The sequence below is a fragment of the Streptomyces sp. NPDC048521 genome (genome assembly GCF_043199855.1).
Taxonomy (GTDB): domain Bacteria; phylum Actinomycetota; class Actinomycetes; order Streptomycetales; family Streptomycetaceae; genus Streptomyces.
This window is the reverse complement of record NZ_JBICWR010000001.1, coordinates 300,347-411,078: the sequence shown is the minus strand read 5'-3', so window position 1 is coordinate 411,078 and position 110,732 is coordinate 300,347. Positions and strand designations below refer to the sequence as shown.

Annotated in this window: 109 protein-coding genes, 5 pseudogenes and 1 riboswitch (1 of these 115 cut by a window edge); of the genes and pseudogenes, 74 read left to right on the top strand and 40 right to left on the bottom strand. The window is 73.0% G+C overall.

The window, feature by feature from the left end; all coding sequences use genetic code 11:
* Positions 1-54: 54 nt before the first annotated feature.
* Together ACGFRF_RS01935 and ACGFRF_RS01930 are read right to left on the bottom strand one after the other, a co-directional pair.
* A complete protein-coding gene (locus tag ACGFRF_RS01935) occupies positions 55-366 on the bottom strand; it encodes a hypothetical protein (protein WP_393736199.1) in 312 nt (103 codons plus the stop codon).
* 9 nt (positions 367-375) lie between these two features.
* A complete protein-coding gene (locus tag ACGFRF_RS01930; RefSeq protein ID WP_393736197.1) occupies positions 376-963 on the bottom strand; it encodes a DUF5994 family protein in 588 nt (195 codons plus the stop codon).
* 355 nt (positions 964-1,318) lie between these two features.
* Between ACGFRF_RS01930 and ACGFRF_RS01925 the strand changes: the two genes are divergently transcribed.
* The 3 genes from ACGFRF_RS01925 to nhaA all read left to right on the top strand — a co-directional run bounded on the left by ACGFRF_RS01925 (position 1,319) and on the right by nhaA (position 4,002).
* Positions 1,319-1,675, top strand: a complete 357-nt coding sequence (locus tag ACGFRF_RS01925; RefSeq protein ID WP_393736195.1) for a PRC-barrel domain-containing protein — start codon at positions 1,319-1,321, stop codon at positions 1,673-1,675.
* A 35-nt stretch (positions 1,676-1,710) separates the two neighbouring features.
* Positions 1,711-1,881, top strand: coding sequence for a hypothetical protein (locus ACGFRF_RS01920; protein ID WP_393736193.1), 171 nt, complete (start codon positions 1,711-1,713; stop codon positions 1,879-1,881).
* A gap of 240 nt (positions 1,882-2,121) precedes the next feature.
* On the top strand, positions 2,122-4,002 hold the full coding sequence (gene nhaA / locus ACGFRF_RS01915) for a Na+/H+ antiporter NhaA (protein ID WP_393736191.1): 1,881 nt from the start codon (positions 2,122-2,124) through the stop codon (positions 4,000-4,002).
* A gap of 193 nt (positions 4,003-4,195) precedes the next feature.
* On the opposite strand, the gene ACGFRF_RS01910 is transcribed toward nhaA, so the two are convergent.
* Positions 4,196-5,041 (bottom strand): carbohydrate ABC transporter permease, encoded by an 846-nt coding sequence (locus tag ACGFRF_RS01910; protein ID WP_393736189.1) that lies wholly within the window; start codon positions 5,039-5,041, stop codon positions 4,196-4,198.
* Positions 5,038-5,244: pseudogene (locus ACGFRF_RS01905) on the bottom strand (sugar ABC transporter permease); the annotation flags it as partial. The pseudogene ACGFRF_RS01905 and the gene ACGFRF_RS01910, both read right to left, overlap by 4 nt.
* Positions 5,245-5,393: 149 nt before the next feature.
* On the opposite strand from ACGFRF_RS01905, the gene ACGFRF_RS01900 reads away from it, so the two are divergent.
* A complete protein-coding gene (locus tag ACGFRF_RS01900; protein ID WP_393736187.1) occupies positions 5,394-6,299 on the top strand; it encodes an NAD(P)H-binding protein in 906 nt (301 codons plus the stop codon).
* Positions 6,300-6,522: 223 nt separating this feature from the next.
* Here ACGFRF_RS01900 and ACGFRF_RS01895 read toward each other — a convergent pair whose 3' ends face one another.
* On the bottom strand, positions 6,523-6,825 hold the full coding sequence (locus tag ACGFRF_RS01895) for a muconolactone Delta-isomerase family protein (protein WP_393736185.1): 303 nt from the start codon (positions 6,823-6,825) through the stop codon (positions 6,523-6,525).
* A 289-nt stretch (positions 6,826-7,114) separates the two neighbouring features.
* On the opposite strand from ACGFRF_RS01895, the gene ACGFRF_RS01890 reads away from it, so the two are divergent.
* The 5 genes from ACGFRF_RS01890 (at position 7,115) to ACGFRF_RS01870 (ending at position 12,368) form a co-directional block, all read left to right on the top strand.
* Positions 7,115-8,038 carry a LysR family transcriptional regulator gene (locus ACGFRF_RS01890; protein ID WP_393736184.1) on the top strand — a complete coding sequence of 308 codons (924 nt, stop codon included), beginning with the start codon at positions 7,115-7,117 and terminating at the stop codon, positions 8,036-8,038.
* A 400-nt stretch (positions 8,039-8,438) separates the two neighbouring features.
* Entirely contained in the window at positions 8,439-8,720 is a 282-nt protein-coding gene (locus ACGFRF_RS01885) for a hypothetical protein (RefSeq protein WP_393736182.1), read from the top strand.
* Between the two features lie 270 nt (positions 8,721-8,990).
* Positions 8,991-11,081 carry a SpoIIE family protein phosphatase gene (locus ACGFRF_RS01880; RefSeq protein ID WP_393736180.1) on the top strand — a complete coding sequence of 697 codons (2,091 nt, stop codon included), beginning with the start codon at positions 8,991-8,993 and terminating at the stop codon, positions 11,079-11,081.
* Positions 11,082-11,191: 110 nt separating this feature from the next.
* A riboswitch (cobalamin riboswitch) is annotated at positions 11,192-11,336 on the top strand.
* 36 nt (positions 11,337-11,372) lie between these two features.
* A complete protein-coding gene (locus ACGFRF_RS01875) occupies positions 11,373-11,594 on the top strand; it encodes a CbtB-domain containing protein (protein ID WP_393736178.1) in 222 nt (73 codons plus the stop codon).
* Positions 11,595-11,615: 21 nt separating this feature from the next.
* Positions 11,616-12,368: a CbtA family protein gene (locus tag ACGFRF_RS01870; protein WP_393736176.1), complete on the top strand. Its 753-nt coding sequence runs from the start codon at positions 11,616-11,618 to the stop codon at positions 12,366-12,368.
* Positions 12,369-12,619: 251 nt separating this feature from the next.
* Here the strand turns inward: ACGFRF_RS01870 and ACGFRF_RS01865 are convergent, their stop codons facing one another.
* On the bottom strand, positions 12,620-13,210 hold the full coding sequence (locus ACGFRF_RS01865) for a histidine phosphatase family protein (protein ID WP_393736174.1): 591 nt from the start codon (positions 13,208-13,210) through the stop codon (positions 12,620-12,622).
* 222 nt (positions 13,211-13,432) lie between these two features.
* On the opposite strand from ACGFRF_RS01865, the gene ACGFRF_RS01860 reads away from it, so the two are divergent.
* The gene (locus ACGFRF_RS01860) at positions 13,433-16,063 is read left to right on the top strand and encodes a SpoIIE family protein phosphatase (RefSeq protein ID WP_393736172.1); all 2,631 of its coding nucleotides are present in this window, start codon (positions 13,433-13,435) and stop codon (positions 16,061-16,063) included.
* A gap of 121 nt (positions 16,064-16,184) precedes the next feature.
* Positions 16,185-16,820 carry an AAA family ATPase gene (locus ACGFRF_RS01855; protein WP_393737090.1) on the top strand — a complete coding sequence of 212 codons (636 nt, stop codon included), beginning with the start codon at positions 16,185-16,187 and terminating at the stop codon, positions 16,818-16,820.
* 281 nt (positions 16,821-17,101) lie between these two features.
* Here the strand turns inward: ACGFRF_RS01855 and ACGFRF_RS01850 are convergent, their stop codons facing one another.
* Positions 17,102-18,175 carry an NAD(+)/NADH kinase gene (locus ACGFRF_RS01850; RefSeq protein WP_393736170.1) on the bottom strand — a complete coding sequence of 358 codons (1,074 nt, stop codon included), beginning with the start codon at positions 18,173-18,175 and terminating at the stop codon, positions 17,102-17,104.
* A 226-nt stretch (positions 18,176-18,401) separates the two neighbouring features.
* On the opposite strand from ACGFRF_RS01850, the gene ACGFRF_RS01845 reads away from it, so the two are divergent.
* Entirely contained in the window at positions 18,402-18,740 is a 339-nt protein-coding gene (locus ACGFRF_RS01845) for an SCO4225 family membrane protein (RefSeq protein WP_393736168.1), read from the top strand.
* A 56-nt stretch (positions 18,741-18,796) separates the two neighbouring features.
* Here ACGFRF_RS01845 and ACGFRF_RS01840 read toward each other — a convergent pair whose 3' ends face one another.
* Both ACGFRF_RS01840 and ACGFRF_RS01835 read right to left on the bottom strand, forming a co-directional pair.
* Entirely contained in the window at positions 18,797-19,558 is a 762-nt protein-coding gene (locus ACGFRF_RS01840) for a CAP domain-containing protein (RefSeq protein WP_393736166.1), read from the bottom strand.
* A gap of 453 nt (positions 19,559-20,011) precedes the next feature.
* Positions 20,012-20,206: a DUF2795 domain-containing protein gene (locus ACGFRF_RS01835; RefSeq protein WP_393736164.1), complete on the bottom strand. Its 195-nt coding sequence runs from the start codon at positions 20,204-20,206 to the stop codon at positions 20,012-20,014.
* A gap of 172 nt (positions 20,207-20,378) precedes the next feature.
* Between ACGFRF_RS01835 and ACGFRF_RS01830 the strand changes: the two genes are divergently transcribed.
* From ACGFRF_RS01830 to ACGFRF_RS01810, 5 genes are all read left to right on the top strand, one after another.
* Complete coding sequence (locus ACGFRF_RS01830) at positions 20,379-20,528, top strand: hypothetical protein (RefSeq protein WP_393736162.1); 150 nt, start codon at positions 20,379-20,381, stop codon at positions 20,526-20,528.
* A 28-nt stretch (positions 20,529-20,556) separates the two neighbouring features.
* The gene (locus tag ACGFRF_RS01825) at positions 20,557-20,874 is read left to right on the top strand and encodes a DUF2795 domain-containing protein (protein WP_393736160.1); all 318 of its coding nucleotides are present in this window, start codon (positions 20,557-20,559) and stop codon (positions 20,872-20,874) included.
* A gap of 103 nt (positions 20,875-20,977) precedes the next feature.
* A complete protein-coding gene (locus tag ACGFRF_RS01820; RefSeq protein ID WP_393736158.1) occupies positions 20,978-22,483 on the top strand; it encodes a purine-cytosine permease family protein in 1,506 nt (501 codons plus the stop codon).
* Positions 22,480-23,037, top strand: a complete 558-nt coding sequence (locus tag ACGFRF_RS01815; protein WP_393736156.1) for a cysteine hydrolase family protein — start codon at positions 22,480-22,482, stop codon at positions 23,035-23,037. Before ACGFRF_RS01820 ends, ACGFRF_RS01815 begins: the two co-directional genes overlap by 4 nt.
* Positions 23,034-23,579, top strand: coding sequence for a GntR family transcriptional regulator (locus tag ACGFRF_RS01810; RefSeq protein WP_393736154.1), 546 nt, complete (start codon positions 23,034-23,036; stop codon positions 23,577-23,579). Before ACGFRF_RS01815 ends, ACGFRF_RS01810 begins: the two co-directional genes overlap by 4 nt.
* Positions 23,580-23,645: 66 nt before the next feature.
* On the opposite strand, the gene ACGFRF_RS01805 is transcribed toward ACGFRF_RS01810, so the two are convergent.
* On the bottom strand, positions 23,646-24,911 hold the full coding sequence (locus ACGFRF_RS01805; protein ID WP_393736152.1) for an alpha-L-fucosidase: 1,266 nt from the start codon (positions 24,909-24,911) through the stop codon (positions 23,646-23,648).
* A 234-nt stretch (positions 24,912-25,145) separates the two neighbouring features.
* On the opposite strand from ACGFRF_RS01805, the gene ACGFRF_RS01800 reads away from it, so the two are divergent.
* Entirely contained in the window at positions 25,146-25,544 is a 399-nt protein-coding gene (locus ACGFRF_RS01800) for an SseB family protein (protein ID WP_393736150.1), read from the top strand.
* A gap of 218 nt (positions 25,545-25,762) precedes the next feature.
* On the top strand, positions 25,763-26,647 hold the full coding sequence (gene pqqB, locus ACGFRF_RS01795; RefSeq protein ID WP_393736148.1) for a pyrroloquinoline quinone biosynthesis protein PqqB: 885 nt from the start codon (positions 25,763-25,765) through the stop codon (positions 26,645-26,647).
* Here the strand turns inward: pqqB and ACGFRF_RS01790 are convergent.
* The 6 genes from ACGFRF_RS01790 to ACGFRF_RS01765 form a co-directional block, all read right to left on the bottom strand.
* A complete protein-coding gene (locus tag ACGFRF_RS01790) occupies positions 26,644-27,042 on the bottom strand; it encodes a MarR family winged helix-turn-helix transcriptional regulator (protein WP_393736146.1) in 399 nt (132 codons plus the stop codon). The genes pqqB and ACGFRF_RS01790 overlap by 4 nt on opposite strands.
* A 76-nt stretch (positions 27,043-27,118) precedes the next feature.
* On the bottom strand, positions 27,119-27,472 hold the full coding sequence (locus tag ACGFRF_RS01785) for a VOC family protein (protein ID WP_393736144.1): 354 nt from the start codon (positions 27,470-27,472) through the stop codon (positions 27,119-27,121).
* 341 nt (positions 27,473-27,813) lie between these two features.
* Positions 27,814-28,845, bottom strand: coding sequence for a LacI family DNA-binding transcriptional regulator (locus ACGFRF_RS01780; RefSeq protein WP_393736142.1), 1,032 nt, complete (start codon positions 28,843-28,845; stop codon positions 27,814-27,816).
* Positions 28,842-29,747 (bottom strand): carbohydrate ABC transporter permease, encoded by a 906-nt coding sequence (locus ACGFRF_RS01775; RefSeq protein WP_393736140.1) that lies wholly within the window; start codon positions 29,745-29,747, stop codon positions 28,842-28,844. Before ACGFRF_RS01775 ends, ACGFRF_RS01780 begins: the two co-directional genes overlap by 4 nt.
* On the bottom strand, positions 29,744-30,682 hold the full coding sequence (locus ACGFRF_RS01770) for a carbohydrate ABC transporter permease (RefSeq protein WP_393736138.1): 939 nt from the start codon (positions 30,680-30,682) through the stop codon (positions 29,744-29,746). The genes ACGFRF_RS01775 and ACGFRF_RS01770 overlap by 4 nt, the downstream gene beginning before the upstream one ends.
* Complete coding sequence (locus ACGFRF_RS01765; RefSeq protein ID WP_393736136.1) at positions 30,679-31,995, bottom strand: ABC transporter substrate-binding protein; 1,317 nt, start codon at positions 31,993-31,995, stop codon at positions 30,679-30,681. Before ACGFRF_RS01765 ends, ACGFRF_RS01770 begins: the two co-directional genes overlap by 4 nt.
* Before the next feature lie 234 nt (positions 31,996-32,229).
* Here ACGFRF_RS01765 and ACGFRF_RS01760 point away from each other — a divergent pair, with 234 nt between their 5' ends.
* The 13 genes and pseudogenes from ACGFRF_RS01760 (at position 32,230) to ACGFRF_RS01700 (ending at position 43,557) form a co-directional block, all read left to right on the top strand.
* Positions 32,230-34,251, top strand: a complete 2,022-nt coding sequence (locus ACGFRF_RS01760; protein ID WP_393736134.1) for a beta-galactosidase — start codon at positions 32,230-32,232, stop codon at positions 34,249-34,251.
* A gap of 109 nt (positions 34,252-34,360) precedes the next feature.
* Positions 34,361-35,923 carry a glycosyl hydrolase 53 family protein gene (locus tag ACGFRF_RS01755; protein ID WP_393736132.1) on the top strand — a complete coding sequence of 521 codons (1,563 nt, stop codon included), beginning with the start codon at positions 34,361-34,363 and terminating at the stop codon, positions 35,921-35,923.
* 215 nt (positions 35,924-36,138) lie between these two features.
* A complete protein-coding gene (locus ACGFRF_RS01750; RefSeq protein ID WP_393736130.1) occupies positions 36,139-36,426 on the top strand; it encodes a winged helix-turn-helix domain-containing protein in 288 nt (95 codons plus the stop codon).
* Between the two features lie 81 nt (positions 36,427-36,507).
* Positions 36,508-37,467, top strand: a complete 960-nt coding sequence (locus tag ACGFRF_RS01745; protein ID WP_393736128.1) for an SMP-30/gluconolactonase/LRE family protein — start codon at positions 36,508-36,510, stop codon at positions 37,465-37,467.
* 404 nt (positions 37,468-37,871) lie between these two features.
* Complete coding sequence (gene crcB / locus ACGFRF_RS01740; RefSeq protein ID WP_393736126.1) at positions 37,872-38,333, top strand: fluoride efflux transporter CrcB; 462 nt, start codon at positions 37,872-37,874, stop codon at positions 38,331-38,333.
* The gene (locus ACGFRF_RS01735) at positions 38,330-38,710 is read left to right on the top strand and encodes a DUF190 domain-containing protein (RefSeq protein ID WP_393736124.1); all 381 of its coding nucleotides are present in this window, start codon (positions 38,330-38,332) and stop codon (positions 38,708-38,710) included. The genes crcB (ACGFRF_RS01740) and ACGFRF_RS01735 overlap by 4 nt, the downstream gene beginning before the upstream one ends.
* On the top strand, positions 38,707-39,072 hold the full coding sequence (crcB, locus tag ACGFRF_RS01730; protein ID WP_393736122.1) for a fluoride efflux transporter CrcB: 366 nt from the start codon (positions 38,707-38,709) through the stop codon (positions 39,070-39,072). Before ACGFRF_RS01735 ends, crcB (ACGFRF_RS01730) begins: the two co-directional genes overlap by 4 nt.
* Before the next feature lie 79 nt (positions 39,073-39,151).
* Positions 39,152-39,988 (top strand): undecaprenyl-diphosphate phosphatase, encoded by an 837-nt coding sequence (locus ACGFRF_RS01725; RefSeq protein ID WP_393736120.1) that lies wholly within the window; start codon positions 39,152-39,154, stop codon positions 39,986-39,988.
* Between the two features lie 172 nt (positions 39,989-40,160).
* Entirely contained in the window at positions 40,161-40,883 is a 723-nt protein-coding gene (locus ACGFRF_RS01720; protein ID WP_393737089.1) for a FadR/GntR family transcriptional regulator, read from the top strand.
* Positions 40,850-41,142 (top strand): annotated as a pseudogene (locus ACGFRF_RS01715) (L-asparagine permease); the annotation flags it as partial. The gene ACGFRF_RS01720 and the pseudogene ACGFRF_RS01715, both read left to right, overlap by 34 nt.
* Before the next feature lie 41 nt (positions 41,143-41,183).
* Positions 41,184-42,200 carry an asparaginase gene (locus tag ACGFRF_RS01710; protein ID WP_393737088.1) on the top strand — a complete coding sequence of 339 codons (1,017 nt, stop codon included), beginning with the start codon at positions 41,184-41,186 and terminating at the stop codon, positions 42,198-42,200.
* Positions 42,201-42,235: 35 nt separating this feature from the next.
* Positions 42,236-42,553 (top strand): annotated as a pseudogene (gene aspA, locus ACGFRF_RS01705) (aspartate ammonia-lyase); the annotation flags it as partial.
* Positions 42,554-42,618: 65 nt separating this feature from the next.
* Positions 42,619-43,557, top strand: a complete 939-nt coding sequence (locus ACGFRF_RS01700) for a glutaminase (RefSeq protein ID WP_393736119.1) — start codon at positions 42,619-42,621, stop codon at positions 43,555-43,557.
* Between the two features lie 334 nt (positions 43,558-43,891).
* Here the strand turns inward: ACGFRF_RS01700 and ACGFRF_RS01695 are convergent, their stop codons facing one another.
* Positions 43,892-45,061: a D-alanyl-D-alanine carboxypeptidase family protein gene (locus tag ACGFRF_RS01695; protein WP_393736117.1), complete on the bottom strand. Its 1,170-nt coding sequence runs from the start codon at positions 45,059-45,061 to the stop codon at positions 43,892-43,894.
* A gap of 102 nt (positions 45,062-45,163) precedes the next feature.
* Complete coding sequence (gene rho / locus ACGFRF_RS01690; protein ID WP_393736115.1) at positions 45,164-46,312, bottom strand: transcription termination factor Rho; 1,149 nt, start codon at positions 46,310-46,312, stop codon at positions 45,164-45,166.
* Between the two features lie 408 nt (positions 46,313-46,720).
* On the opposite strand from rho, the pseudogene ACGFRF_RS01685 reads away from it, so the two are divergent.
* Both ACGFRF_RS01685 and ACGFRF_RS01680 read left to right on the top strand, forming a co-directional pair.
* A pseudogene (locus ACGFRF_RS01685) lies at positions 46,721-47,457 on the top strand (hypothetical protein).
* Between the two features lie 106 nt (positions 47,458-47,563).
* Entirely contained in the window at positions 47,564-48,466 is a 903-nt protein-coding gene (locus ACGFRF_RS01680; protein ID WP_393736113.1) for a hypothetical protein, read from the top strand.
* Between the two features lie 48 nt (positions 48,467-48,514).
* Here the strand turns inward: ACGFRF_RS01680 and ACGFRF_RS01675 are convergent, their stop codons facing one another.
* Positions 48,515-48,913: a nuclear transport factor 2 family protein gene (locus ACGFRF_RS01675; protein ID WP_393736112.1), complete on the bottom strand. Its 399-nt coding sequence runs from the start codon at positions 48,911-48,913 to the stop codon at positions 48,515-48,517.
* 72 nt (positions 48,914-48,985) lie between these two features.
* Here ACGFRF_RS01675 and ACGFRF_RS01670 point away from each other — a divergent pair, with 72 nt between their 5' ends.
* Entirely contained in the window at positions 48,986-49,549 is a 564-nt protein-coding gene (locus ACGFRF_RS01670; protein WP_393736110.1) for a PadR family transcriptional regulator, read from the top strand.
* 4 nt (positions 49,550-49,553) lie between these two features.
* Positions 49,554-50,297, top strand: coding sequence for a class I SAM-dependent methyltransferase (locus ACGFRF_RS01665; RefSeq protein ID WP_393736108.1), 744 nt, complete (start codon positions 49,554-49,556; stop codon positions 50,295-50,297).
* Here ACGFRF_RS01665 and ACGFRF_RS01660 read toward each other — a convergent pair.
* The 6 genes from ACGFRF_RS01660 to ACGFRF_RS01635 all read right to left on the bottom strand — a co-directional run bounded on the left by ACGFRF_RS01660 (position 50,275) and on the right by ACGFRF_RS01635 (position 55,912).
* Positions 50,275-51,021 carry a GntR family transcriptional regulator gene (locus ACGFRF_RS01660; RefSeq protein WP_393736106.1) on the bottom strand — a complete coding sequence of 249 codons (747 nt, stop codon included), beginning with the start codon at positions 51,019-51,021 and terminating at the stop codon, positions 50,275-50,277. The genes ACGFRF_RS01665 and ACGFRF_RS01660 overlap by 23 nt on opposite strands.
* Before the next feature lie 144 nt (positions 51,022-51,165).
* On the bottom strand, positions 51,166-52,398 hold the full coding sequence (locus tag ACGFRF_RS01655; protein WP_393736104.1) for a serine hydrolase domain-containing protein: 1,233 nt from the start codon (positions 52,396-52,398) through the stop codon (positions 51,166-51,168).
* Positions 52,399-52,550: 152 nt separating this feature from the next.
* The gene (locus ACGFRF_RS01650) at positions 52,551-53,519 is read right to left on the bottom strand and encodes an acetylxylan esterase (RefSeq protein ID WP_393736102.1); all 969 of its coding nucleotides are present in this window, start codon (positions 53,517-53,519) and stop codon (positions 52,551-52,553) included.
* A gap of 186 nt (positions 53,520-53,705) precedes the next feature.
* Positions 53,706-54,290, bottom strand: coding sequence for a hypothetical protein (locus ACGFRF_RS01645; protein ID WP_393736100.1), 585 nt, complete (start codon positions 54,288-54,290; stop codon positions 53,706-53,708).
* Between the two features lie 244 nt (positions 54,291-54,534).
* A complete protein-coding gene (locus tag ACGFRF_RS01640) occupies positions 54,535-55,314 on the bottom strand; it encodes a ferredoxin reductase (protein WP_393736098.1) in 780 nt (259 codons plus the stop codon).
* Entirely contained in the window at positions 55,307-55,912 is a 606-nt protein-coding gene (locus tag ACGFRF_RS01635; protein WP_393736096.1) for a sulfite oxidase-like oxidoreductase, read from the bottom strand. The genes ACGFRF_RS01640 and ACGFRF_RS01635 overlap by 8 nt, the downstream gene beginning before the upstream one ends.
* Before the next feature lie 222 nt (positions 55,913-56,134).
* Between ACGFRF_RS01635 and ACGFRF_RS01630 the strand changes: the two genes are divergently transcribed.
* Entirely contained in the window at positions 56,135-56,896 is a 762-nt protein-coding gene (locus ACGFRF_RS01630) for a GNAT family N-acetyltransferase (RefSeq protein ID WP_393736094.1), read from the top strand.
* A 225-nt stretch (positions 56,897-57,121) separates the two neighbouring features.
* On the opposite strand, the gene ACGFRF_RS01625 is transcribed toward ACGFRF_RS01630, so the two are convergent.
* Positions 57,122-57,520 (bottom strand): MarR family winged helix-turn-helix transcriptional regulator, encoded by a 399-nt coding sequence (locus ACGFRF_RS01625; RefSeq protein WP_393737087.1) that lies wholly within the window; start codon positions 57,518-57,520, stop codon positions 57,122-57,124.
* Positions 57,521-57,646: 126 nt separating this feature from the next.
* On the opposite strand from ACGFRF_RS01625, the gene ACGFRF_RS01620 reads away from it, so the two are divergent.
* On the top strand, positions 57,647-58,753 hold the full coding sequence (locus ACGFRF_RS01620; RefSeq protein WP_393736092.1) for a hypothetical protein: 1,107 nt from the start codon (positions 57,647-57,649) through the stop codon (positions 58,751-58,753).
* Between the two features lie 322 nt (positions 58,754-59,075).
* Positions 59,076-59,888 (top strand): putative protein N(5)-glutamine methyltransferase, encoded by an 813-nt coding sequence (locus ACGFRF_RS01615; protein ID WP_393736090.1) that lies wholly within the window; start codon positions 59,076-59,078, stop codon positions 59,886-59,888.
* A gap of 103 nt (positions 59,889-59,991) precedes the next feature.
* On the opposite strand, the gene ACGFRF_RS01610 is transcribed toward ACGFRF_RS01615, so the two are convergent.
* On the bottom strand, positions 59,992-62,070 hold the full coding sequence (locus tag ACGFRF_RS01610; protein WP_393736088.1) for a SpoIIE family protein phosphatase: 2,079 nt from the start codon (positions 62,068-62,070) through the stop codon (positions 59,992-59,994).
* A 317-nt stretch (positions 62,071-62,387) separates the two neighbouring features.
* On the opposite strand from ACGFRF_RS01610, the gene ACGFRF_RS01605 reads away from it, so the two are divergent.
* Entirely contained in the window at positions 62,388-63,269 is an 882-nt protein-coding gene (locus tag ACGFRF_RS01605) for a hypothetical protein (protein WP_393736086.1), read from the top strand.
* Positions 63,270-63,388: 119 nt separating this feature from the next.
* A complete protein-coding gene (locus tag ACGFRF_RS01600) occupies positions 63,389-63,760 on the top strand; it encodes a hypothetical protein (protein ID WP_393736084.1) in 372 nt (123 codons plus the stop codon).
* A 140-nt stretch (positions 63,761-63,900) separates the two neighbouring features.
* Here ACGFRF_RS01600 and ACGFRF_RS01595 read toward each other — a convergent pair whose 3' ends face one another.
* Entirely contained in the window at positions 63,901-64,311 is a 411-nt protein-coding gene (locus ACGFRF_RS01595; protein WP_393736082.1) for a winged helix-turn-helix transcriptional regulator, read from the bottom strand.
* A 98-nt stretch (positions 64,312-64,409) separates the two neighbouring features.
* On the opposite strand from ACGFRF_RS01595, the gene ACGFRF_RS01590 reads away from it, so the two are divergent.
* The 3 genes from ACGFRF_RS01590 to ACGFRF_RS01580 all read left to right on the top strand — a co-directional run bounded on the left by ACGFRF_RS01590 (position 64,410) and on the right by ACGFRF_RS01580 (position 68,240).
* Positions 64,410-65,267 (top strand): alpha/beta fold hydrolase, encoded by an 858-nt coding sequence (locus tag ACGFRF_RS01590; RefSeq protein WP_393736080.1) that lies wholly within the window; start codon positions 64,410-64,412, stop codon positions 65,265-65,267.
* 353 nt (positions 65,268-65,620) lie between these two features.
* Entirely contained in the window at positions 65,621-67,636 is a 2,016-nt protein-coding gene (locus tag ACGFRF_RS01585) for an FAD-dependent oxidoreductase (RefSeq protein WP_393736078.1), read from the top strand.
* 31 nt (positions 67,637-67,667) lie between these two features.
* Positions 67,668-68,240 carry a PadR family transcriptional regulator gene (locus tag ACGFRF_RS01580; RefSeq protein ID WP_393736076.1) on the top strand — a complete coding sequence of 191 codons (573 nt, stop codon included), beginning with the start codon at positions 67,668-67,670 and terminating at the stop codon, positions 68,238-68,240.
* Positions 68,241-68,274: 34 nt separating this feature from the next.
* Here ACGFRF_RS01580 and ACGFRF_RS01575 read toward each other — a convergent pair whose 3' ends face one another.
* Together ACGFRF_RS01575 and ACGFRF_RS01570 are read right to left on the bottom strand one after the other, a co-directional pair.
* Positions 68,275-68,814 (bottom strand): hypothetical protein, encoded by a 540-nt coding sequence (locus ACGFRF_RS01575; protein ID WP_393736074.1) that lies wholly within the window; start codon positions 68,812-68,814, stop codon positions 68,275-68,277.
* 181 nt (positions 68,815-68,995) lie between these two features.
* On the bottom strand, positions 68,996-69,970 hold the full coding sequence (locus tag ACGFRF_RS01570) for a fibronectin type III domain-containing protein (protein ID WP_393736072.1): 975 nt from the start codon (positions 69,968-69,970) through the stop codon (positions 68,996-68,998).
* A gap of 478 nt (positions 69,971-70,448) precedes the next feature.
* Here ACGFRF_RS01570 and ACGFRF_RS01565 point away from each other — a divergent pair, with 478 nt between their 5' ends.
* Positions 70,449-71,294 (top strand): glycoside hydrolase family 75 protein, encoded by an 846-nt coding sequence (locus ACGFRF_RS01565; protein ID WP_393736070.1) that lies wholly within the window; start codon positions 70,449-70,451, stop codon positions 71,292-71,294.
* Between the two features lie 172 nt (positions 71,295-71,466).
* On the opposite strand, the gene ACGFRF_RS01560 is transcribed toward ACGFRF_RS01565, so the two are convergent.
* The 3 genes from ACGFRF_RS01560 to dhaK all read right to left on the bottom strand — a co-directional run bounded on the left by ACGFRF_RS01560 (position 71,467) and on the right by dhaK (position 73,550).
* Positions 71,467-71,877 carry a PTS-dependent dihydroxyacetone kinase phosphotransferase subunit DhaM gene (locus ACGFRF_RS01560; RefSeq protein ID WP_393736068.1) on the bottom strand — a complete coding sequence of 137 codons (411 nt, stop codon included), beginning with the start codon at positions 71,875-71,877 and terminating at the stop codon, positions 71,467-71,469.
* Between the two features lie 2 nt (positions 71,878-71,879).
* Positions 71,880-72,488 carry a dihydroxyacetone kinase subunit DhaL gene (gene dhaL, locus ACGFRF_RS01555; protein ID WP_393736066.1) on the bottom strand — a complete coding sequence of 203 codons (609 nt, stop codon included), beginning with the start codon at positions 72,486-72,488 and terminating at the stop codon, positions 71,880-71,882.
* Between the two features lie 69 nt (positions 72,489-72,557).
* Positions 72,558-73,550 (bottom strand): dihydroxyacetone kinase subunit DhaK, encoded by a 993-nt coding sequence (gene dhaK, locus ACGFRF_RS01550; protein WP_393736064.1) that lies wholly within the window; start codon positions 73,548-73,550, stop codon positions 72,558-72,560.
* A gap of 398 nt (positions 73,551-73,948) precedes the next feature.
* Here dhaK and ACGFRF_RS01545 point away from each other — a divergent pair, with 398 nt between their 5' ends.
* Positions 73,949-74,305 carry a DUF3040 domain-containing protein gene (locus ACGFRF_RS01545; RefSeq protein ID WP_393736062.1) on the top strand — a complete coding sequence of 119 codons (357 nt, stop codon included), beginning with the start codon at positions 73,949-73,951 and terminating at the stop codon, positions 74,303-74,305.
* 239 nt (positions 74,306-74,544) lie between these two features.
* On the opposite strand, the gene ACGFRF_RS01540 is transcribed toward ACGFRF_RS01545, so the two are convergent.
* The gene (locus ACGFRF_RS01540) at positions 74,545-75,108 is read right to left on the bottom strand and encodes a hemerythrin domain-containing protein (protein WP_393736060.1); all 564 of its coding nucleotides are present in this window, start codon (positions 75,106-75,108) and stop codon (positions 74,545-74,547) included.
* A gap of 99 nt (positions 75,109-75,207) precedes the next feature.
* On the bottom strand, positions 75,208-76,101 hold the full coding sequence (locus tag ACGFRF_RS01535; RefSeq protein WP_393736058.1) for a polysaccharide pyruvyl transferase family protein: 894 nt from the start codon (positions 76,099-76,101) through the stop codon (positions 75,208-75,210).
* Positions 76,102-76,384: 283 nt separating this feature from the next.
* Between ACGFRF_RS01535 and ACGFRF_RS01530 the strand changes: the two genes are divergently transcribed.
* The 16 genes from ACGFRF_RS01530 to ACGFRF_RS01455 all read left to right on the top strand — a co-directional run bounded on the left by ACGFRF_RS01530 (position 76,385) and on the right by ACGFRF_RS01455 (position 92,610).
* Complete coding sequence (locus ACGFRF_RS01530) at positions 76,385-77,380, top strand: NAD-dependent epimerase/dehydratase family protein (protein ID WP_393736056.1); 996 nt, start codon at positions 76,385-76,387, stop codon at positions 77,378-77,380.
* A gap of 37 nt (positions 77,381-77,417) precedes the next feature.
* Positions 77,418-79,052 (top strand): carbamoyltransferase, encoded by a 1,635-nt coding sequence (locus ACGFRF_RS01525; protein WP_393736054.1) that lies wholly within the window; start codon positions 77,418-77,420, stop codon positions 79,050-79,052.
* Entirely contained in the window at positions 79,049-80,044 is a 996-nt protein-coding gene (locus tag ACGFRF_RS01520; protein ID WP_393736053.1) for a glycosyltransferase family 2 protein, read from the top strand. Before ACGFRF_RS01525 ends, ACGFRF_RS01520 begins: the two co-directional genes overlap by 4 nt.
* Complete coding sequence (locus tag ACGFRF_RS01515) at positions 80,041-80,592, top strand: D-glycero-alpha-D-manno-heptose-1,7-bisphosphate 7-phosphatase (protein WP_393736051.1); 552 nt, start codon at positions 80,041-80,043, stop codon at positions 80,590-80,592. Before ACGFRF_RS01520 ends, ACGFRF_RS01515 begins: the two co-directional genes overlap by 4 nt.
* A complete protein-coding gene (locus ACGFRF_RS01510) occupies positions 80,589-81,599 on the top strand; it encodes a glycosyltransferase family 9 protein (RefSeq protein ID WP_393736049.1) in 1,011 nt (336 codons plus the stop codon). The genes ACGFRF_RS01515 and ACGFRF_RS01510 overlap by 4 nt, the downstream gene beginning before the upstream one ends.
* Entirely contained in the window at positions 81,596-82,558 is a 963-nt protein-coding gene (locus ACGFRF_RS01505) for a glycosyltransferase (protein ID WP_393736047.1), read from the top strand. The genes ACGFRF_RS01510 and ACGFRF_RS01505 overlap by 4 nt, the downstream gene beginning before the upstream one ends.
* Complete coding sequence (locus ACGFRF_RS01500; protein WP_393736045.1) at positions 82,555-83,787, top strand: glycosyltransferase; 1,233 nt, start codon at positions 82,555-82,557, stop codon at positions 83,785-83,787. Before ACGFRF_RS01505 ends, ACGFRF_RS01500 begins: the two co-directional genes overlap by 4 nt.
* Positions 83,784-84,503 (top strand): SIS domain-containing protein, encoded by a 720-nt coding sequence (locus tag ACGFRF_RS01495; protein ID WP_393736043.1) that lies wholly within the window; start codon positions 83,784-83,786, stop codon positions 84,501-84,503. The genes ACGFRF_RS01500 and ACGFRF_RS01495 overlap by 4 nt, the downstream gene beginning before the upstream one ends.
* Entirely contained in the window at positions 84,500-85,921 is a 1,422-nt protein-coding gene (locus tag ACGFRF_RS01490; protein ID WP_393736041.1) for a PfkB family carbohydrate kinase, read from the top strand. The genes ACGFRF_RS01495 and ACGFRF_RS01490 overlap by 4 nt, the downstream gene beginning before the upstream one ends.
* Before the next feature lie 883 nt (positions 85,922-86,804).
* Entirely contained in the window at positions 86,805-87,797 is a 993-nt protein-coding gene (locus ACGFRF_RS01485) for a glycosyltransferase family 9 protein (RefSeq protein ID WP_393736039.1), read from the top strand.
* Positions 87,787-88,728: a glycosyltransferase family 2 protein gene (locus ACGFRF_RS01480; RefSeq protein WP_393736037.1), complete on the top strand. Its 942-nt coding sequence runs from the start codon at positions 87,787-87,789 to the stop codon at positions 88,726-88,728. Before ACGFRF_RS01485 ends, ACGFRF_RS01480 begins: the two co-directional genes overlap by 11 nt.
* Complete coding sequence (locus ACGFRF_RS01475; RefSeq protein WP_393736035.1) at positions 88,725-89,633, top strand: glycosyltransferase family 2 protein; 909 nt, start codon at positions 88,725-88,727, stop codon at positions 89,631-89,633. The genes ACGFRF_RS01480 and ACGFRF_RS01475 overlap by 4 nt, the downstream gene beginning before the upstream one ends.
* A 255-nt stretch (positions 89,634-89,888) precedes the next feature.
* Positions 89,889-90,338 carry an anti-sigma factor antagonist gene (locus ACGFRF_RS01470; protein WP_393736033.1) on the top strand — a complete coding sequence of 150 codons (450 nt, stop codon included), beginning with the start codon at positions 89,889-89,891 and terminating at the stop codon, positions 90,336-90,338.
* A 129-nt stretch (positions 90,339-90,467) separates the two neighbouring features.
* Complete coding sequence (locus ACGFRF_RS01465) at positions 90,468-91,718, top strand: ANTAR domain-containing protein (RefSeq protein WP_393736031.1); 1,251 nt, start codon at positions 90,468-90,470, stop codon at positions 91,716-91,718.
* 87 nt (positions 91,719-91,805) lie between these two features.
* Positions 91,806-92,009, top strand: a complete 204-nt coding sequence (locus tag ACGFRF_RS01460) for a hypothetical protein (RefSeq protein ID WP_393736029.1) — start codon at positions 91,806-91,808, stop codon at positions 92,007-92,009.
* Between the two features lie 145 nt (positions 92,010-92,154).
* A complete protein-coding gene (locus ACGFRF_RS01455; protein WP_393736027.1) occupies positions 92,155-92,610 on the top strand; it encodes an RpiB/LacA/LacB family sugar-phosphate isomerase in 456 nt (151 codons plus the stop codon).
* A 70-nt stretch (positions 92,611-92,680) separates the two neighbouring features.
* On the opposite strand, the gene ACGFRF_RS01450 is transcribed toward ACGFRF_RS01455, so the two are convergent.
* Positions 92,681-93,046 carry a DUF6479 family protein gene (locus ACGFRF_RS01450; RefSeq protein WP_393736025.1) on the bottom strand — a complete coding sequence of 122 codons (366 nt, stop codon included), beginning with the start codon at positions 93,044-93,046 and terminating at the stop codon, positions 92,681-92,683.
* A gap of 172 nt (positions 93,047-93,218) precedes the next feature.
* On the opposite strand from ACGFRF_RS01450, the gene ACGFRF_RS01445 reads away from it, so the two are divergent.
* The 5 genes and pseudogenes from ACGFRF_RS01445 (at position 93,219) to ACGFRF_RS01425 (ending at position 99,042) form a co-directional block, all read left to right on the top strand.
* The gene (locus tag ACGFRF_RS01445; RefSeq protein ID WP_393736023.1) at positions 93,219-93,593 is read left to right on the top strand and encodes a ferredoxin; all 375 of its coding nucleotides are present in this window, start codon (positions 93,219-93,221) and stop codon (positions 93,591-93,593) included.
* A gap of 189 nt (positions 93,594-93,782) precedes the next feature.
* The gene (locus ACGFRF_RS01440) at positions 93,783-94,625 is read left to right on the top strand and encodes an oxygenase MpaB family protein (protein WP_393736021.1); all 843 of its coding nucleotides are present in this window, start codon (positions 93,783-93,785) and stop codon (positions 94,623-94,625) included.
* Between the two features lie 122 nt (positions 94,626-94,747).
* Positions 94,748-95,539: pseudogene (locus ACGFRF_RS01435) on the top strand (serine/threonine-protein kinase); the annotation flags it as partial.
* Positions 95,540-95,734: 195 nt separating this feature from the next.
* Positions 95,735-97,297, top strand: a complete 1,563-nt coding sequence (locus tag ACGFRF_RS01430; protein ID WP_393737086.1) for a phytoene desaturase family protein — start codon at positions 95,735-95,737, stop codon at positions 97,295-97,297.
* Positions 97,298-97,545: 248 nt separating this feature from the next.
* Entirely contained in the window at positions 97,546-99,042 is a 1,497-nt protein-coding gene (locus ACGFRF_RS01425) for an acyl-CoA synthetase (protein ID WP_393736019.1), read from the top strand.
* Here the strand turns inward: ACGFRF_RS01425 and ACGFRF_RS01420 are convergent.
* The 3 genes from ACGFRF_RS01420 to paaK form a co-directional block, all read right to left on the bottom strand.
* Entirely contained in the window at positions 99,032-99,913 is an 882-nt protein-coding gene (locus ACGFRF_RS01420) for a TIGR03620 family F420-dependent LLM class oxidoreductase (protein ID WP_393736017.1), read from the bottom strand. The genes ACGFRF_RS01425 and ACGFRF_RS01420 overlap by 11 nt on opposite strands.
* Positions 99,914-100,023: 110 nt before the next feature.
* Positions 100,024-100,356, bottom strand: a complete 333-nt coding sequence (locus tag ACGFRF_RS01415; protein ID WP_393736015.1) for an ArsR/SmtB family transcription factor — start codon at positions 100,354-100,356, stop codon at positions 100,024-100,026.
* Positions 100,357-100,521: 165 nt separating this feature from the next.
* Positions 100,522-101,817 (bottom strand): phenylacetate--CoA ligase PaaK, encoded by a 1,296-nt coding sequence (paaK, locus tag ACGFRF_RS01410; protein ID WP_393736013.1) that lies wholly within the window; start codon positions 101,815-101,817, stop codon positions 100,522-100,524.
* Positions 101,818-102,082: 265 nt separating this feature from the next.
* Here paaK and ACGFRF_RS01405 point away from each other — a divergent pair, with 265 nt between their 5' ends.
* The gene (locus ACGFRF_RS01405; RefSeq protein ID WP_393736011.1) at positions 102,083-102,949 is read left to right on the top strand and encodes an alpha/beta fold hydrolase; all 867 of its coding nucleotides are present in this window, start codon (positions 102,083-102,085) and stop codon (positions 102,947-102,949) included.
* 38 nt (positions 102,950-102,987) lie between these two features.
* Positions 102,988-103,692, top strand: coding sequence for an alpha/beta fold hydrolase (locus ACGFRF_RS01400; RefSeq protein WP_393736009.1), 705 nt, complete (start codon positions 102,988-102,990; stop codon positions 103,690-103,692).
* Positions 103,693-103,749: 57 nt separating this feature from the next.
* On the opposite strand, the gene ACGFRF_RS01395 is transcribed toward ACGFRF_RS01400, so the two are convergent.
* Positions 103,750-105,354 carry a sulfatase gene (locus ACGFRF_RS01395; RefSeq protein WP_393736007.1) on the bottom strand — a complete coding sequence of 535 codons (1,605 nt, stop codon included), beginning with the start codon at positions 105,352-105,354 and terminating at the stop codon, positions 103,750-103,752.
* Positions 105,355-105,910: 556 nt separating this feature from the next.
* Between ACGFRF_RS01395 and ACGFRF_RS01390 the strand changes: the two genes are divergently transcribed.
* The 5 genes from ACGFRF_RS01390 to ACGFRF_RS01370 all read left to right on the top strand — a co-directional run.
* Entirely contained in the window at positions 105,911-106,153 is a 243-nt protein-coding gene (locus ACGFRF_RS01390) for a DUF397 domain-containing protein (RefSeq protein ID WP_103816026.1), read from the top strand.
* Between the two features lie 117 nt (positions 106,154-106,270).
* Positions 106,271-107,173, top strand: a complete 903-nt coding sequence (locus ACGFRF_RS01385) for a universal stress protein (RefSeq protein WP_393736006.1) — start codon at positions 106,271-106,273, stop codon at positions 107,171-107,173.
* 206 nt (positions 107,174-107,379) lie between these two features.
* Complete coding sequence (locus ACGFRF_RS01380) at positions 107,380-108,669, top strand: alpha/beta hydrolase family esterase (protein ID WP_393736005.1); 1,290 nt, start codon at positions 107,380-107,382, stop codon at positions 108,667-108,669.
* A 139-nt stretch (positions 108,670-108,808) separates the two neighbouring features.
* Positions 108,809-110,239 (top strand): 3-hydroxybutyrate oligomer hydrolase family protein, encoded by a 1,431-nt coding sequence (locus tag ACGFRF_RS01375; protein ID WP_393736004.1) that lies wholly within the window; start codon positions 108,809-108,811, stop codon positions 110,237-110,239.
* A gap of 82 nt (positions 110,240-110,321) precedes the next feature.
* A protein-coding gene (locus ACGFRF_RS01370) for a hypothetical protein (RefSeq protein WP_393736002.1) crosses the window boundary here: on the top strand, positions 110,322-110,732 show its 5' portion. Its footprint extends 87 nt past the window's final position; the window shows 411 of its 498 coding nt (coding positions 1-411); the start codon lies at positions 110,322-110,324; its stop codon lies off the right edge, out of view.

Here is a 110,732-nt window from a genome sequence, read left to right as displayed (position 1 = left end):
CCTGCGCGTGGCCGGGTCAGGTGCCTGTCACCCCGTCACCCACGGTGCGCCCTGTCACCCGTGGTGAGTGGTGCGGTCGCGGCGGCGGCGCGGTGGGAAGCGGCCGCGGCCCCCGTCGCGGTGGTCACGTCGTTCGCCGACGGCCGGTGACTCGGACGGGTGCGGCCCCCCAGGGGGTTGTGCCGTGTCGGCGCGGCGGCGCGGGTCGCCGGGCCGGGGGCCGCCGGGCAGAAGGCGGGATGCCAGGGGGCGGCTGTACCGGTGCACGGCGATCCTCTCCGCGTGCTCGGCGTTGAGCCGGTGGATCACGAATGCCGCCGCCGCGATGAGGACCAGGAAGACGACGACCGTCAGGAAGGCGTTCACGGCTGCCCCTCACATTCCGCTGATCAGGCGACTGGCAGGACCGACGTGTTCCGGTACGGCCGGGGAGGCCGAGGAGGCTCCGCCCTCGTACTCCCACGCCTCGGCCGGATCGAGTGGCCGGTCGGCCGCGAAGCCGGCGTGCCGGGCCTCTTCCGCGGCGATGAACGCGCTCGCGGTCAGCGGCGGGCCGTCGTAGTCCGACGCGGCCGCCATCAGACGGGCCGCCGACGCCGCGCCGGTCTCGGGCGGGACGATCAACAGGTCCCAGCGGCCCGTGCCGTAGGAGAGCAGCAGCAGCTTGTGCGGGTCGATCTCGGGCGTGAACCAGCCGACCTTGACGACGTGACCGCCCACGGGAACCTCACGCGGGATGATCGGCCAGTACGTCGGGTTGACGGCGATGCGGGTGATGCGGCCCCACAGGGGGTCGAGCACATCGGTGAGTGCGGGCAGCTCGCTCAGCAGGTCCCGGGAGCGGGGCCACCAGGCGCCGTCCAGCAGACCACGGGACGTACCGTCGGTCTTCAGCACGAGACGCGCGGCCGGCGCCGCGACGGGCTCGGGGTGCGGCAGGGTGGGGTACAAGGTCGCCGACATGACGCGAACCCGTCTCCGGGCCGCCTTGGCGGTGACCCGGGTTTCGTCTCTCGCCGAGGACGACCCGGCGTGACGCCGGTGTGCGAAATGCCCTCGGTACTGTCCAGCGTACTCCGCGTGCACCGGCCGCCCGGGGCGTCGACTTCGTACGCGGGGAAGCGGCCGTCGCACCTGGCAGGAGTACGCTGAAACCGTCGGGACACGTCCCGTGCCGCTACCGGATCGGTCCATTTCCGAGGTCTCGTACGTCCCTGGCCCAGCGCTCCTCAGCTGGGCCACGTGATCGGTGAGCACCCGTTCCGCAACCCCCGGTGGGTCCTGCTCCCGCCGGACGAGAGCGGGAAGGAGAGACAGCATGATCCAGCCAGCCGACATCCGCGAGTGGCGCAACCGCGACGTCGTCGACCCCAAGGGTCACAAGATCGGCGCGCTCGAAGCGGTCTATGTCGACACCACCACCGACCAACCGGCCATGGTGACCGTCCGGACCGGTCTGCCCACCCACCGGTACCTGGTCTTCGTGCCCCTCGACGAAACCGTCCTCGGCCCGGACTACGTCAAGGTCTCCTACGCCAGGGCACGTGTGAAGAAGTCCCCTTCGATCGGTACGGACGACGTGCTGCCCGCCGAGCAGGAAGAAGCGATCTTCCAGTACTACGGCATGTCCTACCGGCCAGGGGCCGGCGGCGAACGCCAACTCGCGCGCCGCTGACCAGCCGCGCCCAGCCCTAGGGAGGCGTTCCCCTCATGGTGATCTTCCTGCTGATCGTCCTCGTGGCCATCGTGCTGGGGCTCATCGGCGCGACCGCGGAGGGCCTCGGCTATCTGCTGATCATCGGTATCGTGCTCCTCGTGGCCGACCTGGTCCTCGCCGCCGTGCGGTTGTCCCGGCGCTCCCACCGGCGCATCCTGCGCTGACAGATGACTGCGCCGGCGGACTCCGGTCCGGCCCGGCGCGCCCCGCGGGGACAAGCCGGCCCACGACCTCGCACACGGGCCGCTGGACCGGGCCGCTGTCAGGGATGCGGAAACGCGCGGCGACGACGAGGCCGCTGTTCCAGGAATGAAAGATCAGGACGCCGTTGTTGCGGCAACAGCACGCACGCACCCACGCGAGGTGGTAGTGAGCACCGTCCTTCGTCGAATGAGCATCCCCGCATGACCCTCCAGGCCACCGACTACACGGGGCAGACCGCGTGTGGGAACGACACGCACACCCCCCTGCGCGACTTCCTGCGCACCGAGACCGGAAGCGCCGCCGTCCTGGTGACGGCGGCGCTCGCCGCGCTCGTGTGGGCGAACCTGGCGCCGCACATGTACGAGTCGTTCTGGCACGCCCACCTGTCGGTCCGGCTCGGCTCCCACGGCATCTCGCTCGGCCTGCGCGAGTGGGTGAACAGCGGGCTGATGACGGTGTTCTTCCTCGTCGTCGGGCTGGAGGCGCGCCGCGAGTTCGACATGGGCGAGCTGCGCGACCGCAGGCGGCTGGCCCTGCCGCTCGCCGCGGGCCTCAGCGGCATGCTCGTACCCGTCGCGATCTACCTCGCCCTCAACGCCGGCCACGGCACGACGCAGGGCTGGGGCGCTGCGATGTCGACCGACACCGCCTTCGCGCTGGGCATGCTGGCCGTCGTCGGACGCCGCATGCCGGCCGGGCTCAGGGTCTTCCTCCTCACGATCACCGTCGTCGACGACTTCCTGGCCCTCGGCGTCATCGCCGTCGCCTACAGCGACCGCATCCACGTGCCGGCCCTCCTCCTCGCCATCGGCACCTTCGCCGTGATCCTGCTCGTGCGGCGCCTCGGGGTGCGGCGCGGTGTCGTGTACGCGGTGCTGGCGGTCGTCGCGTGGATCGGCCTGCTCGAATCAGGTGTGGATCCCGTGGTCATCGGCCTCGCCATGGGGCTGCTCACCTACGCCTATCCGGCCACGCGGAGCGACCTGGAGCGGGCCACCGGCCTGTTCCGTCTCTTCCGTGAGCAGCCCACTCCGGAACTGGAGCGGTCCGTGCGGATCGGGCTCGCCTCCGCCCTCTCCCCGAACGACCGCCTCCAGCGCCTGTACCACCCCTGGGCCAGTTATGTCGTCGTCCCGCTCTTCGCCCTGGCCAACGCCGGTATCGAGATCAACGGCGACCAACTGGCCCGCGCGTTCAGCTCGCCGGTCACCCTCGGCATCCTCGCCGGTTACGTCGTCGGCAAGCCACTGGGCGTCATCGGGGCCTCCGCTCTGGCCGCTCTGCTGTCCCGCGGTCGTGTCCGGCCGCCCATCGGCTGGGGCGCCGTCACGGCCGGCGGGACGCTGGCGGGCGTCGGCTTCACGGTCTCCCTGCTCATCGCGACCCTGGCCTTCGACGGCACCCGGCTCGAAGACGCCAAGATCGGCGTGCTGACGGCGGTGCTCGCCTCCTTCCTGCTCAGCAGGCTCGTCACCGCGGTGCTCGGAGCCCTGCCGCGCCCGCTCCAGCTGCGGGCGCTGCTGGGCGAGTCGGAGACGATCGTCGACCTGGCGGTACCCGTCGATCCCGACCGCGACCACGTGCGCGGACCGCGGCACGCCGCGGTGACCGTGGTCGAGTACGGCGACTACGAGTGCCCGTACTGCGGGCAGGCCGAGCCCGTCGTCCGTGCACTCCTCGGTGACTTCGAGGACGTGCGTTACGTGTGGCGGCACCTGCCGCTCACGGACGTGCACGTGCACGCCCAACTCGCGGCCGAGGCCGCGGAGGCCGCCGCGGCGCAGGGACGGTACTGGGAGATGCACGATCTCCTGCTCAGCCATCAGGGCGCCCTGCGGCCGAACCATCTGCGCGGGTACGCGGCCGACATCGGGCTGGACGTCCAGCGCTTCGAACGGGACCTCCGGGCGCACGGGGGCGCGGCCCGGGTCGCGGAGGACGTGGAGTCGGCGGACCTCAGCGGCGTGGCCGGCACGCCCACCTTCTTCGTCAACGGCCGCAGGCATCACGGCGCCTACGACATCACGAGCCTGTCCGCCGCGGTCCGTACGGCCCGCGAGCGAGCCACGGTGGCCGCCTGACACCCGGTTCACGGCCGCCGCACGCGTGGCCGAGGGCGTTCTGCCGCCGGCCCGGCGTGGCTGCGTACGGGCCCGCTTCGACCGACGGCGGGTGCCCGGAGACGATCGCCGGCCGGTGAGCGGTGCGGGGGACCGCGCACGAGGACGGAGGGTGACGTCGGCCCCGCGGGCGGGACCGCGGAGCCGTCGGGCGTCACTTGGTCGCGCCCTGCGCGAAGCCGTTGTAGAGGTAGCGCTGGAGGAAGAGGAACACGAGCAGGGTCGGGGCGATCACCAGGATGGTGCCGGCCGAGATGGCCTCCCAGTGCGCTCCGAACGGCCCTTTGAAGCGGAACAGCGCGGTGGAGATGGTGCCGAGGTGCTCCGAGGGCAGGTACAGGAACGGGATGTAGAAGTCGTTGTAGACGGTGATCCCCTTGATGATCACGACCGTGGCGACGGCCGGCTTCAGCAGCGGCAGGATGATCTTCCAGTAGATGGTGAAGGAGTTCGCCCCGTCCAGGCGCGCGGCCTCGTCGAGGGAGACCGGGATGCCCCGGATGAACTGCAGGAAGATGTAGATCGAGACGATGTCCGTCCCCATGTACAGCAGGATGGGCGCCCAGAGGCTGTTGAACAGGCCGAAGCTGTTGACCACCTGGAAGGTGGCGACCTGGGTGGTGACCCCGGGGACCAGGGTGGCGATCAGGAACAGCGCCATGATCGGCTTCTTCGCGCGGAACTCGAAGCGGTCGATGGCGTATGCCGTCATGGAACCGATGATGACCGTTCCGGTGATCGAGAAGAGCAGGATGAACGCGGTGTTCCCGAAGGCGGACAGCATCTTGCCGTCGGTGAAGGCCGTCGCGTAGTTGCCGAAGTTGAGCCAGTCGCCCGGAAGCGTCAGGGCACCGCCGTCGGCGACCTCCTCGGAGGTCTTGAGCGAGGTCAGGAAGACGACGACGAGCGGGATCAGGACCACCAGCGACGCGACGACCAGCGACAGGTAGGTCAGCACCGGGGCGAGCCGGCGGCGCCGTGCGGGCAGGGGCATGGTCATACGAGGTCCACTTTCTCGTCGGGCACCAGGCGCCGCTGGATCCAGGTGATCAGCAGGATGATCAGCAGCAGGACGACCGCGGCGGCCGACGCCAGGCCCGTCTTGTTGAACTGGAAGGCGAGTTTGACCGTCTGGATGACGAAGGTCGTGGTGCCGGTCGCGCCGCCGGTCATGATGTACGGGATCTCGAACACGGACAGCGCCTGCAACAGATGTTGCTGCCCGAAATGGGTTACTTTCATCCTTTATCCAGGGTCCCGGCTGACCCCGGCCAGATCCGCACACGGGTGATCACGCCCCCACTCGACCAGTCCCCACCCCGACACCCAGCTGCTCGCAAGGAGATCCCCCGATGGCTGCCAGCGATCTCGTCCTCATCACCGGCTTCGGTGGCGTGGGCCGTACCGTCCTCACCGACCTGCGCGCGCAGGACGTGCCGGTCCGTGTGATGGTCCGTCGCGACGACGAGCGCGCGGCCGACGTGCGCGCACTCGGCGCGGAGGTCGTCGTCGGCGACCTGACGCGGCCCGAGACCGTCGCGGCCGCGCTGGAGGGTGCAGGGCGGATGTACTTCGCGATGCCCGTGTCGCCGGACCACCTCCTGGCCGCGACGGTGGTGGCCACCGTGGCCCGCGAGTACGGGCAGCTGGACGGTCTGGTGGGTATGTCGCAGATGACGGTGTCGCAGATGACCGCCACCAGCACCGCCGAGTCCCGCCAGCAGCGGCTGCACTGGCTGGCGGAGCAGGTGCTGAACTGGTCGGGCCTGCCCGTGGTCCACATCCGGCCGACGTCGTTCCTGGACAATCCGCTGTTCACCACCCTGGCGGCGCAGTCGATCCGGGAGAACGGCACGATCGCCCTGCCGTTCGGCACCGGACGCACCTCGCCGGTCGCGGTGGACGACGTCGCCCGGGTGGTCGCCACCGTGCTCCGCGACCCGGCGCCGCATGTCGGGCACGTCTACGAACTGACCGGACCACGTTCGGTCGACATGACGGAGCTGGCCGAGGAGTTCTCACGGGCGCTGGGGCGTGAGGTGACCTATCAGGACGTGCCGCTGGACCGGTGGCGGACCGAGGTGCTCGCCAAGGCGGGCCTCCCGCCGCACACCGAGGAGCACATCGCCACCATGGCCCGACTGCACCGGGAGAACCGCTACGACCGCACGTCCGAAGACGTCGCACGCGTCACGGGTCTGCCCGCCCGGTCCATCGAGGCGTTCGTGGCCGCGCGCAGAGACTTCTACCTGGCCTGAGCGGCCCGGGCTCGGGTGGGACCTCCGGGGCCGTGCGCACGGCCCCGCCGGCCCGGGGACAGTCCCGCTCACAGCGTCCATCGGCTCCGTCATCCGGCCGGGGGAGCGCGCAGGGGCCGTACGGTCATGGCGAAGGCCTTGGGGGCGGGGCGCTCCGCGGCGGGATCGACGCACCGCCGCGGGTGTGGACCGGCTGCGGTGAGGTGAACGGGGCGTGGCGCTGTCAGCGCGTGTCGCGGGTGCTGCCCGGGTCGTTGGGGTGGGGCTCGAGCGCGGTGACGGCCAAGGTCATCCACGGGCGCAGCGGCAGGGTGCCCAGCACCTTCTCATGGAGTTCGTCCTCGTCCTCGGCCCGCCAGACGCCAATGCTGCGCAGCTCACCGACCGGGCGCCACAGCCGGGCGAGATTGCCGGTGGAGGCCAGTTCCCGGGCTCGGACGGCTTCGGCGGCTCGCCGCTGGTCGACCTCGTCCCGGCTGGTGCCCTCGGGCACGGACGTGGTGATCTCCACCAGGAACTCACGCATGGTCGTGCTCCGCTCTGTGAGGTGTCCGGCCAGGACCGGAAGCCGAGGCCGGGGATCGTGGCGTGCGCCGGGACCGGTGGGCGGACCGGGACGAGCGCCGAGGGCGCTGATCGCGGCCCGCTCCGTGCGGACGGCGGGCGGTCGCGCCATCGGGAGTACCGGAATCCGCCGAGGGGCGGTGCGGTCGTACGCCGTCGGCGGCCACGTCCTCATCGTGCTCTGCCACCGAGCCGTATGCCACGACCGGCTTCCTCACGTCTGGTAGGTGGGGCCTCCTACCGGACGTAGCATGGCGGGCGTGGAGCTGCGCCAACTTCGATACTTCGTGGCGGTCGCCGAGGAGCTGAACTTCGGCCGGGCAGCGGAGCGCCTCCTGATCGCCGGCCCGTCCTTGTCCCAGCAGATCAAGGCCCTCGAACGCGACCTCGGGGTGCGGTTGTTCGACCGCGACCGCCGCTCGGTCTCCCTCACCGCCGCCGGTTCCGCCCTGCTCCCGCACACGCGCGCCTTGCTGGAACAGGCCGACGACCTCCGGCACCGCGCCCGCCGACTCTCCGGTTCGGAGCCGGTACGCCTGGGCTATGTCAACTGGCTCCCGGCCGACCTGACCGCCCGCACCTCCGCGGTGGCCCAACTCCACATCGACGCCTGGGTGGCGCCCTCCCACGCCCAGGCCGCCCGGGTCGCCGACGGCAGCCTGGACCTCGCCGTGTGCTGGGTGCGGACCGAGGACCTGGAGGAGTACGGCCTGCACGCCCGGCTCATCGGTGCCGACCGGCTCTACGCCGTCGCCACGGGTGACGACACCGGTGAGGTGGCCGCCCGGGACACCGTCGTCCTCCTCGACGACGACACCACCTCGTGGTCGTCCTGGAACACCTACGCCGAACGGCTGGCCCGGGACACAGGGGCCCGCGCGATGCGCATCTCCGACAACGGCATCACCGGCCCGGCCTTCTTCGAGCACGTCCGCCGCAGCGGCCGGCCGGTCGTCAACTCCCCGAAGGGCCAGAGCACTCCGCTGCCACCCGACCTGGTCCGACGCCCGGTCGTAGCACCGGAGATCTACTGGACCTGGTCGCTGGTGTGGCGCCGGAGCGATGTCCGCACCGCTGTCCTCGCCGTCGTCGAGGCCCTCTGCGACGGTGTGGGAGACCTCGGCATCCACGGTGCCGACGCCTGGCTTCCGCTCGGTGACCCGTACCGGGGCTAGAGGTTCGCTGCGGGCGCCGTCCGACTGACGCGCGCCGCCCCGAGGCTGCGCGTCTGCCGCAGGAGGAAGCCGGTCCTGGCCCGCACCTCGGACAGCGTCGGCTGCCGTGTGTGCGATCTTCGCCTGCGCGCGGTAGGCGCCTGCCTTGATCTTGTGACCGCAGAGCTCCGTGCCGGGTACCACTGCCGGCGCATTCGTCACCCGTCAAGCCGGTTATGGCGGGCGGGGATCGCCGTGCAGGCCGAGAGGGTGCGCGGAGCGCACGGCCACAGTGGCCGGCGGTCAAGGGCGTCAGCGGAGTCCGCGGAGTGCCGGCAGGCGGCCCCGGCCGGCCGGACCCGGTGCAGCCGGGCCACCCTCGCCCCGCGCGCCGTACTCGCGCCGCTCCAATACTGGACGCATGGACCACGACAGCGAACTCGGACTCCTCGATCCGGCCGCCCGCGAGCCGTACGAGAACGGGTACGAGGTCGCCGGGATCGTCGTCGCCGATCTGCCCCGCAGACCCCGACCAGGCGCTCTGCCACGACACGGCGGAAACGGGCTCGTCCTCCGTCGAGGACCGTGCGCCGCCCGCGAGCCGGAGAGCCCCCGCCGTGCCGGCGCGAACCCCGGCCCGTACGGAAAAGACCCGATGAGCACGAGCACCCCCCGCCGTCGCCTGCACCTTCGCCGGGCGTGAGGGCATGGCCGCCGACGACGACCGATGAGGGGTAGACGTGGAGTGATGACCCCAGGAGTGAGGTGAGCACAGTGTGGACCGTGTGAGGCTTGCCCGGGATGCGGGGACCGGCTTCGGGCGCGGCGTTCTCCCCGGCACGCCCCCCTGGCCGCGGTAGTTCCCGTGCCGCATCGTGGACGGGGCTGCTGACCTGTGGGGAGACCGCTTCACCTGCTCTGCGCGCCGAGGCGGGTGCGCCGGTGAGGTCGGCGGGTGGAAGGAGCGAGTGCGATGAGCCGAGCGAAGCAGTGTCCGGAGCCGGAGCATCGGCCGGAGGGTGGGGAGTCCGGCCCGAGCGGCTTGATGGACCTGCTGGGTGTCGCCGCGGTGCTCTTGGAGGCCGACGGCCGGATCGACATGTGGAGTCCGCAGGCCGAGGAACTGTTCGGCTACGCCCGCGGTGAGGCGGTCGGGCAGTACGCGGCGCCGCTGCTCCTCCACCCCGAACACCAGGAGGCGGCGATCAGGCTGTTCGCCGAGGTGATGGAGACCGGCCGGGGCTGGGCGGGGGCGTTCCCCGTCCGGCACAGGGACGGCAGCACCCGGATGGTCGAGTTCCGCAACATGCGGCTCACCGACAACATCGGCGACCACTACGCCCTGGGGCTGGCCACCGACCGGTCCACGCTGCGGCAGGTGGAGCGTGACGTGGCGCTGTCCACCCGGCTGATCACCCAGGCCCCGATCGGGCTGTCCGTCCTGGACACCGACCTGCGGTACGTGGTCGTCAATCCGGCTCTGGCGTCGATGCACGGAGTCCCGGAGGCCGACCACGTCGGCCGGACCTTCCGCGAGGTCCTGTCGGGTCCGCGCTTCCTGGTCGCGGAGGCCGCGATGCGGAAGGTCCTGGAGACCGGTGTCCCGGTGGTGGACGAGCAGGTGGTGGGCCGTACTCTCGCCGACCCCGACCGCGATCACGCGTGGGCGGTGTCGTTCTACCGGCTGGAGGACCACCACGGGCAGCCGCTGGGCCTCGCCACCGTGGTGGTGGACGTCACCGACCGGTACGAGACGGCGAGAAAGGCCGACCGGGCTCAGCAGCGCCTGCGCCTGGTGGCCAACGGCTCGGCCCGCATCGGCACCACCCTGGAGGTGGAGCGGACCGCACAGGAACTGGCCGACGTCCTCGTGCCCGACCTGGCCGACCTGGCCGCCGTGGACCTCCTGGACTCCGTGCTGCAGACGGGCCGCACGGACGTGGGCGAGGGCCCGGCGATGTTCCGCGCGCTGGCGGTGAAGACCGCCTACCCCACCGACGCCGCTCAGGCGATCGTGCCGCCCGGCCGCCTCACCGTCTACCACGCCGACCATCCGGCGTCCCATTGCATCCGCACCCGCCGCCCCCAGCTGGTCACCCACCTGGACAGCAGTGACCTCGCCCGCATCGCCGCCGGCCCCGAGGCCGCCCGCCTGCTCGCCCGGGCCGGTGTCCACACCGACATGGCCGTCCCGCTCATCGCCCGCGGACAGGTCATCGGCGTCATGGGCCTGGCGCGGGCCCGCAACCCCCTGCCGTTCGACGAGGACGACCTCACCCTCGCCTGCGAACTGGCCGCGTCCGCCGCGCTGAGCATCGACAACGCCGTCCTGCACCAGCACATCCGCAGCGCCGCCGAAACCCTCCAGCGCAGCCTGCTTCCCCAGCTCTCGCCGTGTCACCCCGGTCTCGAGGTCGCCGCCCGCTACCGGCCGGCCCAGGCCTTCAGCGAGGTCGGCGGCGACTGGTACGACGTCATCCCGCTCGACGGTGACCGCACCGCCCTCACCGTCGGCGACGTCATGGGCAGCGGTATCCCCGCCGCGACCGCGATGGGCCGTCTGCGCACCGCCACCTCCACCCTGGCCGACCTCGACCTCGACCCGGCCCGGATCCTCACCCACCTCGACAAGATCATTCGCGGTCTCGAGCCGTACATCGCCACCTGTGTCTACGCCGTCTACGACCCGCACCACTGCCGCTTGCACGTGGCCTCCGCCGGCCATCTGCCCCCGGTCCTGGTGCGGGACGGCAGACCACCCGAACTCCTCGACCTGCCCACCGGCATTCCGCTGGGAGTCGGTGGTGTGCCCTTCGAGGCCACCACCCTCGACCTGCGACCCGGCGACCAGCTGGTCCTCTACACCGACGGACTGGTCGAAACCCGCAACGACCCCATCGACGAACGCCTGGACGACCTCCTGCGCCAGCTGTCACCGCCGTTCCGCTCCGCGGAGGAGACCTGCGACCGGCTCCTGCGGCGGCTGCGGCACCCCGCCGACCATGACGACGTCGCCTTGCTCATCGCCCGCGCACTGCCCCTGGCGACCGCCTGCGGTACCTGACCGCGACGCCGGGCGGCCCCGCATGACGTCCGCACCGGGCACGACGCCGCTCGGCGGCGGCCGCCTGGCGCGAGATCAAGATCACGCCGGCCGGCGCGGTCTTGGCGGGGTGCATGCCACGCGGTACGGTCTGTCCGATATCGACGACGGCGAGACGGAAGCCGGTGGGAATCCGGCACGGTCGCGCCACTGTGTGCGAGATGCCTCTCGAGGCGTCACGCGAGTCAGACCCGTGGCCGTCGTCCAGTGCACCACCGAGACGGGACGCGAACTCCCGGAGGAGGTTCTGCCATGGCGCAGACCGTCGCTCAGCCGACAGCCACCACGCCCGCCATCCCCGCCAAGCTGCCGCTGCAGGCGATAGCTCCCTGGGCGGTGTTCTTCGGCATCCTGATGCTGGTCCTGCTCTACTTCGTCGGCGCCGAGCAGGGCGCCACCTCCGTGTTCAGCGGCACGGACGTCCACGAGTGGGTGCACGACGCCCGTCACCTGCTCGGCTTCCCCTGCCACTGACGCGAGGGACGCCACTCGCCCATGAACTCCGCAACGGTCAGAAACCTCCTGGTGCGGGGCATGCTCGCCGGCCTCGCCGCCGGTGTGCTCGCCCTGATCGTCTCCTACCTCCTCGGCGAGCCGAACGTCGACAAGGCGATCGGCTTCGAGGACGCCCACTCCCACGAGCACGAGACGGAGGTCGTCTCCCGCTCCCTGCAGTCCACCGCCGGTCTCGCCACCGGAGTCCTCGTCTACGGGGTCGCCTTCGGCGGCATCGCCGCGCTGGCCTTCTGCTTCGCGCTGGGCCGCGTGGGCCGCTTCGGCCCGCGGGCGACCGCGTTGCTGCTGTCCGGCTGCGCGCTGCTCGCCGTGTACGTGGTCCCCTTCCTGAAGTACCCGGCCAACCCGCCGTCGGTCGGCGACCCCGACACCATCGGCGAGCGGACCACCCTGTACTTCCTGATGATGCTGCTCAGCGTCCTCCTCGCGGTCGCCGCGACCCTCCTGGGCAAGCGGCTGGCGCCCGCTCTGGGCACCTGGTGGGCGACCGTGGTCGCGGTCGCCGCGTTCGCCCTCGCGATCGGGGTGGCCTACGCGTTCCTGCCCGTCGTCAACGAGGTGCCGCAGGACTTCCCGGCCACCCTGCTGTGGCGGTTCCGCCTCTCCGCACTGGCCGTCCAGGGCGTCCTGTGGGCCGGATTCGGCCTGCTCTTCGGCGAGTTGGCCGAGCGGCAGCTGAACCCCGAGCCCACGACGGCACCGACCGGGCGCACGGTTCCCGCCTCGAACTGAGCGGTCCTGGGACACGAGCGGGCCCCTCGGAACCATCCGAGGGGCCTCTCGCGCTCTCCGGGCACCGCCGCGGTCGGACCCGGACAGGGCACAGGGCACCGACCGATCAGCCGGGCACCGCCGAGCCGAGCAGCGGCAGAACCGAGTGGCCAGACCTGCCCGACCACGCCGGATCACCTCGGGGGCGTGCGGCGGTCGCCCTCACTGCCGTCACGGGACGCGGCATCCCGAGCCACGGCGCCCGCACGGTCTCAGCGCGCCGCGGAGGTGCCCGGCACGGCCAGGGGCTGCCCGAGCCGCAGATTCCAGCGTCCGCCCCGTCCGCTGAGTTCCGTGGCCGTCAACGGCGGCACGTCCAGCCGCCAGAAGGCAGCCGCGGGCAGGCCCAGGACATGCACGACCGCGGCCCGTACGACCTCCGGCTCCACCACGGCGAGCGTACGGCCGTCCGTGCCCTGCGCGATGTCCAGCCAGCGCCCTACCCGCCCGCACACGTCCTGCACCGACTCCCCGCCGTGTGCCGACCAGCCGGCGTCGGCGAGCCAACGGCCCACCGCCTCCGGCTCGGTGGCCCCCACCTCCTCAAGGGTGCGGCCCCGCCAACGGCCCACATCCAGACCCTTCAGTTCCGGCGTCTCCCCGCCGTCCAGGCCGAGCGCCGCCGCCGTCTCCCGGCACCGCACGCTCGGGGACATGGTGACCCCGGCGTACGCGGGCAGCGTCCCGGCCGCCGAGCGGGCGCGGGCCGCACCGGCGTCGTCGATCGAGTCGCCGTCGTAGAAGCGGGCCTGCCGCAGCGACGGGCTCGTCGCGGGCGAGACGAAGGTGACGCGGCTGGTCACGTGTCTGCTCCTCCTGCGGCTGCTACGGGGTGCGGGTCGCGGATTCCCGTTCTCACGGGGAACGGCACGTACGGCGAGCACCTCCTCGTCGTCCCCGCCGCGTGGCGAACCTAGCATCGGCCCTGCGGAGGCCGGTGGCGACGTCCCCACACCCCCACCCCCCACTCCCTCCCACCCCATAGGATCCTTTTCGTCCGGTATTCCTGGGTACACGGTGTCGGTATGGGTGGCATGGGGCCGCTGGAGGTGGCGACGTGGCGGTTGCCTCCGCGGCCGGAGAGTGTCGCGTCGGCCCGGCGGTTCGTGCGGTCGGCGCTGCGCGGTGCCGCGCCGGATGCCGTGGAGACCGCCGAGCTGCTGACCGGGGAGCTGGTGACCAACGCGGTGCTGCACGCGCGCACCGAGGTGGAGGTCCAGGCGGAGGCCACCGAGGACCGGGTGCACGTCCGGGTCAGTGATCAGCGGCCGGACCGCGCACCGACCCCGCACGCATGCCGTCCGTACGCCTTCACCGGACGGGGCCTGGCACTGGTGGCGGACCTGGCCTCCGGCCACGGCGTCCACATCGGCGACGGCCGTAAGACCGTGTGGTTCGAACTGGGGTCCGAAGCCTCCGTGCCGCCGTCGCCCGCGTGGGAGGCCGTTGCGCCGTCCGGCCGTACGGTGACCGTCACCCTTGTCGACCTGCCCCACGCGCTGTACGCGGCAGCGCAACAGCACCGGGAGGCGCTTCTGCGCGAGCTGACTCTCGTCTCCTTCGGCGGGACTCTGGGCGACCTGCGGCGGCAGGATCTCGTCACCGCGCACGACATGAGCAACCTGATCAGCGCGTGCATGACGGCCGCGATCGCGGAAGAGGTCCGCGACAGCTCCACGCTCTCTCTGCGGGTGGCGTTCCCGGCGGACGCCACCCCGGCCGTGGTCGGCCTGCGCATGGTCCTCGACACGGCCGATTCGGCGGCCCAGGAGGGAAGCCTGCTCACCCTTCCGGCGCTCCCGCAGGTCAGGGCCTTCCGCGGCTGGATGTTCGATCAGATCGTCGGCCAGCTCTCCGGCGGCCACCCCACCGCCTGGACGCTGGTCCCGAGCGCACCGAGTGCCGCCTCCACCGAGCTGGCGCCGTGGGACGCCGCGGACATCGAGGCCAGTACCGTCCCGACGATCGCCGCCGACGACGGCAACCGGATCATCGCGGTGAACACCGCCGCGGCGCACCTGCTGGGCTGGCGGGCGGACGACCTCGTCGGACGCCGGCTGACCGCGCTGATCCCCGGACACCTGCGGGAACGGCACGTCGCGGCCTTCGGGTCCTTGCTGCTCACCGGACAGCCCCGGATTCTCGGCCGTTCCCTCCCGCTGCCCGCTCTGCACCGTGACGGCCGGCTGATTCCCGTCCGCCTGCGGATCCAGACCCAGGAGTCCGTCGACGGCCGTACCGTCTTCGTCGCCCAGCTGGGTGCGGCGACGGCTCCGGCCCTGTCGCCGCGCGGCGCCGACGCCGGTCATCACGGGGCACGACCGCAGCCCCATCCCGTGCGACTGCCGACCGCCGGGCAACGGGCGCGGCACACCGGCGGCGCGGCCCATGGCGGCGCTGCCCTGCAACGGCTGTCGCTGCTGGCCGACGCCACCAGCGCACTGACCAGCACCCTGGATCTGAAGGAGGGGCTGCACCGGGTGTGCCAGGTGCTGACGCGGCAGCTCGCCGACTGGTGCGTGGTGGATCTGCTGGGCGAGCAGGGCCGGGTGGAGCGGGTCTGCGTCGTCCACCGCAGGCCCGAAGCGCTGATACCCGGTGTGTACCTGGGCACGCTGCCGCCGATGTCCGAGGAGACCCGAGGACCGCTGCCCCGGGTGCTGCGCGGCGCGGGCCCGCTGCGGCTCGCGGACGTCTCCTCATCGGTGGGGCCCGGGAGCCCGCTGGACGACAGCCAGCAGCAGCTGTTCGAGCAGTTGAGAGCCGGTAGCGCGATCATCGCCCCGCTGCGGGCCCGCCGGGAGGTCCTCGGCGCCCTGACCATGATCCGTGTCCGCGACGAGCCACCGTTCACCGACGAGGATCTGCCGCTCGTCTCCGACCTGGTCCGCGGCATCGCGCTCGGCGTGGACAACGCCCGCCTGCACCAGCACACCCGGCGCACCGCCGAACGCATGCAGCGCGCGCTGCTGCCGCACCTTCCGGACATCGACCGCCTGGAACTGGTCGCCCGCTATGCCCCGTCCAGCACCGACGCCCAGGTCGGCGGGGACTGGTTCGACGCCTTCACCCTGCCCACCGGCGACACCGCCCTCGTCATCGGCGACGTGACCGGACACGATCTGCAGTCGGCCGTCGCCATGAGCCAGCTCCGGAACCTGCTGCGCGGCATAGCCGTGGATCGCCAGGAACCTCCCGCGGAGGTCGTGCACCGCTTCGACCTCGCCTGTCAGACCCTCTATCCGCACGCCACCGCGACGTGCGTGTACGCCGTGATCAAGGGCCCGCGGGGCGGGCCGTGGCAGCTCCGCCACTGCTCGGCCGGGCACCCGCCCCCGCTGCTGACCACGCAGGAGGGCGACACCCGCTTCCTCGACGCGGGGGCCGGCCCGTTGATCGGCGTGGATCCCGGACTGTCCCGGGTCACGGGCTGTGACCCGTTGCCGCCCTACTCCACCCTGCTGATGTTCACCGACGGTCTCATCGAGCGCCGCGGGGAATCCCTGGACGAAGCCATGGCCCGGTTGCGGCAGCACACCGCGGCCCTGGCCCGCGCCCCGCTCGACGTCTTCTGCGACGAGCTGGTCATCGGACTCGGCACCGACACCACGGACGACATCGCGCTGCTGGCCCTCCGCCCGCTGCCACCGGCCTGACCACACCGGACGGGTCGCCGGGTCCCTGACACCTATCAAGGGGACAAACCGTTTGACGGGGTCCCGCTGTCTCCCAGTAGGTTCCCGTGGGGAACGCGGTCGGGGAGAAGGGAAGCCTGTGCTGTCTCAGTGGACTTCGGCCGACCTCGGCCACGCGCGCATCCCCGGAACTCCCGCCGGCGGCACCGTCGTCCTGCTCAACGGCACGTCCAGTTCCGGCAAGTCCAGCATCGCCCGGGCCCTGCTCGAGGTGCTCGACGGAATCTGGTTCCACATGCCGGTCGACGCCTTCCACGCCATGCGCTGCCGTCACCCCATCGCCGACGAGGATCTGCAGGACGAGATCGACCGCACGGTCAAGGGCTTCCACCGCGCCGTCGCCGGGATGGCCGCAGCGGGCAACAACCTCGTCGTGGACCATCCGTTGAGCCGCCGCTGGCGCCTGCTGGACCTTCTCGATCTGCTGGTGCCCGAGGACACGGTCCTGATCGGCGTCCGCTGTCCGCTGCCCGAGCTGGAGCGGCGTGAACGCGAGCGCGGAGACCGGCAGCCTGGGCTGGCCGCGCTCCAGTACGACCAGGTCCACGCCCACGGAGCGCACGACCTGGACATCGACACCAGCCTGTTGTCTCCGCAGGAATGCGCCCTGCGCATCCGGGACTTCCTGGCCCGGCGGACACGCCCCACCGCCTTCGAGCAGCTCCGGAGTACCCTGCGCGCCACGGACGGCACCACTGTGCGGAAAGGACGCGCATGACAGCGCGTCCTGCGGACGGAAGCGCCGGCGACGCGGACTACGGGCGGATCGGCGGCGGGTACGCCGCGCACCGCGGCCTATCGCCGACGACTCGTTCGACGCGGCGATCGGAACGGCAGTCCACCGAACGGCTGCGTCAGGACCCTCGACTCCGGCGCCTGGGGCGAGCGCTACGGCCGGCTGCGCCGGCAGTCCTTCCTGGAGGTCCCCGGTCCTCGTCCCGGCCGTGCCCTGAGCACCGGCCTCGGGCACTGCGGCCCCCCGCGCAGGCCGGGTACGCCTCAAGGGAGCCATGATGTGTCGTCGGGTGCCGGGGGCAGGGCGAGGTGCGCGAGGTCGCCGGGTGGGGGAGTGGTCACCGGCCACAGCGGGGCGGCGCTCCCGTCGGCGAGCGCGGCCGGCGCGTCGGTGAGGTTCATGCGCTCACGCAGCCGGCCGTAGAAGTCCGTCGGGCCCAGCCGGACCGCCTTGAGCCTGCGGGGAGCGGCGTACACGCCGATCCAGTCCCCGGGGCTCAGCACACCGCGCACCTGGCCGTCGATGCTGACGGCTGCCTGGCCGGACCGGTCGAGCACCCGCAGGGCGATGGGCTCGTCGGGGGCGGCCACGACCGAGCGGTTGAACACCATGTGCGGGGCGACCGGCGTGAAGATCAGGGCTTCCGCGCGCGGCGAGACGACCGGTCCGCCGGCGGCGAAGCTGTACGCGGTGGAGCCCGTCGGCGTGGCCACCAGCAGCGCGTCCGCGGAATAGCTGGCGAGGAGCCGGCCGGCCAGATAGACCCCGACCGACACCTGCCGGTCGCGGGCCAGCTTCTCCAGGACGACGTCGTTCAGCGCCGTCACGTTCAGGGCGACGCCCCAGTCACTGCCCGCCTCGCACTCCGTGCGGACCCGGGGCGGCGGCAGCAGTGGACCACGGCCGTACCGCAGCAGCGCCTCCATCTGGGCGGGCACCTCCAGGCGGCACGACGCCCGCATGGTGAGGAGCATCCGGCTCTCGACGGTGATCCGCTCCTCCCGCACCGCGTCCAGCGCCGCACGCACCGCCGGGGCCGGGACCTCCGTCAGAAAGCCGACCCGGCCGAGGTCGACCCCGAGGACCAGGGCGTCGTTCACGGCCGCCAGCCGAGCACCGCGCAGGAAGGTGCCGTCGCCGCCGAGGGTGACGATCAGGTCCGGATCGCCCGCGGTGTCCACCTCCTCGCGGGCGCTGTGCCGCTCGCCCTGCTGCCACACGTCGATGTCGGTACATCCCACGCCATGCTCGTCGCACCACTCGCGCACGGCCCGCGCGGCGGCCACGGCCTCGACACGTCCGCCGTGCACCACCAGGCCGACACGGTTCACCGTCATGGCCGCCTCCCAGCCGTCTCTCCTCGCCGAGCGCCATCCTCGCCGCGCACCGGGCCGGGCCGGAGCGCGCCACGCCGCCGGGTACCGCCGCCGGGGTGTGCGTCGCCGCTGCCCGGGTCCGGCCAGACCTGGGTACCCACGCGCGCGAACGTGAGTACGGCTACTCAGGTCGCCGTCGCCGGATCGCGGGACCGTGGACACCGCAGACCATCACAGGAGGTTGGACATGGACAGCTCGCAGGACTCCACCGGTTCGCGGCGTTCCTTCCGCGCGGCGGTTCGCCACTACCTGCTCAATCCGGCCGCCCTCGGCTATCTGGCGGTGGTGGCCGGCGTCCTCGCCTGGATCGAGGCCGAGGTGCTGTTCGGGGACCCCGGTTTCGCAGGTGTATGCGCGTTCCTGGTCACGGCCCCGACGTCGTGGCTGTTCCTCTTCCTGCCGGGCCCGCTCATATGGGTCGCCCTCGTCGTGAGCGCCCTGTTCCAGGCGGCGGTGCTCGGCGCGGCGTACCGCGGGCTCACCGAGCGTTCCCAGCGCCGCGCCGCCCGCCCGAACAGCGCCTGACGTCGCCCGCTCCCCGATCAGCGCCCGACCCGCTCTCCTGAACGGGCCGCCGCACGTCACCGTGCCGTGCCGAAGTCCTGGGTCCAGTAGCTGTTGGGCTGCGCGAGACCGACGCCGATCTCCTTGAACCCGCAGTTGAGGATGTTGGCCCGGTGGCCGGGGCTGGACATCCAGCCCGCCATGACCTGCTCCGCCGTGGCGTAACCGTAGGCGACGTTCTCCCCGTAGCTGCTCCAGACGTACCCGGCACGCGTGATGCGGTCACCCGGGGACGACCCGTCGGATCCGGTGTGCGACATGTTCTGGTGGGCCGCCATGTCCGCGCTGTGGGCCTGGGCGGCCTCGGTCAGCGTCGAGTTCAGGGTCAAGGCCTGGCAACCGGCCTTGGCCCGCTCGGCGTTCACGAGTCGCACGATCTCGGCGGAGACCCCGGACGCCGTGGCGGTGGGCTTCGGTGCGCTCGGCGCGACAGGGGCGGCGGACGCGGAGGCGGTGGCCCGGGGCGCGCTGGGAGCCGCGGTCCGCTCTGGCTCCTGGGGCGTGGCCGTCTTCGCGGCGCGCGGATGAGTGGTGGCCGGCGGCTGGGTCGGGGTGCTGGTCCGCGGTGTCGCGGGGACGGGGACGTTGCGGTGGTGATGCCTGGGGACGTGCTGCCACTGCGCCACGGGCGCGCTCGTCACGGGGGCGTACGCCTGGTCTTCCGCGCCGTACGGCCAGTCGGAGCAGGCCAGGGCGGCGGTTGGCACGCCCACGGCTCCGATGGCGAGGGCGGTGATGACTATCCGCCGGTAGTGCTTCGTCTTGCGGTGCTGGCCCATACGTCAACCTCACTGCTGATCGCCGAGCGCTCATTTTCAGGACGGCTTCACAGTGAGTGCAAAGGGCCCTTTCTACTACCTGGGCTCGTAGACTGTCAGGGCCCTTGCCAGGCGGATCGAGAGATGCCGACTTCGCGTAAGCGACGTTTGCGCAAACCCTGGCGGGTCGTCAGAAACGCGTGGACCGCGACGAATGCGGCGGGGTGCCGAGCGGTCGGCGCGCCGTCGCTCGCGACGCGGCTCGCGTGCACGGCAAGCCGGACAAATCCCATTTGTCGAGGGAGGGTCGTCTACTAAGCGGCACGCTTAGTCGCCGACGCCGCTGTGATGGATGTCACCTCTGGTGTGGTCGCCGCTCCCCAGGCGCCGAAACGGCCGAGCAGTGGGGCGGCGGACAAGCCACACGGCGGCCGAGCCGTTGCCGGCTCGGCCGCCGTGCTGTCCGGTCGGTCGTCACTCGTTCTCGAAGACGGCCTTGCTGACCTCGGCCGGGTTCTGGAACTCCTTTTTCCCGAGGTGGGAGATCCGCTCGGTGACCTCCTTGGGTGCGTGGTTCTTCTCGGCGACCTTCCGCAGCTGGGCCGAGTCGGCCGGGTACTCCGCGCCGGACAGGGCTTTCTGCAGATCGGGAGGGGTGATACCCGCCATGGTTCCTCCAGGCGGTGAGACGGTCATGTCGCCGGCGCCGCATGCTGCGCCGGACTGGTCAGGTACCCACCGCCAGGAAGCGGATTCACGGATTCCGACAGGCGATGGGGCCCGGGGCGGGCGGGTACTCGGAGGCTTCGACAGCGAGCACGGACACGGGTGGGAGGCCCCGATGAGCGAGTACACCCCTTCCCAGGCCGAGGGCGAACCGGAGGAGGAGGCGGAGGAGATCGAACAGCCGCCGCGGACCACTCCCACCCAGGCGGAAGGCCCGGACACCGATGCCACGGGCGGCGACCGGGACGAGGCAGAGGAGCAGTGAGGGAGACAGCGCAAGGAGGAGGTTTGCCATGGCCCACACCAGCGTCCCCGAGGTACTGGACGCCCTGAAGGACGTGTCCTACCCGGCCGGCAAGGACGAACTGGTCACGGCCGCACGTGAGGCGGGTGCGTCGGACGAGGTCGTCAAGGCCCTGCGCGGCATCCCGGCCGAGGAGTACCCCGGCCGTGAGGAGGTGGCGCGGTCGGTCCGGGTGGACCCGGACTCCGACCTCGGCCACACCGCCGCGCAGCGGGCGGAGCAGGCACGGCAGGGCGGCAAGCCCGGGCTCTCCCAGCACCTGAGGGAAGAGCCGAAGACGCCGATCCAGGAGGAGTTCGACCGCTGACCCACGGCGCGTCCGCCGCGCGGGCGGGCGCCCTTGACGCTCTCCGACCCCCGGCCTAGCGTGACCGGACACCTCTGGACAGGTAGGGGCAGGTGGCGCGGCGATGGCGTATCCGCAGGACCCGCTCGACAGCAGATCCCCCGGCCGTCCGATGCAGGTGGAGACGCACGGACTCGACGTGATCGGGGACGCGGAACGCAAGGGCACCCCGAGCATGCTGTTCTGGCCCTGGTTCGGAGCCAACGTCTCCGTCCTCGGCCTCAGCTACGGCGCCTTCGCCTTCGGTTTCGGCATCTCCTTCTGGCAGGCCCTCGCCGCCGGTGTGCTCGGCATCGTCGTCTCGTTCCTGCTGTGCGGCTTCATCGCCGTCGCCGGGAAGCGCGGCTCGGCGCCCACGATGGTGCTCAGCCGGGCCGCGTACGGGGTACGCGGCAACCGGCTGCCGTCCGTGATCTCGTGGATGCTCACCGTCGGCTGGGAGACCGTCCTCACCGCACTCGCCACCCTGGCCACCGCGACCGTCTTCAGCCGGCTCGGCTGGGGCGGCGGCACGCAGACCAAGGCGGTCGCGCTCCTGGTGGTGGCCGCGCTGACCGTGGTCGGCGGAGTCATGGGCTTCGACCTGATCATGCGGCTGCAGACATGGATCACCCTGGTCACGGGCGTGCTCACCGTCGTCTACGTCGGCCTTGTCGCCGACCACATCCACTGGAGCACGGTCAGCGCTGTCCCGGCGGGCTCCGCCCAGGAGTTCATCGGCGCGCTGGTGTTCATGATGACCGGCTTCGGTCTCGGCTGGGTCAACGCCGCCGCCGACTACTCCCGCTATCTGCCCCGGAGCTCGTCGAGCCGGGGCGTGATCGGCTGGACCGCCTTCGGCGCCTCGGTCGCCCCGCTGCTCCTGCTGGTCTTCGGACTGCTGCTGGCCGGTTCCTCGCAGAGCCTGAGCAAGGCCGTCGCGGCCGACCCGATCGGCGCGCTGACGACGATCCTGCCCACCTGGTTCCTGGTGCCGTTCGCCGTCGTCGCCGTCCTGGGGCTGGTCGGCGGCGCCGTCCTCGACATCTACTCCTCCGGTCTGGCCCTGCTCTCGGCCGGCCTGAGGGTGCCCCGCTACCTGGCGGCGTTGTTCGACGGCCTCCTGATGATCGCCGGCTCGATCTACATCGTGTTCTTCGCCGGCGACTTCCTCGGCCAGTTCATGGGCTTCCTCACCACGCTCGGCGTCCCCATCGCCGCCTGGTGCGGGGTCATGCTCGCCGACCTCGCCCTGCGCCGCCGCGACTACGACGACGGCGACCTGTACCGCCCGCACGGCCGCTACGGCGACATCCCCCTGCCGCCCCTGGTGCTCACGCTCGCCGCCACGGCCGTCGGCTGGGGGCTGGTCACCAACACCGCCGCCGACTGGCTGACCTGGCAGGGCTACCTCCTGGAGCCCTTCGGCCTCGGCGGAAAGACCGGCGCGTGGGCGTACGCCAACCTGGGTGTCCTGGTCGCGCTGGCCCTGGCCTTCACCGGCACCCTGCTGCTGGGCCGGGGCCGGGTGCGCGAACAGGAGGCCCAGGCGCCGAGCACCGCCCCCGACGAGGAGGCGCACAGCACATGACCGGCGTGCCCGGCCTCCTCGCCGTCATCGACATGCAGCGGGTCTTCGCGGACCCCGCCAGCCCGTGGGCCACGCCCCGCTACGCCGACGCGGCGGCGGGCGTACGCAGCCTCCTGCCGGCCTTCGCCGGCCGTGTCGCCTTCACCCGCTTCCTGGCCCCCGAGGAGCCGGCGGGCGCCTGGCGGGCCTACTACGCGCAGTGGCCCTTCGCCCTCCAGCCCCCGGACGCCGGGCTGTGGGAACTCACCGATGACTTCGCCGCCCAGGCCGGCCATGTCGTGGAGGCGACCACCTTCGGCAAATGGACCCCGGAACTGGCCGCCCGCCTCGGGCCGGACGACCGTCTGGTCCTGGCCGGCGTCAGCACCGACTGCTGTGTGCTGTCCACCGCCCTGGCCGCCGCCGACGCCGGCACGCCGGTGCTGGTCGTGGCGGACGCCTGCGCGGGCGTGGACGACGACTCCCACCTCAAGGCGCTGCAGCTCATGGAGCTGTACCGGCCGCTGATCCGGGTCACCACCATCGCCGACCTGCTCGCGGAGGCCGGGCCATGACCGGCGTCCCCCTCAAGCACCAGCGGATCAGCCGCATCCTCGCCCGCGAGATCCGCGCCGGACGCCGCCCGGCGGGGGAACGGTTGCCCGGCGAGCACGCCCTCACCCGGCGGTTCGGCGTCAGCCGTACGACCGTCCGCGCGACCCTCGCCGAACTGTCCGAGGAGGGCCTGATCACCATCCGCATCGGCAAGGGCTCCTCCGTCCTCTTCGACGGCCGCCCGCCGGACGACCGGCTCGGCCGGGCGCGTGCCCTGGCCGTGCGGGGCGCGGCCACCAGCGCGCGGACCCTGGCCGTACGCGAGACGCATGACAGCGCCCTCGCCGCGGAACTCGGCCTGGAGAAGGACGAGTTCGTGTGCGTGGAGCGGACCCGGGAACTGGTCCCGGACGGCACCGTGGTGTCGTACGAGCGCGGGCCGGGCTGTGGCCCGACCACGGACGAGCAGCGCACCAGCCGGACGGCCGACGACTCCTTCGCCGAGCACGCCGTCGCTCTCCTCGACCCCGGCCACTTCCGGCTGAGCCTCGCCTTCGGCTGAGACCACCCGCCGGTGAGCCCGCCCGCGGCTCCCTGCCGGGCGCCGTCCGCGCCACCCAGGAGTGCCTCAGGCCCGTCCCGCCCCCCGGTAGAGGTCCAGCTCCCCGTCGAGTTCCACGGCGAGCACGGTGGCGTACTCGTCCGTGTGTCCGGCGGCCGGAGCGTCCAGCCACGTCACACCCGGCACCTCGTGCAGCCCGCCGGTGACCCGATGGCCCAGCTCCGCCCCCGTCCCGAGCACGGTCACCCTGCGCACCCGGTTGCGCAGCCCGCGCACGGACACCGTCTCGCGCGGCACGTCGAAGCAGACCAGGTAGAGCGTGCGCCGGTCGGCCGACAGGGTGCTCGGGCCGTAGTGGTGCCCCGGAGGCAGCCCGGCGACCGTGCCGTACACGGCCTCGGCGTGCCGGGCGATCCACGCCCCGAGCCCCTCCAGGCGCTCCGCCTGCTCCGCCGGGATCGTGCCGTCCTCGCGCGGGCCCACGTCCAGCAGCAGGTTGCCGCCCGCGCCGATCGTCTCCGTGAAGTAGCGCACGAGCTGGCGCACCGACTTGTGGTTGTGGTCCTGGTGCTGGAAGCCCCAGGAGTCGTTGACGGTCAGGCACAACTCCCAGGGCCCTTCGGGGACCTGCAGCGGCACGCCCTGCTCCGGCGTGGCGTAGTCGCCGTGGCTGAGCATGCGCGCGTTCAGGATCGTGTCCGGGTTCCCGGCCAGGATCCGCGCGGCCGGTGCATCCAGCGCCCACTGCTCCTCGGTGCGCTCCCACTCGCCGTCGAACCACAGCAGATCCGGGCGGAACCGGTCGACCAGCTCGCCGATCTGGCCGTCGCGGTAGGCGAGGAACCGCGCCCAGGCCACCGGGTCCTCCTCACCGGGCCGGGCGTGCGCGTAGGGGTTCGGCGGTTCCTCGCCCGGGTCGGGGTGCCGGGTGCTCGCGTAGTGCGGGTGGTTCCAGTCCGAGTGCGAGTAGTACAGGCCCACCTTCAGGCCGCGCTCGCGCAGCGCGTCGGCGTACCCGGCGATCAGGTCCCGCCCGGCCGGGGTCCGGCGGACCACGTTCAGGTCGCCGTGGGCGCTGTCCCACAGGGCCACACCGTCGTGGTGGCGTGCGGTGAGCACGGCGTACCGGGCGCCGGCGCGGGCGAACAGGTCCGCCCAGGCGCGGGGGTCGTAGCGCGACGCGGTGAAGCCGTCCAGTTGCCTCATGTACTGCTCATGGGGTACCTGACCGGTGTAGAAGGACCAGGACTCCGGGACTCCGTCCACCGCGTAGACGCCCCAGTGGACGAAGATGCCCAGCTTGGCGTCGCGGAACCAGGGTTGCATCGGCATGCGGCCACGCTAGGCCGTACCCGGGCGGGGGCGCGTGGGCGGCGATCACCACTGCTGGTCCGTTCTCACCCTGTGCGGTCCCGCATCGGCCTGTCGTCTTCCATCGGCCGGTCACCGGACCTCCCGCCGATCCTCACGCATGCCCCGCACCCCACCGGGTACGCGAGGCGGGAGCACGCCCGGCCGGCAACCGTCCGGGTGGCCCGTACGACCGCCGCTACCAGGGGATGTGCCATGGAGACACCCACACACGACGACCTGCCCACGCCGGCGCAGCAGGCGCTGGACGCGCTGACCGTGAACGCCGAGGACCAGGCCGCCCTGGAAACCCTCGCCCACACCGATGTGCTCGTCCCGGTGCCGGACGACGCGGTGGACGGGGAGGGCGCCGACGCCGGCACGGTGGCCCTGCCCGTCCTGGAACAGCCCGGTGGCGACCAGGTCGTCCCGGTCTTCACCTCGGAGGGCGAGATGGCCGAGCTGCTGCCGTTCGTCTCGCGCTACCGCCTGATCCCGCTGGGCGCGCTCGCCTCACAGTGGCCCGAGGAGAACCTCTCCCTCGCCATCGACGGCAGCTCGTCCCACGCCCTGACCCTCACCTCTCAGGGGGTACGCACCCTGCTGGCCCGCTGACCCGCCGGGGAGTGAGCGGCACCGCGTCCGCCCACTCCTGGGCGATCTCCCGCTCACCGGAGAACACACGGCAGGCGACTCGGCTTGGACCGGCTTCGACCCGGCTCACGAGCGATCGCCCACGGCCGTGCCGCGGCGCCGCCGTACCTGTGGGCAGCACCCCGCAGGAAGACCCCGGCGGGAGACAGTTCCGGGCGAGCGCGAAGGAGCCGATGGCCGTGAGGGTCGTCCTGTTGGGCACCGCCGCCGGGGGCGGCGTCCCGCGGTGGAACTGCGCCTGCGCGCTGTGCGCCGCCGCCCGGAACGGCCGACTGCCCTCCCGGACGCGGGAGTGCGCCGCCGTCACGGGCAACGGCCGCGACTGGCTGCTGCTGAACGCCTCGCCCGACCTGCGCACCCAGCTCGCCGCCACCCCTGCCCTCCGGCCAGGACCCGGGCCCCGCGACACCCCGCTGCGCGGTGTGCTGCTCACCGACGCCGAGGCCGATCACGTCACCGGCCTGGCCGAGCTGCGCGGGGCGGCGGGCCTGAAGGTGTACGCGGCGCCGCCGGTGCGGGGCGTGCTGGCCCCGGCACCGGCCGCGCCGGACCACTACGCATCCTGGGAATGGGTGGACAGACTCGCCGACGGCGGCTTCGTGCCGGCCGGCGGGCTGGTCGTCACCGCCCATCCGGCGGACGCGGAGATCCCCCGGTACGCGCAGGCGCGGGTGCCCGGGGGCCCGTGGGCGACGGCGTACCGCATCGAGGACCTGGCCGGCGGGGGAGTGCTGCTGTACGCGCCCTGCGTGGGCGCCTGGAGCCTTGCCCTGGACGAGCTGTGCGGCGAGGCCGACTGCGTGCTGCTGGACGGCACGTTCTTCACGGCCGACGGGCCGGGCACGGCGGTGCGGGCCGGTGCCGGACCGGCGGCCACGGACCATGCGCCGGTCACGGGACCGGACGGCACCCTCGCGGCGCTCGCCCGCCACCTGGGCGTACGCCGGATCTACACCCACCTCGACCACACGAACCCGCTCCTCGACCCCGCCTCACCGGCACGCGCGCGTGTCGCCGGGGAAGGCGTCGAGGTCCTGCCGGACGGAGCCGAGCTGCTGCTCTAACGCTCCTGCTCGGCCAGCATGCGCTGGAGCACCGCCCGCTGCACCGGCAGCACCTCGGAGTGCAGCTCGCGGCCCTTGCGGGTGAGAGCCACCCACACCCCGCGCCGGTCCTCCGCGCACACCGAGCGCTCCACCAGACCGTCCTTCTCCAGCCGGCCGATCAGCCGGGACAGCGCGCTCTGGCTGAGATGGACCCGTCCGGCGAGGTTCTGCACCCGGCACTGGTCGCCCTCGCCGGGCGATTCGGACGCCAGGATGTCCAGCACCTCGAAGTCGCTGGCGCCCAGCCCGTGCGGGTGCAGCGCCCGGTCGATCTCGCACATCGTGCGCGCGTGCACCGAGAGGATGCCCCGCCACCGTTCCTCGAGCCGGGCATCGGCCGTCTTGACTGCCATACCCGCACCGTAGCACCGATCCGGCCATTCGTTGAGTGTGCAACTAGTGCTGTGCGCAGGCGGCTCCGCGTGCGCCTCAGGCCGGCGCGTCCTGGAGCAGTCCCACCAGGTTGCCGTCCGGGTCCTTCACCGAGGCGATCAGCCTGCCGCCGCCGACGTCCTGCGCACCCTGGAGCAGCTCGGCCCCCGCCTCCAGCAGGGCCGCCAGCCGCTCCTCGAGATCCGTCACATGCCAGTACGGCACCGGCCCGGTCATCCCCTTGGCGTGCCCGTTCGGGTCGAGGCCGACGTCCTGCCCGGCGGCCTTGAACCCGACGTAGTAGGGCTCGTCCGCATACGGCTCGACGCCCAGCAGGGCCGTGAACAGGGGCTTGGCCTTCGCCAGATCCTTGACGGGGTAGATGATCGTCTGCACGCCGGCGGCGGTCATGGGATCCACTCCTTCTGAGGTGCGTGACCCGACGGGTTCCCCGTCGGTGCTCTCACGCTAGGGCCGGGGAGCCCACCGCGGCTTCTTCGATCCTGACCGGTTGCGGCGGACACCCCCGAAGGCGGGTTCTACGACGCCGACCGGTACGTGTACGAGGCCCTCGCCATCGGTGCCGCCGGCTTCCTGCTCAAGGACGCCGGAGCCCCCGGCGCGCCGGCGGCTCACCGGTACCGGCGACGCCCTGCCGGCGCCACAGATCACCCGGCGTCCGGCGGAGCGGTACGCGGCCCGAGACGGGGCGGGTCAGGCCGGGGGAACGCCGACCGGACCGGCCTGCCCGCTCACGTCGACTGCCGGCGCACCAGCTCCGTCGGCAGGATCACCGCCGCCGGGTCCTCACCGCCGATCTGGGCGAGCAGCACCCGGACCATCTCGTTGCTGATCCGGTCCCAGGGCTGGCGGATCGTGGTCAGCTCCGGGGTGGCGGCGGTCGCGGCGGGCGAGTCGTCGAAACCGCCGACAGCGATGTCGTCCGGCACCCGCTTCCCGGCCCGGTGCAGCGCCGCCAGCACGCCCTGCGCCATCAGGTCCGAGGCGACGAACACGGCGTCCATGTCCGGGGCCGTCGCCAGCAGCCGCTCCGCGCCCGCCTCACCGCTGGCCCGGCTGTAGTCGCCGGAGACGACGAGCCGCTCGTCGGCCTCGATGCCCGCCTCGGCGAGCACCTCCTTGTACCCGGCGAGCCGCTCCACACCACCGGGGGTGTCCAGCGGACCGGTGACCACGCCGATCCGGCGCCGGCCCAGCGAGAGCAGGTGCCGGACCATGTCCCGGGCGCCGTCCCGGTCGTCGGCGGCCACGTAACTCACCTTGGAGCCGAGCCCGATCGGCTTGCCGCAGGCGACCAGCGGCACGCCGGCCTCCCGCAGCTCCTCGGCCACCGGGTCGCCGGAATGGCTGGAGACCAGCAGCACCCCGTCGACGTGCCCGGCGGTGATGTACCGCGTGATGCGCCGCCGTTCGTCCTCGGTCCCCGCCAGCATGAGCAGCAACGGGATGTCGTGCGCGGCCAGCGCCTGGGTGCAACCCCGCAGCAGGACATTGAAGTTGGGGTCCTCGAAGAACCTCTCCTGCGGCTCGGTCAGCAGGAAGCCGACCGAGTCGGAGCGGCCGGTGATCAGCGAGCGGGCGTGCCGGTTCACGACGTACCCGGTCCTGCGGATGGCGGCGTCGACCGCCTCCCGGGCGGCGGGGCTGACATAGTGGCCGCCGTTGAGGACGCGCGAGACGGTGCCGCGCGAGACGCCTGCCTCGCGCGCCACGTCGTGGATCGTCGGCGGTCTGCGCCGGCCCCCCGTATGGCTCATGGTCATGACTTTACGGCCCCGGACAGCAGATCCAGGCTCCAGAAGCGCTGGACGACCAGGAAGAGGGCGATCAGCGGGAGGACCGCGAGGAAGGCGCCCGTGATCACCAGCGTGTAGAGCGCCGGCGTGTTGGACCCCTGTTCCAGGAGCGTGTACAGGCCCAGCGTGAGCGGGAACCTCTCGTCGTCGCTGAGCATGATGTACGGCAGCAGGAAGTTGTTCCAGATGGCCACGAACTGGAACAGGAACACCGTGACCATGCCGGGGACCATCATCGGCAGCGCGACCCGGGTGAAGATCCGCCACTCGCTCGCCCCGTCCATCCGCCCGGCCTCCACCACGTCGGCGGGGACGGCGGCGGCCGCGTAGATGCGCGCCAGGTAGACGCCGTAGGGGGAGAGGACCTGCGGCAGCAGCACGGACAGGTAGGAGTCCGTGAGGTTCGCCTTCGCCAGCAGCAGGTACTGCGGGATCGCGAGGATCACCGGCGGCATCAGGACGCCCGCGAGCAGGACGTTGAACATCGTCTCGCGGCCCTTGAAGCGGTAGGTCGCCAGCGCGTAGCCGCTGAACGCCGAGACGGCGGTGGACAGCAGGGCGCCACAACCGGCGTACAGCGCCGAGTTGCCCATCCACGTCCAGTAGACGCCGTCACGGTAGGCGTTGAGGTCCTTGATGTTGCCGGTGAAACCGGTGCCGGGCAGGAAGGTGAAGGTGGAGAACAGCTCGTGTCCGGACTTGGTGGACGCGATCACCACCCAGGCGACCGGAAGGAGGGTGTAGACCGCGCCGATCAGCAGAGTGATCGTCGGGACCAGGGCGATCCGGCGGCGCAGCGGCGGACCCTGCGCCGTACCCGGGGTGGTGCCCGCGGCCGGGGCGGCCTTGCGGACGGCAAGCGTACTCATCCTGCGGCTCCTTGACTGTCGTCCTGCTTGTTCCGTCGGTTCGCGGCCCGCAGGAACCCGAAGGACAGCACCAGGGTGGCCAGCGCGATCAGGGTCGCCTCGGCGGCGGCCGCGTAGATGTCGCCCCGGTGGAAGGCGTCCTGGTACACCTTCATCAGCGGACTCCAGCTCGTGTTGACGGAGTTGGTGAGGGGCTTGAGGGTGGTCGGCTCGTTGAACACCTGGAGCGTCGCGATGATCGAGAAGAAGAAGGTCAGCACCAGCGAGGGCGCCACCATCGGAATCTTGATCCGCCACGCGGTCTGCAGCGGGGTGGCGCCGTCCAGCTTCGCCGCCTCGTACACCTCGGCCGGGATGGACCTGAGCGAGGTGTAGATGACGATCATGTTGAAGCCGGTGCCGCCCCAGACCGCGATGTTCGACAGGGCGAGATAGAGCGGACCGCCGTCCAGCAGGTCGGGCTGGGGCAGGCCCAGCCGGTCGAGCACGAAGTAGATGGGACTGACGTCCGGCAGGTACAGGAAGCCCCACATCAGCGCGGCGACCACGCCGGGGATGGCGTACGGCAGGAAGATCGCGAGCCGGGTGAACGGGGTGAACCGCACCTTGTCGGAGTCCAGCATCAGCGCGAACAGGAGGGCGAGGCCGAGCATCACGGGGACGACGATGCAGCCGTAGCCGAGCACGCGCAGCGCGCCGTGCAGCAGTTCGCTGTCCTGGAAGGCGTCGGTGTAGTTCGCGAAGCCGGCCCACACCTCCGTGCGGGCACCCGACCCGAGGCCGAGGCCGGAGACGTGCACCTTGCGGAAGCTGAGCCAGACGGCGTACCCGATGGGCAGCGCGAAGAACAGGACGAAGAGGGCTGTCGCGGGGAGGAGGAAAGCGTACGGGGCCCCCTTGACCCCGTACACCTTCCGGCTTTGCGTGCCGGTCACCGAGAAACCCCGAAGCCCTGCTTCTTCAGGTCGGCGACCGTGGCCTGCTGCATCTTGGCCAGGGCGGCGGTGAAGTCCGACTTGTTCTTGGCGGCGGCGCCGAACGCGTCGTTGAAGGTGGCGTAGGCGACGTTCACGTTCGGGCCCCAGGCGGAGGGCGCCGTGGTCTTCGCGATGTCGGCGGCCTTGGTGTAGAAGTCCGGCTGGTTGGAGAAGAACGCCGGCGGGTTGGAGAAGGCGCCGCTGAGCTGGGCGGAGGTGGAGGCCGGGTAGATACCGCCCTCCTTCGCCAGCGCGTTCAGGGCGTCGGGGTCGGTGTTCAGCCAGGTCGCGAACCTGGCGGCGGCCTCCTGGTGCGCGGAGTCGGTGGTGACGGCCGTGGAGGAGCCGCCCCAGCTGCCGGTGACGTCCCTGTCGAGCGACCACTGGGGGAGCGGGGCCATCGCCCACTTGCCCTTGGTGTCCGGCGCGGCCGTGGTGAGCGTGCCCGGCGCCCACACGGCGCTGACCCAGGCGATCTCCTTGCCCGTGTTGAGCGCCTTGTTCCAGGCCGGCTGGTACATCGGCTGGTTGTCGACGACCCCCTCCTCGACCAGTCCGCCCCAGAACTTGGCGACCTTCTGGGTGGCCGGGTCGTCGATCGCGACCTTCCACTTCTCGCCGGAGGTGGTCCACCACTTGGCGCCGGCCTGCTGGGCGAGACCCGCGAAGAGACCGGAGTCGTTGGCGGAGAAGGTGGTCAGGGACCTGTCCGGCGCCTTCTTCTTCAGCGCGCGAGCGGTCTCGGCGAACTGCTCCCAGGTGGTGGGGACCTTCAGGCCGTACTTCTCGAACAGGTCCTCGCGGTAGTAGAACATCATCGGGCCGATGTCCTGCGGCACCGCGTAGACGGCGTCGGTGCCGAGCGTGGTCTGCTGCCAGACGCCCTCGGCGAACTTCTCCTTGACGTCGCCGACTTCCTCGGAGATGTCGGCCAGCGCGTCGTTGCTGACCAGTGTCGGCAGCGCCTGGTACTCGGCCTGCACCAGGTCGGGGGCCTTCTTCGCCTTGTGCGCGGTGAGGATCTTGGTGACCAGCGTGTCGCCGGACGCCTGCTTCTTCACCGTGACGGTGATCTTCTCCTTCTTCCCCGGCCCCTTGTTCCACAGGTCGACGACCTTGTCCATGCCGGGTGTCCAGGTCCAGTACGTCAGCGAGACGGGACCAGACTCGGCCTTGCTGCCGTCTTCGGAGCCGCAGGCGGCGAGGGCGGTGGCGCCGAGCGAGACGGCGAGGGCGGTTGTCACGAGGCGACGGCGCTTCGTGTGCGGCATGGTTTCTCCCCTGACCTGGGTCCCCGCCCACTGCGGGGACCTGCCATGCAGATGTGCACGTTCACATGACGGGGATGCTCGCCCCTCGAGACCCTGCCATGCTTCTGTGAGCGTTCACAGTAGAGAAACGTCCCGGACACTTGTCAATGGTTGTTGCTGTGCGGTTATGTTGGGCTCGCACCGCCAACGATGTGTGTGCACGTTCCCAAATGATCGATCTCCCGGGAGACATCCATGCCGGACACCAGCCCCAGGGGCCTCACCAGGCTCGCCTTCGGCGGGGACTACAACCCCGAGCAGTGGCCGGAAAGCGTCTGGCAGGAGGACGTCCGGCTGATGCGCGAGGCCGGGGTCACCATGGTGAGCGTGGGGATCTTCTCCTGGGCCCTGCTGGAGCCGGCGCCGGGGGAGTACGACTTCGGCTGGCTGGACCGGGTCATCGGGCTGCTGCACGAGAACGGCATCCGCGTCGACCTCGGCACGCCCACCGTCGCGCCCCCGGCCTGGTTCTACCGGGCGCACCCCGAGGCCCTGCCGGTCACCGCCGAAGGCATGCGCTACGAGTTCGGCTCGCGCGGCGCGATCTGCCACAGCAACCCCGACTACCGCGCCGCCGCCGCGAGCATCACCACCCGGCTCGCCGAGCGCTACGGCGCCCATCCGGCGCTCGCGCTGTGGCACGTCCACAACGAGTACGGCGTCCCCGTCTCCGCCTGTTACTGCGACTCCTGCGCCGCCCACTTCCGCTGCTGGCTCCAGGACACCTACGGCTCGGTCGACGCGGTCAACGAAGCCTGGGGCACCGCCTTCTGGGGCCAGCACTACACCGGCTTCGAACAGATCAACCCGCCCCGGGCCACCCCCGGCGTCGGCAATCCGGGCCAGGCCCTGGACTACAAGCGGTTCGCCGACGCCACCATCCGGGAGAACTTCCGCGCCGAGCGCGACATCCTGCACCGCCTCTCGCCGGGCGTCCCGGTGACGACCAACTTCATGACCGCGCTCAGCCAGTGCGACGCCATCGACTACTGGGCCTGGGGCCGCGAGGTGGACCTCGTCACCAACGACCACTACCTGATCACCGACGGCCGCCGCACCCACGTCAATCTGGCGATGGCGGCCGACATCACCCGCTCGGTCGCCGGGGGCGCCCCCTGGCTGCTGCTGGAGCACTCCACCTCGGGCGTCAACTGGCAGCCCCGCAACCCCGCCAAGGCTCCGGGCCAGATGGCCCGCAACTCCCTCGCCCATGTGGCCCGCGGCTCCGACGGCGCCATGTTCTTCCAGTGGCGCCAGTCCCGGCGCGGCACCGAGAAGTTCCACTCCGCGATGCTGCCGCAGGGCGGCACCGACACCCGCGTCTGGCGCGAGGTCGTCGAACTCGGAGCCTCCGTCGGCTCGTTGAGCGCGATCCGCGGCACCCGCACCGAGGCCGACGTGGCCCTGCTGTGGGACTGGCAGTCCTGGTGGGCGCAGAACCTGTCCGGACACCCCAGCGAGGACCACGACCCGCGCGAGCGCGCCGACTCCTTCTACGAGGCCCTCTACGACCGCCACCTCACCGTGGACTTCGCCCACCCCGAAGCCGACTTGTCGAGATATCCCCTTGTCGTCGTACCGGCCCTGTACCTGATGACGGAGACCGCCGGGAACAACCTCCGGGAGTACACCGAGAACGGCGGCACGCTCGTGGTGTCGTACTTCTCCGGCATCGTCGACGAACACGACGCGGTCCACGAGGGCGCCTACCCGGGTGCGCTGCGGGACGTCCTCGGCCTGACCGTGGAAGAGTTCTCCCCGCTGCTGACGGACGAGCGGGTGCGCCTCACCGGCCCCGACGGCTCCCAGCTGACCGGGGACGTGTGGAGCGAGTTCGTCGTGCCGCGCGGCGCGGAGACCGTGTGGACGTACGCGGACGGGCTCACCGCCGGCAGTCCGGCCGTCACCCGGCACCGGCTGGGCGAGGGCACCGCCTGGTACGTGTCCACCCGCCTGGACGCCCAGGGCCTGGACGCGGTCCTCGGCTGGGCGGCCGACGACGCCCGGACAGCCCCGCGCGCCGACCTGCCCCGCGACGTCGAGGTCGTGCGCCGCAGCGGCGAGTCGGGCTCCTTCCTCTTCGTGATCAACCACACCGACGGCGAGACCAAGGTGCAGGTGGACGCGCCCGGCACCGAACTGCTGACGGGCGAACGCGCCGTGGGCCGCCTCGCGGTCCCGGCTGGGGCCGTCCGGGTCGTACGACTCGACGGCTGAGCCGGCTCCCCTCCGCCCGCGCGAGCCGTCGGAGCCGCGGGCGGAGGGGCTCTCCTCCAGCCCCACCGGAGGACATCCCTCCCCCGTTACGTCGAAGGGACGACGGACGATGAAGTTCCATCCCGGACGCACCCTCAGGGCCCTGCTGCTGCCGCTCGCGGCCGGGCTCGCCCTCACCGCCCTGCCCGCACAGTCCGCCCAGGCCGCGAGCACCCTCACCAACGGCGGCTTCGAGTCCGACGGTTCGGGCGTGGCCGCGCCCACCGGCTGGTCCGAGTACGGCGACACCGGTGCCTCGTACACCGAGTCCGGCGGCCACAGCGGGAGTCACCGCCTCACCCACTACGCGTCCGCCGCCTACGAGGTGGAGACGTACCAGTACCTGTCCGGGCTGACCAACGGCACCTACACCCTGACCGCCTGGGTTCGCTCCGGAGGCGGCCAGAACTCCGCGTACATAGCCCTCAGGAATTGCGGGAGTCCGGAACAGCGCACGGATCTGCCGGTCTCGTCCAGTGGGTGGATCCGTATCGTCACCCCGATCAAGGTGACCAACCACCAGTGCACCATCAGCGTCAACAGTGACGCGAAGGCCGGCAACTGGATCAATGTCGACGATCTCACCTTCACGTCCGGCGCCACCGGTACGTCCATCCATGGCGCCGACATCTCCTCCCTGGCCAAGAGCGAGGCCAAGGGCGGGGTGTACCGGACGAGTTCGGGGTCCACGGGCGACGCGGTCGCCATCCTGAAGAACGCGGGTATGAACTACGCGCGCCTCAAGGTCTGGGTGAATCCGGCCGACGGCTACAACAACGGCACGCGCGTGCTCGCGATGGCCCGGCGCGTCAAGGCGGCCGGCATGAAGCTCCTGGTCGACTTCCACTACTCGGACACCTGGGCCGACCCGGGCGCCCAGACCAAGCCGGCCGCCTGGTCGGGCCACTCGTACAGTCAGCTCAGGACGGACGTGTACCACCACACGTACGATGTGTTGAACGCCTTGAAGGCGCAAGGTTCCACCGCCGACATGGTCCAGGTGGGCAATGAGATCAACGGCGGCATGCTGTGGTCCGAAGGGTCGACGGACAACTGGAGCCGGCTGGCCGGGTTGATCAACTCGGGCTACGACGCCGTCAAGGCGGTCAACGCGTCGACGGTGGTCGCCCTGCATCTCGCCAAGGGCGGGGACAAGGCCGGCACCGAGTGGTGGTTCGACAACGCGGTGGCCAAGGGCGCGAAGTTCGACGCGATCGGGCTGTCGTACTACGGCTACTGGCACGGCCCGCTCTCCGACTTCCAGACCACCCTGGACGATGCCGCCGCCCGTTACGGCAAGCCGGTGTTCGTCGCCGAGACCGCCTACCCCTTCCGCCTGGACAGCGACGACTCGCTCACCGACCAGATCGACACCACCGGCGAACTCGTCCCCGGCTACCCGGCGACCGTGACCGGCCAGACCAGGTGGCTGAACGACGTGGCGAGCATCGTGGAGGCCGTCCCGAACGGCCGCGGTCTCGGCGTCTTCTGCTGGGAGGCGACCTGGACCGCGGTCACCGGCAACGGCTGGGACCCCGCCGACGCCTCCTCCGGCAACGGCTGGGAGAACCAGGCCCTGTTCGGCTACGACGACAAGGCACTCTCCTCCATGACGTGGTTCAGCCACCGCTGAACCGCCCGGACGGGGCCCGGCCGTAAGGGGCGGCCGGGCCCCGTCCCGTCTTCTCGGGGCGGGACCCGGCCCGTTTTCTCGGGGCGGCCGCCGGGCTGCTCGGTCGTACCGCCGTTCGGTACCGGACAACGGTCGCCGAGTCCCGGACGGGACGGCGTCGCCGGCGCCACAGTGGGAACACTGCCCAGGAGGAGGCCGGGACGGAGGGCGGACGGATGATGGGAACTCCCTCGGGCCGCACACGGCAGACCATCCTGGAGTGGCTCAAGGACCCGGCGGTCCACTTCCCGGCCGCGCGCCACCGCGACCCCGCCGAGACCGGCGTCACCGCCCGGGCCGTCGCCGCCAAGCTCGGCGTCCCCCGCCGGACCGCACGCGCACACCTGGAGTTCCTCAGCCGCCTCGGCCTGCTCCGCACCCGGCGGGTCCGCTGTCGCACCTTCTACCGGCGCGACGAGATCCGCATCGCCGAGGTGGCCCGGATGTTCGAGAAGGGCTGGTGACCACGGAGTCACCGGCCGACCTGGGCCGGCCCGCCGACCCCCGTGCCAGGATGGCCGACCCGACGGCGAAGGGCACCGCGCATGGACCGCACGACGGCACTCGTCCCGCTGCACTACGTCTCCCTGGGCGTCCGCGGCCCCGAGGACGTGGTGGCCGATCCGCAGGGGCGCGTGCTGACCGGAGTGGAGGACGGGCGCATTCTGCGCGTCCACCATCTGGGCGACCCGCTCACGGCCCGGGTGGAGGTGCTGGCGGAGACCGGCGGCCGCCCACTGGGACTCGAACTCCTGCCGGACGGCGGCCTGTTGGTGTGCGACGCCGAACGCGGTCTGCTCCGCGTCGGCCCCGACGACGGCTCCGTCCGCATCCTCGCCGACTCGGTGGCGGGGGAGCGGCTCCGGTTCTGCAGCAATGTCGTCGCCCTGCCCGACGGCGCTGTCTGCTTCACCGTCTCCAGCCGCCGCTACCCGCTCGACCGGTGGATCGGCGACATCGTCGAACACACCGGCACCGGACGGCTGCTCCGGCTCGCCCCGGAAGGCGGTGAACCCGAAGTCCTGCTGGAGGGGCTGCAGTTCGCCAACGGGCTCGCCGTGGGCGGCGACGGCTCCTTCCTGGTGATCGCGGAGACCGGCGCCCGCCGCCTGACCCGCTACCACCTCACCGGCCCGCGCGCCGGGCACACCGACCTCTTCGCCGGCCTCCCCGGCATGCCGGACAACCTCTGGCGCGCGGGCCCCGACGGCCCCATCTGGGTCGCCCTCGCCGGGCCGCGCGTCGCCCCGCTGGACCTCCTGCACCGCACCCCGCCCGCCGTCCGTGCCACCGCCGCCCGGGCCGCCGTCCACGCACCGTTCCGGCCGGGCGGAACGATCGGCGTGCTGGCGCTCGACGACCACGGCCGCACCGTCCAGCACCTCACCCGCCGCCGCTCCGGCTTCCGCATGGTCACCAGCGTCTGCGTGACCGGCGATCACCTGGTCCTCGGCAGCCTCTGGGAACCGGGCGTCGCGGTGTGCGCACGGCCCGCCCCGGGCTGAGCCGAAAGCCGATCGCCACGGTCCGGGTGTGAGTCGCCGCGGTCCGGAGGCGGGTCGCCGGCGGTCTGAGGGTGAGTCGCTGCGGTCGGGGTATGACTTGAGTCGCTGCCGTCCGGAGGCGAGTTTCCACGGTTCGGGTGTGAGTCGCCGCGGCCCGGAGATGAGTCGCTGCGGTCGGGGTGTGAGCCGCCGCCGTCTGCGGGTGAGTCGCTGCGGTCCGGAGGGGAGTCGCTGCGGTCCGGGTGTGAGTCGCCGCCGTCCGGGCGTCACCCGCCGCGGTCGGAGCGCCGGCCATGTCGTCCGGGCGCGAGGCGCCGCCGGGTGGGCCGGGGTGGGCCCGGCGGTACGCTGGTGCCTGGCCGTGATCACCCGTCGGGGCAGGGCCGAACAGGAGACGCACGAGCATGACAGCCCCGGAAGCCGAGAGCATCCCCGTCCGCCCCGCATCCCGGCGGCGGCCGGACTGGCGTGCCCAGGCACCCGTCGTCGCCGTGGTCGCGCTCGGCGGTGCCCTCGGCGCGTCGGCCCGCTACGCGCTCACCGTCGCCTGGCCCACGCCACCCGGCGGCTTCCCCTGGGCGACCTTCTGGACCAACGTCATCGGCTGCGCGGTGATCGGCGTGTTCATGGTGCTCATCACCGACGTGTGGGCCGCCCACCGCCTCGTCCGCCCCTTCTTCGGCACCGGCGTCCTCGGCGGCTTCACCACCTTCTCCACCTACGCCGTCGACATCCGCAAGCTGGTCGACGCCGGCCGCCCCGGCCTCGGGCTCGCCTATCTCACCGCGACGCTGATCGCGGCCCTCGCGGCGGTGTGGCTCGCCTCGGCCGCCGCCCGCCGAGTGCTGATCAGGAGGCAGCGATGACGACACTCACCGGCCGGGCCCTGCGGCTGACCGTCTACATCGGCGAGGACGACACCTGGCTCCACAAGCCCCTCTACTCCGAGATCGTGCACCGGGCGCACGCCACCGGGCTCGCCGGGGCCAGTGTCTTCCGGGGCATGGAGGGTTTCGGCGCCTCCTCCCGCATCCACACCTCCCGCCTGCTGTCCCTGAGCGAGGACCTGCCGGTCGTGGTGGTCGTCGTGGACACCGAGGAGCGGGTCCGGGCGTTCCTGCCGCAGCTCGACGAACTGGTCGACGAGGGTCTCGTGACCCTGGAGGAGTGCGAGGTCGTCCGGTACGTCGGCCGTACGCCAGGCCCGGGCAAAGCGGACCGGAAGGGTAAGAAGTCGTTGTGAACTGGCTGCTGGTCGTCGCCGGTGCCATGGTCGGCGCGCCCCTGCGCTATCTGGCGGACCGTGCCGTGCAGGCCCGCTACGACTCGGTCTTCCCCTGGGGCACCTTCGCGGTGAACGTCACCGGCTGCCTGATCCTCGGACTGCTCACGGGCGCGGCCTCCGCCGGGCCGCATCTGCAGCTCCTGCTGGGCACAGGGCTGTGCGGGGCGCTGACGACGTACTCGACCTTCTCGTACGAGACCCTGCGGCTGACCGAGGCGGGCTCGGGCCTCTACGCTGCCGTGAACGTCGTCGCGAGCGTGGTGGCGGGGCTCGTGGCGGCCTTCGCCGGGGTCTCGCTCGCCGGTGCCCTGTGGGCCTAGGCGCTTGGCGCACGGCCGGGCACAGGAAGTACTGTCTACAGCACTGTCGACCACCTCACTCCCGTCAGAACTGGATCCCATGAGCGCCATCTCCGTCGGTCAGGCCGTCGTCCTCGGAGTAGTCGAGGGGGTGACCGAGTTCCTCCCGGTGTCCTCCACCGGCCACCTGAAGATCGCCGAGGGGCTCATGGACATCCCCGTCGACGAGAAGTCCGTCGTCGGGTTCTCCGCCGTCATCCAGGTCGGCGCCATCGCCGCCGTGCTCGTGTACTTCTTCAAGGACATCAAGCGGATCGTCTCCGCCTGGTTCCGCGGTCTGGCCAACCGCGAGGAGCGCTACCACCACGACTACAAGTTCGCCTGGTGGGTGATCGCCGCGACCATCCCCATCGTCCTGGTGGGTCTGGCGGCCAAGCCGCTGATCGACGGTCCGCTCGCCTCGCTCTGGGTGGTCGCCGGCTCGCTGATCGTCGGCTCGGGCGTGATGTGGGCCGCCGACCAGATGGGCCGCCACAAGCGCGGTGAGGACGACACGTCCTTCAAGGACGCGATGTGGGTCGGCTGCTCCCAGATCCTCGCCCTGCTCTTCCCCGGCTTCTCCCGCTCCGGCGCCACCATGTCCACGGCGCTCATCCTCGACCTGGACCGCGTCGCCGCGACCCGCCTGTCCTTCTTCCTCGGCATCCCCGCCCTGACCGGCGCCGGCCTCTACGAGCTGAAGGACGCCCTCGGCGCGGGCGTGGGCGCCGCCCCGCTGGCCGTCGGCACCGTCGTGTCCTTCGTGGTCGCCTACGCCTCCATCGCCTGGCTGCTCAAGTTCGTCGCCAAGCACTCCTTCAACGCCTTCGTGATCTACCGGATCGTCATCGGCGTCGGGCTCCTCGGCCTGCTCGCCACCGGCACGCTCAGCAGCTGAGCTGAACCCGCTGGACGCCCACGGGGTGCGGATGCCTGCATGCAGTATCCGCACCCCGTGAATGTCTCCCTACCTGAACGCCTTGACAGGTCCCGGCCGCAAGCCGCACGATCGCTCCGTGAACCTGTCAGACAGCCAGACAGGTGGACAGGGTCCGCGGCGTGTGAGCGCCATGGAAGCGGTCCTCGCCCACCTCCGCGGCGCCATCGAGCGCGGCCGGTACGCCATAGGCGACAAGCTCCCCTCCGAGGCCGAGCTGTGCCGCACCCTCGAGGTGTCCCGGCCCGTGCTGCGCGAGGCGCTGCGCGCGCTGCAGACGATGGGCCTGACGGTCTCCCGGACCGGCAAGGGCACCTTCGTCGTCGCGAACGCCGTACAGGACCCCACGTTCGGCGACTACGCGGCCAGCGACCTGCTCGAGGTGCGCCGACACATCGAGATCCCGGTCGCCGGATACGCCGCCCTGCGCCGCACCCCGGAGAACCTGGACCACCTGGCCCACCTGCTCGACCGCATGCAGCGGGAGACGGACACCACCGCGTGGGTGGCGATGGACACCCTCTTCCACCTCGGCGTGGCCGAGGCCGCCCAGAACCCGGTGTTCCGCCGGGTCATCGAGGAGATCCGCGACGCACTGGCGCGTCAGTCGGCGTTCCTCAACGAGCTGGGCGGACGCCGCGAGCAGTCCGACCGCGAGCACCGGGCGATCGTGGAGGCCCTGGTCGACGGTTCCGAGCACGACGCGGTGGAGGCCATGAGCCACCACCTCGACCGCGTCGAGACGACCCTCACCGACATCGTGCGCCCCGCCCGCACGGACCCCGCGGAAGGCGGGCCCGAGGCGTCGCCGCGGCCGGCCTCGCGGCCCTCGACGTCCTCGCGACCTGGGGCATGATCATGCTCCGTCACCTGCTCTTCCGGCAGCACACCCGCAAGGGCGAGCCGACCCGGCCGTCGTACCGGCTGCCGGGCTCCCCCCGGACCGAACGCGTGACTCGGCGTTCCCCGCCTCCGCCCCGGTCCTCATGTACGCCGACGACGGCGCCGGACGCACCACCGTGCTCCGTCCGCCGCCGATCGTCGCAGCGCTGGTCGCGGGCCGCAACGGCCTCCGCGCCCGCACGGCGCGCACGTCCACCGGTGCCGACGCGTGACCCGCGTACCGGCCGAACCCGACCCCATGATGCAGGCAGTGATGTACACCAGTTCCCTCGCCGACGCCCCCGTCGTCCGTGAACCCCTCCATGCCCCCGTCGCCCACCTCGTCCGCGGCGGGGTCGTCGAGGGCATCCACTACGGCTCGGTCGTCGTCCTCGGCGCCGACGGCCAGGTGCTGTTCCAGCTCGGCGACATCGAGGCCGCCTTCTACCCGCGCTCGGCCCTCAAGCCGCTCCAGGCCGTGGCCATGCTCCGGGCCGGACTGCCCCTCGACGGCGAACTGCTGTCGCTGGCCGCCGCCAGCCACTCCGGCGAGGAGCGCCACCTCGCCGGCACCCGGCGCCTCCTGGCACTCGCCGGTCTCACCGAGGACGACCTGCGCAACGTCCCCGACATGCCCTTCGACCCGGCCGTCCGGGACGCCTGGGTCCGCGAGGGCCGGCTGCCCTCCCGGCTCGCCCAGAACTGCTCCGGCAAGCACGCGGCCATGCTGTGGACGGCCAAGCTCAACGGCTGGTCGCTGAAGGACTACCTCGACCCGGCGCACCCGCTCCAGCAGGCCGTCGCCGAGATCGTCGAGGACCTGACCGGCCAGCGCGTCGCTGGGGTCACCGTCGACGGCTGCGGCGCTCCGCTGTTCTCCGTATCCCTGCACGGCCTGGCCCGCGCCCTCTCCCGGATCACCTCGGCCGCGCCCGGCACGCCCGAGGCCCGGGTCGCCGACGCCATGCGCGAGCACGCCGAGATGGCCTCCGGCTCCGGCCGCGACGTCGCCGCGCTGATGCGGGCCGTGCCCGGGCTGCTCGCCAAGGACGGCTTCGAGGGTGTCCAGGTCGCCGCGCTGCCGGACGGCCGCTCCATAGCCGTGAAGATCGCTGACGGGGCGAACCGGGCGCGTGTTCCGGTCGCGGCGGCGGCACTCGTGCGGGCGGGCGTCGACCCGGGGCTGCTCACGCAGTTCGCGGGTGAGCCGCTGCTGGGCGGTGGGGAGCCGGTGGGGTGTGTGCGGCCCGTGCGGGCGCTGGACCCGGTTCCGCTCACCGCCTGCGCGTAGTCCGCCGCTGGACCGGCCGCCTGGATCCGCCGGTGCCGATCACCCTGCACTCCAGGTCGGAGTCCAGCACGCACCTGCGGAGCGCCGGCCGCAGGCCGGCCGAGCTCTGCGTGTCCGGCATCACCGCCAACACCGAGCGGCTGCGGGCGACCGTGGAGAACTCCATCGGCCTGGTCACCGCCGAGCACCCGCACATCGGCTGCACGGCGGCCACCGACACCGCCGAGGAGGCCGTTTCGTCACCGGCCGCGGTGTGGCCGGACCGGTCCTGGAGAAGGGCCTGTGGCCGACCGAGAGGCCGGCCGAGATGCTGCGCCGCCGAGGTCGTCGCGGGCCGCGCAGCACCTGCCGCCGGACCTGCGGCGCCGCAAGCAGGCAGGGTGAACGAGCTGACGCTCCCGGACCGGTCGGAGGCACAATGGCGATCATGACAGCGACGTCGTCCCTCACCTTCCTGCCGGTCCTGGAGCGCATCGCCGAGGAGATCAGCCGCACGCCCGGCCGCGGCCGGGCCGCCGACTACATCCCGGCGCTCGCCGCCCGTGATCCGCGCAGCTTCGGTATGGCCGTCGCCGAGCTGGACGGCACCGTGTACGGGGTGGGGGACTGGCGGCAGCCGTTCTCCACGCAGTCGATCACCAAGGTCTTCACACTCGCCCTGGACCTGGCCCGCGAGGGCGACGAGCTATGGGAGCACGTGGGCCGCGAACCCTCCGGCAACCCGTTCAACTCCCTGGTCCAGCTGGAGTACGAGAACGGCATCCCGCGGAATCCTTTCATCAACGCGGGCGCCCTCGTCGTCACCGACCGCCTCCAGACCCGTACCGGAGACGCGGCCGGCGAGCTGCTGTCCTTCCTGCGCGCCGAGAGCGGCAACCCCGCCCTGGACTTCGACATGGAGGTCGCCGCCTCCGAGACCGCCCACGGCGACCGCAACGCCGCACTCGCCCACTTCATGGCGTCCTACGGCAACATCGACAACGACGTGCCGGTCCTGCTCGACCAGTACTTCCGGCAGTGCTCCGTCGCCGCCTCCTGTGCCGACCTGGCCCTGGCCACGGGCTTCCTGGCCCGGCACGGCATCCGCGCCGACGGCTCCCGGCTGCTCACCCGCAGCCAGGCCAAGCAGGTCAACGCGGTCATGCTGACCTGCGGCACGTACGACGCGGCCGGGGACTTCGCCTACCGGGTGGGCCTGCCGGGCAAGAGCGGGGTCGGCGGCGGGATCATCGCCGTCGTTCCGGGCCGGTGCACGCTGTGCGTGTGGGGTCCGGGCCTGGACGAGCGCGGCAACTCGGTGTCCGGTGTGGCGGCCCTGGACCGATTCACGACGCTCACCGGCCTGTCGGTCTTCTGACCCTGCCCTGCGGTCCAGGAACCCGTGCGGCAGCGGCAGCAGGCCCGCCCGCGCGCCCCGCTGCCGGACGTGCGGACGGCCCCCGCAGGCTCGCCCTGCCGCTGTTCGGCCGGGGCGTCCACAGCCACCTCGCGCAGAGCGCCACGGCCGGTGCCCACAGGGACGGGTGCGGTCAGGGCTCGCCCGGTTCGGCGGTCCGCTCGCCGTCGAGGCCGCTTCGATGTGGCGGCACGGCGCAGCAGCGTGGTGCGACGCCGCCTCCGGTCTCGAGGGTCCCCGGCTGCAGCGCCTCCACCTGGATCACGCCGGTCCCGCTGCTCGGCGTGCCGACCGGTCAGCCGCGCGGCGCCCGGTTGCCCTTGGCCCGTAGCCTCAGCGCCACGGCGCCCGCGCCGAGCCCCGAGAGCCCGGCGACGACGGCGGTTCCGGACCAGCCGGAGTCGTCGTCCGGCGACCCGGACGCGGCCGCCGCCACCGGGACGGCCGTCGCGGACCCGGACTTGGCGCGCAACCCGTCCAGCGAGCCGACCGGATCCACCCGCCCGGCCGCCGCGAAGCCCCAGTCGAGCAGTTCGCGGGCCTCCTCGTACACCGCGAACCCGCCGCCCACCTGAGGGTTCATCACGGTCACCACGAGCGTGCGCCCGCCCCGGCGGGCCGCGGCCACGAGCGTGTTGCCCGCGTTGCTGGTGTAGCCGTTCTTGATGCCGATCAGCCCCGGGTACGGCGCCACGCCGTCCTCACCGGTCAGCAGCCGGTTGGTGTTCTCGATCGGGTAGGGCGACCCGTCCCCGGGGAAGCTGGCCTCGGCGGTGGCGCAGTACCGGGCGAAGTCGGGGTTGTGCAGCCCGGCCCGGCCGAAGACCGCCAGGTCGTAGGCGGAGGAGACCTGGCCGGGCGTGTCGTAGCCGTCGGGGGAGACGACATGGGTGTCCAGGGCGCCGAGCGAGCGGGCCTTCGCCTGCATCCGGTCGACCGTGGCCTGCCAGCCGCCGCCCATCGAGGCGAGCACGTGCACGGCGTCGTTCCCCGAGCTGAGGAAGACCCCGTGCCACAGGTCGGCCACCTGGTAGGTGTGGCCCTCCTCGACGCCGACCAGGCTGCTGCCCTCGCCGACGTCCTCCAGTTCCTCGTAGCGCACGGTGTGCTGGAGTCCGCCGGGCAGCGCCGGCAGCACGGTGAGGGCGAACAGGGTCTTCAGGGTGCTCGCGGGCGGCAGCTTGCGGTGCGCCTCGCTCGCGGCCAGCACCTCCCCGCTGCCGGCGTCGGCCACCAGCCAGGACAGCGCCGAGACCTCCGGCACCTCGGGCGCGCCCCGGTGCGGCCGGACCTGTGTGCCCTCGCGGTAGAGCAGGGACGGCCCGGGCATCGCCACCCGGGGCGGCGGCGCGGGGTCCCCGGCACGGGACCCGGCGGCTGCGGTGGCCGGCGTCAGGGCCAGCACGCCGGCCACGCACAGGGAACAGGCCGAGACAGCCGTCCGATAAGAAAGTCCGGTGATCATATGATTCAACGTACGAACGAGAGCCCGCTGTGCCGCGTCGGCCGGGCCGTTCGGCCCATGGGAGCAACCCGGATGCCGCACCCGGCCGCCCGGGGCCGGTGATCAGGCCGTCGGCAGGGTGGGCCGGATCTGCCGCAGGAACGTGGCGTTGTCGGGGGTGTTCCGCAGCCGCTCCAGCAGGGTGTCCAGGCCGCTCGACGTGCCCTCCCGGGACCGCAGGGCCCGGCGAAGACCGTGTACGGCCGTCAACTCGGCCGGGGTGAGCAGGAGTTCCTCGCGTCGGGTGCCGGTGGTGTCGATGTCCACGGCGGGGAAGACGCGACGGGCGGCGAGTTCCCGGTCCAGGCGGAACTCCATGTTGCCCGTGCTCTTCAGTTCCTCGAAGAAATAGCCGTCGGCACGGGAGCCGGTGTCCACCAGGGCCGTGGCGAGGATGGTGAGCGAGCCGCCCTCCTCGGCCTGGCGGGCGGCGCCGAAGAACCGCTTGGGGCCGATCAGGGCGCCCGCGTCGACACCGCCGCTCAGCGTGCGGCCGCCGGCGGCGGAGGCGTTGTTGTGCGCCCGGCACAGCCGGGTCAGCGAGTCCAGCAGGACGACGACGTCCTCACCGGCCTCCACCAGGCGCTTCGCCCGCTCGACGACGAGTTCGGCGAGGGCGATGTGCTCCTTGGCCGACCGGTCGAAGGTGGAGGCGTACACCTCGCCCCGTACCGAGCGGCGCATCTCGGTGACCTCCTCGGGCCGCTCGTCCAGCAGGAGGACCATCAGGCGGCACTCGGGGTGGTTGCCGGCCACGGCGGCGGCGAGCTGCTGGAGCAGTACGGTCTTGCCGCTCTTGGGCGGGGCCACGATGAGGCCGCGCTGGCCCTTGCCGACCGGCGCGAAGAGGTCGGTGACGCGGCCGGCCAGTCCGGACGCGGGGTGTTCGAGGCGGAGGCGCTCGTGCGGGTGGAGCGGGGTGAGGTCGCGGAAGTGGCGGCGCGAGCGGAGGTCCGCGGGGGCGCGGCCGTCGACGCGCGCGACCTCGGTCAGAGCGCTCTGGGCACTGCGCACGCCCTCGACCAGGTCACCCTTGCGCAGTCCGTACCGGCGGATCAGCGTGGCGGGGACCTGCGGGTCCGCGGGGGAGGGCAGGAGGTTCGCGGCCCTCAGGCGCCCCTTCCCGTGCGTGTCGATGTCGAGGACGCCGGTGACGAGCCGGGTGGCCGGGGCCTGCTGGGCCACGACAGGGTGTTCGAGTGTGGTGGTCATGGGTGGGTGTCCTTTCGCGGACGGAAGACAGAAGTGACAAGAGGGGGGAGGGGCCGCGAGCGGGAGGCGTGCGCACTGCCTCCGGGCGGCGGGAACGGCACCTCGGACTGGGCGCGGAAGGCCTGATCACGAGGTGGTGCCGAGAAGCTGACGCGCCGGAAGCCGGACATCCGGCATACGGCGAGCGGATCAGCGTGAGGAAGGGAAACTGACACCGGCGCCCAAGGGGGCGTGCACGAGTGCTGACAGCAGCCTAGCACTCGTCGGTGCACTGCATCCGCGACGGCGTCAACAAGTCGCCCGATCGGGCTATTCCCAGGCAGCAGGAGAGGGAGGCAGGTCCCGCCGCGGCCACCCGCGTGAGCCCACGATCGAGGCATCTTGTCATGGGGACGTCAGGAGCATCCGGTGGAGAGTTCGCCCGCCCGCACTCCGCACCGCCTGGCCCCGGCCGGTGGCTGCCCGCATGCCCTCGACGCGCGGCTGCTCTCCCGCGGTGCCGTGGCCCCGGTCGAGTTGCCCGGCGGGGTCGAGGGCATGGCCGTTCTGGGGCGTGCGACGCTGAAGGAGTTCCTGCAGCCTCCCGACGTCGCCGAGCACGCACGCCACTTCACGGACCTGCGCGAGGGGCGGATCGCCGAGGGCCGGCCGTTGCCGACCTTCGCGACCGTCCAGGGCATGACCACCGCCGACGGGGACGACCGCCGGCGGCTGCGGTCGCTCGTCGGCAGCGCCTTCACGCCCCGACGCGTCGAAGAACTGCTGCCACGCGTGCAGGAGTCGACCGCCCAGCTGCTCGACGGCCTGGAGCGGGCCGCCGCCCGGGGCGGCGGCGTCGCCGACCTGCGGCGGCACTTCGCCCTTCCCCTGCCGATGTGGGTCATCAGCGAACTCCTGGGCGTGGACGCCGCGTTCACCCGGCCCGTCCCGCCGCGGTACGCCCTCTCTCCCTCGGGCACGGCGCCCACTACCGCCTGGGCGCCCCGCTGGCCCGGCTGGAGGCCGCGGTCGCGCCGGAGCGGCTGCCCACCCGCTTCCCCGTGCTCGAACTCGCCGTGCCCGAAGCCGAAGTGGCGCCGCACGCCGGATTCGTCGGCAACAGCGTGCGCAGCCTGCCGGTCCGGCTCGCACCTCTCGGGTGCTGAGCCGCATACCGACCGCTGTGTCAGGGAACCGCACCAGATGTCCCCAGACCATAACAATCGCCGACCTCGGGGGACTTGACCGCCGACCGTCCACTACGTTCAGGACATGTCCACGCCACCGCAGTCCCCGCAGCCGGCCGACCAGCCGCCCCAGCAGCCCGCGCAGCAGCCGGCCGTCCCGCCGCAGCCCACGGCCTACCCCTACCCGAACCCGCAGTCGCCCCCGCCGGGGAACTTCTACGCGCAGCCCACCCTGGTCGGCCAGCCCGCCGCCCAGCCGCTGCCGGGACAGCCGGGTCAGCCGGGACAGCCGCAGCCGGGCAACCCTTACGCCCAGGCGCCGCAGTACGGCCCCGTGCCCGTCCCTCCGGCCGGTGGCGGTGGCGGGGCCGGGAAAGCGGTGCTGTGGGCCGCCGTCGGCGCGGTCGTCGCGTCCGCCGCGTGGGCGGGCGGTGTCTTCCTGATCGGTGGCAAGGGGGACAGCGCCGACCTGCGCGGCTACTCGGCGCCCGCCAACCTCTGCTCCAGCGCCGACTACTCGTCGTTCAAGGACGAATACACCGAGGACGACTCCTCGCCGACCCGGACGGCGCTCAAGGACCAGGCCCTGGACGAGAGTTACTGCAGCCTGAGCCTGAAGAAGTCCGGCTCCACCTATGCCGACGCCTATCTCTCCATGCAGCTGGACCTGCACAAGAAGACCGATCCCGGGCCCGAGTTCACCGCCACCTGGAAGAACTACGGTGACAGTCACAAGGACTACGACGTCGACCCGGTCAAGGGCATCGGTGACGAGGCCTACCTGGTCGGCCAGGACACCACCGGCGGCTCCTCCAGCGGCTCCCGGTACGCCACGCTCGCCGTCCGCGACGGCTGGGTGACGTACACCATGAGCTACAGCGCCTACCTCAGCTCGTACGACAAGGACAAGAACCCGCCCGCGCTGACCGATGTGTCGGACTGGCTGAAGACGGATGCCAAGGCCACGCTGGGACAGCTCAAGGGCTGACGCTCCCGCCGGTCGACGCGTCCGGCGGGAGCGCGTCGGGCGCGCCGCTCAGGCGGACCGCGCCTGTGCCTCCTTCAGGATCTGCTCGAACCGCGCGCCCATGGCCTCGGCCAGGGCCTGGGCGCCCGACAGCGGACGGACCATGACCATGAAGTCGTCGATCAGACCGTCCTCGTTCACATGCAGGAAGTCGCACCCGGTCAGCCGGCGGTCGCCCACCCGGGCGGTGAAGACCAGCGCGTGGTCCGGCCCGGCCGGGTCGCCGATCTCACGGACGTACCGGAAGTCCTCGAAGACCTGGACGACCGCGCGCAGGATCGCCACGGTGATCGCCTTGCCCGGATACGGCTTGAAGACGGCCGGACTGGTGAACACGACGTCCTCGGCCAGCAGCGCCTCGACGGCGTCCAGGTCCCCGGCCTCCACCGCCTCGCGGAACGCACGCATCGGACCACCTCGCATAGTCAATTAGTTGAATAGGTGCGGATGAGATTAGTCAACGGCTGCTAGCCTGTCCACATGTCGCTCAAGTACGCCGTCCTGGCCGCCCTCCTGGAGGGCGAGGCCTCGGGCTACGAGCTGTCCAAGTCGTTCGACGTCTCCCTCGCGAGCTTCTGGCCCGCCACACCCCAGCAGCTCTACCGGGAGCTGGAGCGCCTCGCGCAGGACGGGCTCGTCCAGGCCCGCACGGTGCAGCAGGAACGCAGGCCCAACAAGCGGATGTTCACGCTCACCGAGGCGGGCCGGGCCGAGCTGAGCGCGTTCGCCGCCGAGGAGCCGAAGCGGCCCACCGCCGTCCGCGACGAACTGCTCATCAAGATCCAGGCGATGGACGGCGGCGACCCCGAGGTCACCCGGGCCCTGATCGAGGAGCGCATGGGCTGGGTGCGCGGGAAACTCGACCGCTACCGGCGGGTGCGCGACCGCCTCCTCGACGGACGCACCGAGGAGGAGTACCTGCGCACCTCCGACCGCGTCGGACCGTATCTCACCCTCATGGCCGGCATCGGCTTCGAGGAGCAGAACCTGCGCTGGTGCGAGCGTGCACTGGCGATCGTGCGGCAGCGCGTGGCCCTGGGCTGACGCGATGTTCGGTCCCCAAGGTCCCACGCTGCGGGAACTCGCCGTGCAGGCGCTGTCGTCCGTCGAACACGGCTACGACCTGCTGGCCCCGAAGTTCGACCACACCCCCTTCCGGACGCCCGACGCGGTGCTGGACTCCGTGGCGCGGGCCCTCGCCCCGGCCGGCCCGTTCGAGGACGGGCTCGACCTGTGCTGCGGCACGGGTGCCGGGGCGGAGGTCCTCACGGGGCTGTGCCGCCGGAGCGTCACCGGGGTCGACTTCAGTGCGGGGATGCTCGACGTCGCCCGGCGTCGCCCGCGGTCGGCCGACGGACCCGAGCCGTTCTGGGTGCGCGGTGACGCCCGGGCCCTGCCGTTCACGGCCGCCTTCGATCTCGTCGTCTCCTTCGGGGCGTTCGGGCACTTCCTGCCCCGGGAACTGCCCGGACTCTTCCGTCAGGTCCACTCGGTCCTGCGACCGGGGGGCCGCTTCGCCTTCCCGGTGCTTGCCCCGCCACGCCCGACCCAGCCCGCCTTCTGGGCGCTGCTCGGCTTCGACGCGGTGATGCGGGTGCGCAACGCGCTGTGGCGGCCGCCGTTCGTCATGTACTACCGGGCCTTCCGGCTCGGCGAGGTGCGAGGGGAGTTGCGGCGCGCGGGATTCACGGTCGAGCTGTCCGCCCTGCCCGAGTTCGGGCGGCGCGGCGACGGCAGCCCCCGGGCCCGGCTGGTGGTCGCCCGGCGCGTCACCCCGCGGCCGGAAGCGTGAACTCGTAGACCAGCGCGTCCCGTTCGGCGTTCACCACCAGGTCGGTGATCTCCAGCGGGCGGGCGTACTGGTCGTGCACCCGCCGGGTCACCCGGACCGAGGACGCGTCGCCGACCTGGGTGATGGAGTCCCGGTGGTGCAGGGTCAGCCCGGCCTTGCGCATCCAGTCGTACGCCCGCCGCAGCTGCGCCGGGGTGGCGCCGTCGGCCCGGTCCCGGTAGCGGGCCAGCTCCTCGACCTCGGCCAGCGCCACCACCGAGAACGAGGTCACCGCCGTCCGCAACGACCGGCCGTCCGGCGTGACCGACCGGTAGCGGTGCACCAGCGTCGGCCGGTGCGGGGCCAGTCCCAGCGCCTGCGCGTGCTCCGGCGGGGGCGCCTCCCAGACCACCGTGGCCCGGTCGACCGCGCAGGGGTCCGCCGAACGGGCGCCCACCGGGAAGCCGAGCGACTCCGGCGCCTCGACCGGGCGGCCGGGCAGCGTGGCATGGCTGCCCCGGCGGTCCGTGGCGACCAGACCGCCGCGGCGCAGCACCTCCAGCGCCTGCCGGACGGTCTCCCGGCTGACCTCGAAGTGCGCGGCCAGGTGCCGCTCGCCCGGCAGCCGTTCCCCCGGCGGGACGGTGCCGTCGCGTAGTTCCTCGAGCAGCAGCGACGCGACCCGCGCGTACAGGGGCCGGTCGTCGCTCTGCGGGGGCTGGTGCGGGGTGGTGGTGCGGGCCATGCCGCGCCCTCCTGTTGGTCACAAGACGTAGCCGTACGGGCTCATTGCGCGACCACAATTAGCATTGGTCTACACCACGGGGGAAGAGTGGCCTGCCGGTTCGGCAGAAACCCACCCGCGCGACCCGGGACGCCGCCCGGCAGGTCACAGGGCGCTGTACACGGCCTCGACCAGTGCCGTCTTCCGCGGATCGTCGGCGATGCGCGGCCCCATCCGGTTCATGACATAACCCAGCGACACCCCGGCCTCGGGGTCGGCGAGCCCGCACGAACCGCCGAACCCGTCATGACCGAAAGCCCGCGCGTTCGGTCCGTACGAACCCTGGGCGCCGCTCAGCCACAGGCCGAGCGCGACCTCGGTCTCGCCGTCGAAACCGGCCCCGAGCACCAGATCGCGGCAGCTGCCCTGACCCTCGCGCACCCGCTCCGCCGCCTGCGGCGACAGGATCCGCCGTCCGCCGTGGGAGCCCCGCCCGGCGAACACCCCGTACAGCGCCGCGACGGCCCGCGCGGTGCCGTGGCCGTTCGCGGCGGGGATCTCCGCCGCCCGCCACCCGGGCGAGTTCGCCTCGGCCGCGCCGACGACGGGATTGGCCAGCGCCGCGAGGGCGACCGGTGCCAACTGACGGGATGACGCGGCTTGTTCACCGGTCGACGCGGCCGGTGTGTGCACCAGCTCGGCCGCCCGGTGGGACTCCTTCACCGGCAATCCGATCGTGAAGTCGATCCCGAGCGGTCCGGTCACCTCGCGTTCCAGGAAGGCCCCCGGCCGCAGCCCCGAGACGCGCCGGACGACCTCGCCGACCAGGAAGCCGTACGTCAGCGCGTGGTACCCGGACCGGGTGCCCGGCTCCCACCACGGCTCGGTGGCCGCCAACCGGGCAGTGGTCAGCTCCCAGTCGTACAGGTCGTCCAGGGAGTGCGGCTCCCGCAGTCCGGACAGCCCGGCACGGTGCGACAGCAGATGCCGGACGAGCACCCGCTCCTTGCCACAGGCCGCGAATTCCGGCCAGTACCTGGCCACCGGCGCGTCGAGGTCGAGCAGTCCCCGGTCGGCGAGGATGTGGGCGCACAGCGCCACCGGGCCCTTGGTGGTCGACCACACGTTCACCACCGTGTCCCGCTCCCAGGGCCGGGTGCGGGCCGGGTCCGCCCAGCCGCCCCACAGGTCCACCACCGTCTCCCCGCCGACGGTCACCGTCACCGCGGCGCCGAGTTCGCCCCGCTCGCGGAAGTTCTCCTCGAAGGCCGCGCGCACCGCGGCGAACCGCGCGTCGCAGTGGCCGTGCACCTGGGGGTGGCGTGTCTCGTGGGTCTTATGCGCCTGGTGTGACTCGCGGGCCTTGTGGTGCGTCTGCTGCTTCTCCTGCGCGGACATGCGGCCTCCGTCGTCGCCGGGACCCCCGGTCGCGCGCTGCGGCCGGGGCGTCCTGAACGTACCGACTGGTCGGACTGGAGGGAAGGGTGCGAAAGGGCCGGGCCGGCACACTGCCATTCCGGTCCCCTCCGGCGCTCTTGGCCCCGCTCGCCTCAGGCGTACGAGCGCAGCCAGTGCACCTTCGCCGCCTCCTGGTAAGGGCCGCCGCCCTCGTGGTCGTTGAAGTCGTACACCTCGATCGCCTTGTCCTGCTGCGCCCAGGCGTTGAACGCCGCGAACACGGTCGACGGCGGACAGGTCTGGTCCTCCAGGGCCGCCGAGAACAGGGCAGGGGCACGGCCGCGGGCCGCGAAATGCACCCCGTCGAAGTAGGACAGCGTGCGCAGCACCTCCGCCGAACGGCCTCGGTGCGTCTTCAGGAACAGACCGATCTCCCGGTAGGGGTGGCGGTCCGTGAGCGTCGCCGCGCGCGGGAAGTCGCACAGGAACGGTACGTCCGGCGCGACAGCCACGAGATCGGGAACCAGGCCGCCGACGGCGAGGGTGATGCCGCCGCCCTGGCTCGCGCCGATCGCCACGGTCCGCGCCGCGTCGGTCAGCGGATGCGAACGGGCCGCCTCGACCGCACGCACGGCGTCCGTGAACACCCGGCGGTAGTAGTAGTTCTCTGGTGCGTCGATGCCCCGCGTCATGAACCCCGGGTACGCCGGCGCCGCCCCCACCGGGTCCGCCGTACCACCGCCACCGCCCCAGGCGCTGCCCTGCCCGCGGGTGTCCATCATGAAGTGCGCACGGCCCGTCGAGGCCCACAGCAGGTTCTCGTGCGGCAGCCCGCGCCCGCCGCCGTAGCCGATGAACTCCACGACCAGCGGCAGCGGCTCCGTCGCACCGGCCGGCAGCCGCAGCCAGCCCTTGACGGGGTGACCGCCGAACCCGGCGAACGTCACGTCGTACACCTGAATCGTGGACAGTCCGGTCTCCACCGGCTCGAAGCGTGCGCCCAGTTCGTGCTCGCGCGCCTCCTGGAGCGTCTTGCCCCAGAACGCGTCGAAGTCCTCGGGCTCGGTCGACTCGCTGTGGTACTCGCGGAGTTCGTCGAGGGGAAGATCGAACAGGGCCATCAACAACCGCCTTCGCAAAGGGAGACCAGGTCGGCTCACCGTACGTGGGTGGTCCGACGACTGGCCAGCTCTCTGCGGGGATCCAGCGGTCCTCCTTGCGGTGACGGTGCTGGTCACGGGATGAGTAAGCGCTTGCTCCCGATGGGAGGCAGACTCATACCGCACCGCACGGTGATCGGGTCACCGTCACATCCTCGGCTGGGTCCACCGTGGCCCCGTGCGCGCCCACTCCCGCTCCCACTCGGCCAGTCGGTGACGGAGCGCGATCCGGCGCTCGACGGCGTGCCCGAGGACCACCACGCCCGCGGCGCCGCCCGCCGCACACAGGCCGACGGTGACCGCGTGCTGCCAGACCGCCGCGTCGTCCGGCGGCGGGGCGACACCGCGGCCCCGGGAGTCGAGCCATACGGAGACCACGTCGCCGATCCGGGTTCCCGCCGGCACCCGTGCCCACGTGGTACGAGCGCCCTTGCCGGGCTCGGTCCAGCGGACCTGAGCGCGGTACGGGTTCTCGCGGTCGGCCTGGGTGACGGTCCGCCGCTCGGGCGGGTCACCCATCACCGTGGCGCGCACCTGGTGGCGTTCGGTCCGCTGGACCGCGGCGAGCGTCCGGGCCTGGCCGTGGGCGTGCAGGCCCGCCGCGACCCCGACGAGGGGGACGACGACGAACAGCAGGACGGCGACGACCAGCACCGTCCAGGCCTCCACCACGTCGGACCTGCGCCGCAGCGGATTGCGCCGCCAGCGCCAACCCCGCACTCGGGTACGCATGTCCACCTCCTCGCCACCGCCGGAGCCGAAGAGCCGGACGAGCGACCACGGGCCCGTCGTCCCCTCCGCCCGCGCACACGAGCGTCCACACCCGTCTCGTACCCCGTACGGCGCACCTCGCGCATGCCGTGACCCGCGAGTTCAAGCCCACATGGAGCACGGAACGCGCCATGTGCCCTACCATCGCGCCGCCGGACCCGCCGCGCGACCTGAGCGTTCAGCCCGCACGCGCGTGCCCCAGTGCTCAGCCGAAGCGTTCGATGCGGATGCGCTCCACCGGCTGGCCCGCTTCGACCAGCAGCCGGGAGGCGTGCTCGGCAAAGCCGTTGGACCCGCACACATAGGTTTCCCACCCGCCAGCAGGCTGCTCGGCCACGAGTGGCGCCACATGTGCGGCCGTCATACGTCCCACCGGCACCCCGGCCGGCGCACTGCGGGTGAACACGGGCGTCGTCTCCGCGTCCAGTTCCCGTGCGTAGATCAGCTCCTCGGGGCTGCGAGCGGACACCAGCATCCGCAGCGGCACGGTGAGGCCGCGCGCCCGGTGGTGCCGCACCATCGACATCAGCGGTACCACCCCGGAGCCCGCGCCGAGCAGCAGTGCGGGCCGGTCGCCGGGCCAGGCGAAGAAGCCGCTCAGCGGGCCGCGCACCTCGACCGTGTCGCCCGGGCGGGCCACCGTGTGGAACCAACCGGACACCTCGCCGCCCGGCACATGGTCCAGGGTCAGCTCGATGTGCCCGGAGTCGTCCGGCGCCGACGCGACGGAGTAGTGGCGCTGGGCCACGTAACCGTCGTGCGCGGTCAGCCGCAGCATCAGGTGCTGTCCGGGCAGGTGCCCCGCCCACCGCGGCACGGCCAGCCGGAACGTGGCCGCGTGCGGCGTCTCGCGCCGGATCTCCGTCAGCGTGGCGGTCTGCCACTCCACCGCCGCACGGTGGTTCACGGCGATGCGCCCGGGCACCGCGAACCGCGTCGCGGGGACGCCCGGGGAGATCGTGTCCGTCGTCACCGTGTCAGTCACCGGAGTACCGCTGTTCCTCCCAGGGGTTGCCCCGCGCGTGGTAGCCGTTCCGCTCCCAGAAGCCCGGCTCGTCGTGATCGAGGAGCGTGAGCCCGGCGATCCACTTGGCGCTCTTCCAGAAGTACAGGTGGGGCACCAGCAGCCGCGCCGGGCCGCCGTGCTCGGCAGGCAGCGGCCGGCCGTCGTACTCCCACACGATCCAGGCCCGTCCTCCGGTGAGGTCGGCGAGCGGCAGGTCGGTGGTGTAACCCGTGTGGGAGGTGGCGAGTACATGTGTGGCGGACCCATGGGGCTGCACCACATTGAAGAACGCGTCCAGCGAGACGCCGCCGAACCGCACGCCGAACTTCGACCAGCCGGTCACACAGTGGATGTCACCGTCGTACGCCGACGCCGGCAGCGCGTGCGCCGCGTCCCAGTCCCAGGTGTGCGGCCGCTCGACCAGGCCGTCGATGCGGAAGGACCAGTCGGTGGGCGCGAGGTCGGGAGTGACCTCGGCGGACAGGACGGGCCAGTCCTCGCCCGCGTCGTACTGCCCGGGCGGCAGCCCCGGGTTGTGGACGCGCGGGCGGCCCGTGAAGCCTCGCGTGACGTTCATGCTTCAACCGTACGCTGTCGTTCCGGGTGTCCCGTCCCTGGTCATCGGCCGGATCATTGCGGCCGTATGAACTCTGCGGGGGAGCGGGAATACCGGCCCGATGCTCCTCCTTGGCGCTCAGTGCCGGCTCCGGTGCGCCGGTGACAGTGCGAGGGAAGTGAGGAAGAGGATGCCCGAGTCCTACGTCCGCAGGACAGTGATCGAGGTGGCCGTGTGAGCCTCATGAGCAGCTCCGGCGCCTCCGGCCCGATCGCCGCCGATACCGCCGATGCCCCGCACGTCCTCGACAACCCGGCCCTCGCCTCCCTGACCGGCCCGCACGCCCACTTCGCCGAGCGGCGCGGCCGGGTGGTGCGTTATCCGGTCGACGTCTCGCCGTGGCTGGCGTTGCCCGACGAACCGGACGCGCGGGACTGGGCGGACCTCGCCGCGCTGGCCGGTCCCGGCGCCGAGGTGCCGCTGCCCGGTTTCCGCGGGGAGGTGCCGGAGGGCTGGGAGATCACCTTCCAGGTGGCGGGCGTGCAGTTCGTGGACGACGGCCTGGCCGCGGCACCGGACGCGGAGGCGGTCCGCCTCGGTCCGGCGGACGTACCCGAGATGCTGGACCTCGTGGCCCGCACCCAGCCGGGGCCGTTCCTGCAGCGCACGATCGAACTCGGCACCTACCTCGGCATCCGTCGCGACGGCAAGCTGATCGCCATGGCGGGGGAGCGGCTGCACCCGCCGGGCTGGACCGAGATCAGCGCGGTCTGCACCGATCCCGCGTTCCGTGGCGAGGGCCTGGCCACCCGCCTGATCCTCGCGGTCGCGCACGGCATCCGGGAGCGGGGCGAGACACCGTTCCTGCACACGAGCGCAGCGAACACCACCGCGATCCGGCTGTACGAGTCCCTCGGCTTCCGGCTGCGCCGCCACACGGCGTTCCTGGCGGCCCGGGCACCCGAGCGACTGACGGACGGCCGCTCCGCGGTGCCGGTGGCGTGACGCACCCGTAGGCGCGGTGCCGCCCGGCCTCGCGCCTCCGGTGGCGTGCCGCACCCGCTTCCGGTGGCGTGCCGCACGAGCGCCTCCGGCAGGACACCACACCGGAGGCTGCGGCGGCAGACCGCAGCCGCGCCCCCACTGCCGCCGCCTCAGCGTTCCCGTGGCTTACCGCCAGTCGCGCCTCCGGTAGCGTGTCGCCCCCCACAGCTCCGATGGCCCCGCCTCTCAGGCGGAGTCCGTGCCGCCCGGCCCCGCGTTGTACCGCTCCAGGTAGGCGGCGAAGCGCACCAGGTCCTCCTCCGGCCAGTTCGCGAGCCGCTCCCGGAACGCGGTGCGGCGGCTGCGGGTGACCTGGGCGAGGATCTCCTGGCCGGCCTCCGTCAGATGCAGCACATGGACCCGGTGGTCCTCCGGGTCCAGCCGGCGCTCGATCAGCCCGGCCCGCTCCAGTGCGGCGACCTGGCGGCTCACCGTGGACTTGTCCAGGGCGTAGTGGGCCGCGAGGTCCGTCGCCCGGCAGCCGCCGCTCTCCTCCAGGTGCCCGAGCAGGGTGTACGACACCAGCGACAGCTCGGGGTGCATACGTCCCGCCGAGGCGCGGGCCCGGCGGGCGAAGATCGTCATTTCGCGCTGGATCGTCTCGACGGCCGACTCCGCTGTACTCACGGGAATACCTCCTCCGGACCTTCTAGTTGTATAGTACAACTTAGAGCGAAAGTTGTATAAGCCAACCTTTGGAGGTCGTGCGCGATGAGGTCACCGGCACTGCGCCACGTGCTCACGCACCTGATCACCCCGCTGCTGATGTGCATGGGCATGGGGCTCGCGTACATGGGGGCCTTCGTCACCCCCGAGCCGCACCACCTGCCCGTCGCCGTCGTGGGTACCGCCCCGCGGGCCAAGGTCCTCGCGCAGACGGTGAAGGACACCGCGGGGGACAAGCTCGACGTGCGTACGGTCGCCACCCGCGCCGAGGCCGTCGACCTGCTCAGGTCCCGGGACGTGACCGGTGCCTATGTGCCGAGCGCCAAGGCGCCCGAGCTGCTGGTGGCCAGCGCCGCCTCCGACATGGGCGCGACGGCCGTCGAGAAGGCGTTCACGCCGGTCGCCGAAAAGCAGGGCGACCCCCTGAAGGTCACCGACGTGGCCGCGCCGGTCGTCGACGACCCCACAGGGCAGGGCCTGTTCTTCCTGCTGATCGCGCTCAGCATCGGCTCCTACGCGTCGGTCGCCGCCCTCGGTGCCGCGGGCGCCGCCCTCGCGATGCGGGTGCGGGCCGTGCTGGCGCTCGGCGTCTCCGCCGTGGTCAGCGGCATCGGTGTGCTGCTCGCCGGGCCGGTGTTCCGCCTCGCGCACCACGATCTCGCGGGCGTGTGGGGCATGGCCTGGCTGTACTCGGCGGGCATCCTCTTCATCGGTGTCGGTCTGCACACCTTCCTCAAGCGGTGGACCACACTGACCATGATGGTGCTGTTCGTGATGCTGAACTTCACCAGCTCCGGCGGCCTGTTCCGCCCCGAGCTGCAGAACGGCTTCTTCGGCACCCTGCACGCCTTCTGGAACGGCGCCGGCTTCGTCGAGGGCGTCCGCAGCCTGCTGTACTTCGGCAACGACGGCCTCGCGCGCAACGCGTGGACCCTCGTGGCCTGGCTGCTCGCCGGCCTCGCCGTGACGGCGATCGCGGCCCTGTACGAGCGGACCCGCACGACCGGGCAGACGACCGCCCGTCCCGGGTCCGGGACCCAGGCCCGGACCGCACACCCCGTGGCGCAGCCCGAGCGGGACGCCGAGCGGGACACCGGGCGGGCGTCCGAGCAGGAGGCCGAGGAAGAGGTCGAGGAGACGGTCGGCGTCTGAGCGACCGCCCGACCGGGCCCTCCGGGGGGCGGGGAGCGTACCGCCCGCCACCGGGCGGATGCCCCCGCGCCGGCCGTCACCGTTCGCCGATGTCCGCGTCACCCCGCCTGCCGCGAACTCCCCGCTGCGGACGGCGTTTCGTGGTCCTGGGGTATGGTGGCCGTCCGGTCGCGGACGTACGCGGCCCGACAGAGCGAGGAGGTGAGACCCATCACCGCTGTGTCAGCTGGGGTGCTCTCTCCTCGTGACGGCGCGGTACACCGGCAGCGGTGACCGCGGGAGCGCCCTCAGGCTCCGCGCTCCCGAAAGGCTCTCGGCTTCCATGCCCTCCCTGCCCCCTCTGCCGTTTCCGCCCTCCGATTCCCCGGCTTCCGCTGCCGCCGTCGTCTCCGCGCTACGCGCCGCCGGGTGCGTCTTCGCCGAGGAGGAGGCGGAGCTGATGATCGCGACCGCCCGGACCGAGGAAGAACTGACCTCGATGGTGGGCCGGCGTGTCGCCGGACTTCCTCTCGAACAGGTTCTTGGCTGGGCGCGGTTCCACGGACTGCGGATCACCGTGGAACCCGGGGTGTTCGTCCCCCGCCGCCGTACCGAGTTCCTCGTCGACCAGGCGCTGGCCGCGGCGCCGCGGGCGAGCGTGGTCGTGGACCTGTGCTGTGGTTCCGGCGCGCTCGGCGCGGCCCTCGCCGCCGCCCTGGACGGCGCCGAGGTGCACGCGGCCGACATCGACCCGGCCGCCGTACGCTGCGCCCGCCGTAATCTCGCCGCCTTCGGCGGCCGGGCCCACCGGGGCGACCTGTACGACGCGCTGCCCGCAGGTCTGCGCGGCCGCGTCGACGTCCTGACGGCCAACGTGCCCTATGTGCCCACCGACGAGGTGGCTCTGCTGCCGGCCGAGGCCCGCGACCACGAGCCGTTGGCCGCCCTGGACGGCGGCGCGGACGGCCTCGACGTGCTGCGCAGGGTGGCCGCCGGGGCGTCCGGCTGGCTCGCGCCCGGCGGCTGCCTGCTGACCGAGACCAGCGAGCGCCAGGCGGAGACCGCAGTGGAGGTGCTCACCCGGGCGGGCCTGACGACCCGTCTGGCGGTGTCGGAGGAGCTGTACGCGCACGTGCTGATCGGCGTACTGCCCTAGGTGCGACGGTAGTTGCTGCGCTGATCGGCGTACTGCCTCAGGTCCAACGGCAGTTGCTGCGCCACAAGGAGCCCGTCGCACCACCACGGCAGGTGACCCACCGCTAACGCAGGGGTTGCGCACGGGCGATCAGCAGCGCCACGTCGTCATGGTTGTCGGGGTGGTGGAGTGTGCGCAGGAGCAGGTCGCAGGCCTCCTCCAGGGGGCGCTCGGGGTCGTCGAGCAGGGACAGCAGGAAGTCCAGGCGTTCGTCCAGCGAGTGGTGGCGGGTCTCCACCAGACCGTCGGTGTAGAACACCAGTTCGTCGCCGGGCTCGAAGTCGACGGTGACGGTGGAGAACCCGACCCCGCCCACGCCCAGGGGCACTCCGGTCGGCAGGTCGAGCAGCTCCGGCGGGCGGCCGGGCCGGACCCGGGCCGGTGGCAGGTGACCGGCGTTGGCGATCCGGCACTGGCGCAGATGCGGGTCGTGGACGGCGTACACGCAGGTCGCGATGGAGTGGTCCAGTGCCGAGGTCGTCTTGTCCAGGTGCTCCAGCAGCACGGCCGGGTCGAGGCCGAGCGCGGCCAGCGTGGTGGTCGCGGTGCGCAGCCGGCCCATCGTGGCGGCCGCGCTGATGCCGCTGCCCATCACGTCGCCCACCACGAGAGCGGTTTTCCCGCCCTCCAGCGGGATGACGTCGAACCAGTCGCCGCCGACCTCGCTGGTGGCGCCCGCCGGCTGATAGCGGGAGGCCACCTCGAGTCCGGTCGTGACCGGTGGATGGCTGGGCAGCAGGCTGCGCTGCAGGGTGAGGGCGGTGTTGCGGGCGTTCTGGTACCAGCGCGCGTTGTCGATCTGCACGGCCGCGCGGGCCGCCAGTTCCCGCGCCAGCAGCACGTCGTCCTCGCCGAACGGCTCCGGATTCCGGGTGCGCTTGAGGTCGAGCGCCCCCAGCACCTCGCCGCGTGCGATCAGCGGCACCGCGAGGTACGAGTGCAGGCCCGCCCGGCCCAGCAGGACGGCCGCCTCCGGTGAGCGGGCGATGCGCGGCAGGTCCTCGTCCTTGACGTGCGGCACCAGCACCGCCTCGCCCGTGCGCACGCACTCGGTGACCAGGCGGTCGGCAGCGTACCGGGCGATCCGGCCGGGCAGGTCGGCGGCCCATACGGCCTCCGTGTCCTGAGCCGGGCGCACGGCGAGCGCCCGGATCACCGCCGACTCCGAGGGGCCCAGCGTGCTGGGCCTGCCCTCCACCACCGCGTCGAGCAGGTCCACGGCCGCCACGTCCGCCAGTCCCGGTACGGCGACCTCGGCCAGCTCGCAGGCGGTGCGCTCCAGTTCGAGCGTCGTACCGATCCGGGCGGACGCGTCGGCGATGACCGCGAGCCGGCGCCTGGCGGCCTCCGCCTCCACGGAGGCCCGATGCTGCTCGGTGATGTCGACCATGGAGACCGCCACCCCGAGCACGTTGCCCATGGCGTCCTCGAGCCGGTACAACGAGTGCGACCAGGTGTGCTCCTCGTCCGGGTCGGCGGGGGTACGGCCGACGAGCGTGTCGTCGATGAGGGGCACGCCCGTCTCCAGTACCCGCCGGGCGGCGGCCTCCAGGGCGTCGGCGTCCACCTGCGGCAGCACCTCGCGCAGCGCCCTGCCCACGTGCTCGGCGGCGGGGAACCCGTTGATCTTCTCCAGAGCCGGGTTGACCGAGACGAACCGCAGCTGGGTGTCCAGGACGGCGTAGCCGATCGGTGACTGCTTCACCATCCGCTCGGACAGCGCCACGTCCTGCTCCAGCCGCCGTACCGTCGACTGGTCGGCGGCGAGCCCGAGCGCGTACACGTCACCGCGGTCGTCCAGCAGCCGCATGTTGCGGAACTCCACCAGGCGGGTGCTGCCGTCCTTGTGGCGGACCGGGAAGCCACCGGCCCAGCTCTGGCCGGTGCGCATGACGTCGGCGAAGAGCTTGCCCACCAGCTTGATGTGCCGCTCGTGCACCATGAGCCGGGCGGCGTACTGGCCGAGGGCCTCCTGCGCGGTGTAACCGAACAGCTCCTCCGCCTGCGGGCTCCACAGCACGATCCGGCCGTCGGTGTCCAGCACGACCGACGCGACGCCCAGCACGTCGAGCAGGCCGCCCGGCCGCACCGGTCCGCGCGCGGGCTCGTCGCCCTCGGCCGCCGGAGCCTCGGCTGCACTCATGCCATGCACCGCCTTCGCCCGTCCGCACGGCATGCCGTCCCCCGTGCCGACTCCCCTTGTTCTACCGCGCTCACACCGACTCTCCGAGGCCTTCGCCGTCTACCTCCACCATCCCTCAACACGGCGGCGGACGTCCGCCGAAGCCGCCACGCCGGCGGTGCGCGCGGTGCGGGCCCTCCTGCGCGGACCGTACAGGCCGGTCCCGTGGGCCGTGAGAGTTCACGCTCATGTTGCTGCATTGGCCTGTACATGACCATCGCGCCACGCCAGACTGTCCGCCGACCGAGTGCCCCCACCCCCCGTACGAGGAGTCGGCCATGCCCGCGCCCGCCCGGCACCGCAGTCACGCAGTCCTCACCGGACTCGTCTCCCTCGCCACCGCCGCAGCCGTGTCCCTCGCCGTGTCCGCGCCTGCCTCCGCGGCCGGCACCTGGACCGAGACCGGATCCGACCGCGCCCGCCCGCTGACCGAGAGCCAGGGCCTGACCTCGGTGGAGGTGCCGGCCGGCAGCCCCAACCGCTACACCGGCATCGGCACCATCCCCCTCGACCTCTCCAGCCGCGGCTGGAACCACGTCGGCGACCCCGACGCCTCGTACAACGGCTACTACATCGAGCCCTACCAGCGGGACTCCGGCAACTCGAAGATGTTCCGCGTGCAGGCGCCCGGCGGCACCTGGTCGGAGTACGTCCACACGCTCGGCCCCGGCGAGGCCCTGAACAACTCCTGGGACGCCGTCTCGCCCGACGGCCAGTGGATGCTCGCGGGGGAGTGGGGCACGATGACCCGGCTTCTGGTCTTCCCGACCCCCGGCGTCAATCCGGTCACCTCGCCCTCCGCGAACCTCCCGCAGGCCTCGTCCGTCCACCTGGACCACGCCGTCCGGGACGTCCAGGGCTGCGACTTCTCCGGTCCCACGACGCTGCTGTGCTCCTCGGACGACCCCGACGGCAGCCTCTTCGGCATCACCAAGCCGCTGCTCCAGATCGACCTCTCGGCGGCCCCGAACGGCTCCGCGGACGTCTCCGGGCACGTCACGGCCCTGCGTCAGCTGCCGCTGCGCAGCTCCTGCTCGGGCAGTTTCGAGGCGGAGGGCATCGACTACGACCGGCGCACGGGCGTCCTGCGGGTGATCGTGGTCTCGCCCGGCATCTGCGTGCTGACGGACAGCAAGACGTACACGTTCTCGCTCGGCTGACCTACCGGATTCCCGCGCAGCTGAGGTGTGCTCATCAGCCCGTGGTGCTTTCCTGGGGATGGACGCGGTTCGGCGGGGTACCCCGTTCCAGCGCAGCGCGGCCACGAAAGGAGCGATCAATGGCACACACGGAGCGGTCGCATCCGGAAACCGTCACGGTGGAGCTCAGCGGCTCCAAGGAGGATGCCCGCCTCGTCTTCGACGCGCTGAGGTCCTGCTTCGCCTCCGACCGGGGTGCGGACGAGGACCCTCAGCAACTCCACGAGACCCGCCCGATGGTGTGGCTCGGCACGTACGACGTCGCGGACGCCCGCGGACACGGCTGTCCGCCGGTCCACCTCGGCTCGTCCGTCCAGGCCGACATCCAGGGCGGCTACTGGGCCGTCAACCGGTTCCGCACCACCCTGGACTCGATGTTCACCGTGCAGGAGACCTGCACCGCCTCCGGCGACCAGGAGAGGGATCTGCACCTCCGCCTGGAGAGCCGCTGACGGCGCGGTACTACGGCAACGCCCCGGCCGGCTCACCGTCGGCCGGGGCGTACTGCGCCGGGCCGTGGCCGAGGTGGTCGGAGTGGCGCGAGGTGCCGGTGGCACCGTCACGGCGGGAGGTCCTTTCGGAACCGGCCCGCCTATCCCTCATCGACCTCCTGGTCGGCGGCTTGGTTGGCGCGGTCGATCTCGGCCATGTGCTCCTCAGCCCAGGTCCGCAGGCCCGCGAGCGCGGCTTCCAGGGACAGCCCGAGTCCGGTGAGCCGGTAGAAGACCCGCGGCGGCACGGTCGGTTCGACCCGGCGTGACACCAGCCCGTCGCGGGCCAGGCTGCGCAGCGTCACGGACAGCATCTTCTGCGAGACGCCGGGCATCCGGCGTCTGAGCTCCGCGAAGCGCACCTCGTCCGGTGCGGCATCGGCGAGCGTCTTGACGGCCATGGACGTCCACTTCGTACCGATGCGGTCCAGCAACTGCCGCGTCGGGCAGTGGGGATCGAACAGATCGCCGCGTACCCCGCGACCGGCGGCCCGGGCCCCTCGGGTGGTCACCTGTGGCTCACCACCTTCCCTGAAAGTGCCGTCTAGGAAGCGGCCGGACAGTTACCTATCGTTCTGTGGTCACCAATGGTAACCACCGGGAGCCTGTCATGACCGTGACCACCCCACCCCGACTGCGCCGCATCGCGACGAACGGCGTCCAACTCAACGTCGCCATCGCCGGGGACGGACCTGCGGTGCTCCTGCTGCACGGCTTCCCGCACACCTGGCGACTCTGGAGCGGCATCATGGGCCGACTGGCCGGGCAGTACCGGGTCATCGCCCCGGACCTGCGCGGCTTCGGTGCCAGTGCACGTGCCGTCGAGGGTTACGACGCAGGCACCCTCGCCGCCGACGCCGAAGGGCTGCTCCGCGCACTCGGTGAGCCCTCGGCAGCGGTGGTCGGCATCGACGCGGGCACCGCCCCCGCCGTCCTGCTCGCGCTACGCCGGCCCGGCCTCGTCCGGCGCCTGGTCGTCATGGAGGCACTGCTCGGCCGCCTGCCCGGAGCGGAACACGTCGTCGCGGGCGGCACCCCCTGGTGGTTCGGCTTCCACGCCGTCCCCGGCCTCGCCGAGACCGTCCTGGCCGGCAACGAGGCCCCGTACATCGACTGGTTCCTCGACTCGGGGACACTCGGGCGCGGAGTACCCGACGACATCCGTGCGGCCTTCGTCCAGGCGTACACCGGGAGCGAGGCCCTGCGCTGCGCGTTCTCCTATTACCGGGCCCTGCCCGTCGGCGCGCAGCAGATCCAGGACGCCGTCGCCACGGCTCGGCTGACCATGCCCACCATGGCCGTCGGCTCTCACCCCGTCGGCACCGGGCTCGAGAACCAACTCCGTCCCATCGCCGATGACCTGGTCGGACACCATCTCCAGGACTGCGGCCACATCATCCCCCTCGACCGCCCCGACGCATTGTTCGCGCTCCTTGCTCCCTTCCTCTCCGCCGATCTGCCGAAGTGACCGGAGCGGGGACCGCGCACTGGACGCCGACTGCGACTCGGAGACCACCCGTGCTCTGCCGAACGATCCGGAGCCGGGGCGAGCAGCGCAGAGCCGTGGCGGTCGGCGGCCAGGACACGGCCCTCCGTCATGCCCGAGCGCTTCGGTCCCCGTTCGCCGCGGCCGACCGGTGAGCGTCCGGCGGCCTCTGCCGTCGTAGAACTCCAGTGCGAGCCGCTTGAGCCGGGCGAAGCGCCCACGGGAGTGGCCCGGTAAGTGGCTGGAGTCACCCCTCCAAGGTTGTGCAACTAGTTGCATAAAGCGTCTGGCTTCCTCTACAACAAGAAGCGACGACACCGCGCACGGAGGGCCCGATGAGCCGTTACCCGCACCTGATGACCCCGCTCGACCTGGGCTTCACCACACTGCCCAACCGCGTGCTCATGGGCTCGATGCACGTCGGCCTGGAGGAGGCCGAGCGCGGCTTCGAGCGGATGGCGGCGTTCTACGCGGCCCGCGCACGCGGCGGAGTCGGGCTCATCGTCACCGGCGGCATCGCGCCCAACGAGGAGGGCCGGCCGTACGAGGGCGGCGCCAAGCTCACCACCGACGCGGAAGCCGCCCAGCACCGGACCGTCACCGAGGCCGTGCACCGCGAGGGCGGCCGGATCGCGATGCAGATCCTGCACTTCGGGCGGTACGCCTACCATCAGGACCTGGTGGCGCCGAGCCCGCTGCAGGCCCCGATCAGCCCCTACGTTCCCCGCGAGCTGACCGACGCCGAGGTCGAGCGGACCATCGACGACTACGCCCGTGCCGCGCGCCTCGCCCGGCAGGCCGGCTACGACGGCGTCGAGATCATGGGCTCCGAGGGCTACCTCATCAACGAGTTCATCGCCGCGCAGACCAACCATCGCGAGGACCGCTGGGGCGGCTCGTACGAGAACCGGATGCGTTTCCCGGTCGAGATCGTCAAGCGGGTGCGCGAGGCCGTCGGCGAGGACTTCATCATCGTCTACCGGCTGTCCATGCTGGACCTGGTCCCGGGCGGCTCCTCGCTGGCGGAGGTCGTCACCCTCGCCAAGGCCGTCGAGGAGGCCGGGGCGACGATCATCAACACCGGCATCGGCTGGCACGAGGCCCGCATCCCCACCATCGCCACCTCCGTGCCGCGCGGCGCCTACACCTGGGTCACCAAGAAGCTCAAGGGCGAGGTGTCCGTCCCCCTGGTGACCACCAACCGCATCAACACCCCCGACCTGGCCGAGGAACTGCTGGCCGGCGGCTGCGCGGACATGGTCTCCATGGCCCGACCGATGCTCGCCGACCCCGACTTCGTCGCCAAGGCCGCCGCCGGGACGCCCGAGGCCATCAACACCTGCATCGGCTGCAACCAGGCCTGCCTCGACCACACCTTCAGCGGACAGATCACCTCCTGCCTGGTCAACCCGCGCGCCTGCCACGAGACCGAGCTGGTGCTCTCCCCGACCCGGCGGCGCAAGCGCGTCGCGGTCGTCGGCGCCGGCCCGGCCGGACTCGCCTGCGCGGTCTCCGCCGCCGAACGCGGCCACGCCGTCACCCTGTTCGACGCCGCGAGCGAGATCGGCGGCCAGCTCAACGTCGCCCGCAAGGTCCCCGGCAAGCAGGAGTTCGACGAGACCCTGCGCTACTTCCGCCACCAGCTCGACGCCCACGGCGTGGACGTACGCCTGGACACCTGGGTGGGGTCAGGCGACCTGGACGACTACGACGAGGTCGTCGTCGCCACCGGCGTCACCCCGCGCACCCCGGACATCCCCGGCGTCGACCACCCCCGCGTCCTCGGATACCTCGACGTCCTGCGCGACGGCGCCCCCGTCGGCGACCGCGTCGCCGTCCTCGGCGCCGGCGGCATCGGCTTCGACGTCGCCGAGTTCCTCACCGACGGCGGCGACAAGGCGAGCGAGGACCCGGAGACCTACTTCCGGCACTGGGGCGTCGACATGGACTACCGGGCGCCGGGCGGCCTCGCCGCCCCGCGGCGGCCGGCCCCGCCGCGCACCGTCCACCTGCTCCAGCGCAAGACCAGCAAGGTCGGCGCCGGACTGGGCAAGACCACCGGATGGATCCACCGCGCCGAGCTGAAGCACCGGGGCGTCACCATGGTCCCCGGGGTGCGCTACGACCGCATCGACGACGCCGGCCTGCACATCACCGTCGGCGAGGAGAGCACGGTCCTCGAGGTCGACACCGTGGTGCTGTGCACCGGACAGGAGCCGCGCCGCGATCTCTACGAGGAGCTGGTCGCCGCCGGGCGCAGCGCCCATCTGATCGGCGGCGCCGACGTCGCGGCCGAGCTGGACGCCAAGCGGGCCATCAAGCAGGGCACCGAGCTGGCGGCGGCGCTGTAGGGGCCGCAGCCCGCGTCCCTAGGATGAGCCCATGTCACTCCCGCACGCGATCCTCACCGCCCTGCTGGAAAAGCCGTCGTCGGGGCTGGAGCTGACCCGCCGTTTCGACAAGTCGATCGGCTACTTCTGGTCCGCGACGCACCAGCAGATCTACCGCGAGCTGGGGAAGCTGGAGGCCGAGGGCTTCATCCGCACGCTCCCGGCCGAGCAGCCGGCCCGTGGGCAGAAGAAGAGCTACGAGGTCCTGCCCGCGGGCCGCGCCGAACTGGCCCGGTGGACCGCCGCCGCTCAGGACCCCAAGCCCCAGCGGGACGTCCTGCTGCTGCGGCTGCGCGCGGCGGCCGTGGTCGGCACCGCGGGGCTTGCGGCCGATCTGCGCCGCCATCTGGAGCTGCACCGGCGGCAGTTGGCCGAGTACCAGGAGATCGAGAAGCGCGACTTCCCGCCGGGGCGGGACACCCCGCAGGACCGGCTGCGCCATCTGGTCCTGCGGGCGGGCATCGACCTGGAGACCTTCTGGACCCAGTGGCTCACGCACGCCCTGACGGAGTTCGCCGAACTGCCCGACGGCGAAGCGCCGAGCCGTGACGCGGCCGACGGGTGAGGGCCGCTGGGCCGGGACTCTCCGCGGCGGCTTGTCAGAGCCGGTACGGCTTCGAGCGGCGGCGCAGGAACCAGCCCGTGGCGACGACACCGGCGCCGACCAGCGCCGCACCGACGCCCAGCGTCAGCGCGCCGTAGTCGCGGGCGGCGCCGCCCAGGCCGCCGGCCACGCCCCGGGAGGGCGCCGCCTTGGACGTCGCCGAGATCGTCGGGGTCGACTTCCCGGAGACGATCACCGACTGGCTGCCCGCCGTGCTGCCGCTGGAGCAGATCACGACCACCGTGTAGGTCCCGGGACTCACCCCGGTCCAGGCCGCGGACTGGCTCACGGACGTGCCTGACAGGGACACCTGCCGGCCTTGGGAGAAGCTCGCCTGACGGTCGGTGAGCAGGGCCGCGCTGCCCCAGCTGCCGTTGATCTGGGTGCACGCGCTGGTGACCACCGAGACGGTGGACCCGGTCGTGCTGACGGAAATACCCGAAACCGCGGCGGACGGCCCGGCGAGCGCGGCCGGGAGCGTGGCGGCGGCCGCCAGGATCAGGCCGGAACGGAGGAGGAGTCGCGAGTTCTGCATGGGCTGGCCTCCAGCGGCACGGTCGGCGGTACGTCCCATGCGCCGCCGAGGGTCGGGAAACGTCCGTGCTGCCTCCACCGCAGCCAACGCGGTCCCGGGCCCACCCGCACCCGGGAGGCCCCCGGACAGGTGACGTTCTCCCCCGTCCGGCGCAAGGGGACACGCCGACGCCGTGCGTCCGTCAGCCGCCCGTGGTCACCGTCCGCTCCGCCGAGTAGCCGCCCCACGTCCCGTCCGGCAGCCGTGCCCGCAGCCGCACCCGGTGTTCCTCGCCGGCGGCCTCGCCCACGTAGAAGCTGTGGCGTGCCCGGCCGGGGGGCGGGGTGCCGCCCCACACCAGCGAGGTGGCCGCGGTGCCGTCGAGCTGGATCTGGTACTCGGTGATCACCCCGTCCGTACGCGGCGCGATCCAGGACAGATCGATGTAGTAGGCCCCGCCGGCCCGGTGGGTCGTGGCGGTGAAGCCCGTGGGCGCGGTGTCCCGGCCGTCGTCGGTGCCTGGGGTCGTGAGCCGGACCGGGCCGCTCGCGGGGGAGAGGTTGTCGGCGGCGTCCCGGGCCCGCACGGTGAAGACGTAGGCGGTGCCGGGGCGCAGACCGGTGACCACGGTCGCGGTCTGGTTCCCGCCGACGCTGTGGATCTTCACCCCGCCCTGGTAGACGTCGTACGACGCCACGCCCCGGTCGTCCCGGGAGGCACCCCACGACAACTGGGCCGCTCGGCTGCCGGCGGGCCGCCCGGCGGGTCTCGGCGGCCGGGTCGGCGCCGAGCGGTCCGCCGCCGCCATGGCCGGTGTCCGCGCCCGCACCGCCCGGCTCGGCGGACCGAGACGCCCGTCCGTGTCCCGAGCCTGCACGGTGAAGGCATACAAGGTGGACGGCCTGAGCCTGGTGACGTCCACCATGTGCTGTGCGCCCGGGACTTCCTTCACCTTTGTGGTGCCGCGATATACCTCGTAGGTGCGGACGCCGGGACCGTCCGTGACCGCGTTCCACATCACGTGCACGCTGGTGGCACTGCCCGCTGCCGCGGTGACCCCGGTGGGAGCGCCGGGTGCCCGGCCCTCGTCGCTGTCGGCGGCCCGGCTCCAGCCGCAGGACGCGACCAGCAGCAGGGCCCCGCAGACCAGCACGAGCGGAAGGGGAACGCGTCGCACGGCTCTGCCTCCCCGGGGACGGCATCGGCATCACGGCAAAGGTCCGGACCAATATGGCCCGGCTGGTGCCACCGCATCAAGGGTGCTGCACCCCATGGGTCCGACGTGCCGCCGGTACGGCCATGCCGGTGACCCTCCAAGGGGGCCGCGTTGGTGACCCCCCGGGGACGTTACGTATGCTGAGCCTCCCTACGGCTGAACCACCCGAGAGGGCAGGGGAGTTCACGCCTGCGGCGCGGACACGCTGTCGTCGCCGGTCCCGCGCCGACGCGGGCGGCCGGGGGATCTGGGCCGAGACCGGCCCGGATCCCCGGCCCCTGTCGTCCCCTCCCGGTCACGGCCCCCCGCCGCGTCCCCTCATGGAGTGTCAGAAGCGTGCTCCATCCGGCCTCTTCGGTGCGGCCCTGGTGGCCCGATGAGCCGAATCCCACCACAGTGGCCTCGATGTCCCCGCGTCCCCGAGGAGAGGTCCCTCATCGTGCGTGTGCGTGTCCCGACGTTGATGCTGGCCGCAGCCGGTGCCGCCCTGGTCGCGCCGGCGGCGCTGCCCGGCCCGGCCGCCGCCGTCTCGCCCCGGGAGAGGCCCGTGGCGCGCGGCGAGGGCGCTGTGGCCGCCGCCGACCTGCTGGCCCGGCTGGGCGAGTGCACCCTGGTCTCCCGCGGCCGGTACCGCACCGACGCCGACAGCCGCGCGGCCGTGCCCGTGTGCGGCACCCGGGACGCCGTCTACTGGAAGGCCGATCTGGACGTCGACTGCGACGGCCGGTCCACCGCCCGCTGCAACCGCCGTACCGACCCGCTGTTCGCCGCCACCACTGCCTTCCAGCAGTCCGACGGCCGCCATCTGAACGCCGAGAGGCTGCCCTACATCGTCGTCCCCGCCCCCAGCCGCATCTGGGACTACCGCGCGTACGGTGTCCGGGGCGGCTCGGTCGCCGCGGTCCTCTACCGGGGACAGGTGCGGTACGCCGTCGTCGGCGACACCGGCCCACGCGACCTCATCGGCGAGGCCTCCTACGCCACGGCCCAGGCCCTCGGCATCCGGCCCGACCCCAGCGACGGCGGGGCGGACTCCGGGGTCACCTACATCGTCTTCAAGGACTCCCCTGTGCGTCCCATCGAGGACCACGCGGCGGCGGTGGCGGCCGGGGAGCGGCTGGCCCGGCTGTTCGTGGCGAACAGGTCACCGGCGGCACCGACGCGGACGGCCCCCGGGGGGTCGCCTTCCGATAGAAGTGGGCCGCGGCCGCCGCGTGTGCGTGCCATCGAGGACCACGCGGCGGTGGGGGAGCGGCCGGCCAGGGTGTTCCTGGGGAAGAGGTGACCGGCGGCACCGACGCGGGCGGCCCCCGGGGGGTCGCCTTCCGATAGCCGTGGGCCGCGGCCGCCGCGTGTGCGTGCCATCGAGGACCATGCGGCGGTGGGGGAGCGGCCGGCCAGGCTGTTCGTGGCGAAGAGGTCACCGGCCGCACCGACTCCGACGGGCTCCGCGGGCGTCACACCTTCCGGTAGCCGTAGGCCTCCGCCGCCGCGGCCTCCACCGCGTCCAGATCGCCACCCGCGGCCGCGGTGACCACCGCCGCGACCGCGCCCTCGACGAACGGGGCGTCCACCAGCCGCGCCCCGTCCGGCAGTTCGTCACCCTCGGCGACCAGTGCCTTGACGGTCAGCACGGCGCTGCCGAGGTCCGTGAGCAGCGCCACCCCGGCGCCCCGGTCGACCGCGGCCGCCGCGGCGGAGATCAGCTCGGCGCTGGTGCCGAGCCCACCGCCCTCCGTGCCGCCCGCGGGGGCCACGGGCACCTGCGTGGCCCCGCCCGCCAGACCCTTCGCCAGCTCGGCCACCGAGGCGGCGACCTCCGCACTGTGCGACACCAGCACGATCCCGACCACCTTGTCGGCGCTCACCGTCAGCCCTCCGCCGCCGCTGCCGCTTCTTCGAGCGCCGCGATCAGCAGCGCCGACGAGGTCGCCCCCGGGTCCTGGTGACCGATGCTGCGCTCGCCGAGATAGCTCGCCCGGCCCTTGCGGGCCTGCAGTGGAATGGTGGCCACCGCCCCCTCCTCGGCGGCGGCCCGCGCGGCGGCGAAGCCGTTCCCGAGCGCGTCCACGGCCGGCACCAGGGCGTCCAGCATGGTCTTGTCGCCGGGCGCCGCCCCGCCGAGGGCCATCACCCCGTCCACGCCCGCGCGCAGCGCCTCGGCCAGCTGCTCCTCACCGACCTCGGCGGCATCGCCGAGCGCCTTCCCGGTCCGGCGCAGCAGGGTGCCGTACAGCGGCCCCGAGGCGCCGCCGACCGTCGAGATCAACTGCCGCCCGGCGAGCGTCAGTACGGCGCCCGGCGTGTCCGGCGCCTCCTTCTCCAGGGTGGCCACCACGGCCCGGAACCCGCGTTGCAGATTGCTGCCGTGGTCGGCGTCGCCGATGGCCGAGTCGAGGGCGGTGAGCCGGTCCGCCTCGCGGTCGACGGACGCGGCGACCGTCGTCATCCAACGGCGGAAGAAATCGGCGTCGAGCACTGGATCTCCTTGCGTGGTAGGGCTGTTGACCGGCGTGGGGGGGGAAGGTTGATCGACTCGTCCGCCCGCTCACATACCCCAGCGCAGCGCCGGGGTCTTCACCGGCGCGTCCCAGAGCCTGAGCAGTTCCTCGTCGGCCTGGCACAGCGTCACCGAGGCGCCCGCCATGTCCAGCGAAGTGACGTAGTTGCCCACGAGGGTGCGGGCCACGGCGACACCGCGCTCGCTCAGCACCCGCTGCACCTCGGCGTTGAAGCCGAACAGCTCCAGCAGCGGGGTGGCGCCCATGCCGTTGACCAGCACGAGCACGGGGCTGCGCGGGGGCATGTCCTCAAGGATCGCGTTCACCGCGAAGTCGGCGATCTCCCCCGAGGTCATCATCGGGCGCCGCTCCCGGCCCGGTTCGCCGTGGATGCCGATGCCCAGCTCCAGCTCGCCGTCCGGCAGATCGAAGGTGGGGCTGCCCTTCGCCGGTGTCGTACAGGCGCTGAGCGCCACACCGAAGCTCCGGGAGTTCTCGTTCACCTGGCGGCCGACGGCCTCCACCCGCTCCAGCGGCTGCCCCTCCGCCGCTGCGGCGCCCGCGATCTTCTCCACGAACAGGGTCGCGCCGGTACCGCGCCGCCCGGCCGTGTAGAGGCTGTCGGTGACCGCCACGTCGTCGTTGACGAGCACCTTGCCGACCTGGATGCCCTCGTCCTCGGCCAGCTCGGCCGCCATGTCGAAGTTCAGCACGTCGCCGGTGTAGTTCTTCACGATGAACAGCACGCCGGCACCGCTGTCCACGGCGGCCGCGGCACGGGCCATCTGGTCCGGCACCGGTGAGGTGAACACCTCACCGGGGCAGGCGGCCGACAGCATGCCCGGGCCGACGAACCCGCCGTGCAGCGGCTCGTGTCCCGATCCACCGCCCGACACGAGCGCGACCTGCCCGGCCACCGGGGCGTCCCGGCGGACGATCACCCGGTTCTCCACGTCCACCGTCAGATCGGGGTAGGCGGCCGCCATGCCACGCAGCGCGTCCGCCACGACCGTCTCCGGCACGTTGATCAGCATCTTCATGCTTGTCTCCAAGAAAGTTCAGCAGGTGACTCTCTGACCGGTGATTTCCCTGTTCAGGCCGGGTGCGGCCGGTTGTTGATCTCGACGGTGCGGGCAGGTTCTCCAAGCCTTGCTCCTCAGTATCGACCTTGCGGCAGCGAAGGTCATGTGCTCCGAGGCTTCCCGTTCGGCCACTGGCGCCTGGCCGGCTCACGAGATGACGGCAGTCGTACGGCTGCGCCGTAGGCGCTGATCACGCCCCAGGGCACCACGGCGAACCCGGCAGCACCGACGCCCGGATCTGGAAGCAGCTCACCCCCGCTGGGCACGGTGCGGATGCCGCATCGGCCGGGCCGTCCGGGGAACTCGGGCGGCCGGGGTCACGCAGGTCGTCGACCGGCGCAGGAGGTGCCGTAGCCGTGGAGGACTGGGAGATGTGGGAGAGGCACGACGAGGTACGGCTGTCGCCGCGTGAACGGATCGCGCTTCTCCGGATAGAGGCGGACCTCCGGCGGGACCGCCGGTTCGCGCGCCGCATGGGCGCGGCGCACCGCACGGGCGCGGCGCATCGTGAGGTCTTTCTGCCGGCGGCGGTGCTGCTGCTCGTGGTCGCGTCGGTGTTCGTCGCCGTCATGGGCATCCGTACCTCGGACCCCGCGCTGCTGTGGTGCTTCGCGCTGTTGTGGCCGCTGACCCTCTTCCAGGCGTTCCGGCTGCTGTGCCGGGCGACCCGCAACCGGCCCCGGCAGGGGACCGGGGTCAGCCCCTGGCTCTGAGCCGGGTTCCGGCAACCCGTGCGCCTCCCGGCGTCTCAATGTCGCTCCGTCAGGCATGCACCGAGGTCGCGCCCACCTGCACGTGTACACGACCGCACGCCCCTGCACGCGTAAACCGAACGCACACGCCTACTCACATACGCCGTGCCCGTGCGCACACCGGCCTCCCGACGCCCACCATGACGGCGGGTGGGCGTCGGGAGGCCGGTGGCCGACCGCGGCGGTGGACCGCCGTGCGCTCAGCTCTCCTTGCCCCGCCCCGACATCGCGTCGCGCAGCCGGTCGACCAGACCCGCGCCCGGTGCCAGCAGCTTGTTGGCCGGGGGCTTGTCCGGCGCGGACGGGTGCGGACGGGTTGGAGCCGTCTTCTTCGCGCGCCGGACCTTGTCGCCGAGTTCCATCAGCGCGTCGGCGGGGCAGGCCGCCTCCAGCCGCGGGAAGAGGTTCTGCTCCTCGTCGGTCACATGGGACCGGATCTCGCTCATCAGCTCTGTCATGAGCGTGTCGAACTGCGGATCGTCCGCCTGCAGGCCCTCCAGGTCCTTCATGATCTGCTCGGCCTTGGCGTGGTCCTCCAGCTCCTTGTCGGCCAGGGCGTCCCCGCCCGTCACGTGCTCGCGCACCGCCGGGTACAGGTAGGCCTCCTCCGCGACCGAGTGGCGTACCAGCTCGATCGTGGCCTGGTCGGCCAGGTTCTTGCGTTCCGCGGAGCCGGGCGGCAGCGCCTCGATACGGCCGAAGATCTCCTCCACCTCGCGGTGATCGGTCGTCAGCTCCTGGATGACGTTTCCGCCGTGACCCATGTCGTTACCTCCTGCGAGAATCGCGGCAGCCGTGCGCGGCCGGCCGTCGCCGCGCCGAGTGCCCCGGGCACCGCGAGTTACACGGCCCGCCCGCGCCGATCAGCGCATCGAGTGGCAGGCTGCGGCCATCCGGCCCGGCTCGGACAGCGCCCAGTCCCACCAGTGGTCCAGGACCTCCTGCGTGGGCGCGGCCGCGTCGACCAGCGCCGGCCAGCCCATGGCCCGGGCCTGGGCGCTGACCTTGGCGCCGCCCGCGACCGGGTCGACGGCGATCACCGGGGTGCCGGTGCGCAGGGCCAGCACCAGGCCGTGCAGCCGGGTGGTGACGACCACGTCGAAGCGGGACACGAGGGCGAGGAACTGCTCGGCCGTCGCACACAGCCGCCAGTCGTCGGTGGCCAGACGGGTGTCGGTCGGCACGCGCGCGCAGTCCTTTCCGGCCAGCCAGCCGGTGATCCGCGCGTTGACGTCCTCGTGCCTGCGGCGCCCGCCGTACTCGCCCTGTCCGTGGGAGAGGATCACTCCGGCCACGGGCGGCAGCGGACCGGCCGGGGCGCGGGCGGCGAGATCGTGACGGACCGGGGCCGCGGTGCCGTCCCGGGCCACGATCGCGTGGAAACCGGTGGCCGCCGGGTCCGCCGGATCGACGACCGAGACACCGGCCGCGAGTCGCCGACAGGTTCTGAACCTGTCATGCAGGGCGGCGACCTGCGGCCCGTGCACCGGACCGCAGACGAAGAGCAGGGTGTCGTACGCCCTCGGGCGGGCCGTCTCCAGCGAGAGCGCCCCCGGACGGAAGCCGGGGCTCCACGCGGTGTCGTGCCGGATGCCCGCCTGCGCGAGCGCCGCCGACATGTGCTGCTGGGCGAGCACGTCCCCGGCCGTCGCCTCCCCGTCCGGGAAGCTGAACCAGCCGGTCAGGAGCACCCGCCCGGGGTCCCGGCCCGGTGCCCGCAGGGTGCACAGCAGGACGGTCCTGAGGTCGTCGTCCATGGCCCTCTCCACCTGGTGTGCGGTCGCCGGAGTCGCGCGAGTACCCGGGACTACGGACAATAAGAATCAACGTGTGAACCCAACTGGCAGGGGAACTCAGCTGCCAATGCCGTCCAGCCAGTGGCGGCCGACCAGGGCGGTCCTCTGGACAGCGGGACCCCGGCCCTGTCCTCTCATTCCCGAACGGGCCGGCGTCGCCGGTCCCGGCGACGCGGCACGCGCGAGAACGCCCAGGTAGGAGCGTTCCCGGAGCGCGGACGACGTGGACGAAGGAATAGCCCCCATGACTGGTGACACACCGTTTTCCTGGCGGCGCGCCCTCGTGACCGGCGGCGCCGGCTTCCTCGGCTCCCATCTGTGCGAACGGCTGCTGGATTCAGGTGTCGAAGTCGACTGCGCCGACAACCTGGTGTGCGGTCGCCGCGAGAACGTCGCGCACCTTCAGGACCGGCCCGGTTTCCGGTACGTGCACTGCGACGTCTCCGCACCGGAGTGCCCGCGCCTGCTGCCCGGCCCGTACGACCTGGTGCTCCACTTCGCCTGCCCGGCCTCGCCCGCCGACTACCTGCGCATGCCCCTGGAAACCCTGGACGTGGGCAGCCTCGGCACCCGCAACGCCCTGGCGATCACCGAGCGCGACGGCGCGCGGTTCCTGCTCGCCTCCACCTCCGAGGTGTACGGCGACCCGCTGGTGCACCCGCAGCACGAGGGTTACTGGGGCAACGTGAACCCGGTCGGACCACGCAGCGTCTACGACGAGTCCAAGCGGTTCGCCGAGGCCCTCGTCACCGCGCACGCCGGGACCCGGGGGACGAACGCCGGGATCGTGCGGCTGTTCAACACCTACGGCCCGCGGATGCGCGCCCACGACGGCCGGGCGGTGCCGACGTTCATATCCCAGGCCCTGGCCGGGGAGCCGCTGACGGTCACCGGCGACGGCACCCAGACCCGCTCGCTGTGCTACGTGGACGACACGGTCGACGGCATCCTGCGGGTGGCCGCGAGCCGGTCGGTGCGGCCGGTGAACATCGGGGGCAGCGACGAGATTACCGTCGCGGACCTGGCCCGCCGGGTGGTCGCACTCACCGGCTCCCGCTCACCGATCGCGTTCATCGACCGGCCGGTCGACGACCCCGGCCGGCGCCGCCCCGACACCACCCTCGCCCGCGAACTGCTCGGCTGGTCGCCACAGGTCCCCTGGGAGGAGGGCCTGAAGCAGACCATCGCCTACTTCGCGGCCCAGTCCCCGGACGGTGAGCCGGCCCCATCGCAGTCCTGACCAGACCCCCGCCCGTTCGCCGCCCTGGAGACAGCGCATGCACGTCCTCGGTATCAACGCAATCTTCCACGACCCCGCCGCGGCCCTGATCACCGACGGCAAGGTCATGGCGGCGGCGGAGGAGGAGCGGTTCTCGCGCCGCAAGCACGGCAAGCGTCCCGTGCCCTTCTCCGCCTGGGAGCTGCCCGAGCAGTCGGCCCGCTGGTGTCTGGAGCAGGCCGGGCTCGCCCCGTCCGACCTGGACGCCGTCGCCTACTCCTACGACCCCGCGCTCGCCCGGCCCGCCGAGCGGATGGGCCTGAACGACCCCTGGGACCACCTGCGCCAGGACTACGCCCGCCGGGCCCCGGACTTCCTGGCCGAGGCCCTGCCCGGACTCGACCCGGCCAAGGTCCGCTTCGTCCCCCACCACGTGGCGCACGCCGCCTCCGCCGGGCCGGTCTCGCCCTACCCCGACTGCGCCGTCCTCGTCCTGGACGGCCGCGGCGAGTGCGGCTCCCACCTGGCCGGCCGCTACACCAACCGCGAACTGACCGTCCTCGGCACCCAGGAACTGCCCGACTCCCTCGGCCTGTTCTACGAGGACCTCACCCAGCACCTCGGATTCCTGCGCAGCAGCGACGAGTTCAAGGTGATGGCGCTCGCCTCCTACGGCACCCCGCGCTTCGCCGACCGGCTGCGGGAGTACGTCCACGCCGACGAGCGGGGTGGCTTCCGGGCCCGCCCGGTCCCCTGGGCCGACCTCGTCCCGCCGCGCCCGGCCGGCGGAGCCTGGAACCAGGACCACGCCGACCTCGCGGCCAGCGCCCAGCTGTGCCTGGAGGAGGCCGTGCTGGCGCTCGCCCGATGGCTGCGCGAGCGCACCGGCGAGGACGCCCTGACCATGGCCGGCGGTGTCGCCCTGAACTGTGTCGCGAACACCAGGCTGTGGCGGGAGAGCGGCTTCCGGCACGTGTGGGTGCAGCCCGCCGCCGGAGACGCCGGGACGGCCCTGGGCGCGGCCGCGCACATCGCCGGCCAGAAGGACACCGTGGAGCCGATGCCGACCGCCGCGCTCGGCCGCGGCTGGAGCGACGACGAACTGCGCGCGTGGCTGGAGCGGGCGGCGGTGCCGTACGAGGAGCCCGCCGACATCGCGGAGTCGGCCGCCGAGGCGCTGGCGGCCGACGGGATCGTGGCCTGGTTCCAGGGCCGCAGCGAGTACGGGCCACGGGCGCTCGGCCATCGCTCGCTGCTCGCCCATCCCGGCAAGGCGGCGAACCTGGAACGGCTCAACGCGGTCAAGGGCCGCGAGGAGTTCCGGCCCGTCGCGCCCATGGTGCTCGCCGAGCGCGCGGCCGAGCTGTTCGACGGACCGCTGCCCAGTCCCCACATGCTCTTCGTGCACGAGGTGGCCGCCGACTGGAAGGCCCGCATCCCGGCCGTGGTCCATGTCGACGGCACGGCCCGCATCCAGACCGTGGACCGGTCCCAGGAGCCCCTGGTGGCCCGCATGATCGACGGCTTCGAACGGCGCACCGGGCTGCCGGTGGTGGTCAACACCAGCCTGAACACCGCCGGGCGGCCCATGGTCGACGACCCCCGCGACGCCCTGGAGTGCTTCGGCTCCGCCCCCGTCGACCTGCTGGTGCTCGGCCCGTTCGTGATCCGCCGGGGAAAGGCGTTCGCATGACCGACGCCCCCGCCTACACCGTCGTGGTACCGACGATCGGCCGCCCGTGCCTCGCCGAGTGCCTGCGCGCCCTCGCCGCGGCCGAGGGGCACCCCCCGCACGAGGTGGTCGTCGTGGACGACCGGCCCGAGCCGGACGGCGACCTGCCGCTGCAGACGGCCGGACAGCTCCTCGACCGGGTACGGACCCTGCGCACCTGCGGAAAGGGCCCGGCCGCCGCCCGCAACGCCGGCTGGCGGACCGTCCGCACGCCCTGGACGGTCTTCCTGGACGACGACGTCCAGGTGCTGCCGGACTGGTCCCGGCTGCTCGCCGAGGACCTGCGGGAGGCCGGCGAGGACGTCGGCGGCATCCAGGGGCAGTTGCGTGTCCCCCTGCCCCTGGACCGCCGGCCCACCGACTGGGAACGCAACACCAAGGGCCTGGAGGACGCCGCCTGGGCCACCGCCGACATGGCCTACCGCACCCAGGCGCTCACCCGGCTAGGCGGCTTCGACGAACGCTTCCCGCGGGCCTTCCGGGAGGACGCCGACCTCGCCCTGCGGGTGCAGCGGGCCGGCTGGTCGCTGCAGCGCGGCAAGCGGGTCACCCGGCACCCGGTCCGGCCCGCCCACTGGTGGGCCTCGCTGCCCGCGCAGCGCGGCAACGCCGACGACGCCCTGATGAACCGGTTGCACGGCCCCGACTGGTGGGACCGCGCCCAGGCACCCAGGGGCCGGCTGCGCCGCCACCTGGCGGTCACCGGTGCCGCGCTCGCCGCCGCATCCTGCGCCCTGACCGGCCGCCGCCGCGCCGCCACCGTCTGCGCGGCCCTGTGGACGCTCGGCACCGCCGAGTTCGCCCTGGCCCGCATCCTGCCCGGTCCCCGGACCACCCGCGAGATCGCCGGGATGCTCGGCACCAGCGTGCTCATCCCGCCCCTCGCCGTCCGGCACTGGCTGCGCGGAGTCGTCCGCCACCGGCACGCCGAACCCCTGGGAGGTGCCCGGTGATCACCGTGTCCGCCGTCCTGTTCGACCGCGACGGCACCCTCGTGGCGGACGTGCCGTACAACGGCGACCCCGACCGGGTCCGGCTGCTGCCGGGCGCCGCCGCGGCCGTCGGCCTGGCGCGCTCCCACGGTCTGGCCACCGGTGTGGTCAGCAACCAGTCCGGCATCGGACGCGGGCTGCTCACCGCCGAGCAGGTGCGCCGCGTCAACGAGCGCGCCGACGCACTGCTCGGCGGGCTGGACACCTGGGTCTTCTGCCCGCACGCCCCCGACGCCGGCTGCGACTGCCGCAAGCCCAGGCCCGGCCTGATCCTCGCGGCCGCCGCGCGGCTGGGCGTCCGGCCCGCCGAGTGCCTGGTGATCGGCGACATCGCCGCCGACGTCCTGGCCGCCCACGCGGCGGGCGCCCGGGGCGTGCTGGTCCCGAACGCGGTCACGGCGGCGCAAGAGGTGGAACGTTTCGCCGATCTGAGCGCCCCCGACCTGCTCACCGCGGTGCGCGGGGCGCTCGAGGACACGGCGGTCCCGGCCGGGAGGCGGTCGCGATGAAAGCCCTCGTCGTCCGTCTCGACAGCTTCGGCGACGTGCTGCTCGCCGGCCCGGCCGTACGCGCCGTCGCCGCCCGCTCCACGCGCGTCACCCTGCTGTGCGGCCCGCGCGGCGCGGACGCCGCCCGGCTGCTGCCCGCCGTCGACGAGGTACTGGTCTGGGAGGCGCCCTGGGAGGGCTTCGACCCGCCCCCGGTGACCCCGACGGACATCGACGCCCTGGTCGGGCGGCTGCGTGCCGGGGCCTTCGACACCGCCCTCATCCTCACCTCGTTCCATCAGAGTCCCCTGCCCACCGCGCTGCTGCTGCGGCTCGCCGGCGTCGGCCGGATCGGCGCCGACAGCGTCGACCACCCCGGTCGGCTGCTGGACGTGCGCCACCGGCGGCTGGCGGGCCGCCACGAGGCCGAGGCGGCCCTCGACACCGCCGCCGCCATGGGCTTCCCGCTCCCGCCCGGGGACGACGGCCGGCTGCGGGTGCTGCCGCCCCCGGACACCGGCGGCCTGACCGGCCACGGCCCGTACGTCGTCCTGCACCCGGGCGCCAGCGCCCCGGCCCGGGCCTGGAACCCGCGCCGGTGCGAGGAGGCCGTCGCGCTGCTCGCCGACGCCGGGCACCGCGTGGTCGTCACCGGCGGCCCCGACGAGACGGACCTCACCCGGCACGTCAGCGCAGACCTGGCCGTGGACCTCGGCGGCCGGACCAGCCCGCGCACCCTCGCCGGGGTCCTGCGCATGGCGGACGTCGTGATCAGCGCCAACACCGGCCCCGCCCACCTCGCCGCCGCGGTCGGCACCCCCGTGGTGTCCCTGTTCGCGCCGGTGGTCCCGGCCGACCGCTGGGCACCGTACGGCGTCCCCGTCATCCTGCTCGGCGACCAGTCGGCGCCGTGCGCGGACACCCGGGCCCTGACCTGCCCGGTACCCGGCCACCCCTGCCTGGACGAGGTCACCGGGCAGGACGTGGTGCGCGCGGTGCACAAGCTCATCCAGGAGCGGAACTCATGAACATCCTCGTCTGGCACGTGCACGGATCCTGGCTCACCGCCTTCGTGCAGGGCCCGCACACCTACCTGGTCCCGGTCACCGACGATCGCGGACCCGACGGGCTCGGCCGGGCCGTGACCTGGGACTGGCCGGAGAGCGCGCGGGAACGCACCCCGAAGCAGCTGTGGGACGCCGACATCGACCTCATGGTGCTCCAACGACCGCACGAACTCGACCTCGCCCTGCGCTGGACCGGCCGCCGGCCCGGCCTGGACGTGCCCGCCGTCTACGTCGAGCACAACAGCCCGGACGAGTCACCCGAGCGGCAACTCCACCCGCTGGCCGGGCAGTGCGCGATCCCGGTCGTCCACGTCACCCACTTCAACCGGCTCATGTGGGACAACGGCCAGGCCCCGACCGAGGTCGTGGAGCACGGCATCATCGACCCCGGCCCGCTGTACACCGGCAGCGAGCGACGCGCGGCCGTCGTGGTCAACGAGCCCGTGCGCAGAAGCCGTACGACCGGCACGGACCTACTGCCCCGCTTCGCGCGGTCCGCACCCCTGGACGTCTTCGGCATGCGCACCGAAGGACTCGCCGAACACCTCGGCCTGCCCCCCGAGCGCTGCCGGGCCAGGGATCTGCCACAGCACGAACTGCACCGTCAGATGGCCCGCTGCCGGCTCTATCTGCACCCCGTGCGCTGGACCTCGCTCGGCCTGTCCCTGCTGGAGGCCATGTTCCTGGGCATGCCCGTGGTCGCCCTCGACACCACGGAGGCCCGGGAGGCGATACCCGAAGGCGCCGGGGTGGTCTCGAACCGCCTCGACGTACTGGAGGACGCCGTGCGGGCGTTCCTCGCCGAACCGGAGCACGCCCGCCGCACCGGCGAGGCGGCCCGCGCCGCGGCACAGGCCCGCTACGGAGAGCGGCGCTTCCTGGACGACTGGGAGCGCCTGATCAAGGAGGTCACCCGATGAGCCGTATTCCGCACACGGCCGGGCGCGTCGCCATGGTCTCCGAGCACGCCAGCCCGCTGGCCGCGCTCGGCGGACCGGACGCGGGCGGGCAGAACGTGTACGTGGCGCAGGTCGCCCGGCAGCTCGCGAGAAAGGGATACCGGGTCACCGTGTACACCCGGCGGGACTCGGCGGGCCTGCCGGACCGGGTGACCCTGATCGACGGCGTGCAGGTGGTGCACGTACCCGCCGGACCGCCCGCACCCGTCCCCAAGGACGAACTCCTGCCGCACATGGCCGAGTTCGGGACCTTCCTGGCCCGGCAGTGGGTGACGAGCCCGCCCGACGTGGTGCACGCCCACTTCTGGATGTCCGGTCTGGCCGCCCTGACCGGCACCCGCGGACTCGGCGTCCCCGTCGTGCAGACCTACCACGCCCTCGGCACCGTGAAGAAGCGCTACCAGGGCGCCGCCGACACCAGCCCGGCCGAGCGGCTCGCGATCGAGGAGGCCATCGGTCACGAGTGCGCCCGGATCATTGCCACGTGCAGCGACGAGGTGGCCGAACTGAAGGCCATGGGCCTGCCGGAGGACCGGATCAGCGTCGTGCCCTGCGGTGTCGACCCCGACCAGTTCGCCCCCGTGGCGCCGTCCCGGCCGCCCGGCGCGCGCAGGCGGCTGCTGGCCGTCGGCCGGCTCGTGCCCCGCAAGGGCTTCGACCGCGCCATCCGCGCCCTGGCCGGCGTCCCCGACGCCGAACTCCTCATCGCCGGCGGCCCCGAGGCCGACCTGCTCGGCAGCGAGCCCGAGGCCGCGCGCCTGTACGGCATCGCCGGCGAGTACGGCGTCCAGGACCGCGTGACCCTGCTCGGCGGTGTCGGCCGGGCCCGCATGCCCCGGCTGATGTCCAGCGCCGACCTCGTGCTGTCACTGCCCCGCTACGAGCCCTTCGGCATCGTCCCGCTGGAGGCCATGGCCTGCGCCACCCCGGTCGTGGCCACAGCGGTGGGCGGCCAGCTCGACACGGTCGTGGACGGCACCACGGGCGTCCTCGTCCCGGCCGACGACGACTACGACCTCGGTGCGGTCGTCCGCTCCCTCCTCACCGACCCGGACCGGCTCGCCCGCTACGGCGCCGCCGGACGCGAACGGGTGCTCGCCCATTACACCTGGGACCGCGTGGCCGACGGTGTGGCCGGGGTGTACGGCGCCGTGTCCTCCATCCGCTCGCTCTCGGGAGTCGTCCGATGAAGACCGTCACCGACCCGAACACGGTCACCGACACCACCCACTGCGACGACCTGATGAAGGCCCTGGAGACCTTCCGCGACCGCGGCCCGCTCATCGAGCGCTGGGGCACCGAACTCGCCCGGCGCCTGGGCGGCGGCTCCCGGCTGCTCGTCGCGGGCAACGGCGGCAGCGCCGCGCAGGCGCAGCACCTGACGGCCGAACTGGTCGGACGCTACCGGGACGACCGGCCGCCGTTCTCCGCGGTCGCCCTGCACGCCGACACCTCCTCCACCACCGCGATCGCCAACGACTACGGCGTCCAGGAGGTGTTCGCCCGCCAGACCGCCGCCCACGGCCGCCCCGGAGACGTCCTCATGCTGCTGTCCACCAGCGGCGCGAGCGCCAACCTGCTGGCCGCCGCCGAGCGCGCCCACCGCCTCGGCATGACGGTGTGGGCGCTGACCGGGCGGGCCCCCAACCCGCTGCAGCTCGGCGCGGACGAGGCGCTGTGCGTGGACGCCCCGGTCTCCGCCACCGTGCAGGAACTGCACCTGGTCGCCGTGCACATGCTCTGCGAAGCCTTCGACCGGGCGGTCGAGCGGGGCGAGGCCGGCCGGACCGGACGGGACGGTGCCGACGGCAAGCCCAGCGTCGTGGGCCGGCTCGTCGGCCGGGCCCGTACCGTCGGCCGCGCCGCGCCCGACGTGCCCGTACCCCCGAGGAAGGGACACGCATGAGCGCCACCCCCCTGGTCGTCGTGGGCGACGCCCTGCTGGACCACGATCTGTGCGGCCGGGCCGAGCGGCTGGCCCCGGACGCGCCCGTCCCGGTGGTGCACGGCACCCGGCGCAGCTCCCGGCCCGGCGGCGCGGCCCTCGCCGCCTGCCTCGCGGCCTCCGACGGCCGCCCGGTCACCCTCGTCACCGCGCTCGGCGACGACCCGGCCAGCGACACCCTGCGCGAACTGCTGGCCGGCCGCGTCGAGCTGGTCGAGGTGCCCCTGGAGGGCACGCTCAGCAGCAAGACCCGCGTCCTCGCCGGAGACCGGCCGCTGCTGCGCCTGGACGACGGCGAAGGCCGCGCCCGCGCGGCGACCGAGGCCGCCGAGGCCACCGTGACCGGGGCCGGCGGCATCCTGGTCGCCGACTACGGCCGCGGCACCGCCGACGTCCTCAGGGCGGCCCTGAGCACGGCCGCCACGCGGGCGTCCGTCGTCTGGGACCCGCACGTGCGGGGCCGGGCCCCGGTCCCCGGCGTGCGGCTGGCCACCCCCTCGGCGCAGGAGGCCCGCGCCTTCGCCCGGCAACTGGACGACGGGGACTCCGGCGACGAGGCCGGACTGCGCACCGCGGCCCGCGACGCCCACACCCTCGTCCGGGCCTGGCAGGCCCAGGCCGTCGCCGTGACCCTCGGCGAGCGCGGTGCGCTGCTCTCCCACGGCGAGACTCCGCTGCTCGTACCCACCCCGGGCGCCGCCCCCGGCGACCCCTGCGGAGCCGGTGACCGGTTCGCCGCGGCCGCCGCAGGCCTGCTCGCCGACGGCACCCTCACCGAGGCCGCCGTCCAGGCCGCCGTGCACGCCGCCACCCGCTACGTGGCCGAGGGCGGCGCCCGCGCGGTCGCCGCTCCGGAGCCGGGGGACCGGCCCGAGGCGGTCCCGTCCGACGGGGACACCACCGCGGACGCCGTGCGTACGGCCGCCCGGGTGCGGGCCGCCGGCGGCACGGTCGTCGCCGCGGGCGGCTGCTTCGACCTGCTGCACGCCGGTCACGTCGCCCTGCTCCAGGCCGCCCGCCGGGCCGGTGACTGCCTGATCGTCTGCGTCAACTCCGACGACTCGGTGCGCCGCCGCAAGGGAGACGGCCGCCCCCTCGTCCCGGCCGCCGACCGGGTCCGGGTGCTGCGCGCCCTGGAGTGCGTGGACGCCGTCGCCGTCTTCGACGAGGACACGCCCGAACGCATCCTCGGCGAACTCCGCCCGCACATCTGGGCCAAGGGCGGCGACTACGCGCGCACCCGGCTGCCCGAACAGCCGCTGGTGGAGAGCTGGGGCGGACAGGTCCTGCTGCTGCCCTACCTCGACGGCCGCTCCACCACCGTCCTCGCCCGCCGCGCGGCACTGTCCCCCGCGCCCACCGCGGGAGGCCCGAGGTGACCACCGACCACCCGCGCCACGCCGCGGCCCCGGCAACCCCGCCGACGGGCGTGCCGCCACCGGCGACGAAACACCCCCCGCCCGCCACGCATCGACGACACACCCCGCCGACGCGGAACCGCCCCGTGACCCACACGAACACCCTGCCGACCTTGGCTCCCGCATCCACCGCAGGCGGACCCGTGACCCGCCCAGGCATCTCGCCGGCCTTGGCCTCCGCACCTGACGGAAGTCGCCCCGCGGTCCGCACGGGTGCCCTGCCGGCCTCGGCTCCCGCACCCACCGCCGGCCGCCTGGCGATCCGCTCGGGCGTGCTGCCGCCCTCGGCTCCCGCCCCGATCGGAGACGGGCCCGTGAAAGGCCCGGGCATCCTCCCGGCCTCGGCTCCCGCACCCACCGGTGGCCGCCTGGTGATCCGCTCGGGCGTGCTGCCGCCCTCGGCTCCCGCGCCGATCGGAGGCGGGCTCGTGGAAGGCCCGGGCATCGTCGCGGCCTCGGCTCCCGCGCCCGCCGGTGGCCGCCTGGTGATCCGCTCGGGCGTGCTGCCGACGTCGGCTTCCGCGCCGATCGGAGGCGGGCTCGTGGAAGGCCCGGGCATCGTCGCGGCCTCGGCTCCCGCACCCACCGCCGGCCGCCTGGTGATCCGCCCAGGCATCCTGCCGGCCTTGGCCTCCGCACCTGACGGAAGTGGCCCTGCGGACCGCACGGGTGCCCCGCCGACCCCGGCTCCCGCGCCCCTCGGAGGCCGGTCCGTGAGCCGTACGGGAATCCTGTCGGCCGGAGTGCCCGCGCCGCACGGCGTCCGGCGGGGGTTCGCCGGCCCGCAGGTGATCCTCGCCCGCCGCCCGGCCTCGGCTCCCGCACCCATCGGAGGACGGACTCGGTGACCCGTACCCCGCATCCCCCGACCGTCCTGGTGCTGCGCGCGCTGGGGCTCGGTGATCTGCTGGCCGGTGTGCCCGCGCTGCGCGGTGTCCGGCGGGCCTTCCCGGGTCACCGGGTCGTCCTCGCGCAGCCGCCGGGCCTCACCGAACCCGCGCTGGCCACCGGGGCGATCGACGCGGTGTTCGCGGCCGAGGCGCCGGGGCGGGCGGTGCCGTCCCTGACGCACTGGGCCGGGCCGCCGCCCGACGTGGCGATCGACCTGCACGGGAACGGCCCCGAGAGCCGCGACGCGCTCGCCGCCCTCCGCCCGCGCCGGCTGCTCGCCCACGCCTGCCCCGGCGGGCCGCCATGGCAGGGCCACGCCCACGAACGGGACCGCTGGTGCGCCTTCCTGCGCGGCTACGGCATCCCGGCCGACCCGCTGGACCTGCGGCTGCCCCGCCCCGGCACGCCGTCCCCGGCGCCGGGGACGGTGGTCGTGCACCCGGGAGCGGCCTCGGGCTCGCGCCGCTGGCCGGGGGAGCGGTTCGCCGCCGTCGTACGGTGCCTGCGCGCCGCCGGACACCACGTGGTGCTCACCGGCGGCCCCGGCGAGGACGCGCTGGTCCGCTCGGTCGCCGAGCGCGGCGGACAGCGGGCGCAGGACGTGCTGACCGGCGGCCTGCCCTTCGGGGAACTGTCCGCTCTGGTGGCGGAGGCGTCCCTGGTGCTCAGCGGCGACACCGGCCTCGCGCATCTCGCCGTCGCCCACGGCACCCGCTCCGTCACCCTGTTCGGACCCGTCTCCCCGCGCCTGTGGGGCCCGCCCCCCAGCCCGCACCACCTGGCGCTGTGGAAGCCCGGCCCGCCCGGCGACCCGCACGGCCGCACCCCCGACGCGCGCCTCCTGCGCATCCCTACCGGCGAGGTCGCCTCGGCCTGTCTGACGCTGCTCCGGCCGGTCCGCAACCGGGCCCGGCAGCCAGCACTGGAGGTGGCCCGTGTCGACTGAGCGCACCCCCGGACGCTCCCGCCGGCCCGCCACCGCGGGCGACCCCCGCCTCACCGTCGCCGTGATCACCCGCGACCGGTGCGCCAGTCTCCTGCGCACCCTCGACGCGCTGGCCGCGCTGCCCGAGCGCCCGCCCGTCATCGTCGTCGACAACTCCCGCGACGACACCACCCGCGCGGCCGTGCGCGGCCACCCGGCCGTCGACCGGCTGCTGCGCCCCACCGCCAACACCGGAGCCATCGGCCGCAATCTGGCCGTCCGCCACGCCCGCACGCCGTACGTCGCCTTCAGCGACGACGACTCCTGGTGGGAGCCGGGCAGCCTCCGCCGGGCCGCCGACCTCCTCGACGCCCACCCCCGGCTCGGCCTGCTCGCCGCCCGCACCCTGGTCGGCGACGAGGCCGCCGAGGACCCCCTCAACGCGAAGCTGGCCGCCTCACCCGTGCCGCCCGAGCCGGATCTGCCCGGCCGCCCGGTGCTCGGCTTCCTCGCCTGCGCCTGCGTGGTGCGCCGGGAAGCCTTCCTGAGCGCGGGCGGCTTCCACCCGCTGCTCTTCTTCGGCGGCGAGGAGACGCTGCTCGCCTACGACCTGGCCGCGAGGGGCTGGGGTGTTGCCTACGAGCCCTCCCTGTGCGCCCGCCACCATCCCGCGGACCAGGGCCGCACCGGCCGCTCCTTCCTCGTCCGGCGCAACCACGTGCTCACGACCTGCCTGCGCCGCCCCTGGCCCGTCGCCCTGCGCGCCGGCGCCCGCCTCGCCCTGGCCGCGGGCGCCGGCCGCCCCGGTGCCCGCCGCGCCCTCAAGGAGACCGTGGAGCGGCTCCCGGCCGCCCTCGCCCGCCGCCGCACCCTGCCCCCGCACGTCGAACACGCCGCCCGCCTGCTCGACCGGCAGGCGGCCGGACGCCGGGAGGAGGACGCCCCGCCATGACCCGGACGCACGCCGACGCCCGTACGACCGTCGTCCTGATCACCCACAACCGTCGCGACGAACTCCTGCACACCCTCGCCCTGCTGCGCCGGCTGCCCGAACGCCCGCCGGTGATCATCACCGACAACGGCTCCACCGACGGCACCGCCGAAGCCGTCGCCCGGGACTTCCCCGAGATGACCCTGCTGCGCCCCGGCCGCAATCTCGGGGCCATCGGCCGCAACCTGGCCGTCCAGCGGGTCCGCACCCCTTACGTCGCGTTCTGCGACGACGACACCTGGTGGGAGCCGGGCAGTCTGCGGCGGGCCGCCGACCTGCTCGACGCCCGGCCCCGGCTCGCGGCCGTCACCGCACGGATCGTCGTGGAACCGGGCGGCACCGAGGACCCGGTCGTGCGCGAGCTGCGGGAATCCCCGCTGCCCGGCCCCGACTGGCTCCCGGGCCCCGCGCTCGGCTCCTTCCTCGCCGCCGCCACCGTGCTGCGCGCCGAGGCCTTCCGCGCCGGCGGCGGCTTCCACCCCGGCCTGTGGCTCGGCGGCGAGGAGGAACTGCTCGCCTGCGACCTGCTGCGCCAGGGCTGGTGGCTCGCCTACGCCGAGGAGCTGACCGTGCACCACCACGCCTCCCGGCTGCGCGACAGCACGGCCCGCCGCGTTCTCGGGCTGCGCAACACGCTGTGGTTCACCTGGTTGCGCCGCCCGCTGGTCCCGGCCCTGCGCCGCACCGGGCACCTGATCCGCACCGTGCCCCGCGACGCCGCCTCCGTACGTGCGTTCGCCCACGCCACCGCAGGTCTGCCCTGGGTGCTGCGCCAACGCGACCCGGTCCCACCGGACCTGGAACGCAGCCTGGCCGCACTGGAGCGGGCGCGCAGGACATCACCCGCACGGCGGTACGTCGGCTGAGTCCCGCGGCGCGGGACGCGCAGCCTGCGCGGGCGAGCCCGGCGTCGGTGTGCCGCGGACCCCGCAACGGCGGACGCCGGTCGCGGGTGTGCCGCGGACCCCGCAACGGCGGACGCCGGTCGCGCGCACGGTGCGGTGCCGTCCCCGACACGCCCAGGTGAGTGTCGTTGCAACGGGCCTGCGCCGCAGGCACAGTGATGCCTCCGGTCAAGACGCGGCTGGCTGATCCTTCCCCGCCCAGGAAGCCCGATCCCCATGGAAAACGGTCAGGTCCTCCGTGCCCGCGCCCGCCCCGGCGGCCCGGCCCCGCTGCTTCTGCAGACCGTGCACGAGCACCGCCCCGAGGTCGGGGGAATCAGTGTCCTCAAAGCCCGGGGCACGGTCGACACGTGCAACGCCCTGGAGTTCTGCAAGGCCCTCGCGGACCACATCGCGCACGCCGACCAGGCCGCGGAACACCCCCTGCTAGACCTGACCGAGGTGTATCTGGCCTGCGCGGCCGCCGTACGGTCCCTGGACCGGGCGACCGGCGTCCTCGCCTGCTCCGGCCGTGCCCTGCCCGTCGTACAGCCGAGACCCCACGTGCGGGAGGCGCTGCGGACGGCCGGCCTGCCGGGCGTGCGGGTGCATGCCACGATGGCGTCGGCCCTGGAGACGCTGGCGTCCCGGAGCGGGGGACCGGACGAACCCGGCGGTGCCGGCTGACGCGAGCACGGGCGGCTCACCCGGCGCGGTGGACGATGCGGTTGAGCGTCTGTCACCTACCGTGCAAGGTGGTCAGGAAGAGGCCGACCGAGTTTTCTGTGACGTCTTGTCTGGGGATGCGGTGATGCCATGAAAGCCCCTTCCGACCGGCCCGGCGCACCGGCCTCCCTGGTCATCGAGTCCTCCGTCGTCGAGGGCCTGCCCGCCGAGGGGGCCCTGCTCCTGCGCATGTCCGGCAGCCTCGGCACGCACGGGGTCCAGGCCTGGTCGGCGGAGCTGCGCGGCCATCTGGAACAGGCCGACCGCGCCGGGCTGCGGCCCGTCCTGGACATGGCCCATGTACAGCTGGGCGGCGCCGCCGTGCTGCGCACGCTCAGCGAGACCACCCGGATGCGCGTCGGGCGCCCGGACCTGATCATCGTCCGGGCCCGCCCCGGCGTGCGCGAGGCGGTGCACCTCGCCCGTCTGGACGGCGTCCAGCTGTACGCCACCCTCGACGAGGCGCTGCGGGAGCTGGCGCGTGCCGCCGCCCGCGTGGAGGAGCTGCCCGCCTGGCGGTCGCAGATGGCGGACCCGCTGCGGCCCTCCTACGAGGACCTGCACAAGGAGGTCCGCGCGCTGCGCGCCCGGGTGCGCACCGCCCCGGTGATCGGCATGGCGCAGGGCACGCTGATGGTCCGTTACGGCCTGCCGGACCCCGGCTGCGCCTTCCGGGCGCTGCGCGATGCCTCGCAGCGGTTCAACGTACCGCTGCGCGTCCTCGTCTCCGCCGTGGTGGTGGCCCGGCCCCCGGACGGCGAGGTGTGGTTCCCGGGCCGCCGCGCCCTGCCCGTGCCGCAGTTGCGCCTCCTGGGCCGGGGCGGCCGGGACCCGCGCTACCGGCGGCAGATGATCGAGGCGGTGCTGCGTGAGGCACTGGCCGTCGGGCAGGCGCCCGCCGGGTACGTGCAGTGCGTGGACCCCGCCGTCAACGCGCTGATGCTGGAGACCCACCACGGTTGCGCGGAAACGTTCCTCGACCACCTCGTGCGCGGCTGGGACGACGGCACGGCCGACGCCGCCGCCCGGATCCGGGGACGCCGGGTGAGCGTGCCCGACGTGGCCGCCGACGCCCTGCTCTCCGACGAGTGCCGGCGTGCTCTGCTGACCACCGGCACACACGCCCTGCAGAGCGTCCCCGTGCTGTCCTCGGCCGGTTCCTGCACCGGCGTGATCAGTCTGCACTGGCCCGACGCCGGTCACCGGCCGACCGCCGCGCAGGCCGAGGCCTTCGGCGTGCTGGCCTCCGACATGGCGGCATGGCTGAGCTGGTACCACCGCTCGGTGCTCCTCGACGCCCTGGAACATCTCCACAGGATGCTGACCTGCTCCGCCCCCTGAGCCGGTCCACCGGATGTGCGTCACCCGCGCAGCCCTGGGAACCCGGACCCCGCAGCGAACACACACCACCTGGAGGGAGTCGGGCGCATGTCCAATCCGCAGCAGCCCGAACAGCGGCGCAGTGACAAGGGAGGCTCCACCCCGCAGGACAGCGGCGAGCTCAAGGCCCGCCAGTCGGCCGACCGCGGCGCGGGCGCCCGCCCGCACGGCTCTGACAAGGGTGGAAAGAGCGGCAAGGGCGGGGGCGAGGGCGGCGGAGTGCCTCCGGCGCAGCAGCCCGATCACCCCTGACCCACGGCCGAGACCACCGCTGACACGGCCGATGAGACACGGCCATGGTCAGACCTTCCCGCCGGCCCCGCAGGCACCGCCCTCGCCTGCGGGGCCGTGGTGTGCGTAGGCACTGCCGCCGCCGGGCAGGCGCTACGCTCCCCATATGCGGATCTCCGTCTCCTCCGACATGGACGAACCCGTGGCCCGCCTCCTCGTGGCGGAGCTGCGGCAGCGCGGGCACGAGGTCCGCGCGCACGGTGCCCTGCGACCCGGGGCCGACGCGCAGTGGGCGGCTTGCTCGGAGGCGGCCGCCCGGGACGTCGCCGAGGGCCTGGCCGAGCAGGCGGTGGTGTGCTGCTGGACCGGTACCGGCGCGTCCATCGCGGCCAACAAGGTGCCGGGCGTACGCGCCGCCCTGTGCACCGACGCCACCACGGCGGACGGCGCCCGCCGCTGGAACGACGCCAACGCGCTGGCGCTCAGCCTGCGCCTGACCTCGGAGCCGGTGCTGAAGGAGATCCTCGACGCCTGGTTCGCCGCCGAGCCCAGCCAGGACCCTGAGGATGTGCGCAATGTGGCCCGCGTCGGCCGCCTGGACGCCACCCGGAAGGGTTCCTAGAGGCGCCCGGCGGTCCGGCGCGGGCCGGTGACCGGGTCGTGGCGCGGGCCGCGTGGGCCGCGCGGGGGATTCAGTGGGCGCCGAGTCCGCCGCCGCCGAACGAGCCGCTGGACCCCCGGCTCCAGCGCGGACGGTCCTTGGACTCGCTGGTCTTGGAGTCCATGTTGCTCAGCTCGTACGGGGTGAGCGGGCGACCGCCCTTGGGCATCTTCGGAATCTCCGCGGATTCCCGGTTCTCCCGGATCTCGTGCACCGGCCCGTCCGGTGGCAGCTGAGGCTGTTCCTCCGGTCGCGGCCGGGCGGACTCGCGGTACTTGATGCGGGAGTTCATCCAGAAGCCGCCGGCGAGCAGCGCCAGGAGACCCATGGCCACGATGAATAGCACGAGGCTCATCAGGCCGCTCGCCGCGGCCAGCTGCGTCGATGCGGTAGTCATAGGACAGGGATACCCGCCCAGAAGGGGATGAACCGGACGTTATCGGTGACCGGTCGTCGACGGACGGCGACGCGGTCCAGCTGCCGCTCAGCCCCTCCCCCCGCACCTTTTTGCCGCCTTTCCGGTCCGGGGTCGGTGGTTTGCGGCTCCCCGGCCCGGCTACCCGCAGGATGTGACACCGCCGACCTCGCAGCAGCAGCTCTACCGGTTCCTGGAGGACCGTTTCACCTGTGCCCAGGCCTGCACGGAATGCGCCCGGGCCTGTGCGGTCCACGCCAGCCTCGTCGACCCGGACGGCACCGAGCGCCAGGAGCGCGTACGCCGGCTGGGCATCATGTGCGCCGAGGTGTGCGACGCCACCTGCCGCGCCCTGTGCGAGGAGAACAGCCAGGACGAGGAGAGCATCCGGGTCCGGCTGGAGTGGTGCCGCTCCGTCTGCCTCGAATGCGCCCGCGCCTTCGACGAGCACCCCGGCGCCGAGTCGGCCGCGGCGACGTGCCGGTCCTGCGCCGACGCCTGCTCGGAATTCCTGGAGAGCCTGCGGTGACCGCCCTCGCGCAGCTCCGCGCCTGACCGGGCCACCTGAACTCGAGCCCGACGCCGGCACCCACCTGGCCTCCCTGAAGACACCCCCGCCGGCCACTACGAGAACATCCGGGGCCCCGTCTCCGCCGGGGCGGCGAGGAGAACCAGGGCCGGCGGCTGATCACCGAGGGTGCGGCGCTAGCCTTCGGGCATGGGTGATCCCGGGCTGTTCACGCCGAACTCCGTGACCTGGCAGATGCACGGCGACCCCATGATGTGGGTCGCCGGCGTCCGCGCGCTCTACCTCCAGGCTCTGCATCCGCGCGCGGTCCGCGGCGTCATGCAGAACTCCGACTTCCGCCGCGACGCGTGGGGCCGGCTGATGCGCACGGCCGACTTCGTCGGCACCACGACGTACGGCACGACCGAGGCCGCCGAACGCGCGGGCGCCCGCGTGCGGAAGATCCACAGCATGCTGACGGCGACCGACCCGGACACCGGTGAGCGGTACGGCGTGGACGAGCCGGAGCTGCTGCTGTGGGTGCACTGCGCGGAGATCGACTCCTATCTGCACGTGCTGCGCCGCTCCGGTTTTCCGCTCGGCGACGCCCACGCCGACCGGTACATCGCCGAACACCGGGTCAGCGCCCGCCTGGTGGGCCTCGATCCTGAGACGGTACCGGCCGACCGGGCGGAACTCGCCGCGTACTTCGAGCGGGTGCGGCCCGAACTCGCCGCGGGGCCCGAGGCGCACGAGGTGGACGACTTCCTGCTCCGTCCACCGACGCACCCCCTCCTCGTCCCGGCGCGCGAGGTGCTGTGGCGGCGCGTGGCGCGCCTGGCGTACGCCGCACTGCCGCCGTACGCCCACCAGCTGTACGGCAGACCCGCCCCGGCACCCGCCGTCGTCACCCGCAGACTCCGGACCACGGGCGCCCTGCTGCGCCGCATTCCCGCACGTGTGCGCTGGCAGCTTCCGCCCAAACACATCCTGCGCGCGATGGCGAGGCTCGGCCCGCAGGTGCGTCCCGCACCGTACAAAGTCGGACGATAGGCCGCCATGATGGACGAGCAGGGGGGTGTGTCGCGGACCGGGGCGACCCGGTGCGGCCGCGTGCGGTCCGGCGACGGCCTCCCGGGGGCGGGGGCGGACGGCGACGGGGGCGGCGGATCGCTATGGGGGAGCACAAGCTCATTCAGGGCCTGTACCGGCTCCTCGACCTGATCGGGCGGGGCGGGATGGGCGAGGTGTGGCGGGCCCGGGACGAGTCCCTGGGCCGGCGGGTCGCGGTGAAATGCCTCAAGCCGCCCGGCCCGTACCCCGATCCGTCCCTCACCCAGGTTCTTCGGGAGCGGTTCCGCCGGGAGGCCCGGGTGGCCGCCGCGCTCTCCCACCGCGGAGTGACCGTCGTCCACGACTTCGGCGAGGACGACGGCGTCCCCTACCTGGTGATGGAGCTGCTGGAGGGCCGCGACCTGAGCCGGCTGCTGGAGGACAACAAAGGACATCCGCTGCCCGTGGACGACGTGGCCGAGATCGCCGGCCAGGTCGCCGCCGCCCTCGCCTACACCCATCGACAGGGCGTGGTCCACCGGGACCTGAAGCCCGCCAACATCGTGCTGCTGACCGACGGCACCGTGAAGATCTGCGACTTCGGCATCGCCCGTCTGGGCCACCACATCGGCTTCACCGCCCGGCTGACCGGTACCGGTGTCGCACTCGGCACCCCGCACTACGTGTCCCCGGAGCAGATCGGCGGCGGCGCGGTCGACCAGCGCAGCGACCTGTACTCGCTGGGCTGCGTCCTGTACGAGATCGCCACGGGCACACCGCCGTTCGATCTCGAGGACGCCTGGGCGATCCTCCTCGGCCACCGCGACACCCCGCCCCCGCCGCCACGCGAGCGGCGCCCGGAGCTGCCGTCCTTCCTCGACCGCGTCATCCTCGACCTACTCGCCAAGCGACCCGAGGAACGGCCCCCCTCGGCCGCGCCACGGAGGCCCGGGAGCTCTACCGCCGGGTCGCGGCGGTCCGCCGGCGCGGGACATCCGGGGAAACCTGACGGGGGCCGGGAGACGGCGGCCGGTGTTCAGGCGGGGGTTCGGTGGGGTCCAGTGGGCCCGCCTCTGGCCGCCGCGGATCAGCGCGTGTTACGAAGGACCATGCCTGCCAACGAGGGAACCCGCGCGTACGACGCCGTCATCGTCGGCGGCGGCCACAACGGCTTGGTCGCCGCCGCCTACCTGGCCAGGGCCGGCCGGTCCGTGCTGGTGCTGGAACGGCTGGACCACACGGGCGGCGCCGCCGTCTCCACCCGCCCCTTCGCCGGTGTCGACGCCCGTCTGTCGCGCTACTCGTACCTCGTCAGCCTGCTCCCGCAGAAGATCGTCAGCGACCTCGGCCTGGACTTCCGCCTCCGCTCCCGCACGATCTCCTCGTACACGCCCGTGGAGCGGGACGGACGGCCGACCGGACTCCTCGTCGGTGGTGGCGAGCAGCGCACCCGGGAGGCCTTCACCCGGCTGACCGGAGGCGAGCGCGAGTACGACGCCTGGCAGCGCTTCTACGGCATGACCGGCCAGGTCGCCCAGCGCGTCTTCCCGACACTCACCGAACCCCTGCCGACCCGCGACGAGCTGCGCCGCCGCATCGACGACGAGACCGCCTGGCGGGCACTGTTCGAGGAACCGATCGGTGTCGCCGTCGAGGGCAGGTTCAGCGACGACCTGGTCCGGGGCGTCGTGCTCACCGACGCGCTGATCGGCACCTTCGCCGATGCCCACGACCCCTCCCTCGCCCAGAACCGGTGTTTCCTCTACCACGTCATCGGCGGCGGAACCGGAGCCTGGGACGTGCCCGTCGGCGGCATGGGCGCCCTCACCGACGCGCTGGCCGCGGCGGCCCGCTCGGCGGGCGCGGTCATCGCCACCGGACACGAGGTGGTCCGCATCGACACCGACGGGCACACCGCCGAGGTCGCCTACCGCACCGCCGACGGGGAGGGCGCCGCCGCCGCCCGGCACGTCCTGGTCAACGCCTCCCCCCAGGCACTGGCCGCCCTGACCGGCGACACCTCGCCGGAGCCCGCCGAGGGCGCCCAGCTCAAGGTCAACATGCTGCTCACGCGGCTGCCGAAGCTCCGCGACCCCGACGCCGATCCCCGCGAGGCCTTCGCCGGCACCTTCCACATCGCCGAGGGCTACCGGCAGCTGGCCACCGCCCATGCCCAGGCCGCCGCCGGGGAACTCCCCGCCACGCCCCCCTCGGAGATCTACTGCCACTCCCTGACCGACCCCACCATCCTCGGCCCGGACCTCGCCGAGCGCGGCTACCAGACCCTCACCCTCTTCGGACTGCACACCCCGGCCCGGCTCTTCGACCGGGACAACGACGCGGTACGCGAGGAACTGCTGAAGTCGACCCTCGCCCAGCTCGACGCCCACCTCGCCGAACCGCTCGCCGACTGCCTGGCCACCGACGCCGACGGCCGTCCCTGCATCGAGGCGAAGACCCCGCTCGACCTCGAACGGGATCTGCGGCTGCCCGGCGGCAACATCTTCCACCGGGCCCTGTCCTGGCCGTACGCCCAGGAGGACACGGGGCGTTGGGGTGTGGAGACCCGGCACACCAACGTCCTGCTGTGCGGCGCGGGCGCGGTGCGCGGGGGAGGGGTGAGCGGGGTACCGGGACACAACGCGGCGATGGCGGTCCTGGAACGCAACTGACCTCTCCCGCTGGTCGTCCTGGCCCGCCTCCCGGTCCGCCCTGGCCGGCCGACTCCTGCCCTCCCACGGCCGTGATGCGGGCGGTGTCCGCCGGGCGTGCGTGCCCCGCCGAACACCACGTTCCGCCTGCCTCCGCACGCATCGGCGTCGCGGCTGAGCGCCCCCTGCCGGGAAGGGCGCACCCGGCCGCTGTGACCGCGGCCCCGGGTGCTTGACCGGCGGGTCCGGCGGCCCGAGGATCGGCTGTCATGATGCAGGGACACGGCAGTACGGTCGACGGGGTCCTGCGACGCAGCGCCCGGCGCACCCCGGCACGCGTCGCGGTGGAGTACCTCGAGCGCAGATGGACCTACGAGGAACTCGACGACGCCGTCTCCCGTGCGGCCGGGCTCCTGCGCGCGCAAGGACTCGCGCCGGGCGACCGGGTCGGCGCCTTCGGCCACAACTCCGACGCCTACCTGATCGGGTTCCTGGCCTGCGCCCGCGCGGGCCTGGTCCACGTACCGGTCAACCAGAACCTCACCGGGGACGACCTGGCGTACCTCGTCGGCCAGTCGGGCAGCACGCTGGTGCTCGCGGACCCGGACCTCGCCGGCCGGCTTCCGCGGGGCGTACGCGTACTGCCGCTGCGGAACAGTGAGGACTCCCTCCTGGCCCGGCTGCCGGACGCACCTCCGTACGACGGGCCCGAGCCCCGCACCGAGGACCTGGTGCAGCTGCTGTACACCTCCGGCACGACCGCTCTGCCCAAGGGCGCGATGATGACCCACCGGGCCCTGGTGCACGAGTACTTGAGCGCCATCACGGCCCTCGACCTGAGCGCCGGAGACCGTCCCGTGCACGCGCTGCCGCTCTACCACTCCGCCCAGATGCACGTGTTCCTGCTGCCCTACCTGGCGGTCGGCGCGACCAGCATCATCCTGGACGCGCCGGACGGGGACCGGCTCTTCGATCTCGTCGAAGCCGGCCGCGTGGACAGCCTGTTCGCGCCGCCCACGGTGTGGATCGGCCTCGCGAACCGGCCCGACTTCGCCACCCGCGACCTCGGCGGGCTGCGCAAGGCGTACTACGGCGCGTCCATCATGCCGGTGCCCGTGCTGGAGCGGCTGCGCGAACGCCTGCCGGGGCTCGCCTTCTACAACTGTTTCGGGCAGAGCGAGATCGGCCCGCTCGCCACCGTGCTGGGCCCCGACGAGCACACGGGCCGGCTGGACTCCTGCGGCCGGACCGTGCTGTTCGTGGACGCCCGCGTCGTGGACGACGAGGGGGAGGACGTCCCCGACGGCACGCCGGGCGAAATCGTCTACCGCTCACCGCAGTTGTGCGAGGGCTACTGGGACAAGCCCGAGGAGACCGCCGAGGCGTTCCGGGACGGCTGGTTCCACTCGGGCGACCTCGCGGTGCGCGACGCCGACGGCTACTTCACCATCGTCGACCGGGTGAAGGACGTCATCAACTCCGGTGGTGTGCTGGTCGCCTCCCGCCAGATCGAGGACGCCCTGTACACCCACGAGGCGGTGGCCGAGGCCGCAGTGATCGGCCTGCCCGACGAGCGGTGGATCGAGGCGGTCACGGCGGTCGTCGTCCCGCGCGGCGAGGTGACCGAGGAGCAGCTGATCGACCATGTGAAGGGAAAACTCACGGCCTTCAAGGCGCCCAAGCGGGTGCTGTTCGTGGACGGGCTGCCGCGCAACGCCAGCGGGAAGATCCTCAAGCGCGAGTTGCGGGACCGCTTCAGCGGTTAGCCGGGCGCTTCGACGGCGACAGCGCGTCGGCCAGCACGCGCCAGTGCGGCAGCGCGGAAGCGCCCGGTTCGACGCCGATCACCTGCACGGCCACATGGTCGGCGCCGGCCTCCACATGGCCGTGCAGCTTCCGGACGACCTCGTCCGGGTCGCCCCAGAACACCAGGTCGTCCACGAAACGGTCGCTGCCGCCGCCGGAGAGGTCGTCGTCCGTGTACCCGAGCCGACGGAACTTGGCGATGTTGTAGGGGGTTTCGAGGTAGCCGCGCAGATGCGCGCGCGCCACGGCGCGGGCCCGGTCCGGATCGGTCTCGAACAGCACCGCGTGCTCCACGGCCAGGAAGGCGTCCGGCCCGAGGATCTCCCGCGCCTGCGCGGTGTGGGCCACGTTCACGTGGTAGGTCTGGGCGCCGTCGGCGCGGTCGCGGGCCAGCTCCAGCATCTTCGGGCCGTAGGCGGCCAGCAGGCGCCGTAGCCGTGCCCCGGGGCGCGGGTTGGGGCTCTGCGGGGCGTCCAGCTCGTCGAGGTACGCGGCCATGGCGGCCAGCGGCTTGATCCCGGGCCGGGGATCACCGCCGAAGCCCAGGCCGAGCACGTGCCGACCGGGGTAGGCGTCCGCGAGCAGCAGCGCGGCCCCGTACGTCCAGCGTGCTTCCCGGGACCAGATCCGGGCGATCCCGTTGACCACGCTCAGCCGCCGCGTGGAGGCGAGCAGAAAGCCGGCGTGCGTGAACGCGTCCCGCCCGAGCAGCTCCGGGATCCAGAGCGCCCGCCAGCCCAGCTCTTCCAGTTCCTGGACCGACTCCCGCACCTGCGCGGCCGGCTGGTGCTCGAAGTCGAACGTGTAGATCCCGAAGGTGCCGAGGTCCATGAGTGTGCTCCTCACAAGGCGGACGTGGCTGCTGGTATCGCTCAATCGGAATATCGCAGAATTTCGATATGAAGTGCAAGGGTGAGCCCCGGTGGCCGAGGGGCGCGGGGTCAGAGCGTCCGCCCCAGCTCCGCGACGAGGTCGGCGATGCGCTGCTCGTCCCGCTTGTAATGGGTCCACTTGCCGACCCGGGTCGCCCGTACCAGGCCCGCCCGCTGGAGTTCCGCCAGATAGGCCGACACGGTCGACTGGGCCAGGCCCGCTTTCGCCTGGATGTGGCTCACGCACACACCCACCTCGGCCGGATGGGCGATGGCCGCCTCCATCGGGAAGTGCCGCTCCGGCTCGCGCAGCCACCGCAGCATCTGCAACCGCACCGGGTTGGACAGCGCTCGGAGCGCGTTGACCAGGTCGGGGTCCGGGCTGGGGGCGGTGTCCGTCATGGTTGCGGAGTATAGGTCCCCGACGACGTTTCGGGGTACGTCGATGTGATGGGGCTCAGCTCGTGGGATCGGCGGCGCGGGGCCACGCCCGCCAGGGCCTGTCCGGCAAGGCGCGTCGTCGCCCGAAGGGCGGCCGCGCGGCGGACGGAAATCGTGGGACAGGCCCTACCGCGGACGCAGGTCCACGATCCGGCGGATCTTGCCCACCGAGCGCTCCAGCGACTCCGGTTCCACGATCTCCACGTCGACGGACACGCCGATGCCGTCCTTCACGGCCGCGACGATGGACCGGGCCGCCTCCTGCCGTACCTCCGCCGTCGCGCCCGGGCGGGCCTCGGCCCGGACGGTCAGCGCGTCCAGACGGCCCTCCCGGGTGAGGCGCAGCTGGAAGTGCGGCGCCACACCGGGCGTGCGCAGCACGATCTCCTCGATCTGGGTGGGGAACAGGTTGACCCCGCGCAGGATCACCAGGTCGTCGCTGCGGCCGGTGACCTTCTCCATCCGCCGGAACACCCGGGCCGTGCCGGGCAGCAGCCGGGTCAGATCGCGGGTCCGGTACCGGACGATCGGCATGGCCTCCTTGGTCAGCGAGGTGAACACCAGCTCGCCCCGCTCGCCCTCCGGCAGCACCTCGCCCGTGATCGGATCGACCACCTCCGGGTAGAAGTGGTCCTCCCACACGGTCAGACCGTCCTTGGTCTCCACGCACTCCTGGGCCACACCCGGACCGATCACCTCGGACAGGCCGTAGATGTCGACGGCGTCGATCGCGAACCGCTCCTCGATCTCACGCCGCATCTGCTCGGTCCAGGGCTCGGCTCCGAAGACGCCCACCCGCAGCGAGGTGCCGCGCGGGTCCACGCCCTGCCGTTCGAACTCGTCCAGCAGTGTGAGCATGTAGGAGGGGGTCACCATGATGACGGCCGGTTCGAGATCCTGGATCAGCTGCACCTGCCGCGCCGTCACCCCGCCGGAGGCCGGGACGACCGTACAGCCCAGGCGCTCGGCACCATAGTGGGCGCCCAGACCACCGGTGAACAGGCCATAGCCGTACGCCACATGCACGATGTCGCCGGGCCGGCCGCCGGCCGCACGGATCGACCGCGCCACCATGTCGGACCACATGGAAAGGTCGTTCTCCGTGTAACCGACCACCGTGGGGCGCCCCGTGGTGCCGCTGGAGGCGTGCAGCCGGCGGATCCGCTCGCGGGGCACGGCGAACATGCCGTACGGATAGTTCTCCCGCAGGTCCGCCTTGGTCGTGAACGGGAAGTGAGCCAGGTCCGCGAGCGAACGGCAGTCCTCCGGGCGGACGCCGGCCTTGTCGAACGACTCCCGGTAGAACGGCACGTGGTCGTAGGCGTGCCGCAGGGAGGCACGCAGCCGCTCCAGCTGAAGCTCCCGCAGCTCCTCCGGCCCGAGCCGCTCGCCCGCATCGAGCAGATCCGTCGCATCCGCCATCGAGACGTCTCCCTTGCCGCCCGCACATTCCGGACGACCGATCATTCGGTCGTTCTGTTCCGGGGCCAGTAATTCAGGCCGCGCCGCTCGAGGCAAGAGGGTGGCAGCGATTTTCCGTACGGGGATGCCCCGCGAGCCCTCGCAGTCTCGGAACCTCGGCCGCCGGAACCTCTGCACCTCTGCACCTCTGCACCGAAGCGGCGGCGCAGGGCCGCGCGCGGAAAGGCGTTGCGTACCGGCGGGGTCCGCGCCCATGATCACCTGCATGCCGACCTTCATCGCGGCCGACGGTACGCGGCTCGCCTATCACCTCCGGGGCGAGGGCGAGACGCTCGCCGTGTTGCCCGGCGGCCCCATGCGCGCCTCCGCCTACCTCGGGGACCTGGGCGGGCTGACCGCGCACCGCCGGCTGGCCCTGCTCGACCTCCGGGGCACCGGTGACTCCGCGGTCCCGGCGGACCCGGCGACGTACCGCTGCGACCGGATGGTCGAGGACGTGGAGGTATGGCGTGCCCACATGGGTCTGGAGCATATGGATCTGCTCGCCCACTCGGCCGGCGCCGCCCTGGCGACGCTCTACGCGGCCCGCTACCCGCACCGGCTACGACGGCTCCTGCTGATCACCCCCAACCCGTCGGCCCTGGGCATGCGGGCGACGCCCGAGGACCGGCTGGCGGCGGCCGGACTGCGCACGCGCGAGCCGTGGTTCGAGGACGCGTTCCCGGCCTTCCGGGCCTGGCTCGCGGGGGACGCCGACTTCGACGACGTGTTCCTGCCGTTCTTCTACGGCCGCTGGGACGACACCGCCCGGGCGCACTCGGACGCCGAACCGGAGCAGACGAACGAGGAGGCGGGGGAGCGCTACTTCGCCGACGGCGCCTTCGCCCCGGACGCGACCCGTGCCGCCCTCGCGGCCCTGACCGCCCCGGTCCTCGTGTACGCGGGCGAACTCGACGGCGGCCCACGCCCCGATCTCGCCCGCCGTGCCGCGCGGGCCTTCCCGAACGCGGAGACGGCCGTCCAGCCCGGCGCCGGCCACTACCCCTGGCTGGACGACCCGGAGTTCTTCCTGCGCCGTACGCGTGCCTTCCTCGACCGGTCCGCCCGCTCCGCTCTGCCGACGGCAGATTGAGCCGCCCCGGACCCGACCGCTCGGCTAGCGTGCCGGGCATGGACACCGCGGCGCCGCACGCCATCGAGGCCAACGGAATCACCCTGGCCTGCCGCAGGTGGGGCCCGGCGGACGCCCCGCCCCTGCTGCTGTTGCACTGCCGGGGCGCCGACGGCGCGGACTGGGCGGGGATCGCGGAGCGGCTCGCGGCGCCACCCCGCCCGCGCCGGGTGTACGCCCCGGACCTGCGCGGCCACGGACACAGCGACTGGCCCGGGGGGTACTCGGCCGAGACGATGTGCGAGGACGTCCGTGCCCTGCTGGCCGCCCTCGGACTCGACAGCGCCGACGTCGTGGGGCATTCGCTGGGCGGCCTCGTCGCGTATCTGCTGGCCCAGCGCCATCCGGCGACCGTACGACGCCTGGTGCTGGAGGACGTGTGCGCGCCGGTGCCGCTGGACCCGCCCCGGCCGCCCGCCGAACGACCCGACGGCGAGCTGCCGTTCGACTGGGCGATGGTGCGGGCCACCGATCGGCAGCGCAACGCCCCCGATCCTGTGTGGTGGGACCACATGGACCGGATCACCATGCCCACGCTGGTCATCGGGGGCGGTCCCACCAGTCTCATCCCGCAGGACCAGGTCGCCCGGCTGGCCGAGCTGATTCCGGACGCCCGGCTGGTGACCGTCGACGCCGGGCACCTGGTGCACGAGACCCGACCGGAGGAGTTCCTCGCCGTGGTGGAGGAGTTCCTCGACGAGTGAGCGCCGGGGAGCGCGGGGCAGCGACGGTGGGCGCCGACGGGCTTCTGTGGGCTCGGATCAGCCCGGCTGTGGGCCGTAGGCCTCCATGAACCGGTCCCGGAACGCGTTCATCGGCCAGATCGGGGCGTCCCCGGCCGGCTTCAGTCCCTCGGTCCAGCCCCAGCCGGACACCCGGTCCAGCACCTCCGGATCGCGGGCGACGATCGTCACGGGCACGTCCTTGCGAGGGCTGCCCGCGGTGACGGCCGGGATGGGCTGGTGGTCGCCCAGGAAGACCAGGACCGTGTCGTCGTTGCCGTACCGCTGCAGGAATCCGATGAGGCTGCGCAGTGAGTACGCGATGGCGTCACGGTACGCGGCCCGCAGGCTCCGCGGGTCCTTCCAGACCTCCTGCTGATCCTTGGCCGCGCTCTTGACCCGGTGGAAGACCGAGCCGTCGCCCAGGTCCGCCCAGTCGATCAGGCGGGGGACGGGCGCCCAGGGATGGTGGCTGGAGGTGAGGACGATCTCCGCAGTCAGCGGGCCCCGGCCGCGCTTGCCGAACTCGCGCCGCCGGAAGGTCTCCAGGCTGAACTGGTCGGGCACCTGCGACCAGCCGAAGTCCGGGCCGCGGTAGCCGAGGTGCGTGGCGTCGTAGACGTGGTCCAGACCGAAGAACCCGCCTTCCGGCCAGGCCTCCCGGACCCCCGGCACGATGCCGACCGTCCGCCAGGCGCCCGTCCTGCGGAAGGAGCCGGTGAGGGTGGTCCGGTCGCTGGAGGTGAGGGTGCGGAACCGCTGCTGGTTGCTGATCCACAGGCCGGACAGGAAGGTCGAGTGGGCCAGCCAGCTGCCGCCGCCCGTCACCGGCGAGCGCAGCCAGCCGCTGCGGGCCCTGAATCCCGCCGCGCGGAGTGCGGCGGAGCCTTCCTCCAGGACCGCGCCGATCCGCGGGGCCGTCGCCGGGTCCTCGATCGCCGAACGGCCGTAGCTCTCGACGAAGGTGAACAGCACGTCCTTGCCGCGCAGACCCGTCAGCAACCGCTCGGGCGGCGTGTGCGCGAAGGCGTCGACCGCGGCCTGGCGCCGGAAGAGCCGCGCGTCCGCGAGGGACGTGCGCACCTGCGGGACGTGCTCGCCGAGGAGGCCGGCGTCGACCGTGGCGGCGACGGGCAGGCCGCCGCAGCGCAGGCCCAGCGTGACGCAGGTGATCCAGGCGGTGCCCAGCGCCAGGACGGCATGGACGGCCCCAGGGCGGTGCCGGGCCGTCAGGGAGGCGAGCCGGACCGTCGCGGCCGAGGTCAGTACGAGCAGCGCGGCCGCGAGGAGCAGGACACCGGCGAGGACGAGCAGCTCACCGGCCCGGCCGGAGGTGTCCCGCAGGTAGTCCGCCGCGTTGTCCAGCAGCACCCAGTCCAGCACCGGGTCGAACGGGCGGAAGAGGACCGCGTGGAAGCCCATGTCCAGGCACTTGAGCAGGGCGAGCAGCCCGATCAGCGAGCCGGTCGCCACCGCCGTGACCCGCCTCGCCCGGGGCGGCAGCACCAGCAGCGCAACGGCGAGCACGATGCCCTCGGCCGGAAGCCGCAGGAACGCCGCGGGGGTGAGGCGGTCGAGGTGGTCCGGCAGCAGCAGCGCGGACAGGAGGAGGGCGGAGGACAGGACGGCCGTGCTCACGCTCATGACCCGCGCGGCACCGGTGTGCCGGTGCCACCGCCCGGACCGGCCGGGCCGCGAGCCCTGCCCTGTGGCGCAGTCGCGGCACCCGGTGCTGTCGGTGTCCGGCACCTCGTCGCTGTGCGGCAGTCGGGGAGGCGTGAGGTTCGGCACCTGGTGGTCCTTCCGCGCGGAGCCCTGGCCGGGCGACGGGCGGGGCGAGGAACGGCTCCCGGCTCCCTCGTCACCGGAGGCCGACCGTCACCGCCCGTGAACAGACCCCGTCGGCCGTGCACACAGAGTAGTTGTCCGAGGCCGTCACCGTGCTGGGACACCCCGCGACCTCCCGGTGGCCCCTGGCCCTACCGGAGGTCCTCCAGGCGCGCACAGGCCGGAGAGCACCAGGTGGACGGCGCCCGCAGGGTGCTCGGACACGCCAACGGCGGCGGCTCGCAGTTCCTCTCCACGTGGCTCGCCGGGTCCGAGCCCCCCGAATCCTCAAAGGTCCTTCCCACGTGGCCTGTCGGCCGTCGTGAGCGGTCGCTAGGCTGACCGCGGACGACGAACCGGGAGGAGCACGGACGTGGCCGAGAGCACCATCCAGCAGCAGCCGCTCGCGGGCTGGGACAAGCCGGAGCTGGATCTCAGCAAGGCCGAGTGGCAGTCCAGCAGCCGAGGTCTGGGGGACGTGCAGATCGCCTTTGTCGAGGGCTTCATCGCGATGCGCAACAGCGGCCGTCCGGAGAGCCCGTCCCTGATCTTCACCCCCGCGGAGTGGGGCGCCTTCGTCTCCGGCGCGAGGGAAGGCGAGTTCGACCTGACCTGAGCGAGGGGTGTTCCGACCGGATTTCCGGACACGCGATCGACAGCGCCCTGCCGGGGCCGCCGGCTGAGCGAGGCTGGCCCCCGAAAGGGCAAGGTCGCGTTCCGGAGGTGAAGAAGGATGAGCACTGCGCCGGTCATCGCCGCGGTCGACGGTTCCGAGGACAGCATGCGGGCCCTGGAGTGGGCCCTGGCCGACGCCCGTCGCCGCGCCGCACCCCTGCGGGTGGTGCACGTACGGCAGTACGCCGCCTGGGGCCAGGCCGACGTACTGGTCGCCGGGCCACCCGAGGCGGAGGGCGATCCCGTGCTCGACGAGGTGCGGTCCCGGCTCGCGGACCGCGCCGAGTTGCCGGCCGTGGAGTACGTCGCCCTGGAGGGCGTGCCCGGCGCCGTCCTGCCCGAACTGGGCACGGACGCCCAGCTGTTGGTCCTCGGCTCGCGGGGCCGCGGCGGCTTCGCCAGCCTGCTGCTCGGCTCCAACGGCCTCGCCGCCGCCCGGGACGCCGAGTGCCCGGTGGTCGTCGTCCCCCCGCCCGGCCGTGAGGTGCACGGGGACGGACCCGCCGAGCCGGGGCCCCGGGTGGTCGTCGGGCTGCACGCCGACAGCCCCGACGAGGCCGTCCTCGCCTTCGCGTTCGCCGAGGCAGCCCTGCGCAACGCCCGGGTCCAGGTGATCGCCGCCTATCCGTGGCCGGTGCAGACGTGGTCCGCCCCCGGCCAGTCGGCGCCGCCCCCGGTCGACCAGAACGCCGTCGAGCGCGAGACCCGCGCCCTGGCCCAGGGGTTCCTCGCCCCGCACCGTAAGCGGCACCCCGAGGTCCGGGCCGACGCCGAGGCTCTGCCCGGCGACGCGGCCGGCCACCTCGTCGCGGCCTCCAGGGACGCCGAACTGGTCGTCGTCGGACGGCACCGGCGGCGGTTGCTCGCCCCGGCCCGCATGATGGGCTCGGTCACCCAGGCCGTGCTGCTGCACGCCGCGAGCCCGATCGCCGTGGTGCCGCCGGGAGCGCCGGAGGAGTGAGTCCGGCATGCTCGCGGCCGACGAGGCGTAGCAGACCGCACAGCCACCCGCAATCCGTCCGCTGCGGACTGCCGCCCTGACGGCTGTGGTGCGCGGCGCCATGGTGCCCGGACACGCCCGAACCTACGGTTCCGCCACGCCCGGTGCTCCAGGCGCAGCCCCTGCGCGGGAGCGGCCGGGACCCGTGTGCCACCGAAGGAGCCGCCATGCCACTGCCCCCGTTCAGGAAGCCGCCCCGAGCGCACCGCGGGCCCGTCCCCGGAGCCGACACCCAGGAACGCCGGTCCCGCCGCCACCGGGCCCGCCTGCTGCCCCGCCTCCTGGCCGTCGTCGCCGTCGTCCTGGGCACCGCGCTCGCCGGCCCCGTGCCCGCCGCCCGGGCCTCCGTCACCCTCACCAAGGTGACCGGTTTCGGAACCAATCCGGGCGCCCTCGCCATGTACGTGTACCGGCCCGCCTCCCTGCCGGCGCAGCCGCCGGTGGTGGTCGCCCTGCACGGATGCACACAGAGCGCCCAGGTCTACGCGGACAACTCCGGGCTGCCGCGACTCGCCGACACCGACGGCTTCCTGCTCGTGCTCGCCGAGACCACGACCGCCAACAACGCGAGCAAGTGCTTCAACTGGTTCCAGGCCGGCGACAACCGGCGTGACCAGGGCGAAGCCCTCTCCATCCGGCAGATGGTCAGCCACGCCGTCACCGCCTACGGCGCCGACCCCCGACGGGTCTACGTCACCGGCCTGTCCGCGGGCGGCGCCATGACGTCGGTCATGCTCGCGACCTACCCCGACGTCTTCTCCGCCGGGGCGGTCGTGGCCGGCCTGCCCTACGACTGCACCAAGGACAACAGCCCCTACACCTGCATGAACCCCGGCGTCGACCTGAGCCCGGCCCAGTGGGCCCAGCGGGTGCGCGACGCCGTTCCGTCGTACACCGGGCCGTGGCCGCGCGCGGCCGTCTGGTACGGCGACCAGGACACCACCGTCGTACCGCGCAACGCCACCGAACTGCGCGACCAGTGGACGGCCCTGCACGGCCTGTCCCAGACCCCCACGCGTACGACGACCATCGGGCCGGACGCCACCCGGCAGGACCAGTACCTGGCCGCCGACGGCACGGTCGCCGTAGAGGTCGACCGCGTCCCGGGCATCGGCCACGGCACCCCGGTCGATCCGGGCACCGGCAGCGAGCAGTGCGGCAGCACCGGCGCCCCGTACTTCCTGGACTCCATCTGCTCCAGCCGCTGGATCGCCCGGTTCTTCGGCCTGGACACCTCCGACCCGGGCGGCTCCGACCCGGGGGACGGAGGCACCGCCAACTGCTCGACGGCGAGCAACTACGCCCATGTGCAGGCGGGACGGGCCACCACCAGCGGCGGCTACACGTACGCGGTCGGCTCCCACCAGAACATGGGCCTGTACAACACCTTCGTCTCCCACACCCTCAAGGAATCGCCCACCGGCTACTACACACTCGCCGACAGCGGCTGCCCCTGACGGACAGTCAGCAAGAGGAACAGGTCGCCATGGTGGCCGGCGACGCTCTAAGGGCCGCCATCATGGCGGCCCCACACATGTCCGGCACCACCACCGGGCCCTAACCTCCAGCGCGTCCCCAACCCGCCGGAGGTACCGCATGCCCCCTCACCGCACGTCACCGCTCGGCCGGCCTGCACGGCGTGCCGCGCTCGGCGCACTGTCACTCGCCGCCGCCTGCTCCCTGCTGATCACCCCGGCCACCGCGGCGCCCACCGGCTCGCAGACACCGGCCGGGCACTGTGCCGGCCGCGCCCAACTGCGGGTGCCGGGCGCCGCCCACCAGCAGGCCGACTGCCTGGACGAACTGACCACCGCCGGGACCGTGGCCTCCGGCCACACCGACCCGGCCGACTACGCGGGTCTCACCCCCAAGGACCTGTCCACGCCCAGCGGCGTCCCCGGCATCCAGATCGACGGCTACTTCCCGGACACCTCCACCACCAACACCGACCACGGCTGGAACCACGACTCCCAGTTCGTCATACGCCTGCCCGACCACTGGAACGGCGGACTGGTGGTCGCCGGAACCCCGGGCAACCGCGAGCAGTACGCCAACGACCGGGCCATCGCCGACTGGGTGCTCGCCCGCGGCTACGCCTACGCCGCCACCGACAAGGGCAACACCGGCACCGCCTTCTACCGCGACGGCCGGCGGCCCGGCGACGCCATCGCCGAATGGAACACCCGCCTCACCCAGCTCACCCGCGCCGCCCGCGCCGTCGTCGCGCAGCGCTACCACCGCCCCCCGGCCCGCACGATCGCCACCGGCCTGTCCAACGGCGGCTACCTGGTGCGCTGGCAACTGGAGAACCACCCCGAGCTGTACGACGGCGGAGTCGACTGGGAAGGCACCCTCTGGCGCGCCGACGGCCCCAACCTGTTCACCTTCCTGCCGGCCGCGCTGCGCCACTACCCCGCCTACGCCGCAGGCGGCCCCGGAGCCGCCGATGCCCAGGCAGCCCTGCACCGGGCGGGCTTCCCGGCCGGCTCCGAGTTCCTGTGGCCGTACCACCACCAGGTCTACTGGGACCTCACCCAGCGCATCTACCGCGAGGAACTCGACCCCGGCTACGACGGCGCCACCGAGGCGGGCACCCCCTTCTGCGCCTCCGGCACCCCCGCCTGCGACGCCGACTACGACTACCCGGCCCGCCCGGCCGCCGTCCACCGCGCCGTCGGCCGCATCGCCCTCACCGGACGCATCGGCAAACCCCTCATCACCCTGCAGGGCACCCTGGACGTGCTGCTGCCGATCAGCCAGGACTCCGACGTGTACGCGCGCATGGTCCACACGGCCGGGCGCGGCGGACTGCTGCGCTACTACCGCATCGAGGACGGCACGCACACCGACTCCCTGGTCGACGCCTTCCCCGGCCGGCTCCGCCCGATGGTGCCCTGCCACCGTTCGGCGGTCACGGCACTGGAACGCTGGATCAGCGGGGACGGCCGTCCGCCCGCCGATCACACGGTCGCCCGCCCGGCCGACGCGGACCCGGGCACGCTGCTCGCCGACTGCCCCCTGAGCTAGCCGGCCGTACGCCCGCCGGGCCGCTGCGCTGCCCGGCGGCCCGCAGGTCACCCACCGGGGCCCGGGCACGTACCATGGCCGCATGTCGTTCCTCCGCCGCCGCAGCGCCACTCCTGCCGGACCCGACTTCGACGTGCTGGCCATGGACCCGGGCGACTGGCCGGGCAACCTCGGCGCGGGCCTGCTGCCCGCCCCCGACGGCACCTGCCAGGGTGTCTTCCTGCGTTACGACCTCTTCGGCGGCCGCGGCCCCGCGATGATCATCGGCAATCTGCCGGAGGGCTCCCCGGCCCGCGAGGTCGCAGAGGGAGAGATCCCCTTCGAGGTGGGCCAGCTGCTGCTGGCGCTGGAGAACGACGAGGAGGTGACCGTCGTCGAGACCGAGGACACGCCGGTCCTCCAGGGCGACAACCTCCTCATCGTGCGACGGCTGAAGCTCTCCGAGAGCCGGATCTCCTGTGTGCAGTTCGATCGCAGCGACGGCGTCCTCGTG

Bases quoted from the DNA above. Each gene is read 5' to 3' on its own strand.
- ACGFRF_RS01930 (WP_393736197.1), bottom strand. From the start codon at position 963: ATGTCGGCGACCTTGTACCCCACCCTGCCGCACCCCGAGCCCGTCGCG.
- ACGFRF_RS01925 (WP_393736195.1), top strand. From the start codon at position 1,319: ATGATCCAGCCAGCCGACATCCGCGAGTGGCGCAACCGCGACGTCGTC.
- ACGFRF_RS01920 (WP_393736193.1), top strand. From the start codon at position 1,711: ATGGTGATCTTCCTGCTGATCGTCCTCGTGGCCATCGTGCTGGGGCTC.
- nhaA (WP_393736191.1), top strand. From the start codon at position 2,122: ATGACCCTCCAGGCCACCGACTACACGGGGCAGACCGCGTGTGGGAAC.
- ACGFRF_RS01910 (WP_393736189.1), bottom strand. From the start codon at position 5,041: ATGACCATGCCCCTGCCCGCACGGCGCCGCCGGCTCGCCCCGGTGCTG.
- ACGFRF_RS01900 (WP_393736187.1), top strand. From the start codon at position 5,394: ATGGCTGCCAGCGATCTCGTCCTCATCACCGGCTTCGGTGGCGTGGGC.
- ACGFRF_RS01895 (WP_393736185.1), bottom strand. From the start codon at position 6,825: ATGCGTGAGTTCCTGGTGGAGATCACCACGTCCGTGCCCGAGGGCACC.
- ACGFRF_RS01890 (WP_393736184.1), top strand. From the start codon at position 7,115: ATGGCGGGCGTGGAGCTGCGCCAACTTCGATACTTCGTGGCGGTCGCC.
- ACGFRF_RS01885 (WP_393736182.1), top strand. From the start codon at position 8,439: ATGGACCACGACAGCGAACTCGGACTCCTCGATCCGGCCGCCCGCGAG.
- ACGFRF_RS01880 (WP_393736180.1), top strand. From the start codon at position 8,991: ATGAGCCGAGCGAAGCAGTGTCCGGAGCCGGAGCATCGGCCGGAGGGT.
- ACGFRF_RS01875 (WP_393736178.1), top strand. From the start codon at position 11,373: ATGGCGCAGACCGTCGCTCAGCCGACAGCCACCACGCCCGCCATCCCC.
- ACGFRF_RS01870 (WP_393736176.1), top strand. From the start codon at position 11,616: ATGAACTCCGCAACGGTCAGAAACCTCCTGGTGCGGGGCATGCTCGCC.
- ACGFRF_RS01860 (WP_393736172.1), top strand. From the start codon at position 13,433: ATGGGTGGCATGGGGCCGCTGGAGGTGGCGACGTGGCGGTTGCCTCCG.
- ACGFRF_RS01850 (WP_393736170.1), bottom strand. From the start codon at position 18,175: ATGACGGTGAACCGTGTCGGCCTGGTGGTGCACGGCGGACGTGTCGAG.
- ACGFRF_RS01845 (WP_393736168.1), top strand. From the start codon at position 18,402: ATGGACAGCTCGCAGGACTCCACCGGTTCGCGGCGTTCCTTCCGCGCG.
- ACGFRF_RS01840 (WP_393736166.1), bottom strand. From the start codon at position 19,558: ATGGGCCAGCACCGCAAGACGAAGCACTACCGGCGGATAGTCATCACC.
- ACGFRF_RS01835 (WP_393736164.1), bottom strand. From the start codon at position 20,206: ATGGCGGGTATCACCCCTCCCGATCTGCAGAAAGCCCTGTCCGGCGCG.
- ACGFRF_RS01830 (WP_393736162.1), top strand. From the start codon at position 20,379: ATGAGCGAGTACACCCCTTCCCAGGCCGAGGGCGAACCGGAGGAGGAG.
- ACGFRF_RS01825 (WP_393736160.1), top strand. From the start codon at position 20,557: ATGGCCCACACCAGCGTCCCCGAGGTACTGGACGCCCTGAAGGACGTG.
- ACGFRF_RS01820 (WP_393736158.1), top strand. From the start codon at position 20,978: ATGGCGTATCCGCAGGACCCGCTCGACAGCAGATCCCCCGGCCGTCCG.
- ACGFRF_RS01815 (WP_393736156.1), top strand. From the start codon at position 22,480: ATGACCGGCGTGCCCGGCCTCCTCGCCGTCATCGACATGCAGCGGGTC.
- ACGFRF_RS01810 (WP_393736154.1), top strand. From the start codon at position 23,034: ATGACCGGCGTCCCCCTCAAGCACCAGCGGATCAGCCGCATCCTCGCC.
- ACGFRF_RS01805 (WP_393736152.1), bottom strand. From the start codon at position 24,911: ATGCCGATGCAACCCTGGTTCCGCGACGCCAAGCTGGGCATCTTCGTC.
- ACGFRF_RS01800 (WP_393736150.1), top strand. From the start codon at position 25,146: ATGGAGACACCCACACACGACGACCTGCCCACGCCGGCGCAGCAGGCG.
- ACGFRF_RS01790 (WP_393736146.1), bottom strand. From the start codon at position 27,042: ATGGCAGTCAAGACGGCCGATGCCCGGCTCGAGGAACGGTGGCGGGGC.
- ACGFRF_RS01785 (WP_393736144.1), bottom strand. From the start codon at position 27,472: ATGACCGCCGCCGGCGTGCAGACGATCATCTACCCCGTCAAGGATCTG.
- ACGFRF_RS01780 (WP_393736142.1), bottom strand. From the start codon at position 28,845: ATGACCATGAGCCATACGGGGGGCCGGCGCAGACCGCCGACGATCCAC.
- ACGFRF_RS01775 (WP_393736140.1), bottom strand. From the start codon at position 29,747: ATGAGTACGCTTGCCGTCCGCAAGGCCGCCCCGGCCGCGGGCACCACC.
- ACGFRF_RS01765 (WP_393736136.1), bottom strand. From the start codon at position 31,995: ATGCCGCACACGAAGCGCCGTCGCCTCGTGACAACCGCCCTCGCCGTC.
- ACGFRF_RS01760 (WP_393736134.1), top strand. From the start codon at position 32,230: ATGCCGGACACCAGCCCCAGGGGCCTCACCAGGCTCGCCTTCGGCGGG.
- ACGFRF_RS01755 (WP_393736132.1), top strand. From the start codon at position 34,361: ATGAAGTTCCATCCCGGACGCACCCTCAGGGCCCTGCTGCTGCCGCTC.
- ACGFRF_RS01750 (WP_393736130.1), top strand. From the start codon at position 36,139: ATGATGGGAACTCCCTCGGGCCGCACACGGCAGACCATCCTGGAGTGG.
- ACGFRF_RS01745 (WP_393736128.1), top strand. From the start codon at position 36,508: ATGGACCGCACGACGGCACTCGTCCCGCTGCACTACGTCTCCCTGGGC.
- crcB (WP_393736126.1), top strand. From the start codon at position 37,872: ATGACAGCCCCGGAAGCCGAGAGCATCCCCGTCCGCCCCGCATCCCGG.
- ACGFRF_RS01735 (WP_393736124.1), top strand. From the start codon at position 38,330: ATGACGACACTCACCGGCCGGGCCCTGCGGCTGACCGTCTACATCGGC.
- ACGFRF_RS01725 (WP_393736120.1), top strand. From the start codon at position 39,152: ATGAGCGCCATCTCCGTCGGTCAGGCCGTCGTCCTCGGAGTAGTCGAG.
- ACGFRF_RS01720 (WP_393737089.1), top strand. From the start codon at position 40,161: ATGGAAGCGGTCCTCGCCCACCTCCGCGGCGCCATCGAGCGCGGCCGG.
- ACGFRF_RS01710 (WP_393737088.1), top strand. From the start codon at position 41,184: ATGTACACCAGTTCCCTCGCCGACGCCCCCGTCGTCCGTGAACCCCTC.
- ACGFRF_RS01700 (WP_393736119.1), top strand. From the start codon at position 42,619: ATGGCGATCATGACAGCGACGTCGTCCCTCACCTTCCTGCCGGTCCTG.
- ACGFRF_RS01695 (WP_393736117.1), bottom strand. From the start codon at position 45,061: ATGATCACCGGACTTTCTTATCGGACGGCTGTCTCGGCCTGTTCCCTG.
- rho (WP_393736115.1), bottom strand. From the start codon at position 46,312: ATGACCACCACACTCGAACACCCTGTCGTGGCCCAGCAGGCCCCGGCC.
- ACGFRF_RS01680 (WP_393736113.1), top strand. From the start codon at position 47,564: ATGTCCACGCCACCGCAGTCCCCGCAGCCGGCCGACCAGCCGCCCCAG.
- ACGFRF_RS01675 (WP_393736112.1), bottom strand. From the start codon at position 48,913: ATGCGTGCGTTCCGCGAGGCGGTGGAGGCCGGGGACCTGGACGCCGTC.
- ACGFRF_RS01670 (WP_393736110.1), top strand. From the start codon at position 48,986: ATGTCGCTCAAGTACGCCGTCCTGGCCGCCCTCCTGGAGGGCGAGGCC.
- ACGFRF_RS01665 (WP_393736108.1), top strand. From the start codon at position 49,554: ATGTTCGGTCCCCAAGGTCCCACGCTGCGGGAACTCGCCGTGCAGGCG.
- ACGFRF_RS01660 (WP_393736106.1), bottom strand. From the start codon at position 51,021: ATGGCCCGCACCACCACCCCGCACCAGCCCCCGCAGAGCGACGACCGG.
- ACGFRF_RS01655 (WP_393736104.1), bottom strand. From the start codon at position 52,398: ATGTCCGCGCAGGAGAAGCAGCAGACGCACCACAAGGCCCGCGAGTCA.
- ACGFRF_RS01650 (WP_393736102.1), bottom strand. From the start codon at position 53,519: ATGGCCCTGTTCGATCTTCCCCTCGACGAACTCCGCGAGTACCACAGC.
- ACGFRF_RS01645 (WP_393736100.1), bottom strand. From the start codon at position 54,290: ATGCGTACCCGAGTGCGGGGTTGGCGCTGGCGGCGCAATCCGCTGCGG.
- ACGFRF_RS01635 (WP_393736096.1), bottom strand. From the start codon at position 55,912: ATGAACGTCACGCGAGGCTTCACGGGCCGCCCGCGCGTCCACAACCCG.
- ACGFRF_RS01630 (WP_393736094.1), top strand. From the start codon at position 56,135: ATGAGCAGCTCCGGCGCCTCCGGCCCGATCGCCGCCGATACCGCCGAT.
- ACGFRF_RS01625 (WP_393737087.1), bottom strand. From the start codon at position 57,520: ATGACGATCTTCGCCCGCCGGGCCCGCGCCTCGGCGGGACGTATGCAC.
- ACGFRF_RS01620 (WP_393736092.1), top strand. From the start codon at position 57,647: ATGAGGTCACCGGCACTGCGCCACGTGCTCACGCACCTGATCACCCCG.
- ACGFRF_RS01615 (WP_393736090.1), top strand. From the start codon at position 59,076: ATGCCCTCCCTGCCCCCTCTGCCGTTTCCGCCCTCCGATTCCCCGGCT.
- ACGFRF_RS01610 (WP_393736088.1), bottom strand. From the start codon at position 62,070: ATGAGTGCAGCCGAGGCTCCGGCGGCCGAGGGCGACGAGCCCGCGCGC.
- ACGFRF_RS01605 (WP_393736086.1), top strand. From the start codon at position 62,388: ATGCCCGCGCCCGCCCGGCACCGCAGTCACGCAGTCCTCACCGGACTC.
- ACGFRF_RS01600 (WP_393736084.1), top strand. From the start codon at position 63,389: ATGGCACACACGGAGCGGTCGCATCCGGAAACCGTCACGGTGGAGCTC.
- ACGFRF_RS01590 (WP_393736080.1), top strand. From the start codon at position 64,410: ATGACCGTGACCACCCCACCCCGACTGCGCCGCATCGCGACGAACGGC.
- ACGFRF_RS01585 (WP_393736078.1), top strand. From the start codon at position 65,621: ATGAGCCGTTACCCGCACCTGATGACCCCGCTCGACCTGGGCTTCACC.
- ACGFRF_RS01580 (WP_393736076.1), top strand. From the start codon at position 67,668: ATGTCACTCCCGCACGCGATCCTCACCGCCCTGCTGGAAAAGCCGTCG.
- ACGFRF_RS01575 (WP_393736074.1), bottom strand. From the start codon at position 68,814: ATGCAGAACTCGCGACTCCTCCTCCGTTCCGGCCTGATCCTGGCGGCC.
- dhaK (WP_393736064.1), bottom strand. From the start codon at position 73,550: ATGAAGATGCTGATCAACGTGCCGGAGACGGTCGTGGCGGACGCGCTG.
- ACGFRF_RS01540 (WP_393736060.1), bottom strand. From the start codon at position 75,108: ATGGGTCACGGCGGAAACGTCATCCAGGAGCTGACGACCGATCACCGC.
- ACGFRF_RS01535 (WP_393736058.1), bottom strand. From the start codon at position 76,101: ATGGACGACGACCTCAGGACCGTCCTGCTGTGCACCCTGCGGGCACCG.
- ACGFRF_RS01530 (WP_393736056.1), top strand. From the start codon at position 76,385: ATGACTGGTGACACACCGTTTTCCTGGCGGCGCGCCCTCGTGACCGGC.
- ACGFRF_RS01525 (WP_393736054.1), top strand. From the start codon at position 77,418: ATGCACGTCCTCGGTATCAACGCAATCTTCCACGACCCCGCCGCGGCC.
- ACGFRF_RS01520 (WP_393736053.1), top strand. From the start codon at position 79,049: ATGACCGACGCCCCCGCCTACACCGTCGTGGTACCGACGATCGGCCGC.
- ACGFRF_RS01510 (WP_393736049.1), top strand. From the start codon at position 80,589: ATGAAAGCCCTCGTCGTCCGTCTCGACAGCTTCGGCGACGTGCTGCTC.
- ACGFRF_RS01505 (WP_393736047.1), top strand. From the start codon at position 81,596: ATGAACATCCTCGTCTGGCACGTGCACGGATCCTGGCTCACCGCCTTC.
- ACGFRF_RS01500 (WP_393736045.1), top strand. From the start codon at position 82,555: ATGAGCCGTATTCCGCACACGGCCGGGCGCGTCGCCATGGTCTCCGAG.
- ACGFRF_RS01495 (WP_393736043.1), top strand. From the start codon at position 83,784: ATGAAGACCGTCACCGACCCGAACACGGTCACCGACACCACCCACTGC.
- ACGFRF_RS01490 (WP_393736041.1), top strand. From the start codon at position 84,500: ATGAGCGCCACCCCCCTGGTCGTCGTGGGCGACGCCCTGCTGGACCAC.
- ACGFRF_RS01475 (WP_393736035.1), top strand. From the start codon at position 88,725: ATGACCCGGACGCACGCCGACGCCCGTACGACCGTCGTCCTGATCACC.
- ACGFRF_RS01470 (WP_393736033.1), top strand. From the start codon at position 89,889: ATGGAAAACGGTCAGGTCCTCCGTGCCCGCGCCCGCCCCGGCGGCCCG.
- ACGFRF_RS01465 (WP_393736031.1), top strand. From the start codon at position 90,468: ATGAAAGCCCCTTCCGACCGGCCCGGCGCACCGGCCTCCCTGGTCATC.
- ACGFRF_RS01460 (WP_393736029.1), top strand. From the start codon at position 91,806: ATGTCCAATCCGCAGCAGCCCGAACAGCGGCGCAGTGACAAGGGAGGC.
- ACGFRF_RS01455 (WP_393736027.1), top strand. From the start codon at position 92,155: ATGCGGATCTCCGTCTCCTCCGACATGGACGAACCCGTGGCCCGCCTC.
- ACGFRF_RS01450 (WP_393736025.1), bottom strand. From the start codon at position 93,046: ATGACTACCGCATCGACGCAGCTGGCCGCGGCGAGCGGCCTGATGAGC.
- ACGFRF_RS01440 (WP_393736021.1), top strand. From the start codon at position 93,783: ATGGGTGATCCCGGGCTGTTCACGCCGAACTCCGTGACCTGGCAGATG.
- ACGFRF_RS01430 (WP_393737086.1), top strand. From the start codon at position 95,735: ATGCCTGCCAACGAGGGAACCCGCGCGTACGACGCCGTCATCGTCGGC.
- ACGFRF_RS01425 (WP_393736019.1), top strand. From the start codon at position 97,546: ATGATGCAGGGACACGGCAGTACGGTCGACGGGGTCCTGCGACGCAGC.
- ACGFRF_RS01420 (WP_393736017.1), bottom strand. From the start codon at position 99,913: ATGGACCTCGGCACCTTCGGGATCTACACGTTCGACTTCGAGCACCAG.
- ACGFRF_RS01415 (WP_393736015.1), bottom strand. From the start codon at position 100,356: ATGACGGACACCGCCCCCAGCCCGGACCCCGACCTGGTCAACGCGCTC.
- paaK (WP_393736013.1), bottom strand. From the start codon at position 101,817: ATGGCGGATGCGACGGATCTGCTCGATGCGGGCGAGCGGCTCGGGCCG.
- ACGFRF_RS01405 (WP_393736011.1), top strand. From the start codon at position 102,083: ATGCCGACCTTCATCGCGGCCGACGGTACGCGGCTCGCCTATCACCTC.
- ACGFRF_RS01400 (WP_393736009.1), top strand. From the start codon at position 102,988: ATGGACACCGCGGCGCCGCACGCCATCGAGGCCAACGGAATCACCCTG.
- ACGFRF_RS01395 (WP_393736007.1), bottom strand. From the start codon at position 105,354: ATGAGCGTGAGCACGGCCGTCCTGTCCTCCGCCCTCCTCCTGTCCGCG.
- ACGFRF_RS01385 (WP_393736006.1), top strand. From the start codon at position 106,271: ATGAGCACTGCGCCGGTCATCGCCGCGGTCGACGGTTCCGAGGACAGC.
- ACGFRF_RS01380 (WP_393736005.1), top strand. From the start codon at position 107,380: ATGCCACTGCCCCCGTTCAGGAAGCCGCCCCGAGCGCACCGCGGGCCC.
- ACGFRF_RS01375 (WP_393736004.1), top strand. From the start codon at position 108,809: ATGCCCCCTCACCGCACGTCACCGCTCGGCCGGCCTGCACGGCGTGCC.